Source organism: Pseudomonas alcaligenes, from assembly GCF_041729615.1.
Classification (GTDB): domain Bacteria; phylum Pseudomonadota; class Gammaproteobacteria; order Pseudomonadales; family Pseudomonadaceae; genus Aquipseudomonas; species Aquipseudomonas alcaligenes_B.
Genome location: NZ_CP154874.1, coordinates 3,871,705 through 3,986,474, shown reverse-complemented (window position 1 = coordinate 3,986,474; position 114,770 = coordinate 3,871,705). Strand labels below are relative to the sequence as shown.

Here is a 114,770-nt window from a genome sequence, read left to right as displayed (position 1 = left end):
TCGATCCACTGCGGCGGCCGCTCGCCGCACAGCGCCAGCCATCCGGCCAGCCACTCGCGGCGCAGGGCATGAACACGATGACGACCATCGGCCAGGGCGCTACCGACACACAGGTGAAACTGCTCCACCTCCTCGGCCAGCAGCTCCTCGACGGCGAACGGCAGGGCCTTGGCCAGCCAGCGTGCCTTGGTGGTCGGCAACTGCACGACACAGGTAGTCACCGCCTCCACCGGCAGCACCAGGCGCCAGGCCCGCGCGTCGGCCGGCAAGGCCTCGGCGAAGGGCAACTGGCTGCAGCTGTCGTTCTCGACGCGCCACACCGGCATCTCGGCGCTCGCCTCGGTGCAGGCCTGGGGCGGCAGAAACAGGGTGAGCAGACTCATTTCTCGGACTCCTCGACGGGCGGGGGCGCCAGGCCCTCCTGCCCCAGATCGCGCGCCATCAGGCGGACGCGCCCATCATTACCACGTTGCAGATAACTGGCCAGCACCTGGCGCCGCTCACCCAGCAGCACCTCGGTGGTGACACGGAAATACTGGCTGGCGATGCCCAGCCCCTGCGGGCTGACGCCGTAGCTGGCAAGCTGCTGGACGAAGGCGGCGGGTTCGCGATAGCCGCTGCGGCCACGGCCCTCGATGGCGGCCTCGAGCGCCGCCTCGGGAATGCCCTCGCCCAGGCAGGCCAGCACCTGGGCGCTGGCGGTGTTGATGTTCAGCTCGACCTGGCTCGGCAGGGCGCTGACGAAGGGGGCCAGGCGGCGGTAGTCGGCCTCGCTCATGCCCAGCAGCAGGCGCAGCTCGGACACCTCGGCAATGCGCCCGGGGCCTGTACGGTAGGGCGGTTTCTGCAGCAGGTACTGGTCATCCTCGGCGCCGGCCATGCCGCTGGCCTCCTGATCGCCGTCGAGCCAGTCCTGCAGGCGCTCGGCATAGGCCGGGGTCAGCTGCAGCAGCTGCAACAGGCGCCGCAGGCGCCGCAGCGCCAGCTCGCCGGCCTCGCCACCGGCGGCCAGGCTGTTGAGGTTGAAACGTCCGGCAAGGTCCTCGATGCGCAGGCGCAGCTCGCCGCCCTCGTCCAGGGGGAAGCGCAGGCCGGGGTTGGCCCAGGGCTCGGCAGGGTGATCGACCTGGTCGGCGGCCAGGTCGCGGCGCAGCAAGGCCTTGGCCAGCAGCTCGCCGCCTTCGGCGTAGTACTGGGCCTGACGCACCAGCAGCTGGTTGCCGGTGCTGCGGATGGCCAGTTGCTGGCGCAGCAGCAGGGCCGCGCAGACCACGGTCACCAGCGCCACCACCAGCAGCACTGTGATCAGTGCCACGCCGCGCTGCCGGCTCATGCCTCGGGCTCCGGTTCTTCCGGCAGCAGCTCACCGCCCTGCTCGCCACCGGGCGGCGTGATCTGTTCCTGCTGCGGCATCTCCGGCAGGCGCCAGAGACGGCGCAGCTCACCGTAATGGCGGTGCTCGACGACCAGTACGACGGCACGCGGCAGCTGGGTCAGGGCCTCGTCGGCAGCGCTGTTGGCCGGCGGCCAGTCCTGCAGCCAGCGCCCCTCCTGGTCGAGAAAGCGCAAGTCGAAGCGGCGCACGCCATCCAGCACCTGCTGCACCCGCGGCTGGCTGTCCTGGGCCTGGTCCAGCACCGTCCAGTAGGCGCGCTGCCAGCGCTCGCCTTCGAGCTGCCAGCGCACCCGCTGCAGGGTGGCGCGCGGCTGGCCGAGCGGGTTGCGCCAGCCGCTGCGGGTGAACTCCAGCAGGGTGTCGCGGCCACTGCTGCCGCGCAGGGCCGGCAGCAGGTCGCCCAGCGGGTCGCGCACCGGGCGCAGGCGCACCTGCAGCAGGTCGCGTTCGAAGGCCGCCATGGCCCGCGTCAGCTCACGCAGACGCTGCTCCTGCTGGCGCTGGCCGCGATCGGTCTGCAGCACGCTGTCGAGCATGCGGTAGGTGGCCATGGCCAGCAGGGCGAAGATGGCGATGGCAATCAGCACTTCCAGCAGGGTGAAGCCGCGCTGCCTCATGGCTCGACTCCGACGAAGCCACTCAGGATCACCAGGGCATGGTCTTCGATCTTGCCCTGCAGCCCGCGCTCCGGCCGCAGCGCCACTCGCACGGTGACACGCAGCATCTCCGGCTCGCTGGTAGCCTGCACCTCGCTCTGCCACAGCCAGCGCCGCCCAGCGTAGTTCTCCTCGCCCTGCTCGCGGCCCTCGCCCGGCGGCACGTCGGCCAGCTGCAGTTCCTGCAAACGGTTGTCCGCCAGCCAGGTGGCGAAGGTCTTGTCCTCCAGGCGTGCGGCGGTCTTCAGCGAGCGGGCGCTGGCGCTGAGCACGCTGGCGGCGACCACGGCGAAGATCGCCAGGGCCACCAGCACTTCCAGCAGGGTGAAACCGCGGCCGCGCTTCATCGGGACTTTTCCTGCTGCAGCTCGGGCTCGGCGAAGCCGTCGCTGGCCAGCGTCAGTACCGGCGCGCCGCGCTCGCGGCCGGCGGACAGGCGCAGGGTGAAGGGGGTCAGCTCGCCACTGGAGAGCAGCAGCAGCTGTGGCGCCTTGGCCGCGGCTTTGTCCTGGTCACCAAGGGCGGCGGGCAGCCCGACACTCTGCTCGTCGACCTCGATCTCCAGTTCGAGCCACTCCGGCAGCTCGTGCACGCGCTCGTCGAGCGGCTCCCAGCGCGCCGTGCGCGGCTCGAAGCGCAGCACCCGGTAGCTGCGGGCGTCGAAGCGTACGCCATACTCGCGGTTGTCCAGCACCGCCTCGTCGAGCAGCACCCGCAGCAGCGACTGCAGGCGCCCGGCCTCGTCCGCCAGCTTGCGCGCGGGGCTGCTGGCGATCCCGCTGCCGAGCACGGCGAGGCCGGTGAGCACGCCGAGCAGCACCAGCACCACCAGCAGCTCGATCAGGGTGAAACCGCGCGCTCGCTGCATCGCGAGTCAGAGATCCCAGTTGCCGATGTCGGCGTCGGTCCCCTCGCCGCCTTCCTGGCCGTCGGCGCCCAGCGAATACAGGTCGATCTTGCCGCGGGTGCCCGGCGACAGGTACAGGTACTGGTTGCCCCAGGGGTCGACCGGCAGCTTCTTCAGGTAGCCCTCGGCGTTCCAGTTCTTCGCCGCCGGCGTGCCGGTGGGTTTCTTCACCAGGGCCTCCAGGCCCTGCTGGGTGCTCGGGTAGTTCTGGTTGTCCAGCTTGTACATGTCCAGCGCGGCGCCGATGGCGCGGATGTCGTTCTGCGCTGCGGTGACCTTGGCCTGATCCGGGCGCCCCATCACCTGCGGCACCACCAGGGCAGCGAGAATGCCGAGGATGACCACCACCACCATGATCTCGATCAGCGTGAAGCCTTTCTGTTTGTACATCGCTATCAACCCACCAGTTGGTTCAGAGAAAGAATCGGCAGCAGGATGGCCAGCACGATCACCAGCACCACCGCGCCCATGAATACCAGCATGAACGGCTCGAACAGCCCCACCAGCAGGCCGATGGTGGCCGCCAGGTCGTTTTCCTGGTTGCGCGCCGTGCGCGCCAGCATCTGGTCCAGCTCGCCGGAACGCTCGCCGCTGGCAATCATGTGCAGCATCATCGGCGGGAACTGCCGGCTGGCTTCCAGCGCGCGCGACAGGCTGCCGCCCTCGCGCACGCGCTGGGTGGCGTTGGCCACGTCGCTGCGAATGATCAGGTTGGACACCACCTCGGCGCCGATGGCCAGCGCCTCCACCAGCGGCACGCCGCTGCGCACCAGGATGGCCAGGGTCGAGGCGAAACGCGCCGTCTCGGTGGCGGCGATCAGCCCACCGACCAGCGGCACGCGCAGCAGGAAGGCGTGCCAGCGCCGGCGCAGATCCTCGCTGCGCAGGGCGCGGCGAAAGGCGATCACGCCGAGCACCGCCAGGACGATGGCCAGGGCGCCCCAGGACTTGACCAGCTCGCTGAGGAAAATAAGCCCGCGGGTCAGCGCCGGCAGGGTCTGCCCGGAGTCGACGAACACCCGCACCACATCCGGCACCACGTAGCCGAGCAGAAAACCGACGATGCCCAGCGAAGCGAGCATCAGGATCACCGGGTAGAGCAGCGCCATCTGGATCTTCTGCCGCGACTGCTGGCGCTGCTCGGTGTAGTCGGCCAGCTGTTCCAGCACCGGCGCCAGGTGCCCCGCATGCTCGCCGGCCGCCACCGTGGCGCGGTACAGCTCGGGGAAGGCCGCCGGGTAGGAGGCCAGGGCCTTGGCCAGGCTGTGGCCCTCGAGCACCTTGCCGCGCACCGCCAACAGCATCGACTGGATGCGCGGCTGGCGCGACTGCGCGGCGGCGGCGCGCAGCGCCTCCTCGATGGGCAGCGCGGCGCCGATCAGGGTCGCCAGCTGGCGGGTGACCAGCGCCAGGTCGCGCGCCGACAGGCCACGGCGCAGGCTGAAGCCACCACCCTCGGCCTGCTCCCTGCGCTGTACCGGCTCGACCTGCAGCGGCGACAGCTGTTTGTCGCGCAGCAGCTGGCGCACCTGGCGGGCGCTGTCGCCCTCCAGTACCCCTTTCTGCTGGCGACCCCTGGCATCCAGGGCGATGTATTCGAAGGCGGCCATCAGTCTTCCCGGGTCACGCGCAGCACTTCTTCCAGGGTGGTCACCCCTTCCAGCACCTTGCGCCGGCCGTCGTCACGGATGCTCGGGCCGAGGCTACGGGCGTGGCGCAGCAGCTCCTGCTCGCCGACGCCGTTGTGCACCAGGGTGCGCATCTGGTCGTCGAAGATCACCAGCTCGTAGATGCCGGTACGGCCGCGGTAGCCCTGCTGGTGGCACTCGGGGCAGCCCTTGGCGTGGTAGATCAGCGGCTGGCTGTGCGGGTCGAGGCCAAGCAGGCCGCACTCGGCCGCGTCGGCCGGACGCGCCTCGCGGCAGTGCACGCAAAGCACACGCACCAGGCGCTGGGCCAGCACGCCGAGCAGCGAGGAGGACAGCAGGAAGGGCTCGACGCCCATGTCGACCAGGCGGGTGACGGCGCCGACGGCGCTGTTGGTGTGCAGGGTGGAGAGCACCAGGTGGCCGGTCAGCGAGGCCTGCACGGCGATGTCGGCGGTTTCCTGGTCGCGGATCTCGCCGACCATCACCACGTCCGGGTCCTGGCGCAGGATGGCGCGCAGGCCGCGGGCGAAGGTCATGTCCACCCGCGGGTTGACCTGGGTCTGGCCGATGCCTTCCAGGTAGTACTCGATCGGGTCTTCCACCGTGAGGATGTTGCGCGAGCGGTCGTTGAGGGTGACCAGGCCGGCGTACAGGGTGGTGGTCTTGCCCGAGCCGGTGGGGCCGGTGACCAGGATGATGCCGTGGGGCTTGCGCAGGTTGTCGTCGAGCAGACGGCGGTCGCGCTCGCTCATGCCCAGGTGCGTGAGCGACAGACGCCCGGCCTGCTTGTCGAGCAGGCGCAGCACCACCCGCTCGCCATTGGCCGACGGCAGGGTGGAAACACGGATGTCGACCTCGCGGCCGCCGACCTTGAGCGAGATGCGCCCGTCCTGCGGTACGCGCTTCTCGGCGATATCCAGGCGTGCCATGACCTTGACCCGCGAGACCAGCAGCGCCGCCAGTTCGCGGCGCGGCTCGATCACTTCGCGGAGGATGCCGTCGACGCGAAAGCGCACCACCAGACGTTTCTCGAAGGTTTCCAGGTGGATGTCGGAGGCGCCGGCCTTGATCGCCTCGCTGAGGATGGCGTTGATCAGGCGGATGATCGGTGCGTCGTCCTCCTGCTCCAGCAGGTCACCGGATTCGGGAGTGAGCTCGGCCAGGCTGGCCAGGTCGAGTTCGGCACCCAGGCCCTCGGCCATCTGCCGCACTTCGGAGGAGTCGCGCTGGTAGGCCAGGGCCAGTTCCTGCTCGAAGGCCTCGGGCTCCAGCCAGTGCAGCGGCAGCACGCGACCGGCGAAGCGCTGGGCTTCCTGCACGGCGGTCAGGCTGGCGCCGCGACGCACCTGCAGCTGGGCCTGGCCGAAAGGTTCGCGCAGCAGCACGCCGTGGCGTTTGGCGAAGGCGAAGGGCAGCGAGCGCAAGGCGGGGCTTGCGGGAGCCGTCAGGGCGGCGTGGGTATCGGTGGACATGGGCGGATGCGTTCCCCGAACAGAAGATCCATCTTGCTGTTGTTCTTGTTGTTTTTATGGCATGGCCGAGGCGCCAAGTTAACGGATTTGCGCAAAAACTGCAGTGCCGATTTCGCAGGCGGCAGCACAGCCTGGAGTAGAAGTGTGATGGACGTAAGGCGCGCGCAAAAAAACAGCCCCGGCACGGGCCGGGGCTGTTCAGCAAGGGATGACCCTTATTTGTCTTCGTGACGCTGGTGCTTGAAGAACACCCCGTTGTCGCCGAAGGCCGAGGCGATGAACGGCGAGGTCAGCTCCATCTCGCCGATCTTCACCGCGCTGTTGCGCCGTTGCTGGGCGTAGCTGCGATTGGTCGACGGCAGGATCGAGGTCTTGATCTCCATCGAGGTGGCGTAGACGTCGTACAGCTTGGTGCCGGCGGTGAGGCTCGTCAGGTCGCTGCGGAAGTCATGCGCCGCACTGGAGAACAGGCTGCGCAGCTCCGGCTTGGGCACGAAGTAGATCTGCGTCGGCGCCTTGACCGAAGTCACGGCCTGGCCGGTCTGGGTCACTTCGGCCATGTCGTCCACGCGCAGCAGGGTCGGCTTCAGGCTGACCAGCGAGAACAGCAGCGTGGTGCCCAGGGTATCGTTGGTCTCCGGCAGGACGAACTGCGACAGCTCGTTGGCGAAGAAGTTGTGGTTGCTGCCCTGCCCGCTCAGGGTGTAGAGCGCGGAGACGTTCTGCGACGGCTTGCCGTCGACGAAGGCCTTCCACGCCAGGCCCGGCTGGAAGCCGTTGGTCGCCGGGTCGCCGGCCACCGACAGGCGCAACAGGCCGCTGTCGGCGCCCTGGAACAGGCCGGTGTAGGGATGCCCCGGTACGGCGGTGAACTTGACCTTGGCCATCACGCCATGCGGGTGCATGGCCTTCTCGTAGCCGGCCGGCGCCACGTCGGACTTGGTCTGTACCTTCTTCCACAGCACCGAACTGATCAGGCCACCGACATCCACCGGCGGAATGGCCGGCAGCTGGCCTTCGACGTACTGGCTGCGCAGAGCGCCGTTGACCCACAGGTTGTCCTGCTTGGCCTTGCCCGGCCAGCTCTCGTAGTCGGCCGGGATGTTCAGACCCCAGGGCTTGAAGGCGTTTTCCACGCCAACCAGGCTGTTGACCAGCTGCGGATTGTGGCGTTTGAGCACGTCGACCATGGTGGTGTTCTCGACCCAGGCCAGGCCCTCGGCGGTGTAGATCTCCGGGCGGTAGTCCTTGGTGTAGAAACGGTCGGTCATCAGGCGCCGCGAGGCGTTCATGATGAAGATCTGGAAGGCCGTCTCGCCGAAGGCGAAGCCGTCCGGACGCACGGTCTCGGCCAGCATGCCCACCAGGGTGTCGATCTTCTCGATGTCGTTGCCGTAGATGCGCTTGAGGTTGGCCAGGGTGGCCGGGTCGGTGGTCAGGTCCTCGAACTTGGTGATCGGGTTGAGGCCGATCTCGCGGCGGAACTCGTTGTAGCGCGGCACCCCGCGCTCGCGGTCACGCAGCACGTCGATGGTCGCCAGGTCGATGTTGCCGACCAGCGGCATGGACAGGTTGCGCAGGAAGTTCGGGTAGTTGTTGAGGGTCAGCGAGCCCGGGTTGGTGATGCCGAAGGAGTACCACAGGCGCTCGGGATTCTCGTCCGCCAGCAGCTCCTCGGCGTCGGCGTCGCGGGTCTCCTGCAGCGGCACGCTGCGCGCGATGATGTTCGAGCCGATGTCGTAGACATCGACCTTGTCGCGCATCAGCGGGTGCATGCGGTAGACCGCGACGAACTCCTCGGTCAGGGTGTAGGGCACGCCGTAGTTGTTCGGGTTGGTCGAGCCGACGATGCCGGCCAGGGCATGGTCGATGGCCGAACTGCCGGCCTGGCTGCCGTCGATGCCGAGAATGCGCAGGACGAAGGAGTTGGAGCTGGCCAGGTCCTCCTGCAGCATGCGCGCCTCTTCCTGGTACTTGTCACGCTCCGGACCGGAACCCAGCAGGCCCCACCAGTTGGCGTACATGGCGCGTTCGGTGACCGGGTTGGCGATCACCGCCGGGGTCCATTCCACGGTGTGGATCTTCGCCATCAACGCGGAGTTGACCAGGCGCGCGCGGTCGTACAGCCACTGGTCGTCCTTGTCCGGGTACTTCTGCTGGAGCATCGCCGCGATGGCGTTGTGCTCCTTGGTGAACAGCTGGTGCAGCATGCTCAGGCCGACCCACCAGTTCTCGTTGAAGCCGGTGATCGGCTTGCCGCTGAGGAACTCGGTCGGCAGGGTGCCGTCGGGGTTGATCTTCAGCTTGCCGCCCTCGAAGGCGCGCACCTTGTCGTTGGTGGCCTTGCTGCTGCCATACAGCTGCGAACCATCCCACCAGTGGGTGTTGTGGTTGCGGTAGGTGGCCGGCTTGCCGGCCTCGGCGGCGGTACGGGTCGGATCGGGCTGGGTACGGCGCACGGACAGGCTGCCGGAGCCGAGCACGTCGCCAGCCGGCAGCGGCACCTGGATCGGGTTGGCTTCGGCGTTGGGGCCGTGTTCGACCCAGTCATGCACCATGAACTGGATCCAGGAGGCGGCGATGAAGTTGAGGCTGGGCGCCGGCTTGAACTCGCCACGCGCCATCAGCACGTTACTCACTTCCCGCGGATTGGGACTGAGCAGGGTGTCGGCCTCGGTCTCGCCATGGGTCACGCTGGGGTCGACGTTGCGCCCGAAGCGGCGGTACACCGAGCCCTCGGCCGGGTTGGCGAGGATGTTACAGGTGCCGTCCTCGGTACGCGCCACCTGGCTGCGGGCATCACAGGTGATGCTGGCGTTGGCCGCGGGCAGGTTGTCGACGTCGAACAGGTTGTTCTTGAACAGCACGTCGCGCTCGAGCGCGAGCGTGATCAGGCCGGCATAGATGCCCAGGGTGCCGAACTTGACCAAGCCCGGCCACGTGACCCAAACAGACATGGCGATATCTCCCGATTTCTTCTTGTACTAATGGGGTTGCTTGCCGGCTTTTCCGGCAGGCGGGAGATTAGGCAGTTGCGCGCGCCCCTCCCCCCTCCCCGGGGAGGGGCATGGCGCATTAGCCGTTGCGGGCCTGCATGGCGAGGATGGCTTCGGTACGCCCGGAGAGGCTCAGCTTCGAGTAGATGTTCTTCAGGTGCCACTTGGTGGTGGACAGGGCGATGCCGGTGCTGGCGCTGATCTCGCTGTTGGACAGCCCCCTGAGCAGGCAGGCGAAGATCGCCGCCTCCTTGTCGGTGAGCTGTTTCAGCGACTCGGACAGGAGCGCCGGCGGCGCCTGGCCTGTGCCCTGGAGGAAGTCGGCGTAGGCCTCGCGATAGGCCTCCGGCGCCTGCAGCCGGCCCGAGCGCAGCAGGCCGAACACCGCCTCGGCGAAGCCGGGCGCCTCGTCGAATACCGAGCGGTTGATGTTGACGATGCCGAAGCGCTCGACCAGCGCCAGCAGAGCCCTGTCCTGCTCCTCCGTAGCCAGCTGCGGGGCGTTCAGCACCAGCAGGTTGGCCTCCACCACCAGCGCACGGGCCTTCATCTCGCTGTTCTGCAGCGCCTGCGCCAGCACCTTGAGGATGCGGCAGGCGCGCGGCTGGGCGCCGCGCATCACCAGCCAGTACACGGCGGCCAGGCCATAGCGCTCCCAGCACTCTTCATAGGGGCGCACCCTCTCCCACTCGCCGGCGGCCAGGCGCTCCTCGATACCCAGGCGCTGGGCCAGGGCGTCGAGCGCCGCCGGGCGCCCGTCGAGATAGGCCTGGCGCATGCTCTCCTGCGCCGCCTGGCTGGCGAAGCGCGCGTAGTTGCCCAGTTGCAGGATGCGCGACAGCTGCTCCAGCAGGCGCGTGGCGCGGCCCTGGGACTGGCGCCGGTGGAGCAGGCGCGACAGGGTGATGTGCACGGTGGCGATGGTCTCGGTGGCCGAGGACGACGTGACCATGGCCATCAGGTCCTCGCACAGCTGCTGGGCGGCGGCCAGCTGGTTCTGCTCGTACAGCGCCACCACCATGGCGGTGGCACGGTTGACCCAGGCCGGCGAGGAGCGCTCGGTACGCTGGTAATCCAGGCAGACATCCTTGCGCGCGCTGGTGGCACGCCCGGCGTTGCGGTTGCACAGGGCGATGATCAGATCGGCGTAGCTCTCCAGGAACAGCTGGCCGGTGCTGGCCAGCAACGCCTTGGCCTCCAGCGCCAGCTGGATCGACTGCTCCAGGCGGCCGTGCATCAGGTGGTGATAGGCGAGGATGCTCAGCGCCAGGGCACGGATGTCCGAGGCGACGCCCGCGGCCAGCAGGTCGGACCAGCGCTGGCCGGGGTCGAAGGCCAGGTCGTGCTGGAACAGCTCCAGGTTGAGCGCCAGCAGCTGGCGGGTCGGCTCTTCCAGGCCCGGCTGGCCGGCGCAGCGCGCCACCAGTTCGTCCAGGCAGTAGCGCGCCTGGTGGAAACGCCGCGACAGGGTCAGGGCATAGGTCATCGGCACCAGCAGGCGCGACTGTGCGCAGAGTTCTGCCTCGCTCAGCGGCTCCAGCCATTTCAGCACCTCGGCGAAGTGACCGCTGCGCACCCACTGCTCGCAGGCCTCGCCCAGCAGGCCGTGGAACAACGCGCGATCGCCACTGCGCTGGGCATGCTGCAGGGCCAGTTCCAGGTCACCGCGCTGCTGCAGCGCCAGGGCCGCCCGCCGGTGCAGTTGCGCCACCTCCTGCGGTTTGTGCATGGCCAGGCGCCGGGCGAGGAAATCATGCAACAGGGCATGGTAGCGGTAGCAGCCGGGGTACTCGTCCACCGGCAGCATGAACAGCTCGCGTGCGGCCAGGTCCTCCAGCAGCAGGGCCGAACCGCTGCGATCGAGCACCCGGTCGCACAGCTCGCCGTCGAAGCGCTCGAAGATCGCGCTGCACAGCAGGAAGTCGTGCAGCTGTGGCGACAGCTTCTTCAGCACCACGTGGCCGAAGTAGTCGACTATCTCCGGATGGCCGCCACCGAAACGCTGCAGGGCCTCGGTGCCGAAGCGCGCATGGGCCATCAGGGCCATCTTCACCCCGACCATCCAGCCCTCGGTCATGGCCATCAGGCTGCCGACATAGGCCGGGCTGAGGTCGGGCCCGCCCAGGTAGGCATTGAGGTGCTGGACCTGCACTGGCGACAGGCGCATGTCGTGCTGGTCGATGCACAGCAGCTTGTTGTCCAGCTTCAGGCGGCTGAGGGAGAACCCCGGATGGTTGCGCCCGGACAGTATGACCCGGGTGTTGCCCGCCAGGCGTTCGAGCATGGCCGAGAGCACGTCGAGGATGATCGGCTGGCCGATGCACTGGAAGTCGTCGAGGACCAGGTAGAGGCGCCTCTCGATACGATTCAGCGCGTCGGCCAGGTACTCGCCGAGCACCTCGGGCGACTGGTGCATCTCGGCGGCGAAGGGGTTGAACCAGGACAGGTCGAAGTCTTCGACCTGGGCGCGGATGTTCTCGGCCAGGTGGCGAAAGAAGCGTACCGGCTCGTTGTCACGCGCCTGCAGTGAATAGTGCACCACACTCCCGAAGGGTCGGCCGGCCTGCCACTGGGCCAGCAGGGTCGACTTGCCGGAGCCTGCTGGCGCCAGCAATAACGTCAGGGGAAACTGCTCGCTACGGCAGAGCAGTTCCAGCAGCTCCGCGCGTGCAAACCCCACGGGAGCCGCGACGGGCGGCTTGCGATCTTCCATGGCGGTGATCCGTCTGGCTTATTGTTATTGTTGAACGGGAAGCACGTGGGGCCGATGATAGCGACTCGTTCGCCGGAAGTTTCGAAATGTTTCACGCTTCCGGCGCAGCGGAGAGTGCACCAGCGCGCAGATAGGCGACGCGAATACGCCATGGACGAAGGACTTGCGTTAAGGTTGCCTGCGCCCGCAGAGTACGGGCCGGATTGCGAGACGCCGTGCAGAGCGTCCGCACAGAATAAGAAGAACACCGGGGGATCCATGCCTTGAGTAGCACCCGCACCCGCCTGCCCGCCTGGCTGCAGCGCCATGGCGTGACCGGCCTCTGCCTGCTCGTGGTGCTGCTCATCACCCTCAGCCTGAGCAAGCAGAGCGTCGATTTCCTTCGCCTGCTGCGCAGCGAGGCTGCGCCGCCAGCGGCTCCGGCAAGCATCGCCGAGCGCCAGCCGCTGTCCATCCAGCGCCTGCAGCATCTGTTCGGTACGCCCGCGGCCAGGCCGCGCGGCGACCAGGCCGCCCCCGCTACCCGACAGCAGATGACCCTGCTGGCCAGCTTCGTCAACCCGGATGCAGCGCGCTCCGCGGCGATCATCCAGGTCGCCGGCGACAAGCCCAAGCGCATCGCCGTGGGCGAGCCGGTCAACGCCAGTACCCGCCTGCAGGCCGTACACCAGGACCATGTGGTGCTCGACCGTGGCGGCATCGAGGAGAGCCTGCGATTCCCCGCCGTGCGCCAGCCCTCGCTGACGCCGGCCTACTCGGCGCTGGAGCCCACCGCCAGTCAACTGGAACAGCTGCAGGACGAGGACGTCCAGGCCCTGCAGGAGCGCATCCAGAACCTTCAACAACGCATGGAAGGCGGCGACATCCCGCAGCCCGAAATACCGGAAGCCGAAGACAGCCCATGATCGACTCCAGAATCCCGCCGCACAAACGCCTGCCCCTCGCCCTGCTGCTGGCCGCGAGCTGCCTCACCGCCCCGCTGCCGCTCGTCCATGCCGCCGAGCCGGTGGCGGTGAGCCAGGGCGCCGAGACCTGGACCATCAACATGAAGGACGCCGATATCCGCGACTTCATCGATCAGGTGGCGCAGATCTCCGGCGAGACCTTCGTCGTCGATCCGCGGGTCAAGGGTCAGGTCACGGTGATCTCCAAGACCCCGCTGGGCCTGGAGGAGGTCTACCAGCTGTTCCTTTCGGTGATGAGCACCCATGGCTTCAGCGTGCTGGCCCAGGGCGACCAGGCGCGCATCGTGCCGGTCACCGAGGCGCGCAGCGGCGCCAACAGCAGCCGCAGCGCGCCGGACGATGTGCAGACCGAGCTGATCCAGGTGCAGCACACCTCGGTCAACGAACTGATCCCGCTGATCCGCCCGCTGGTGCCGCAGAACGGCCACCTGGCGGCGGTGGCTGCCTCCAACGCGCTGATCATCAGCGACCGCCGGGCCAATATCGAACGCATCCGCGAACTGATCGCCGAGCTCGATGCCCAGGGCGGCGGCGACTACAACGTGATCAACCTGCAGCACGCCTGGGTACTGGACGCCGCCGAGGCACTGAACAACGCAGTGATGCGCAACGAGAAGAACAGCGCCGGCACCCGGGTGATCGCCGACGCCCGCACCAACCGCCTGATCCTCCTTGGCCCGCCGGCCGCCCGCCAGCGCCTGGCCAACCTGGCCCGCTCGCTGGACATCCCCAGCACCCGTTCGGCCAATGCGCGGGTGATTCGCCTGCGCCACAGCGACGCCAAGAGCCTGGCCGAGACCCTGGGCGACATCTCTGAAGGGTTGAAGACCGCGGAGGGTGGTGGCGAAGCCGCCAGCAGCAAGCCGCAGAACATCCTGATCCGCGCCGACGAGAGCCTCAATGCCCTGGTCCTGCTGGCCGATCCGGACACCGTGGCGACCCTCGAGGAAATCGTGCGCAACCTCGACGTACCGCGCGCCCAGGTGATGGTCGAGGCGGCCATCGTGGAAATCTCCGGGGACATCAGCGACGCTCTCGGCGTGCAGTGGGCGGTGGATGCCCGCGGCGGCACCGGCGGCCTCGGCGGGGTCAACTTCGGCAATACCGGGCTGTCGGTGGGCACCGTGCTCAAGGCCATCCAGAACGAGGAAATTCCCGATGACCTGACCCTGCCGGACGGCGCCATCATCGGCATCGGCACCGAGAACTTCGGCGCGCTGATCACCGCCCTCTCCGCCAACAGCAAGAGCAACCTGCTGTCCACGCCCAGTCTGCTGACCCTGGACAACCAGGAGGCGGAAATCCTGGTCGGGCAGAACGTACCTTTCCAGACCGGCTCCTACACCACCGACGCCTCGGGGGCGAACAACCCCTTCACCACCATCGAGCGCGAGGACATCGGCGTGACCCTCAAGGTCACCCCGCACATCAACGACGGCGCCACCCTGCGTCTGGAAGTGGAACAGGAGATCTCCTCCATCGCCCCCAGCGCCGGGGTCAACGCCCAGGCGGTGGACCTGGTGACCAACAAGCGCTCGATCAAGAGCGTGATCCTGGCCGACGACGGCCAGGTGATAGTGCTGGGCGGACTGATCCAGGACGATGTCACCAGCACCGACTCCAAGGTGCCGCTGCTGGGTGACATCCCGCTGATCGGCCGGCTGTTCCGCTCGACCAAGGACACCCACGTCAAGCGCAACCTGATGGTGTTCCTGCGCCCGACCATCGTCCGCGACCGCGCCGGCATGGCCGCGCTGTCGGGCAAGAAGTACAGCGACATCAGCGTGCTGGGTGCCGACGAGGATGGCCACAGCAGCCTGCCGGGCAGCGCCGAGCGCCTGTTCGACAAACCCGGCGCCGGTGCCGTGGACCTGCGCGACCAGTGATGGGCGACGGGACGGCGTCCCGCCAGCGCTACTGGGCCTTCTTGATCAGGCCGACGATGAACAACAGGACCAGGGCACCGATCACCGCGGTCACCAGCGAGCCGATCAGCCCACCACCGGCCGACACGCCCAGGTAGCTGAACAGGTGGCCGCCGATCACCGCGCCGACTATGCCCACCACCAGGTTGCCGATCAGCCCGAAGCCGCCGCCACGCAGCAACTTGCCGGCGATCCAGCCGGCAACGGCGCCGATGATCAGGAAAAGGATGAGGTTCATGGGGCAGCTCCTGGGCTAGGACGTTTCCCCAAGACTAGCTGCTGATCGCGGAAAGGCCCTCCGCAAGCCCGCACCCCTGCCCTTCGCGGCAGGAACGGGGCCCACCAGCCTCAGAGCGCGGCCAGGCCGCGGGCCAGGTCGGCCTTGAGGTCGGCCACGTCTTCCAGGCCCACGGCGACGCGCACCAGGTTGTCGCGGATACCGGCATTGGCCCGCTCCTGCGGCGACAGACGCCCATGGGAGGTGGTGGCCGGATGGGCGATGGTGGTTTTGGTGTCACCGAGGTTGGTGGTGATCGAAATGACTTTCGTCGCGTCGATGAAGCGCCAGGCCGCCTCCTTGCCGCCCTTGACCTCGAAGCTCAGCACCGCGCCGAAAGCACTCTGCTGACGCTTGGCCAGCTCGTGCTGCGGGTGGCTGGGCAGGCCGGCGTAGTAGACCCTGTCGATACCCGGCTGGGTCTCCAGCCAGCGGGCCAGCTCCAGCGCGCTGGCGCTCTGCGCCTGCATGCGGATGCGCAAAGTCTCCAGGCCCTTGAGGAACATCCAGGCATTGAACGGGCTGAGGGTCGGCCCGGCGGTACGCAGGAAGCCGACCACCTGCTCCATCTGCGCGCGGCGTCCGGCGACCACGCCACCCAGGCCGCGGCCCTGGCCATCGATGAACTTGGTGGCCGAGTGCATGACCAGGTCGGCGCCCAGCGCCAGCGGCTGCTGCAGGGCCGGAGTACAGAAGCAGTTGTCCACCGCCAGCAGCGCGCCGCGGGCGTGGGCGATCTCGGCCAGGGCGGCGATGTCCACCAGTTCGGCCAGCGGGTTGGACGGCGACTCGACGAACAGTAGCTTGGTATTGGGCTTGAAAGCCGCCTGCCAGGCGTCCAGGTCGGACAGCGGCGGGTAGTCCACCTCGATGCCGAAGCGCTTGAGGTACTTCTCGAACAGGCTGATGGTCGAGCCGAATACGCTGCGCGACACCAGCACATGATCGCCGGCGCTGCACAGGCTCATGACGATAGCCAGGATGGCGGCCATGCCGGAGGCGGTGGCCACCGCCTGCTCGGCACCTTCCAGCGCGGCGATGCGCTCCTCGAAAGCGCGCACGGTCGGGTTGGTATAGCGCGAGTAGACGTTGCCCGGCTGCTCGCCGGCGAAGCGCGCGGCGGCGTCGGCAGCGCTGCGGAACACATAGCTGGAGGTGAGGAACATGGCCTCGCCATGCTCGCCCTCCGGCGTGCGATGCTGACCGGCGCGCACCGCCAGGGTGTCGAAGCCGACGCCCTCGAGATCGCTGTCCAGGCGCCCTGCTTCCCACTCCAGACTCATGGCCCGCTCCTTCAGTCGTTGTGCAGATCGATGATGGCGCTGGCGCTGTGCACCTTGACCTTGGCCGCGTCGTTGCGCGCCTGCTCGATCTTGTTCAGATAGGCCTCGTTGACGTCGCCGGTGACGTACTGGCCGTCGAACACCGCGCAGTCGAAGTGCTCGATCTTGATCTTGCCGCCGCCGACCGCTTCCTTGAGATCGTCCAGGTCCTGGTACACCAGCCAGTCGGCGCCGATCAGCTCGGCCACTTCCTCGGTGGTACGGCCGTGGGCGATCAGCTCGTGGGCGCTCGGCATGTCGATGCCATACACGTTGGGATAACGCACCGCCGGAGCCGCGGAGCAGAAATACACCTTCTTGGCACCGGCCTCGCGGGCCATCTGGATGATCTGCTTGCAGGTGGTGCCACGCACGATGGAATCGTCCACCAGCATCACGTTCTTGCCGCGGAACTCCAGGTCGATGGCGTTGAGCTTCTGCCGGACCGACTTCTTGCGCGCGGCCTGGCCGGGCATGATGAAGGTGCGGCCGATGTAGCGGTTCTTGACGAAGCCCTCGCGAAACTTCACACCCAGCTGGTTGGCCAGTTCCAGGGCGGAAGTGCGGCTGGTGTCCGGGATCGGGATGACCACGTCGATGTCGTGGTCCGGGCGCTCGCGCTGGATCTTCTCGGCCAGCTTCTCGCCCATGCGCAGGCGCGCCTTGTACACCGACACGCCGTCCATCAGCGAGTCCGGACGGGCCAGGTAGACGTGCTCGAAGATGCACGGCGAGTACTGCGGGTTAGAGGCGCACTGGCGGGTGTGCAGCTTGCCGTCCTCGGTGATGTACACCGCCTCGCCCGGCGCCAGGTCGCGGATCAGGCTGAAGCCGAGCACGTCGAGGGCGACGCTTTCGGAGGCGATCATGTACTCCACGCCCTCGTCGGTGTGGCGCTGGCCGAAGACGATCGGGCGGATCGCATGGGGGTCGCGGAAGCCGACCACACCGTAGCCGGTGATCATCGCCACCACGGCGTAACCACCGCGGCAGCGGGCATGCACGCCGGCGACGGCGGCAAACACGTCTTCCTCGGTCGGCTGCAGCTTGCCACGCACCGCCAGCTCGTGGGCGAACACGTTGAGCAGCACTTCCGAGTCGGAGTTGGTGTTGACGTGGCGCAGGTCGGACTCGTAGATCTCGCGCGACAGCTGCTCGACGTTGGTCAGGTTGCCGTTGTGCGCCAGGGTGATGCCGTACGGCGAGTTGACGTAGAACGGCTGCGCCTCGGCGGAGCTGGAACTGCCGGCGGTGGGGTAGCGCACGTGGCCGATGCCGACGTTACCCACCAGGCGCTGCATGTGGCGTTGCTGGAACACATCGCGCACCAGGCCGTTGTCCTTGCGCAGGAACAGACGCCCGCCATGGCTGGTGACGATGCCGGCAGCGTCCTGGCCGCGATGCTGGAGCACGGTAAGGGCGTCATACAGGGACTGATTGACGTTGGACTTACCGACGATACCGACGATGCCGCACATGTGACGCAACCTCTGTGTAGTGAATCAGGCTAGTTCCGGGCTCTTACGGCAGTTTAGGCTGCAAGAGACCCTCGTAGGACGGAAGCTCGGGCGTATCGGTGATGCCGCTGGCGAGCCACTGGCTGGTCAGGCTCAGGATGAGGTTCTTCGACCAGTCCGCCACCATCAGAAAATGCGGCAGCAGGGTCGACTGCTGCCACCATTGATCCTGTTGCACCGGTGCCAGGCTCACCAGCCCCACCAGCACGACCACCAGCAGGGCCCCGCGCGCCGCGCCGAAGACCATGCCGAGAAAACGATCGGTGCCCGACAGGCCGGTTACCCGGATCAGCTCACCGATGAGGAAATTGATCAGCGCCCCGACCAGCAGGGTCACCACGAAGAGAATGGCGCAGGCGGCGATGACCCGCATCGACGGCGTCTCGATGAAATCCGTCAGGTGCTGCGACAAGGCGCCGCCGAACATCCAGGCGACCACACCGGCGATGATCCAGGTCAGCAGCGACAGGGCCTCCTTGAAGAAGCCACGGCGCAGGCTGATCAGACTGGAGATGGCGATGACGGCGATGATCGCCCAATCGACCCAAGTGAATGCCACGTTGCTGCCTACAGACGGGAAAGGCGGCGGATTTTAACAGAGCGGACCCGTGCGGGTAAGCCGGGTCCTCACTATGGGCGAGATAGCGTCAGCCGTTCTCCGGCTGGAAACGCACCACGAAACCGTTGAGCTTCTGCTGGCGGTTGAGCTGGTCGCGCAGGCGATCGGCCTCGGCACGCTCGATGACCGGCCCGACAAACACCCGGTTCATGCCATCGAAACTGCGGATATAGGCGTTGTAGCCACTGCTGCGCAGGGTCTGCTGCAGTTTCTCGGCACCGGCGCGGCTGGACAGGCTGGCCAGCTGTACCGACCAGCTGACCGGCAGGCTGTTGGCGTCCAGGCCGCTGGCCGGCTTCTCCTCGGGCGTGCTGGCCTGCACCGGCGCCTGCGGCTCGACGACCGGTTGCACCGGGGTGGCAATCGGCTCGCTGGGCGATTGCGGCACCGGCTCCACCGGCGGCACTTCGTCCTCGGCCACCGGTTCGGGCACGCTCACCGGTTCCAGCGCCACTTCGGGCATGGTCGGTTTTGCCGGCATGGCCGGGGCATCGACCACCACCTGGCGCAGCTCGTCCTCGCGGGAAAACAGTCTAGGCAGGAAGATCACCGCCAGCGATATCAGCACCACAGCACCAACCAAACGCTGCTTGAGCCCCTTATCCAGCACCGCCATCGCCCGCCTCCACCTGTTGGCCGAGCCACTCCAGGGCCTCGGCCACGCAATAGAAAGATCCGAACACGAGGATCTCGTCATCCTCGTGCGCCTGGCCACACTGTACCAGCAATGCTTCGGCGACGCTGGAGCAGGCACGCACATCGGCACCCAGGTTGCGCAGGGCCGCCTCCAGCTCGCCGGCCGGGCGCGAACGCGGACTGTCCAGCGGCGCTACCGCCCAGCCCTGCACCTCCAGCTGCAACGGCGCCAGCACGCCGGCCAGATCCTTGTCGGCCAGCAGGCCGAATACCGCCAGCCGCCGCCCCTTGGGCGGGCGCGCCGCCAGGCGCGCAGCCAGGTATTCGGCGGCATGCGGGTTGTGGCCAACATCCAGCAGCAGGCTCAGCTGCTTACCCTGCCAGCGCAATTGACGACGCTCCAGGCGCCCCGCCACCCGGGTGGCGCGCAGCGCATTGGCCAGGCGCTCGGGCTGCCAGGCCAGCCCCAGCACGGCATAGGCCTGCAGGGCCAGGGCGGCGTTTTCCATCGGCAGATCCAGCAGCGGCAGATCGTGCAGCTCGAGCACCTGACCGTCCGCGGTGAGACCGCGCCAGTGCCAGCTCCGCTCGCCGATGGCCAGGTCGTAGTCGCGCCCGCGCAGGAACAGGGGGCAATCCAGCTCGGCGACCCTCTGCAGCAGCGGCAGTGGCGGGTCGAGATCACCACAGAACGCCGGCTTGCCCTGGCGCAGGATGCCGGCCTTCTCGAAGGCCACCGACTCGCGGGTGTCGCCCAGCCACTCGGCGTGGTCCAGGCCGATGCTGGTGACCAGCGCCAGGTCGGCATCGACCAGGTTGACCGCATCCAGCCGGCCGCCGAGACCGACCTCCAGCACCACGGCGTCCAGGCCGGCGCGCTCGAACAGCCAGAAGGCCGCCAGGGTGCCCATTTCGAAATAGGTCAGGGAAATCTCGCCACGCCCGGCCTCGACAGCGGCGAAGGCCGCACACAGCTCCTCGTCGCCGGCATCGCGACCTTCGAGCTGGACCCGCTCGTTGTAATGCAGCAGGTGTGGCGAGCTGTAGACGCCGACCTTGAGCCCCTGCTCACGCAGCAGGGCCGCCAGGAAGGCACAAGTGGAGCCCTTGCCGTTGGTGCCGGTGACGGTGATCACCCGCGGCGCCGGCTTGCCCAGGCCGAGCCGGCGAGCGACCTCGCGCGAGCGCTCCAGGCCCATGTCGATGGCGCTGGGGTGCAGTTGCTCCAGGTAGCTCAGCCAGTCGGCGAGGGATCGGCTCATGCAGTGGCCGCGGGGGTCGGCAGGTGCTGCAGCTGCGCCAGCAGGCGGGCCAGGCGCGGCCGCAGGTCGTTACGGTGAATGATCATGTCGATGGCGCCATGCTCCAGCAGGAACTCGCTGCGCTGGAAGCCTTCCGGCAGCTTCTCGCGCACGGTCTGCTCGATCACCCGCGGACCGGCGAAACCGATCAGCGCGCGCGGCTCGGCGACTATCACGTCGCCGAGCATGGCCAGGCTGGCGGACACGCCGCCGTAGACCGGGTCGGTGAGTACGGAGACGAAGGGAATGCCCTCCTCGCGCAGACGCGCCAGCACGGCGCTGGTCTTGGCCATCTGCATCAGCGAGATCAGTGCCTCCTGCATGCGCGCACCGCCGGAGGCGGCGAAGCACACCAGCGGGCAGCGCTTCTCCAGGGCCACGTTGGCGGCACGCACGAAGCGCTCGCCGACGATGGCGCCCATGGACCCGCCCATGAAGCTGAACTCGAAGGCGCAGGCCACCACGGGCATACCCTGCAGCTTGCCGCTCATGGAGATGAGGGCGTCCTTCTCGCCGGTTTCCTTCTGCGCGGCGGCCAGACGGTCCTTGTATTTCTTGCTGTCGCGGAATTTCAGGCGATCCACCGGCTCCAGCTCGGCGCCCAGTTCCTCACGGCCGTCGGCATCAAGGAACAGGTCCAGGCGAGTACGCGCATCGATGCGCATGTGGTGGTTGCACTTGGGGCAGACATCGAGGGTCTTTTCCAGCTCGGGACGATAGAGCACGGCATCGCAGGACGGGCACTTGTGCCAGAGCCCCTCGGGCACCGAGCTCTTCTTGACCTCGGAACGCATGATCGAGGGGATCAGCTTTTCTCTCAACCAGTTGCTCATGCTTACTCTCCGTAGCTGTTTCGGGGTCTTGGGCGACCCGGGCAAATGCTGATTCGGACCGTGGACGGCGACCGCCATGCCCCGGCCGGGGAACGATGGCTTATGGACGGCAGGCATCCGCCCGTCGTCACATCAGCCACCGCGTGCCTCGCGAATGAATGCCCCGACCTTCTGCGCATCCTTGATCCCCTTGCTCGCCTCGACGCCACCACTCACGTCCACGGCATAAGGACGCACCTGGGCGACGGCAGTCGCGACGTTGTCCGGGCGCAGACCGCCGGCCAGGATCAGCGGCTTGCTCAACCCCTGCGGTATCAATGACCAGTCGAACGCCTCGCCGGTTCCACCGGGCACCCCTTCGACATAGGCATCCAGCAGGATGCCCTGGGCGCCCGGATAGTCAGCCACCCGGGCGACGATGTCATCGCCGGCCCTGACACGCAGCGCCTTGATATAGGGACGCCCGAAGCCTTCGCACTGCTCGGCCGACTCGTCGCCGTGGAACTGCAGCAGATCCAGCGGCACGCTGGCGAGGATATGCGCCAGCTCGTCGCGACCGGCATCGACGAACAGGCCGACCGTGGTCACGAAAGGGGGCAGCGCCGCGATGATTGCCCGCGCCTGCTCGGCACCGACGGCCCGCGGGCTCCCGGCATAGAACACCAGACCGATGGCGTCGGCCCCGGCTGCGGCGGCGGCAAGGGCATCCTCGACCCGAGTGATTCCACAGATTTTGACGCGAACGGCTGTCAACGTGCCGGCACCTTCTGCAAAAGAAATAATGATGGTAGCAAAGCCAGGCCGCAGTTTCAGCCGAAGCTTTGCGGCAGTGCGGAGAGGAAATGCGGCCCCAGGTAGCGCTGCGGCAACTCGAATTCCTGCGGGTACTCCACCTGCACCAGGTACAGGCCATAGGGATGGGCGGTGACGCCGCCGCTGCGCCGATCGCGTGCCGCGAGCACCTCGCCGACCCAGCCCGGCTCACGCTCGCCGGCGCCTATGGTCATCAGCACCCCGGCGAAGTTGCGCACCATGTGATGCAGGAAGGCATTGGCGCGCACGTCGATGACGATGAAGCGACCATGCTCGATCACTTCCAGATGGTGCACCGTCTTCACCGGCGACTTGGCCTGGCACTGCACCGCACGGAAGGAAGTGAAGTCATGGGTACCGACCAGATGGGCCGCTGCCTCACGCATGCGCGCCACATCCAGAGGGCGGTGATTCCAGGTGACTTCCTCGGCCAGGTGTGCCGGACGGATCGGATCGTTGTAGATCACGTAGCGATAGCGCCGGGCGAAAGCCTTGAAGCGAGCATGGAAGTCTGCCGGCATGACTTTGGCCCAGGTCACGCTGACATCGGCCGGCAGGTGGGCATTGCCGCCCATGACCCAGGCCTTGAGCGGGCGCTCGACGCGGGTATCGAAATGCACCACCTGGCCACTGGCATGCACGCCGGCATCGGTGCGCCCGGCACAGATGACACTGACCGGCTCGGCGGCGACCTGCGACAGCGCCCTCTCCAGCGCCTCCTGGACCGAGGGCACGCCAGCCTCCTGGCGCTGCCAGCCACGGTAGCGGGCCCCCTTGTACTCGATGCCGAGGGCGATTCTGGAAACGCCAGCGGCGGCCATTTCGGCCGCCGCTGGTGGTATTGCGTCGGACATGGATCAGCTCAGCTTGGCAATCAGCTCACGTGCTTCCTGCTGCTGCCCCTCGTTACCCTCGGCGATCACTTCGTCGAGAATATCGCGGGCGCCTTCACTGTCGCCCATGTCGATGTAGGCACGTGCCAGATCCAGCTTGGTGGCGGTCTCGTCGGTACCCGAGAGGAAGTCGAAATCGTCGTCCACATCCAGCCCCGCTGCGCTAGAGGAAGCCTCCGGCCGAGCAGCCGGCAGCTCGTCGGCCAGACCGCCACTGAGCTCATTCAGCTCGGCGGAAACCTCGTCCAACTGGGCGGCGAAGCTGTCCGCCACCGGAGCAGCGGGCGCCTCGTCGGCCAGCGACAAGTCGAAGTCGGCCGGCATCTCCAGCTCGACCTCGGCAGCCGGCGCGATCGGCTCGTCATCCAGGCTGAGCATGAAATCATCTTCGGCAACAGCAGCCGGCTTGCTCTCGGCCTCCAGGTCCAGACTGAAGTCGGCCAGATCGTCGCCCAGGGACAGGCTCTCAGCGGCAGCATCTCCGCCCAGGTCCAGGTCGAAATCCATGTCGCTGGCAACAGTGCTGGCCGGAGCTGCCGGGGCGTCGAAGTCGAGGCCGGCATCCAGCTCCAGATCGTCCAGCGTTGCCTCGGCAGCCGGAGTGCTCTGCGCAGTCGGCTCGTCCAGATTGACGTCCAGCTCATCCAGGCTCAGATCGAAGGCATCATCCAGATCAGCGGCAGCAGGCTGCGGCGACGCCGGCTCGTCCAGCGTCAGGTCATCCAGGCTGAAGCTGTCCAGCTCATCGGCAGCGGCGACTGCGGCACCGCCAGCCAGGGCCGCTGCAGCCATCGCCGGATACTTGGCCTTGAGCTGGTCGACGGCACCGGCGGAGCCACCGATCTCGCGCAGTTCCTGCTCCTGGCGGGCAAAACCGTCACGATCACCCAGCTCAGCGTAGACCTCCATCAGCTTCAGGCGCAGGTCACCGCGCTGCGGCTCATCATTGATCGCATTGTGCAGCAGCTCGGCAGCCTGACTGAACTTGCCGTAGGCGATGTAGATATCGGCCTCGCCCAGCGCATCGGCGGTCTGCGGCGCGACGCGCTCCTCAGCCTGACCACGGATTGCAGACTGGTCGGCAGCATCATCGAGCCCGGCAAAGCTGTCGTCCGGCAGGTCCATGTCGGAGGCAAAGGCGTCATCGCCCTGCTCGGCAGAAAGACTGTTCTGTAGCTCGGCCTCTTTCATAGCGTTACGGCGCGACAGCACCATCAGACCAATCAGCAGCGCCAGCAGCACGCCGCCGCCAGCAGCACCGAGCAGCATGGGATTGGCCAGCAGCTGATCAAGCATGCCCTGCGGCTCCGGCTCCTTGACCACAGGCTTGGTAACCGGCTTGGCAGGCTGCTCGGGCTTGGCAGCGGCCGGCTTGGCCGGCTGGGGAGCCGGCGCCTGCACGGCAGGCTTAGCTGGCTCGACCTTGGGCGCCGGCTCTTCGTAGTTGAAATCGGCGGCAGCGGGCTTCTCGACCGGTTTCACCTCGGCGGGCTTGGCCTCGGCAACCGGAGCAGCCGGCTTGACCTCCTGCGGCTTGGCCTCAGCGGAAGGCGCAGCCGCAGTCTGGCCCTGCTTGGCCAGGTCAGCCTGCAGCTTGGCCAGCTGGCTATCCTTGAGTTCGAGCAGGCGCTGCGCCTTGTCGAGCTGGCTCTGCAGGTCGCCCAGGCGGCTTTTCAGCTCTTCGTTTTCGCGACGCGTAGAATCCAGGCTTTCCTTGGTGACGGCCAGCTGGTCATTGAGCGCCTTGCTATCGCCCTTGCCCTTCTCGGCACCGGCAGTCGACTTGCCACTGTCGGCGGAAACCAGCTTCAGGCTGTCCTTGGCCTCGGCCTTGGCTGGCGCCGCACCGGCGCTGTCACGCTTGGTGGCATCCAGCTGGCGGGAAGAACTGGCGGCGACGCTGCGCCCCTCACGCCAGGCGGCATTCTGCTCGGCGACCTGGGCCAGGGCTTCGGCCTGGCTGCGGCTCTTGATCTGCGCATCGGTAGGCAGGCGCAGCACCTGGCCACTCTTCAGACGGTTGATATTGCCGCCGATGAAGGCATTAGGGTTGAGCTCCTGAATGGCCAGCATGGCCTGGTGCACGCTACCGCTCTGGCGACTGTTCTGGGCGATTTCCCACAGGGTGTCGCTGGAAGTGGTCTTGTACTGATCGGCTGCCACCTTCACCGGAGCCGCCGGGGCCGGAGCAGCCGGAGCGACTGGTGCGGCCGGGCGAACCGGGGCACTGGCGCTGGGGGTAACCGGGCGCGGAGTGGGCGCCGCAGCCTGCGGGCGGGGTGCCGGTGCAGCGGCTACCGGCAGACTCGGCGCAGTGGTCAGCGCCGGAGTGGGGGAATACAGCGGCGGATCGAGCAGCAGAGTGTACTCGCGCAGCAGCCGGCCATTCGGCCACAGCACTTCGACGAGGAAGTTGACGTAGGGCTCGCGCACCGGCTTGGTAGAGGTGATGCGAATCACGCTCTTGCCGTTGGGCTTGATGATCGGCGTGAACTTGAGATCGGTCAGGAAGTACTGGCGATCGACACCGGCCTTGTTGAACTCCTCGGCCGAGGCAAGCGCCGGGATCACCTCACCGGGTGCCAGATCGCGCACCTCGAGCAGCTCGATCTCCGCCACCAGCGGCTGGCTCAGCGAGGACTGCAGGTCGATCTCCCCCAGCCCCAGCGCATGTGCCGTACCGGAAGTCAGCGCGGAAGCAGCCGCAATTGCCAGCACCAGTTTGCGAACCCGAACCATAGTGTAATCCCTTGTTTTATCTTTTTTTCTCGTTGCACGAGAGGATTTTGAAGCGCGCTGCCTGCACCCGCCCAGAGGCGACTCCCCGCCAGCGAACTACCAAACCAGTATTGCCAAGCTAGAATAAATCTTCAAATTTGGGGCTAAGTATCTTTTACAGATAGTGTTTTATCAACAACTCGCCAATTTGCACAGCATTGAGCGCAGAGCCTTTTCGCACGTTATCTGACGCAATCCACAAATTAAGCTCGGCAGGGTCGTCCAGGCCAGCACGCAAGCGCCCAACATACAGTTCATCCTGGCCCACCGCATCCCCGACGACAGTCGGATAATCCCCCTCCTCCACCAGCTCGATACCCGCCTGCCGCCCCAGCAGTGCGGCAACTTCCTTTATATCCACCGCCTCTGCGGTTTCCAGGGAGACGGCCAGGCTGTCGCCGAAGAACACCGGCGCCACACAACAGGTGACCGCCACTTTCAGCCCCGAGACGCCCAGCACCCGCTTCAGCTCATCGGCCATCCGCCGCTCCAGCCGGGCATGACCACCCTCCCCCGGTTCGCCAACCCGGGCCAGCAGGTTGAACGCCACCTGGCGATCGAACAGCTGCGGCTCCAGCGGGCGCATGTTGAGCAGCTCGGTGGTCTGGCGCGCCAGCTCGCTGACCCCGGCGCGCCCCAGAGTGGAAACGGCCAGGACCGCATTCAGGGTGATCTTGCGCAAGCCGGGCCGGTCGCGCAGCGGTGCCAGCACGGCAGCCAGGGCGGCGGCGGCCGGCGCCGGACTGGACAGCAGATAGGGTGCACTGGCACCAGCCAGCGCCTCGGCGTTGGCTTCGGGCACGACCGGCAATGCCTGTTCCAGGGCGCCACTCAGGTCGATCACCGAACAGCCGGCCGCCTGGGCCTTGGCGGCGTACTGGCGGCTGACCTCCTCGCCGGCGGCGAAGAACGCCAGGCGCACCTGAGCGAAGTCGAACCCGTCCAGCTCACGCACCCGCAGGTTCTTGCCGCGGAAAGGCACGGACTGCCCCGCGGAATCGCCGCCCGCCAACAGATGCAGGCTGCCGAGCGGGAACTCGCGCTCCTCCAGCAACTGCACCAGGGTTTCGCCGACGGTACCGGTGGCGCCGATCACGGCGATATCGAGGGTCTTGGACATCGGAAAGCCTTCTGGGAATAGCGAATGGCCGGCACTCTACCCGCACGGCGCAGAAAATAAAAAGGGCCGGTCATGGACCGGCCCTCTGGCGCAACACGCGCGATCAGCGCTCCAGCAGGATGCGCAGCATGCGCCGCAGCGGCTCAGCCGCACCCCACAACAGCTGGTCGCCGACGGTGAAGGCGCCGAGGTACTGCGAGCCCATGTTGAGCTTGCGCAAGCGGCCGACCGGTACGCTCAGGGTACCGGTGACGGCGGTCGGGCCGAGGTCGCGGATGCTCGCCTCGCGGGTGTTCGGCACCAGCTTGACCCAGGGGTTGTGCTGGCTGATCAGGCCCTCGATGTCGGCCATCGGCACGTCCTTGTTCAGCTTGATGGTCAGCGCCTGGCTATGGCAACGCATGGCGCCGATGCGCACGCACAGGCCGTCTACCGGGATCGGACTCTTGATCCGACCGAGGATCTTGTTGGTCTCGGCCTGGCCCTTCCACTCCTCGCGGCTCTGGCCGTTGGGCAGCTCCTTGTCGATGTAGGGGATCAGACTGCCGGCCAGCGGCACGCCGAAGTTGTCCACCGGGAAGCCTTCGCCACGCATGGTCTCGGCGACCTTGCGGTCGATGTCGAGGATGGCGCTGGCCGGGTTGGCCAGATCATCGGCCACGGCGCCGTGGATCGCGCCCATCTGTTTGATCAGCTCGCGCATATTCTGCGCACCGGCGCCGGAAGCCGCCTGGTAGGTCATGGCGCTCATCCACTCGACCAGGCCGGCTTCGTACAGGCCGCCCAGGGCCATCAGCATCAGGCTGACGGTGCAGTTGCCGCCGATGTAGTTCTTGGTGCCAGAGTCCAGCGACTGGTCGATCACCTTGCGGTTCACCGGGTCCAGCACGATCACCGAGTCATCGGCCATGCGCAGGCTGGAGGCCGCGTCGATCCAGTAGCCGTTCCAGCCGGCTTCGCGCAGCTTGGGGAAGACTTCGTTGGTGTAGTCGCCGCCCTGGCAGGTCAGGATCACGTCGAGGCTCTTCAGCTCGTCGATGCTGTAGGCATCCTTCAGCGGGGCGACGTCCTTGCCAATCGCCGGCCCCTGGCCGCCGACATTGGAGGTGGTGAAGAACACGGGCTCGATCAGGTCGAAGTCACGCTCTTCCAGCATGCGCTGCATGAGCACGGAACCGACCATACCGCGCCAACCGATCAGACCTACACGTTTCATAACACTCGTACCTCGATAAGCAGCCCCGCCCTAGCGTGGCGGGGCTGGAAAGATTACAGGCTGCGCAGCGCCTCGACTACGGCATCACCCATGGCGGCGGTACCGACCTTGGTCTTGCCTTCCGACCAGATGTCGCCGGTGCGCAGGCCCTGATCCAGCACCAGGCTCACGGCCTGCTCGATCGCATCGGCGGCGGCAGACTGGTTGAAGCTGTAGCGCAGCATCATCGACACCGAGAGGATGGTCGCCAGCGGGTTGGCGATGCCCTTGCCGGCGATGTCCGGCGCCGAGCCGTGGCAGGGCTCATACATGCCCTTGTTGTTGGCGTCCAGCGAGGCCGACGGCAGCATGCCGATGGAGCCGGTGAGCATGGAGGCCTCGTCGGAGAGGATGTCGCCGAACATGTTGTCGGTGACGATCACGTCGAACTGCTTGGGCGCGCGCACCAGCTGCATGGCGGCGTTGTCCACGTACATGTGCGACAGCTCGACCTGCGGGTAGTCCTTGGCCACTTCCTCGACCACAGCGCGCCACAACTGGCTGGAGGCCAGCACGTTGGCCTTGTCCACCGAGCACAGCTTCTTGCCCCGTACCATGGCCATGTCGAAGCCGACCTTGGCGATGCGGCGGATCTCGCTCTCGCTATACGGCAGGGTGTCGTAGGCCATGCGCTCGCCGTTTTCCAGCACCTTGCTCTCGCGCGGCTGGCCGAAGTAGATGCCACCGGTCAGCTCGCGGACGATGAGGATGTCCAGGCCAGCCACCACCTCCGGCTTGAGGCTGGAGGCCTCGGCCAGTTGCGGGTAGAGGATGGCCGGACGCAGGTTGCCGAACAGGCCCAGCTGCGAGCGGATCTTCAGCAGGCCGCGCTCCGGACGGATGGCCGGGTCGATGGTGTCCCACTTCGGCCCGCCAACGGCGCCAAGCAGCACGGCATCGGCGGCACGGGCGCGCTCCAGGGTCTCGTCGGCCAGCGGCACGCCGTAACGGTCGATGGCGGCACCACCCAGGTCATCGAAGGACAGCTCGAAGCCGAGGTTGTACTTGTCATTGGCCAGGTTCAGCACCTTGACCGCCTCGGCCATAATTTCCGGGCCGATGCCGTCGCCGGGGAGAACCAGAATCTGCTTGCTCATGCTCAATCCTTAATCACTTGATCGCGCCGAACAGCCAGGGGCTGCTCTGCTGGTGTTTGGCTTCGAAGGCCCTGATCGCCTCCTGGTCCTGCAGGGTCAGGCCGATGTCGTCCAGGCCGTTGAGCAGGCAGTGCTTGCGGAAGGCATCCACCTCGAAACGGTACTGCTTGCCGTCCGGGCGGGTCACGGTCTGCGCCGCCAGGTCGACGGTCAGCTGGTAGCCCTCGGTGGCCTCGCACTGGGCGAACAGCTCGTCGACTTCTGCATCCTTGAGGATGATCGGCAGCAGACCGTTCTTGAAGCTGTTGTTGAAGAAGATGTCGGCGAAGCTCGGCGCGATCACGGCACGGAAGCCGTACTCGTCCAGCGCCCAGGGCGCGTGCTCACGGCTCGAGCCGCAGCCGAAGTTCTCGCGTGCCAGCAGTACGCTGGCGCCCTGGTAACGCGGGAAATTGAGCACGAAGTCCTGGTTCACCGGGCGCTTGGAGCAGTCCTGGTTGGGCTGGCCGACATCCAGGTAGCGCCACTCGTCGAACAGGTTGGGGCCGAAGCCGGTGCGCTTGATCGACTTGAGGAACTGCTTGGGGATGATCTGGTCGGTGTCGACGTTGGCGCGATCCAGCGGGCAGACCAGGCCGGTGTGTTGGGTAAAGGCTTTCATGTTCGCTCTCCTCAGGCCTGGATCAGTTCGCGCACGTCGATGAAGTGGCCGGTCACGGCAGCCGCCGCAGCCATGGCCGGGCTGACCAGGTGGGTACGGCCACCGGCGCCCTGACGGCCCTCGAAGTTGCGGTTGGAGGTCGAGGCGCAATGCTCGCCGCTGCCCAGCTTGTCCGGGTTCATCGCCAGGCACATGGAACAGCCCGGCTCGCGCCATTCGAAGCCGGCCTCGATAAAGATCTTGTCCAGACCTTCCTGTTCAGCCTGCGCCTTGACCAGGCCGGAGCCCGGAACCACCAGCGCCTGCTTGACGTTGGCGGCCACCTTGCGGCCCTTGGCCACCTCGGCGGCGGCGCGCAGGTCCTCGATGCGCGAGTTGGTGCAGGAGCCGATGAACACGCGGTCCAGCTTGATCTCGGTGATCGGCTGGTTGGCGGTCAGGCCCATGTACTTGAGGGCGCGGACGATGGAGTCGCGCTTGACCGGGTCGGCCTCGGCCGCCGGGTCTGGCACCTTCTCATCCACGGCCAGGACCATTTCCGGCGAAGTGCCCCAGGACACCTGCGGCTTGATCTCTTCGGCCTTCAGCTCGACCACGGTATCGAAATGCGCATCGGCGTCGGACACCAGGGTCTGCCACTGGGCCACGGCCTTGTCCCAGTCGGCGCCCTTGGGCGCGAAGGGGCGACCCTCGACATAGGCGATGGTCTTCTCGTCCACGGCCACCAGGCCAACGCGGGCGCCGGCCTCGATGGCCATGTTGCAGATGGTCATGCGGCCTTCCATGGACAGCTCACGGATGGCGCTGCCGGCGAATTCCAGGGCATGGCCGTTGCCGCCGGCAGTACCGATCTTGCCGATGATCGCGAGGACGATGTCCTTGGCGGTGACACCGAAGGGCAGCCGGCCTTCGACACGCACCTGCATATTCTTCATCTTCTTGGCCACCAGGCACTGGGTGGCGAGCACATGCTCGACCTCGGAAGTACCGATGCCATGGGCCAGCGCACCGAAGGCGCCGTGGGTGGAGGTGTGCGAGTCGCCGCAGACCACGGTCATACCCGGCAGGGTGGCGCCCTGCTCCGGGCCGACCACGTGGACGATGCCCTGGCGGCTGTCGTTCATCTTGAACTCGAGGATGCCGAAGTCGTCGCAGTTCTCGTCCAGGGTCTGCACCTGGATGCGCGACACTTCGTCGACGATGGCCTCCAGGCCGCCCTGGCGCTCGGCCTTGGTGGTCGGCACGTTGTGGTCCGGAGTGGCGATATTGGCGTCCACGCGCCAGGGCTTGCGCCCGGCCAGACGCAGGCCCTCGAAGGCCTGCGGCGAGGTCACTTCGTGGAGGATCTGCCGGTCGATGTAGATCAGCGACGAACCGTCGTCGCGGCGCTTCACCTCGTGCATGTCCCAGAGCTTGTCGTAGAGCGTCTTGCCGGCCATTTGCTTATGTCCTCGATCAGGTCATGTGCGGAGCGAGGGCTGATAACCCTTCTGCTGATGGGGCGATCCTAGGGATTCGGCTCGAATAACTCCAATTCATATTTTTTATTCCAAGCATTCCTGAGCGGAATGCAATGCGCTATAAGACCGACAATCACCGAGCCGAGCGCAGACACCCATGGACCTGGCCAACCTCAACGCCTTCATCGCCATCGCCGAAGCCGGCAGCTTCTCCGAGGCGGCCGAGCGCCTGCACCTGACCCAACCGGCGGTAAGCAAGCGCATCGCCGGCCTGGAGCAGCAGCTCGACGTGCGCCTGTTCGACCGCCTGGGCCGCGAGGTGAACCTGACCGAGGCCGGACGCGCCCTGCTGCCGCGGGCCTACCAGATCCTCAATGTGCTGGACGACACCCGCCGCGCCCTGACCAATCTCAATGGCGAAGTCAGCGGCCGCCTGACCCTGGCCACCAGCCACCATATCGGCCTGCATCGCCTGCCGCCGCTGCTGCGGGCCTTCACCCGTCAGCATCCGCAGGTGGCTCTGGATATCCAGTTCCTCGACTCCGAGGTGGCCTACGAGGAGATTCTCCACGGCCGCGCCGAGCTGGCGGTGATCACCCTGGCCCCGGAGACCCGCGAGCCGGTGCACGCGGTGCCAGTGTGGGACGACCCGCTGGACTTCGTCGCCGCCCCCGAGCACCCACTGGCGCGCAACGGCGCGGTGACCCTGGCCGACGTGGCGCTGCACCCGGCGGTGTTCCCCGGCGGCAACACCTTCACCCACCACATCGTCAACAACCTGTTCGCCGCCCAGGGGCTGACGCCCAACATCGGCATGAGCACCAACTACCTGGAGACGATCAAGATGATGGTCTCCATCGGCCTGGCCTGGAGCGTGCTGCCGCGCACCATGCTCGACGACCAGGTGGTACGCCTGCCACTACCGGGCATCCAGCTGCAGCGGCGCCTCGGCTACATCCTGCACCGGGAACGAACCCTGTCCAACGCGGCCAAAGCCTTCATGGCCCTGCTCGACCAGCAACGCCGCTTGCCTTGACGGCAAAACTGCGGCTAACGTGAGGACATAACGATAAAAAAGACGCCTGCATGCCGCTCCAGCGCCCCTTCCCACCGGGTGGCGAGGCCGTGCCGAGCGCCGGACGAGAACGCGATGTCCAGACCGCCCAAGCAGCCGCCCTTCCCCTACATCCCCGCCCTCGATCCCGCCGAGTTCGAGAAGACCTGGCAGGATGCGCCGCGCCTGCTCGCCGCCCTCAACGGGGCGCACCTGGGCGCCTGGTACTGGGACATCGAGAGCGGCAAGGTCAACTGGTCGCGCGGCGCCCAGGCACTGTTCGGCCTGGACCCGAAGAATCCGCTGGAACAGCGCGTCGACTACATCGAGCTGATCCCCGAGGAAGACCGCGCCAAAGTGCAGCAGCTGTTCCGGCAGGTGCTGGAAGGCCAGCCGATTGTCGAACCCCTGCGCCACCGCATCCGCTGGCCCGACGGCAGCCTGCACTGGCTGGAGATCAGCGGCCGGCCGCAGCTGGACGCCAGCGGGCGCAAGCAGGTTTTCGGGGTGATCCGCGACATCACCCAGCAGCAGGAACAGGAACTGGCCCTGCGCGACAGCCAGGAGCGCCTGACCCTGGCCCTGGACTCGGCCAACCTGGGCACCTGGGACTGGCACATTCCCAGCGGCCTGCTCTATGCCTCGGAACGCGCCGCCAGCCTGCATGGCCTGCCCGCCGAGCCCTACCACGGCCCCTTCGCCGACTTCTTCGAGCGCGTCCCGACGACGGACCAGAAGCTCATGCGCCAGGCCTACCGCGACGCCTGCGCCGGCATCCAGCGCGAATATCAGGTGACCTACCGCACCCGCCTGAAGAACGGCGACACCCGCTACCTGGAGAGCACCGCCAAGCTCTACCGCGACAGCCAGGAGCAGCCGCTGCGCATGGCCGGAATCCTCATGGACATCACCGAGCGAGTGCTGCGCGAGCAGCGCCTGGCCTCCTCCGAGGAGAAGTTCGTCACCCTGTTCCAGGCCAGCCCCGAGCCCATCTGCGTAACGCGCATCCGCGATGGCGTGTTCGTCGAGGTCAACCCCAGCTTCTGCCAGGTGTTCGGCTGGCAGCCCGAGCAGATAGTCGGGCGTAGCGCCCCAGAGCTGCGTTTCTGGGTCGACGAGCGACAGCGTGACCAGCTGTTCGCCAAGCTGAACCAGCAACAGGGCCTCAACAACGAGGTGGCGCGCTTCCGCACCAAGGGCGGCCACCAGCTGACCTGCGTGGTGTCCAGCCGCTTCATCCGCGTCGACCGCCAGCTGTGCATCACCACCACCTTCCGCGACATCACCGAGCGCCAGGCCGCCGAAGCCGCACTCAAGGCCAGCCAGGAGAAGTTCGCCAAGGCCTTCCATTCCAGCCCCGACGCCATCACCATCACCGAGCGTGACAGCGGGCGCTTCATCGAGGTCAACGAAGGCTTCTGCCGCCTCACCGGCTACCGCCCGGAAGAAGTGATCGGGCGCAGCGCCCTGGAGCTCAACGTCTGGGCCTACCCGGAAGAGCGCGCGCGCATGGTCGAGGCCATCATCCGCGATGGCCGCGTCTATCACCTGGAAATGCACGGCCAGCACCGCAACGGCGCGCTGCAGCTGGTGGAGGTCTCGGTCGAGCCCATCGAGCTGAATGGCACGCCCTGCCTGTTGCTGACTGCCCGCGACATCAGCGAACTGAAGGCTGCCCAGGCCCAGGTGCAGCACCTGGCCTACCACGACCCGCTGACCAACCTGCCCAACCGCGCCCTGTTGATGGACCGCCTGATCCAGCAGATATCCCTGCTCAAGCGCCACGACCTGCACGGCGCCCTGCTGTTCCTCGACCTCGACCACTTCAAGCACATCAACGACAGCCTCGGCCATCCGGTTGGCGATGCCGTGCTGAAGATGGTCACCGCCCGCCTGGAAGCCAGCGTGCGCCAGGAGGACACGGTGGCGCGCCTGGGCGGCGACGAGTTCGTGGTGCTGATTTCCGGCCTGGAAGGCAAGCGCTCCGAGGTCACCCGCCAGGTCCGTCTGGTGGCGGAAAAGCTGCGCCGCCTGCTGGCCGAGCCGATGCTGCTGGACGGCCATCGCCTGCAGGTGACGCCGAGCATCGGTATCGCCCTACTGCCGGACCACGGCGACAACCCGACCGATCTGCTCAAGCGCGCCGACATCGCCCTGTACCGGGCCAAGGACTCCGGGCGCAACACCATCCAGCTGTTCCGCAAATCCATGCAGGAAGCGGCCAGCGAGCGCCTGCGCCTGGAGAACGACCTGCGCCTGGCCCTGGCCCGCGGCGAGTTCGAACTGTACTTCCAGCCCCAGGTGGATGCCCGCGACGACCGTGTGATCGGCGCCGAGGCCCTGCTGCGCTGGAGCCATCCGACCCTCGGCCAGCAGTCACCGGGGCAGTTCATCCAGGTACTGGAGGAAAGCGGGCTGATCCTCGAAGTGGGCGCCTGGGTCCTCGACGAGGCCTGCCATGCGGTGGCCAGCCTGCTGCAGCAGAAGCTGGTGCGCCGCGACAACTTCCAGCTGTGCGTCAACATCAGCCCCCGGCAGTTCCGCCAGGGCGACTTCGTCGAGCGGGTCGAGCGCTGCCTGCAGCTCAGTGAGCTGCCGGCCAGGATGCTCAAGCTGGAGATCACCGAGAGCATCGTGATTCAGAACCTGGACGACACCATCGCCAAGATGCTGCGTCTCAAGCGCCTGGGCCTGAGCTTCGCGATGGACGACTTCGGCACCGGCTACAGCTCGCTGACCTACCTCAAGCGCCTGCCGGTGGATGTGCTGAAGATCGACCAGTCCTTCGTCCGCGATGCCACCAGCGACCCCAACGACGCCGAGATCATCCGCGCCATCGTCGCCATGGCGCGCAGCCTCAATCTGGACATGGTCGCCGAAGGCGTCGAGCAGCCCGAGCAGCTGGAGTTCCTCCAGCAGCAGGGCTGCCACCAGTACCAGGGCTACCTGTTCAGCAAGCCGCTGCCGCTCGAGGAGTTCCACCGGCTGCTGCACGCCCGGCGGCAGCCCTGAACAAACGCGAAGGGCACCCGCAGGTGCCCTTCGCATGTCGCATCAGACCACTTCAGCCCTGCAGCACGGGCTGCTGACCGCCGATGGGGATGCGCTTGACCTTGGCTTCCTCCGGCACGATGCGCACCAGGTCGATATTGAGCAGGCCGTTGGCCAGGTCGGCGGCCTTGACCTCGATGTGATCGGCCAGGCGGAACGACAGCTTGAAGCCGCGCTGGGCGATGCCCTGGTGCAGATAGGTCACTTCGGCCGCATTGCGCTCGCGCTTGCCCCCCGTCACGGTCAGTACGCCGCGCTCGACCTGCAGCTCGAGATCCTCCTCCTGGAAGCCGGCGACCGCGATGACGATGCGGTATTCGTCCTCGCCATGCTTCTCCACGTTGTAGGGCGGGTAGGACGTCCCGGCGTCATTGCGCAGGGCAGACTCGAACAGGTCGTTGAAACGGTCGAAACCGATGGACTGGCGCAGCAGCGGGGCCATGGAAAATGCAGTGCTCATGACGTATCTCCTGAAGTTCAGCGAGTAGGTGGACCGCGGGACCCGACTGCGGCATCCCGCATTTCCTAGATGTGGATACTCGGCAGGATTTCAAGAGGTCGCATGGCGGCCGGCGACACTGCACAGGCCTAGTCGCTGGCGGTCGGCGTCACGCCGAGCAGCGCATCGAGACGCGCGCAGTCGTTTTCCCGACGCACCTCGGCGAACAGCGCCACCGCCTGCGGGTAGCTGCGGGTGAGCATGGCCAGCCACTGCTTGAGACGCCCCGGCGCGTAGCGCGGCGCCAGCTTGCGCCGGGCCTGCCGCCAGAAGTCCCGGAGCAGTGGCAGCAGCTCATCCCAGCCCATCGGCACGACGTCCTCGCCGGCGCGCGCCGCGGCGATCTGCCGGGCCAGGTCGGGGCGCGAGACCAGGCCACGGCCGAGCATGATGTACTCGGCGCCGCTGACCGCGCGGCAACGTTGCCAGTCGTCCACCGTCCAGATTTCGCCATTGGCGTAGACCGGCACGGCGACCACTTCCTGCACCCGCGCCACCCATTCCCAGTGGGCCGGTGGCTTGTAGCCATCGACCTTGGTCCGCGCGTGCACCACCAGCTTGGCCGCCCCGCCCTCGACCAGGGCGCGGGCACAATCCAGGGCGCCGTCCGGGCTGTCGAAGCCCAGGCGCATCTTGGCGGTGACCGGAATCTCGGCCGGCACGGCACGGCGCACCTCGCGCACGATGGCGTGCAGCAGCTCCGGCTCCTTGAGCAGCACGGCGCCGCCTCGCGACTTGTTCACCGTCTTGGCCGGGCAGCCGAAGTTGAGGTCGATCACCGGCGCGCCGAGGCTGCAGGCGAAGGCCGCGTTGTCCGCCAGGCAGGCGGGGTCGGAGCCGAGCAGCTGCACGCGCAGCGGCGTGCCGGCGCGGGTGCGCGCCCCCTCGGCCAGCTCGGGCGCCAGCTTGCGGTAGGCGGCCTCGGGCAACAGGCGGTCGCTGACGCGGATGAACTCGGTGACGCACCAGTCGATGCCGCCGACACGGGTCAGCACATCGCGCAGGATCTCGTCGACCAGCCCCTCCATGGGGGCCAGGGCGATTTGCACGGCAGAGGTCTCGAAAAACGGGGTGGCGATTGTAGCCAGCACCGGGCCCGCCGAGTAGTGAGCCGCGATGGCTGGCCTACAGCTCCAGGGGATAGGGCTGCAGCAGCGCGCGCCCATAGCCCTCGACGAACTCCGTCGGCATGCGCTTGGGCTTGCCGCTGGACAGCTCGATGCAGACGAAGGTGGTCTGGGCGCGCAGCAGGGTGGTGGCGTCGGCCGGGCGCCACAGCTGGAAGCGCCGGGTCATCTTCAGCCTGTGGTCGGACTCGACGATCCAGGTGGCCATCTGCAGCTCCTCGCCCTCGTAGGCGCTGGCCAGGTAGTCGATCTCGTGGCGCAGCACCGCCATGGCACGATCCAGACGGCGGTACTCGGCCAGGTCCAGGCCCAGGTGCTGCGAGTGGCGCCAGGCGCAGCGCTCCAGCCAGCTGACGTAGACCGCGTTGTTGGCATGGCCGAGGCCGTCGATGTCGTCGGCATTCACCACCAGGTCGATGACGAAGGGCTCGGGCAGGTCCCAGCTCATGGTTTGGCCTCCACGCCGGCGGCCAGGGCCCGGGCCTCGCTGGCCAGCTGGGTGATCTGGTCCCAGGCACGGGCGCGGATCAGGTTATCCGGGGCGATCCAGGTACCGCCGACACAGGCCACGTTGGGCAGGCGCAGGAAGCTCAGCAGGTTGTCCGCGGTGATCCCGCCGGTGGGACAGAAGCGGATGCCGGTGAAGGGCCCCTTGAAGCTTTTCAGCATCTTCACGCTGGCGGCGCCATTGGCCGGGAACAGCTTGAGCGAGCGATAGCCGTACTCCAGCGCCAGCAGCACCTCGGAAGGCGTCATCACCGCCGGCAGGTAGGGCAGCCCGGAGTCGTCGGCCGCCGCCGCCAGGCGCTCGGTGCAGCCCGGGCTGACGGCGAACTGGGCGCCGGCGTCGCGCGCTTCCTGGAACTGCTCGGCATGGATCACCGTGCCGGCGCCCACCAGCAGCTGCGGCAGGGCCTGGCGAATGGCCGCCAGGGCATCCAGCGCGCGCGGCGTGCGCAGGGTCACTTCCAGCACCTCGACGCCACCGGCGTACAGGGCATGTGCCAGGTCCACCGCCAACGCGCAATCCTCGATCACCAGCACCGGCAGCACCGGGCGGGCGCGTTGCAGTACCACATCCATCGTCAGGCCCATGTCACCTCCCCTTCAGCGAACGGCATTGGCTGCTGTGACGGCGCCCACTGGCCGCGAAGCACAACTTCGGCGCAGTGGGCACATGGCAGGGAGTGTAACGTTTTAGCGCCCGCGTAGCGCCTGGCGCTCAGGAAGCTAGCGCCGTGGCAGCCAGCACCCGGCGGCTGACGGCGCTGTGCAGGTCGGCGCTGCCGAGCAGCTCCAGCACCGCCTCGACCACCCGCGGATCGCCCAGCGGCTTGCTGTGGCCGCCCCGCTCCAGGGGCAGCAGGCGGCTGCCGGGCCAGGCCGCGTGGATGCTCTGCGCCTCGCCATAGGGCACCATGGGGTCGTCCTCGGCATGCACCACCAGGCCGGGGAAATCCAGCTGATAGCGCGCCACGTCGAGCTGCGCGGCGGGCATGCCGGCGCTCTGCTCGACCATGCGCACGAAGCGTGCCCTGGCCTGCTTCGGCAGGCCGACGAAGTGGGCGAAACGGCGCAGGGCGCCGAGGATGCGCGCCGGCGCGGCGATGGTCACCAGCGCCTCGGTGCGCAGGCCGAGCTGGGTGGCCAGCAAGGCGCTGGCGCCACCCAGGGAATGGCCGATCACCGCCTTCAGCGGCGGCAGCTCACCCGCCGCCTCCAGCAAGGCGCGGGCGAACAGCACCACGTTGGCCTCGTGCCCCGGCGAGCGACCATGGGCCGGGGCGTCCAGGGCCACCACGCCGTAGCCGGCCCGCACCAGGGCACGAATCAGCTCGGCGAACTGGGTCGGCCGACCTTCCCAGCCGTGCAGCAGGAGTACCGCGGGCCCCTGCCCCCAGCGCAGGGCGGACAGGCCGAAGCGCAGGGTAATGCGCTCGGACTCGGCCAGCAGCGGCAGCTCCCAGTCGCGTGGCGGCAGGTCGCGCGGCGTGAGGAAGGCCCGGTGCATCTTGCTGGCCACCAGATCCGGGGCCAGGCGACCAACAGTGGCATTGAAGCCACGAATCCAGCTCATGCTGCTCATCTCGCTTCTCCTCACAAAGGCCCGCCAGGCGGGCACGCTTTCACAGCACCGCCGACTTGGCGGCACGCAGAACCCGATCCGACAGCTCGCCCGCACCCAGTGCGCGAGCCAGCGCCAGACCACCCACCATCAGAGCCAGATCGGCCAGCACCTTGTCGGCCTCCTCCGGGCTGCCGGCCAGTTCAGCCACCATCAGCTCGACATGCTCGACCAGCACCAGGCGGAAAGGCTCGGGCAGGTGACTGACCTCACCCAGCGAACTGGGCAGCGGGCAGGCATCGCTGCCGGCATCGCGATGCTTGCGCGATAGGTAGAAGGCCGCGGCCAGCACCCGCCGCTCCTCGGCCGTCAGGCTGTCGTCGAGCTGCCGGAGCAACTGCCGACGCCGCCCGAGCAGGTCACGGAAGGCCTCCAGCATCAGCGCCTCCTTGCTCTCGAAGTGGGCATAGAAGCCGCCGACGGTGAGGCCGGCGGACTCCATCACCTCGGCCACGCCCGGCTGCAGCGGACCACGCCGGACCAGTGCGGCACTGGCGGCGCCGAGAATGCGCAGGCGGGTTCTGGCCTTCTTGTCGCTCATGGCAGCCTCCATCAGATGATGGATTTAATATTACAACCATAATAAGAATGCGCAAGCCGAGACCCGGACCGCTCGTCGCGTCAATGCAGAGGCCGGAAAAACAAAAGGGCCATTCCGAAGAATGACCCTTGAAGTCCGCAAAACGCGGAAAGAAAGTGGCGTCCCCTAGGGGACTCGAACCCCTGTTACCGCCGTGAAAGGGCGGTGTCCTAGGCCACTAGACGAAGGGGACAGAACCTTCGAAGAACAAGGCCAGCACTAGGCTGGCCTTGTCAGTGATTGGTGGAGCTAGACGGGATCGAACCGTCGACCTCTTGCATGCCATGCAAGCGCTCTCCCAGCTGAGCTATAGCCCCGGATTTTGCGTCTCTCGACGTGCAGTGCAGGCACTGCGTGAAGTGGCGTCCCCTAGGGGACTCGAACCCCTGTTACCGCCGTGAAAGGGCGGTGTCCTAGGCCACTAGACGAAGGGGACGAAACCTTCATTCACTCGAACGCGCTGGAATTCGTTCGGTGGCAAATTTGGTGGAGCTAGACGGGATCGAACCGTCGACCTCTTGCATGCCATGCAAGCGCTCTCCCAGCTGAGCTATAGCCCCGTCGCTTGGACGGGGCGCATATTAGGGGCGAGGTATTTGCCTGTCAACACAATTTTTCATCGGACCTGAAAAAATTCTGAAGGCAGAACAATCACTTACCCCTAACCTCCTCAGCCGCGAAAGCCCTCCAGCAGCTTCTTCCACTCCTTGGTCTCGCCATTGCTCACGCCGCCGAGCAGCTCGACGGCCTGGCGCAGGCGGAAGCGCGACAGGTCGGCGCCGAGGATTTCCATGGCATCCAGCACCGAGACCGAGCTGGCCTTGCCGGTGATGGCCGGGAAGATCAGCGGCATCAGATCGCGCAGCTTGAGGCCGAGGCCCTCGCAGACGAACTGGATGCAGCCGGTGATCTTCTCCTTGTCCCACTGGCGCAGCGCCTCCAGCTCCCAGAGCACCAGCTGCAGGGCCTGGCGCACTTGGTCCGGGGTCAGCTTCTTGTGCTCCAGCAGCTTGGCATCCAGCTGCACGCCGCCGCTGAAGAAGAAGCTGGACAGCGGCGCGATGTCGCTGAAGGTCTCGACGCGCTGCTGCACGTGCGGGGCGATCTGCATCAGGTACTGCGGATTGAACGCCCACTGCTGCACGCGCCGGGCGAACTCCTCCACCGGCAGCTCGCGCAGCCACTGGCCATTGAGCCAGGACAGCTTCTCGATATCGAAGATCGGCCCGCCGAGCGAGACGCGCGACAGGTCGAAGTGCTCGATCATCTCGGCCAGGGAGAACTTCTCGCGCTCGTCCGGCATCGACCAGCCCATGCGCCCCAGGTAGTTGAGCAGCGCCTCGGGCATGAAGCCCATGCGCTCGTAGAAGGTGATGCAGGTGGGGTTCTTGCGCTTGGACAGCTTGGACTTGTCCGGATTGCGCAGCAGCGGCATGTAGCAGAGCTTGGGCTGTTCCCAGCCGAAGTACTCGTACAGCTTGATCAGCTTGGGCGCCGATGGCAGCCACTCCTCGCCGCGCAGGACGTGGGTGATCTCCATCAGGTGGTCGTCGACCACGTTGGCCAGGAAGTAGGTGGGCAGGCCGTCGGCCTTCATCAGCACCTGCATGTCCATGCGATCCCACGGGATCTCCACGTCGCCACGCAGCATGTCCGGCACCACGCAGACGCCTTCGCTCGGCACCTTCATGCGCACCACGTGCGACTCGCCGGCGGCGATGCGCTGCTGCGCCTGTTCCGGGGCGATGTGCATGCAGTGGCCGTCGTAGCGCGGGGTTTCCTTCTTCGCCATCTGCTCGGCGCGCACCTGGTCCAGGCGCTCGGCGGAGCAGAAGCAGGGGAACGCGTGGCCCTTGGCGACCAGCTCGTCCGAGTACTTCTTGTAGATCGCGCCGCGCTCGCTCTGCCGGTACGGGCCGTGCGGGCCACCGACATCCGGACCTTCGTTCCACTCGATGCCCAGCCAGCGCAGGGCATCGAAGATCTGCTGCTCGGACTCACGGGTCGAACGCAGCTGGTCGGTGTCCTCGATGCGCAGGATGAACTCGCCGCCATGCTGGCGGGCGAAGCACAGGTTGAACAGGGCGATATAGGCAGTGCCGACGTGCGGGTCACCGGTCGGCGACGGCGCAATGCGGGTGCGGACTTTGGTCATGACAAGTCTCGGAAACGAAGGAGTGGTTCAAAGGTGCGATGTTAGCAGGCCGGCGCCCGCCGGCTCCAGCAGGCCGGCCTGCGGCAGGCTGGCCATGAGGAAGTCGAGGAAGGCCTTGACCTTCATCGCCTGGAAGCGCCGCGACGGGTACACCGCATACAGCTCGCCAGTGGGCAGGCGCGCTTCGGGCAGCAGCTCCACCAGCTGCCCCTCCTGCACCGCCACCTCGGAGATCATCACCGGCAGCGCGGCGATGCCGGCTCCGGCCAGCGCCGCCTCACGGGCCAGGGTGATGTTGTTGCAGGCCAGCACGCGCTGGCAGGCGATGCTTTCGCCGAGCAACGGCCAATGCCGCGGGGAATCCACCGGCAGGTGGATGGCGCGGTGCCCGGCCAGCTCCTGAACGGTGCGCGGCGTGCCGTGCTGTGCCAGGTAGGCGGGGCTGGCGCACAGGCGCCGGCGACTTTCGAACAGCTTGCGCGCGATCAGCGTGGAGTCGCGCGGCTGGCCGACCTGGATGGCAATGTCGACGCCCTCCTCCAGCGGATCGACATCGCGCGAGGTCAGCTCCACCTCGGCGCTGATCTGCGGGTACTGGCGCATGAACTCGCCCAGCACCCGACCGAGGAACAGCTGGCCGAACTCGATGGGCGCGCTGATCCGCAGCAGGCCGGAAGGCGCCTGCTGCAGCTGCATCACCGCCTGCTCGGCCTCGGCGAAGTCGAGCATGATCTGCCGGCAGCGCTCGTAGTAGGCCTGCCCCACCTCGGTCAGGCGCAGCTTGCGCGTGGTGCGGTTGAGCAGGCGCACACCGAGGCGCTCCTCCAGCAGGGCGATGCGCCGGCTCACCGTGGATTTCTGCATGCCCAGGCTCTGCGCGGCCTGGGTGAAGCTGTGGCACTCCACCACGCGGGTGAAGATCAAGGCATCATCCAGCCCCATTATTGTTCCCCATAAGCAACAAAGTTTGCGAATTCTACCGGCTACTTACTTAACAGCAACACTGTTAAATTTGCTTACACTCTGCCAGTCGTTCGAGTTCGCCATGCCCGCCCAGTTGCAACGCCGTCTGTCCGTCTTCGTCGCCCTCCTCGCCCTGATCGCCGCCGGCCTGTTCGGCCACTGGCTGCTGGTCGGACGCTTCCACGAAAGCACCGACAACGCCTACGTACAGGGCGAGATCACCCGCGTCTCCAGCCAGCTGGGCGCGCGCATCGAGCAGGTGCTGGTGGCCGACAACCAGCAGGTGGAGAAAGGCCAGCTGCTGCTGACCCTGGAGGCCGCCGACTTCCAGCTGGCCCTGGAGCGCGCCCGCGCCGCCCTGGCCACCCGCGAGGCGGAGCTGGCGCAGGCGCAGAGCCGCCTGGACCAGCAGGCCAGCCTGATCGCCGCCAGCCAGGCCGATGTCGCCGCCGGGCAGGCCACGCTCGCACGCACCCAGATCGACCTGTCCCGCGCCCAGACCCTGCGCAAGCCGGGCTACGTCTCCGAAGAAAGGGTCACCACCCTGTCCGCCGACAGCCGCGTGGCCCGCTCGCAGCTGTCCAAGGCCGAGGCCGACCTGGCCGCCCAGCGCCAGCAGGTGGATGCCCTGCAGGCCGAGGTCAAGCGCCTCGAAGCGCAGATCGCCAACGCCCGCGCGGAGATCGCCCAGGCCGAGCTGAACCTGGCGCGCACCGAGATCCGCGCGCCGATCAGCGGCACCATCGGCCAACGCTCCGCCCGCACCGGCCAGGTGGTGCAAGCCGGCGCCTATCTGCTGTCGATCGTGCCGAGCGACGCCATCTGGGTGCAGGCCAATTTCAAGGAAACCCAGATCGGCCGCATGCAGGTCGGCCAGAGCGCCGCGCTGGTCTTCGACGCCTACCCGGACACGCCCATCGAGGGCCGCATCGACAGCCTGTTCGCCGCCTCCGGCGCGCAGTTCAGCCTGCTGCCACCGGACAACGCCACCGGCAACTTCACCAAGGTGGTGCAGCGCATCCCGGTCAAGCTGACCTTCGCCGCCGACAACCCGCTGGCCGGCAAGATCCGCCCCGGCATGTCCGTGGAAGTGAGCGTGGATATCGCCAGCGACGCCCGTCATGGCGGCTGATGCGCTGATCCGCCCGGTCGGCGAGCCGAGCCGGCGCGACTGGATCGCGGTGATGAGCGCCATGCTCGGCGCCTTCATGGCGGTGCTGGACATCCAGATCACCAACTCCTCGCTCAAGGACATCCAGGGCGCGCTGTCGGCCACCCTGGAGGAAGGTTCGTGGATCTCCACCTCCTATCTGGTGGCCGAGATCATCATGATCCCGCTCACCGCCTGGCTGGTGCAGCTGCTCTCGGCGCGACGCCTGGCGGTATGGGTGTCGCTGGGCTTCCTCGCCTCCTCGCTGCTCTGCTCGCTGGCCTGGAACCTGGAAAGCATGATCGTCTTCCGTGCCCTGCAGGGCTTCACCGGCGGCGCGCTGATTCCCCTGGCCTTCACCCTGACCCTGATCAAGCTGCCCGAGCACCACCGGGCCAAGGGCATGGCGCTGTTTGCCATCACCGCCACCTTCGCGCCCTCCATCGGCCCCACCCTGGGCGGTTGGCTCACCGAGAACTGGGGCTGGGAATACATCTTCTATATCAATGTGCCGCCCGGCCTGCTGATGATCGCCGGCCTGATGTATGGCCTGGAGAAGAAGGCGCCGGACTGGCAGCTGCTGAAGAGCACCGACTACGCCGGCATCGTCACCCTGGGCCTCGGACTGGGCTGCCTGCAGGTATTCCTCGAGGAGGGCCATCGCAAGGACTGGCTGGAGTCGCAGCTGATCGTCGGCCTGGGCAGCGTGGCTCTGGTCAGCCTGGTGCTGTTCGTCATCCTGCAGCTGTCGCGCGACAACCCGCTGATCAACCTGCGCATCCTGCGCGAGCGCAACTTCGGCCTCACCAGCATCGCCAGCCTGGGCATGGGTCTGGGACTGTACGGCTCGATCTACCTGCTGCCGCTGTACCTGGCGCAGATCCAGGGCTACAACGCCCTGCAGATCGGCGAGGTGATCATGTGGATGGGCCTACCGCAGCTGTTCATCATCCCGCTGGTGCCCAAGCTGATGAAGGTGATCTCGCCGAAGTGGCTGTGCGCCGCCGGCTTCGCCCTGTTCGGCGCCTCCAGCTTCTTCTCCGGCACACTCAACCCGGACTTCGCCGGCGAGCAGTTCAACCATATCCAGATCATCCGCGCCCTCGGCCAGCCGCTGATCATGGTGACCATCTCGCTGATCGCCACCGCCTACATCCAGGCACAGGACGCCGGCTCCGCGTCGAGCCTGTTCAACATCCTGCGCAACCTCGGTGGCGCCATCGGCATAGCCCTGCTCGCCACCCTGCTCGACAGCCGCGCCAAGACCTACTTCGACTACCTGCGCGAGGCCCTGGTACCGGGCAACCCGCAGGTCGACGAGCGCCTGGCCCTGCTCACCAAGCAGCTCGGCAGCCCGCAGGCGGCGCTGGGCAAGCTCAGCGAGATCACCCACCAGCAGGCCAGCATCATGGCCTACAATGACGCCTTCCATTTCGTCGGCCTGGCCCTGGCCATCAGCATGCTCGCCGTGCTGCTGACCCGCAGGCTGCCCGCCGGCGCCACCGGTGGCGCGGCGCACTGAGCCCGCCACCCTGCTTCTGGTTGCACCATGCCTGCCTCGCGTTACCGCTCGTTCCTGCTGATCGGCGCCTTTCTCGTCATCTATATCGGCTGGGGCACCACCTACCTGGCCAACCACTTCCTCCTGCGCGAGCTGCCGCCCTTCGTCATCGGCACCCTGCGCTTCTGCCTGGCGGGGCTGTTGGCGCTGCTCTGGGTGGCGGCGCGTGGCGCGCTGCGGGTGCAAGTCAGCGACTGGGGCGGTGCGCTGATCGGTGGCCTGCTGCTGATCGCAGTCGGCCAGGGCGCGCTGATCTATGCCAACCAGCACCTGCCGACCGGCATGCTGGCCATCCTCTATGCCTCGCTGCCGCTGTGGAGCGTGCTGCTGGAGTGGCTGCTGCAGGACCGCCCGCCACTCTGGGTGGTGCTTGGACTGGCCATCGCCAGCGCCGGCATAGTGCTGCTGATGGGCGGCGGCCTGAGCGCAGCGGCCGGCCCCATGCAGTGGCTGTCCGGCGCCCTGGTGCTGCTGGCCACCCTGCTCTGGGCCGTCGGCGCCTGGTGGCTGCGCCAGCGCGCGCCCTTTGCCTCGCCGGCCACCGGGCTGGGCCTGCAGATGCTGATCGGCGCACTGGTGCTGGGCGGCCTGGGACTCTGGCATGGCGACTGGCAGGCCGTGCAGCTCGGCGCGCTGTCCATGCAGGGCTGGCTGTGGCTGATCTACCTGGTGCTGCCGGTCAGCCTCGGCGTGTACCCGGCCTATTTCTGGCTGCTGCGCGAAGTGAAGCCGAGCCTGGTGTCGACCTTCGCCTTCGTCAACCCGGTGGTGGCGCTGCTGCTCGGCTACCTGATCCTTGACGAACGCCTGAGCCTGTCCGCCGGCATGGCCTGCGCGGCGGTGCTGGTCGGGGTGTCGATGATCATCTTCGGACGGCGCTAAGCCCCCGTAGGGCGGGTAAAACCCGCGAGCCTCGACCGCTACGCTACGCCTTCCCTGTAGCCCGGATGCAATCCGAGGACGCTTCCCGGATTGCATCCGGGCTACAGGAGCTCAGACCTGCAGCAGGCGGTCACGCAGCTTCTGGATCTCGTCGCGCAGCTGTGCAGCGGCCTCGAATTCCAGGTCGCGGGCCAACTGGTACATCTTCTCTTCCAGCTGGCGGATGCGCTTGCTGATCTCGCTCGGCGAGCGCAGCTCGGCTTCATAACGGGCGCTCTCCTCGGCTGCCTTGGCCGCGGCCTTGCGCTTGTTGCTGCGCGCCCCCGGCACCACGGCGCCTTCGAGGATGTCGCGGATATCCTTCTTGACCCCCTTGGGCACGATACCGTTGGCCTCGTTGAAGGCCAGCTGCTTGTTGCGCCGCCGCTCGGTCTCGCCGATGGCGCGCTCCATCGAGCCGGTCATGTTGTCGGCATAGAGGATGGCCTTACCGTTGAGGTTGCGCGCGGCGCGGCCGATGGTCTGGATCAGCGAGCGCTCGCTGCGCAGGAAGCCTTCCTTGTCCGCATCGAGGATGGCCACCAGCGACACCTCGGGCATGTCCAGGCCTTCGCGTAGCAGGTTAATGCCCACCAGCACGTCGAAGGCGCCGGTACGCAGGTCGCGGATGATCTCCACCCGCTCCACCGTGTCGATGTCCGAGTGCAGGTAGCGCACCTTGACGTCGTGGTCGGCCAGGTAGTCGGTGAGGTCCTCGGCCATGCGCTTGGTCAGGGTGGTGACCAGCACCCGCTCCTCGACCGCCACGCGCTTGCGGATTTCCGACAGCAGGTCGTCGACCTGGGTACGCGCCGGGCGCACCTCGATCTCGGGGTCGACCAGGCCGGTGGGGCGCACCACCTGTTCGATCACCCGCCCGGCGTGCTCGGCCTCGTAGGGGCCAGGCGTGGCGGAGACGAAGATGGTCTGCGGGCTGGCAGCCTCCCATTCCTCGAAGCGCATCGGCCGGTTGTCCAGCGCCGACGGCAGGCGGAAACCGTACTCGACCAGAGTTTCCTTGCGCGAGCGGTCGCCCTTGTACATGGCACCGATCTGCGGAACGGTGACGTGGGATTCGTCGATCACCAGCAGCGACTCGGCCGGCAGGTAGTCATAGAGAGTGGGCGGCGGCTCGCCCGGCGCGCGACCGGAGAGATAGCGCGAGTAGTTCTCGATGCCGTTGCAGTAGCCCAGCTCGAGAATCATCTCCAGGTCGAAACGGGTGCGCTGTTCCAGGCGCTGCGCCTCCACCAGCTTGTTGTTGGCGCGCAGATAGTCCAGGCGCTCCTTGAGCTCGACCTTGATGTGCTCCACCGCCTCCAGCAGCGTCTCGCGCGGGGTCACGTAGTGGCTCTTGGGGTAGAAGGTGAAGCGCGGCAGCTTCTGGATCACTTCGCCGGTCAGCGGATCGAAGGCCGCCAGGCTCTCCACCTCGTCGTCGAACAGCTCGACACGGATCGCCTCCAGGTCCGATTCGGCCGGGAAGATGTCGATCACGTCGCCACGCACACGGAAGGTGGCGCGGGCGAAGTCCATGTCGTTGCGGGTGTACTGCAGCTCGGCCAGGCGGCGCAGCAGCGCGCGCTGGTCCATTTTGTCGCCGCGGTCGATGTGCAGCACCATCTTCAGATACTCCTCCGGGCTGCCCAGGCCGTAGATGGAGGAGACGGTGGCGACGACGATGGCGTCCGGCCGTTCGATCAGCGCCTTGGTCGCCGACAGGCGCATCTGCTCGATGTGGTCGTTGATCGAGGCGTCCTTCTCGATGAAGGTGTCCGAGGCCGGTACATAGGCCTCCGGCTGGTAGTAGTCGTAATAAGAGACGAAATACTCCACCGAGTTGTTCGGGAAGAAGCTCTTGAACTCGCCGTACAGCTGCGCCGCCAGGGTCTTGTTTGGCGCCAGCACCAGGGTCGGCCGCTGCACCTGGGCGATCACGTTGGCGATGCTGAAGGTCTTGCCCGAGCCGGTCACGCCCAGCAGGGTCTGGTGCGACAGGCCGGCCTCCAGGCCCTCGACCATCTGGCGGATCGCCTCGGGCTGATCGCCGGCAGGCTTGAAGCGGGTGACGAGCTGAAACTGCGACATGATCAATCCTCTGTGACGCGCCGCCGCGGCGAGCGTCAAAGCTTGGAATTGCGCGCTGGCGCTGTCGCCGCGCACAACCGGGGTGGCTATAATAGCGGCCCCTTTATGCAACCCCCTAGCGGGCGTTGCCGCATCCCAACCTTCTCCTCTCCGAGACCGCCGCAATCATGAGTCTGTTCTCCGCCGTCGAAATGGCGCCGCGCGACCCGATCCTGGGCCTGAATGAAGCCTTCAACGCCGACCCCCGTCCGAACAAGGTCAACCTGGGCGTGGGCGTTTACTTCACCGAGGAGGGGCGAATTCCGCTGCTGCGCGCCGTGGCCGAGGCCGAGAAGGCGCGCATCGAGGCCCATGCGCCGCGCGGCTACTTGCCGATCGAAGGCATCGCCGCCTACGACAGCGCCGTGCAGAAGCTGCTGTTCGGCGCCGACTCCGCCCTGCTGGCCGAAGGCCGCGTGGTCACCACCCAGGCCGTCGGCGGTACCGGCGCACTGAAGACCGGCGCCGACTTCCTCAAGCGCCTGCTGCCGAACGCCGTGGTCGCCATCAGCGACCCGAGCTGGGAAAACCACCGCGCGCTGTTCGAGTCCGCCGGCTTCCCGGTGCAGAACTACCGCTACTACGACGCCGCGACCAACGGCGTGAACCGCACCGGCCTGCTGGAAGACCTGCAGAACCTGCCGGCCCACTCCATCGTCGTGCTGCATGCCTGCTGCCACAACCCGACCGGCGTCGACCTGAACCTGGACGACTGGAAAGCCGTGCTGGAAGTGCTGCGCGAGCGCGAGCACGTGCCCTTCCTCGACATCGCCTACCAGGGCTTCGGCGAGGGTATCGACCAGGACGCCTTCGCCGTGCGCCTGTTCGCCGAATCCGGCCTGCCCTTCTTCGTCTCCAGCTCGTTCTCCAAGTCCTTCTCGCTGTATGGCGAGCGCGTCGGCGCGCTGTCCATCGTCACCGCCAGCAAGGACGAAGCCGGCCGCGTGCTGTCGCAGGCCAAGCGCGTGATTCGCACCAACTACTCCAACCCGCCGACCCACGGTGCCACCGTAGTCGCCAGCGTGCTCAACAGCCCCGAGCTGCGCGCGCTGTGGGAGCAGGAACTGGGCGAGATGCGCCAGCGCATCCGCGACATGCGCCTGGCCATGGTCGAGCAACTGGCCGCCCTCGGCGCCAAGCGCGACTTCAGCTTCGTTGCCCGCCAGCGCGGCATGTTCTCCTACTCCGGCCTGACCGCCGAGCAGGTCGAGCGCCTGAAGACCGAGTTCGGCATCTACGCCGTCGGCACCGGTCGCATCTGCGTCGCCGCGCTGAACCGCAACAATCTGGATGCGGTGACCCGCGCCATCGTCCAGGTGCTCTGAGACAAATCGGGGAAGTCGCCCTCCAGGTGTTGACTTCCCCTTTTTAATCAGTAGGATACGCACCGCTGTTCCGCGATAGCTCAGTCGGTAGAGCAAATGACTGTTAATCATTGGGTCCCTGGTTCGAGTCCAGGTCGCGGAGCCAAATTCAAAAGCCCTAGGTGAAAACCTGGGGCTTTTTTATTGCCTGCCGGACTCTCACCAGGGACTATGTCCCCGGTTATTCGGCCTGCGGCCTCACCCCTTCGGGGCCGCGCTGAAGCGCGTTCGGCTAGCGCCGTCGAGTCCAGGTCGCGGAGCCAAATTCAAAAGCCCCAGGTGAAAACCTGGGGCTTTTTTATTGCCTGCCGGACTCTCACCAGGGACTATGTCCCCGGTTATTCGGCCTGCGGCCTCACCCCTCCGGGGCCGCGCTGAAGCGCGTTCGGCTAGCACCGTCGAGTCCAGGTCGCGGAGCCAAATTCAAAAGCCTCAGGTGAAAGCCTGGGGCTTTTTTATTGCCTGCCGGACTCTCACCAGGGGCTGCGTCCCCGGTTATTCGGCCCAAGGGCCTCACCCCTTCGGGGCCGCGCTGAAGCGCGTTCGGCTGGCGCCGTCGAGTCCAGATCGCGGAGCCAAATCCAAAATCCCGGGTGAAAACCGGGGCCCCCTTGTTTCCACACGGTGTTACCGACCCGGCATTCCCCCACAACAGAACAAGCCCCGCAGATGCGGGGCTTGTTCTGTTGCGATGCCTGGGTCAGAGCCCATCTTTTTCCAGATGATCGAAGTTCACCGCCTCACCCGGCTTGGCACCCAGCTTGTTGCGAATGTCCACGAACATCCGATCGAACTCGTCGTGGCCACGCATGATCAACGAGTGATTGGTCGGCAGACCGTGCTTGGCGGCGACCCGGCTGGCCACGCTGGCAAAGTTGAAGGCGGTGTCGCGATGCAGGGAGAACTCGTCCTTGAACGCCCGGCCGAGTATCTGCCCCTCCATGCGGAAGTGGACCATCTGCCCCTCTTGGGGATCGTGGCGCACCTCATAGAAGAGGTCCACGGCGTAATCGATCTGGCCTGGCAGGCTGGCCCTATGCAAATGCCCCGGTTCGAACATGGCGGCTCTCCTTGCTGGTCGGAAAGCTCATTCTAGACCAGCATTGCCGCGCGCAAATGACCTCGATCAGTGCAACGCTGCACCAGCACCACGCTCCTGGATCAGCACCCAGGGCGCCACCACCACGGCCCATAGCTCCGGGTCCCGCTCCAGGTAATCCTGCGCCTGGGGTTCATCGACCTTGGCCACCTGCCCCGCCTGCAGCCAGGCGGCGACCTTGTCACCCTGATCCTCGGCCACGGCCTGCGCGACCTCGACCAGATCCAGCGCGGGACTAACCCACAGCAACTGGCCGCGGGCGAAGAAGGGCTGCAGCTCCTGCCAGGCAATCTTGGCCGTTTCGCCAAGAAGCTTGGCATAAAGGGTGCTTGCTTGATCTGTCATGACTTGCCCTGTGTAGAAATCACCCGAATGGGTCAGCGGGCGCCATGATAGCGCCCGCCCTACGACTGGCAAGTCGAGCCCTTAACCTCACACCGGCAGAAGGACCTTCCAGTCACAAAAAAACGCGCCGTTATTCTGTACGTTTATTTCAATTAAGCGACACCGCCCCCGCATGCCTCCAACTGTGTGCTTTTCAAGCCGCAAAACAGGGTTCTACACTGTGCCGGTACAGTTGCCGGGCGTGTGGCCGGGGGAGTTTTAGCCGGTCCTGCAGCTTTGGCCGCATGGATTACAAGAACGAACAACACAAATAAGAGTGGAGCACTATGAAACAGGCTACCAAGCAAGTGACCAAGCTGTTCGCCGCCATGGCCCTGGCTGGCGCCGCCAGCTATTCGATGGCCGCTGACACCATCAAGATCGCTCTGGCCGGTCCGGTGACCGGTGCCGTTGCCCAGTACGGCGAAATGCAGTTCATCGGTGCCGAAATGGCCATCGAGCAGATCAACAAGGCCGGCGGGGTGAACGGCGCGATGCTCGAAGGCGTCAAGTACGACGACGCCTGCGATCCGAAGCAGGCCGTGGCCGTGGCCAACAAGATCGTCAACGACGAAGTGAAATACGTCGTTGGCCACCTGTGCTCCAGCTCCACTCAGCCGGCGTCCGACATCTACGAAGACGAAGGCATCCTGATGATCACCGCGGCCTCCACCAGCCCGGACATCACCGCCCGCGGCTACCAGCTGGTGTTCCGCACCATCGGCCTGGACAGCCTGCAAGGCCCGACCGCCGGCAACTTCATTGCCGACCACGTCAAGCCGCAGACCGTTGCCGTCGTGCACGACAAGCAGCAGTACGGTGAAGGCATCGCCACCGCGGTCAAGCAGACCTTGGAAGGCAAAGGCACCAAGGTTGCCGTGTTCGAAGGCATCAACGCCGGCGACAAGGACTTCTCCTCGCTGATCTCCAAGCTCAAGCAGGCCAACGTCGACTTCGTCTACTACGGCGGCTACCACCCGGAGCTGGGCCTGCTGCTGCGCCAGGCCGCCGAGAAAGGCCTGAAAGCCAAGTTCATGGGTCCGGAAGGCGTGGGTAACAAGGAAATCTCCGCCATCGCCGGTCCGGCCTCCGAAGGCCTGCTGGTGACCCTGCCGAAGTCCTTCGACCAGGATCCGAAGAACCAGGCACTGGTCGAGGCCTTCAAGGCCAAGAACCAGGACCCGAGCGGCCCGTTCGTGTTCCCGGCCTACGCCGCCGTGCAGGTCATGGCCGAAGGCATGAAGAAGGCCGGCAGCACCGACACCGACAAGGTCGCTGCCGCGCTGCGCGCCAACAGCTTCGAGACCCCGACCGGCACCCTGGCCTTCGACGAGAAGGGTGACCTGAAGGACTTCAGCTTCGTGGTCTACGAGTGGCACCAGGACGGTACCAAAACCGAAGCCAAGTAAGCTTCCCGCCTGAACCCAAAGCCCACTGCGCGAGCAGTGGGCTTTGTTTTATCGAGTTTTCCGGCCATCCGTCGCGTCACAAGCGCCGCTTTACGGACCGCGCCGAGGAGTTAGGTAATGCCTGAGCTCTATCACTACCTGCAACAGCTGGTTAACGGTCTGACCGTTGGCAGCACCTATGCCCTGATCGCCATCGGCTACACCATGGTCTACGGCATCATCGGCATGATCAACTTCGCCCACGGCGAGGTGTACATGATTGGCTCGTACGTGGCCTTCATCGTCATCGCCGGGCTGACCATGATGGGGCTGGACAGCCTCCCCCTGCTGATCATCGGCGCCTTCGCCGCCAGCATCATAGTCGCCAGCGCCTACGGCTACAGCATCGAACGGGTGGCCTACCGGCCGCTACGCGGCAGCAACCGCCTGATCCCGTTGATCTCGGCCATCGGTATGTCGATCTTCCTGCAGAACGAAGTGCTCCTCGCGCAGGATTCGAAAGACAAGGCCATTCCCAACCTGATCCCCGGCAACATCGTGTTCGGCGAGAGCACCATGAATGGCGTGGTGATCTCCTACATGCAGATCCTGATCTTCGTCGTCACCTTCCTGGTGATGTACGGCCTGACCATGTTCATCTCCAAGTCCCGCCTCGGTCGCGCCTGCCGCGCCTGTGCCGAGGACATCAAGATGGCCAACCTGCTGGGCATCAACACCAACAACATCATCGCCCTGACCTTCGTCATCGGTGCCACCCTGGCCGCCGTGGCCGCGGTGCTGCTGGGCATGCAGTACGGCGTGATCAACCCGCACATCGGCTTCCTCGCCGGCATCAAGGCGTTCACCGCCGCCGTGCTCGGTGGCATCGGCAGCATCCCGGGCGCCATGCTCGGCGGCCTGGTGCTGGGCGTGGCCGAGGCCTTCGGTGCCGACATCTTCGGTGACCAGTACAAGGACGTGGTGGCCTTCAGCCTGCTAGTGCTGGTGCTGCTGTTCCGTCCGACCGGCATCCTCGGCCGTCCGGAGGTCGAGAAAGTATGATGACCAAGAACCTCAAGACCGCCTTCTTCAGCGCCCTGCTGGTGCTGGCCGTGGCCTATCCGGTGCTCGGCCTGAAGCTGACCACCGTCGGCATCAAGCTGGAAGTGCACGGCGCCAGCCCGGCCGTGCTCTGGACCATCGCCGCGGCGGCCGTGGCCATGTTCTTCTGGCAACTGTTCCGTGACCGCATCGGCAGCGCCTGGGCCAGCGTACCCAGCATGCCGAAGGTGCCGGCCAGTACGAGCAACTTCCTCACCCTACCCTCCACCCAGCGCTGGATCATCCTCGGCCTGATCGTGGTCGCCCTGGCCTGGCCGTTCTTCGGCAGCCGCGGCGCCGTGGACATCGCCACCCTGATCCTGATCTACGTGATGCTCGGCCTCGGCCTGAACATCGTGGTCGGCCTGGCCGGCCTGCTCGACCTGGGTTACGTCGGCTTCTATGCCGTGGGCGCCTACAGCTATGCGCTGCTGTCGCACTACTACGGCCTGGGCTTCTGGGAATGCCTGCCGATCGCCGGCCTGATGGCCGCCTTCTTCGGCTTCATCCTCGGCTTCCCGGTGCTGCGCCTGCGCGGCGACTACCTGGCCATCGTCACCCTTGGCTTCGGCGAGATCATCCGCATCCTGCTGCGCAACATGACCGAGGTCACCGGCGGCCCCAACGGCATCAGCAACATCGAGAAGCCGACCCTGTTCGGCCTGTCGTTCGAGCGCCGTGCCGCCGAGGGCATGCAGACCTTCCACGAGTTCTTCGGCGTCGCCTACAACTCGATCAACAAGGTGATCTTCCTCTACCTGATCGCCCTGCTGCTGGTGCTGCTGACCCTGTTCGTGATCAACCGCCTGCTGCGCATGCCGATCGGCCGCGCCTGGGAAGCGCTGCGCGAAGACGAGATCGCCTGCCGCGCGCTGGGCATGAACCCCACCGTGATCAAGCTGTCCGCCTTCACCCTGGGTGCCACCTTCGCTGGTTTCGCCGGTAGCTTCTTCGCCGCCCGCCAGGGTCTGGTCACCCCCGAGTCCTTCACCTTCATCGAGTCGGCGATCATCCTCGCCATCGTCGTACTGGGTGGCATGGGCTCGCAGCTCGGCATCATCCTCGCCGCCGTGGTGATGATCCTGCTGCCGGAACTCGCCCGCGAGTTCAACGAGTACCGCATGCTGATGTTCGGCGCCCTGATGGTGCTGATGATGATCTGGCGTCCGCAGGGCCTGCTGCCCATGCAACGCCCGCACCTGGAGTTGAAACCATGAGCCGCCCGATTCTCGAAGTCAGCGGGCTGACCATGCGCTTCGGCGGCCTGCTGGCCGTCAACAATGTCGCCCTAACCGTGCAACCCAAGCAGGTGGTGTCGATGATCGGCCCGAACGGCGCCGGCAAGACCACCGTGTTCAACTGCCTGACCGGCTTCTACCAGCCCACCGGCGGCGTGATCCTGCTCGACGACGAGCCGATCCAGCACCTGCCGGGCCACAAGATCGCCCACAAGGGCGTGGTGCGCACATTCCAGAACGTTCGCCTGTTCAAGGAAATGACCGCGGTGGAGAACCTGCTGGTGGCCCAGCACCGCCACCTCAACACCAACTTCCTCGCCGGCCTGCTCAAGACCCCGAGCTTCCGCCGCAGCGAGAAGGCGGCCATGGAGTATGCGGCGCACTGGCTGGAAGAGGTCAACCTCACCGACGTGGCCAACCGCCCGGCAGGCACCCTGGCCTACGGCCAGCAGCGCCGCCTGGAGATCGCCCGCTGCATGATGACGCGCCCGCGCATCCTCATGCTCGATGAGCCGGCGGCCGGCCTCAACCCCAAGGAAACCGAGGACCTCAAGGCGCTGATCGGCATGCTGCGCGACGACCATGACGTCACCGTGCTGTTGATCGAACACGACATGCACCTGGTCATGAGCATTTCCGACCACATCTACGTGATCAACCAGGGCACCCCCCTGGCGGACGGCACACCGGAGCAGATCCGCAACAATCCGGACGTGATCAAAGCCTATCTGGGGGAGGCGTAAGCATGCTGAGTTTCAACAACGTCTCCACCTTCTACGGCAAGATCCAGGCCCTGCACGACGTCAGCATCGAAGTCGAGAAAGGTGAAATCGTCACCCTGATCGGCGCCAACGGCGCCGGCAAGTCGACCCTGCTGATGACCCTGTGCGGCAACCCGCGCGCGTCCAGCGGCAGCATCCGCTACATGGGAGAGGAACTGGTCGGCCAGGAATCCTGCGACATCATGCGCAAGAGCATCGCCGTGGTGCCGGAAGGCCGTCGCGTGTTCGCCCGCCTGACCGTCGAGGAAAACCTGGCCATGGGCGGCTTCTTCGGCAGCAAGGCGGACAACCAGGAGCAGCTGGACAAGGTCCTGCACCTGTTCCCGCGCCTCAAGGAGCGCTTCGAGCAGCGCGCCGGCACCATGTCCGGCGGCGAACAGCAGATGCTCGCCATCGGCCGCGCGCTGATGAGCAAGCCCAAGCTGCTGCTGCTCGACGAACCGTCCCTGGGCCTGGCGCCGATCATCATCCAGCAGATCTTCGACATCATCGAACAGCTGCGCAAGGATGGCGTAACCGTGTTCCTGGTCGAGCAGAACGCCAACCAGGCGCTCAAGCTGGCCGATCGCGCCTATGTGCTGGAAAACGGGCGCATCGTCATGCAGGGCACCGGCGCCGACCTGCTGGTCGACCCCAAGGTACGCGACGCCTACCTCGGCGGCTGATGTTCGTGGCTCGAATGAAAACGGCCCCTCGCGGGCCGTTTTCATTTGCCCAGCTGACGGAAGGCGGACAGCCACCGCCACGAGCCATTAGAATCGCCGCCTTGTTTTTCTCCTGCGCCTGTCGCGACCCGACCGGCCCACGAAAACCGGCAGCCGCCAACCCGGCCTGCCGCCCAACGGGATCTCGCCCATCGGCGAGCCCGTCGAATCACAGGAACCTCCACCCATGCTCCTTCGCCCCCTCGTACAGCTGCTCAACCGCACCAGCCTGGTCCTGCAGATCGCCATCGGCCTGGTCGCCGGCATCCTGCTGGCCCTGCTCCTGCCGCAGGCCACCGAAGAAGTCGGCTTCCTCGGCACCCTGTTCATCTCCGCCCTGAAGGCCGTGGCGCCGGTGCTGGTGTTCATCCTGGTGGCCTCGGCCATCGCCAACCACAAGCCGGGCCAGCCCACCCATATCCGCCCGATCCTGATGCTGTACCTGATCGGTACCCTGGCTGCCGCCATCGTCGCGGTTATCGCCAGCAGCCTGTGGCCCTCGACCCTGGTGCTGCATGATGCGGCCACCGGCACCACGCCGCCCGGCGGCATCGCCGAAGTGCTCAAGACCCTGGCGCTGAACGTGGTGGACAACCCGGTCAACGCCCTGCTCAAGGGCAACTTCGTCGGCATCCTGGCCTGGGCCATTGGCCTGGGCATCGCCATCCGCCACGGCAGCGAGACCACCCGCGCGATCTTCGCCGACCTGTCCCACGGCGTGACCCTGATCGTCCGCGTGGTGATCCGCTGCGCCCCGCTCGGCGTGTTCGGCCTGGTCGCCACCACCTTCGCCGACGCAGGCCTCAAGGCCCTGGCCGGCTATGCCCAGCTGCTCGCCGTGCTGATCGGCTGCATGCTGTTCGTCGCCCTGGTGGTCAACCCGCTGATCGTGTTCAGCCAGATCCGCCGCAATCCCTACCCGCTGGTGTTCACGTGCCTGCGCGAGAGTGGCATCACCGCCTTCTTCACCCGCAGTTCGGCGGCCAACGTGCCGGTCAACCTGCAGCTGGCCGAGCGCCTGGGCCTGCACGAGGACACCTACTCGGTGTCCATCCCGCTGGGCGCCACCATCAACATGGCCGGTGCCGCCATCACCATCAGCGTGCTGACCCTGGCCGCCGCCAATACCCTGGGCATCGCCGTGGACATGCCGACCGCCATCCTGCTCTGCGTGGTCTCGGCGGTGTGCGCCTGCGGTGCCTCCGGCGTGGCCGGCGGCTCGCTGCTGCTGATCCCGCTGGCCTGCAGCCTGTTCGGTATCCCCGCCGAGGTGGCCATGCAGGTGGTGGCCATCGGCTTCATCATCGGCATCCTGCAGGACAGCGCCGAGACCGCGCTGAACTCCTCCACCGACGTGCTGTTCACCGCCGCCGCCTGCCTGGCCCGCGACAAGGCCTGACAGCAGCGCTGCAAAGCAAGCCGCCCGCGAGGCGGCTTTCTTTTGCCTGCGGATTGGTTAACCCTAAGCACTCGTTCAAGAGCCCTGCCCATGCCCAGTCTCTGCCTAGCCGCCGCCCAGAGCTTGTCCATTCCCGGCGACCTGGCCGCCAACATCGAACGCCACTGCGCCTTCGTCCAGGCGGCAGCCACGGCCGGTGCCCAGCTGCTGCTGTTTCCCGAGCTGTCGCTGAGCGGCTACGAGCCCGAACGGGTCGCCAGCTGCGTGGTCGACCCGGCAGGCCCGGCCCTGGCTCCGCTGCGCGAACTGGCGCAGCAGAAAAAGATGATCCTGATTCTCGGCGCGCCGCTGGCCAGCGGCAGCGAGCGTCCGCATATCGGCGCCATCGTGCTGTTCCCCGATGGCAGCCATGCCACCTACCACAAGCGCCATCTGCACCCCGGCGAGGAACGCTGGGCCAGCGCCGGCGACGCCGCGAGCTGCAGCTTTGCCCTCGGGGCCGAGCGCTGCGCCCTGGCCATCTGCGCCGACACCGGCCATGCCGAACATGCCGCCGCAGCGGCGGCGACCGGTGCCTCGCTGTACCTGGCCGGCGTGCTGATCTCGAAGCAGGGCTATGCCACCGACAGCGCCACCCTGCAGGGGCATGCGGCCCGGCATGGCTTCGGCGTACTGATGGCCAACCATGGCGGCCCCTCGGGTGGTTATGCGGCGGCCGGGCGCAGCGCGTTCTGGGATGCGCGCGGGCAGCTGGTCGGCGCCACCGAGGGCCCTGGCGAACAGCTGCTGATCCTGCGCGGCCAGCCCGACGGCGCCTGGAGTGCGCAACGACTCACCCCATGAAACCCCGGAAAAGGATCTTTCCCATGCACAAGTTCCGACTCGCCCTGCTGCTCTCGCTGCTCGCCGGCACCGCCCATGCCGGCTGCGGCGAGGGCCGCGGCACCTGTTACTACTACAAGAAAGGCGAATTGCAGAGCCAGGGCGCCTGCGCGGTGACCACCTGCGCGGCCACCGACCAGTACTTCTTCACCCACTGGGACTGGGACAGCGGCAACAAGGTGCGCATCGACTGGGACACCAAGGCCCAACAGCTGCTGGTCAACGGCAAGCCGGGCTACAGCCTGGTGCTGCCCTACAAGGACGAGAAGATGATCTGCTATGCCGTCGCCGGGAACGACGAGCTGGTGTGCAACGATTCCGGCAACTACTGATCCGCGTAGCACACCGGCGAGCTGGGCGGCCCGCGCCGTTCCAGCTCCTCTTCGAGGAACTCGACCAGCACCCGCGCGTTGTTGTGCCGCTCGTCGCGGGCGGCGAACAGCAGGGTCAAGTCGCCCTTGCCCGCCCGCTCCAGCAGGCCCTGCCAGCGCTCGGGATGGGCCGCCAGCTCAGCGCGGTAGAGCAGGCGGAACTCGTCGAACAGCGCCGGATCGTGGCAGAAGCCCTTGCGCAGGGCCTCCGAGGGCGCCACCTCCTTGAGCCAGGCGTCCAGCGCCAGGCTCTCCTTGCGGCAGCCGCGCGGCCAAAGACGGTCGACCAGCACGCGCGCGCCATCCTCGGCCTCGACCGGCAGGTAGACGCGCTTGCAGCGGATCACGGCTGCCCGGCCTCCTCCGGCTCGTCGTCATCGTCGTTGTCGGCGCTGATCGCACCCAGACAGATCAGCTCGTGGCTGCCGGAGGCAGTCGCGATGCGCCAGCTGTCCGGCACCTCGCCGGCCACGGCCGCGGCCACCTCCGCCGCGCTGAAATCCCACACGCGGCGGGTACGCCCGTCCATGCACTCGACGCGCAGCTGCAGCTGCTCGCCACTGGCCTGCTCGTGCAGGTCGAACTGCCAGGCATGCAGGCCGTCGATCAGCAGCATGTCGGCGCGCTGCAGTTCCTGCAGCAGGTTGGGGGTATCGCTCATGGCGCTCATCCATTCGAAATCCAGGCCGGCATGATACTTCAGCCGAGCCTGGGCAGCGCCAGGGTGGCCTGCAGCCCGCCGCCGTCGCGGTTGGCCAGCTGGATATCACCGCCATGGCGGCTGGCGATGGTCTGTACGATGGCCAGGCCGAGGCCGGCGCCCTGATGACCGCCGCGGCTGAAGAAGCGCGAGAAGACGTGCGGCAGGTCCTCGGCGGCAATCCCCGGGCCCTGGTCCTCGACCCGAAGCAGCACGCGCTGTGCATCGCCCTGCAGGAGCACGCGCACCCGGCCGCCGGCCGGCGAGAAGTTCACCGCGTTGGTCACCAGGTTCTGCAGGGCGATGCCCAGGCTGCCGGCGTCGCCGCGCACGCGGAAGTCGCCCTCGCCCGCCTCCAGGTCCAGCTCCAGACCCTGCTTGAGCACCCAGGGGGTCAGCTCGGCCAGGGTTTCGCGGGCCAGCGCCCGCAGGTCGAGCGGCTCCAGGCTGTCCGCCGGCAGCGCCGGCTCGACCCGGGCCAGGGTCAGCAGCTGGTTGACCACGCGGGTGGCACGGTCGATGCCGCCGACCAGGAAGCCCAGCGCCTGTCGGCGCGTCTCCTCGTCGCCCGCCTGCAGGGCGTTCTGCACGTGCACGCGCAGCACCGCCAGAGGGGTGCGCAGTTCGTGGGCGGCGTCGGCGATGAAGCGCCGCTCGCGCTCCAGTACCTGATCGATCTGCGCCAGCAGGCGGTTGAGCGCGGCCTGCATCGGCGCCAGCTCGCTGGGCAACGGCTCCAGCTGCAACGGTTGCAGCGAGTCGGCGTGCCGCGCGCGGATCACCGCCGCCATGTTGCGCAGCGGCGCCAGGCCCCAGCCGATGGCCCACCACAGCAGGGCAGCGAGGATCAGGCTGCCGACCAGGGTCGGATACAGGGTATGGCGGACGATGCTGGTCACCAGTTCGCGGCGCACGTCGTCGCGCTCGCCGGTCCAGATCAGCAGGCCCAGCTCGTCGTCGCGCAGGGTGAAGCCGCGCCACTGGTGGCGCTCGACGAGCAGGTCGGCGAAGCCCGGCGTCAGCGGCGGCCCGGCCAGCTGCGGCGCGCTGGCGCTGCGCACCAGGACCTCGCCGGCGTCGTTCCAGGCCTGGAAGGCCAGCTTGCTCTCGTAAGGGTGCCCCGGCTTGCGCTGACCGGCCTGGGCCAGGGCCGCGTTGAAGGCGGCATAGAGGCCGGCGCGCTCGCCGTCCTGCACCGGCGTGCGCATCACCCCCTGCAGCAGGCGCGCGGTATGGGCCAGCTGGGCGTCGTAGATTTCCTCGACCTCGTGGGTGCTGTCGAAGTAGTTGAACAGGGTCACGGCCAGGGCGCCGAGCAGCATCAGGCTCAGCACCAGGGCCAGGGTGCGGCGGCGGATGGAGATCACGACTGCTCCTCAACCAGGTAGCCGACGCCGCGCACGGTGCGGATCAGGCCGCTGAACAGCTTCTTGCGCAGGTGGTGGATATGCACCTCCAAGGTATTGCTCTCGGCCTCCTCGTCCCAGCCATACAGCGACTGGGCCAGGCGCTCGCGGGTCAGTACCTTGCCCGGCTGCGACAGCAGTTCGTGCAGCAGCAGGTACTCCTTGGGCGTCATCGGCACGGCACGGCCCTGGTAGGTGACCTGCTGCGAGGCCGGGTCGAGGCACACCCCGGCATGCTCGATGCGCACCTGGGCGCGCCCGGCGCTGCGGCGCAGCAGCGCGCGCAGGCGGGCCTTGAGTTCGTCGAGGTCGAAGGGCTTGACCAGATAGTCGTCGGCGCCGGCATCCAGGCCGGCGATGCGGTCGCCGGTGGCATCGCGCGCGGTGAGGATCAGCACCGGCAGGGCCGAACCGCTGGCCCGCAGCTGGCGCAGCACCTGGAGGCCATCCAGGCGCGGCAGGCCGAGGTCGAGCACCAGCAGGTCGAACTCCTCGCTGAGCAGCGCGTGCACGGCGCTGGCGCCATCCTCCAGCCAGTCCACCGTGTAGCCTTCCTGGCGTAGCCCCAGGCGCACGCCCTCGCCCAGCGCCCTGTCGTCCTCGACCAGCAACAGCCGCATGTAGCCCCCTCAGTCCAGTTCCTGGTTCACCGCCTGCAGCAGCTTCTCGATCTCGCCGCGCCGGCCCCGGTCGGCCAGCTCGCGGCCCGCGCGTGGCGGTGCCTGCAGGGCCTGCTGCAGCGCCTCCCGGGCCTGCGCGTACCGGCCCTGACGGTACAGGTGGTCGCCCCAGAAATACAGTGGGTCGATGCCTCTGGGGTTGATGCGCAGGGCCTGCTGCAGCAGCTCCTGCGCCTTGTCCTCGTCGCCGAAGCCGATCGGCCAGCCCGGCACCCGATCGTACAGGGTGCCCAGGCTAGTGTAGGCCGAACCCTGCAGGGCCTGGGGATCGAGGGCCAGGCCCTGCTCCAGGAAAGCCCGTGCCTGCTTGGCCTTGCCCAGGGCACCCAGCCCGCCTTCGGCACCGGCCCAGCTGCTGGTGACGATGCCGCGCCAGATCCAGGCCTCGGCGGCCTGCGGCTGCTCGCGGGTGAAGTCCTCGCTGGTGGCGGCCAGGCGCTCGAAGGCCTTGGCCCGCTCGGCCTCGGGCAACTCGTACTGGATCTGCGCCCAGCGCGTCTGTACTTCGCGCAGGCGCTGGCTGCCGGCCTCGTCCAGGGCCCAGGCCGGCAGGCTCAGGGCGCAGGCGAGCAGCAAGGTGAGCAACTTGTTCATCGGGGCATCTCCTTGTGGGTGAATTTCTGGATCAGCGGTAGCTGCTTGCGCAGCGCGCGGTCGACCAGGCCGGGGAACAGGCCGTTGAGGCGCACGAAGAAGCGCTCCGGCCAGCCCAGATAGAGCTCGCTGCGGTCCGCCTCGATGGCGGCGATCACCGCGGCGGCGACGTTCTGCGGCGGGTCCATGGCGACTTTCAGCGCGCTGTTCAGCGCCACCGCCTGGCTGCTGTTCATAGGTGTGCGGGTGGCGCGCGGCGCCACGTAGAGCACGCCGACGCCGGTGTCCGCCAGCTCGCGGCGCAGCGCCTCGGAGAAGCCGCGCAGGGCGAACTTGCTGGCGCAGTAGGTGGCGTAGCCGGCATAGCCGATGGAGCCGTAGATCGAGCCGACATTGACCAGCAGGGCCTGGCGCTGCTGGCGCAGCAGCGGCAGCAGGGCGCGGGTCAGCTGCACGCTGGCGACCAGGTTGAGGCCGAGCATCTCGGCGATCTCCTGATCGCCCAGCTGCTCGAGCATGGCGAAACGGTTGACCCCGGCCGCGTTGATCAGCAGGTTCAGCCCGCCCAGGCCGCGCGCGGCCTCCACCACCGCCTGGCGCCCGGCCGCCTGGCTCAGGTCAGCCTCGATGCGCCGCAGCTGCTGCGGGTAGCGCCGCGCCAGGTCGTCCAGCGCGCCGCCCTGGCGGGACACGGCGAGCACCTGGGCACCGCCGGCGCAAAGCCGCTCGGCCAGCGCCAGGCCGATGCCGCCGCTGGCGCCGGTGAGCAGCGCGCGGCACTCAGGCAGTCGCATGCTGCACCTCCGGCACCGCCCGCGGCAGGCCGCGGAACATGTCGGCATAGAGGCGGTAGACCACCTTGCTGACGTGGATCACCGCGGCCTTGTCCTCCTCGCGCTGCAGCTGGTTCATCAGGTTGCGGTAGTGCTGCATGTGGCCGATATCCAGCGCGCCGTGGGAGAACAGGTAGCTGAAGGCCTCCTTGGGCAGGCCCAGACGGTTCTGGATGGTGCCGGCGGCCTGGGTCGCCAGGGCGATGCTGGTGCCCTCCAGCACGTTGACCATGCCGAACAGCCCCACCGGATTGCCGCGAGCGATGCAGTCGTACAGGTAGCTGACCATCAGCTCGATGGCCTGGCTCGGCTGGCCGTTGCGCACCGCCTCGGCATCGCCGCCACAGGCGCGGATGTCGTCGAGGATCCACTGCTCGTGGCCGTACTCCTCGTCGATGTATTCGCATACCGCCTTGCGCAGCCACTCCATGCCGGCCGGCAGGCGCGCGCCGCAGGCCATCATCAGCGGCACGGTGTGGCGCACGTGGTAGTAGGCCTGGGTCAGGAAGGCGATGTAGCCCTCCAGGCTGACCTGGCCGGCGATGGCCTCGCGGATCACCGGCACGCCGAACAGGGCCTCGCGCTCGGTCTGGGTGGCGGCTTGCAGTTCGTCGAAGAAATTCATGGTGGACCTCATACGGGTTGTGGTTCGTGAAAAAGCTCGCGGTAGCGCGCCAGGATGGCGTCGCGCCGGGGGCGACCATTGGCCGTGAGCAGACCATTGGCCGGAGTGAAGGGTTGTTCCAGGCGGCGCCAGCGGCCGACCCGGGCATAGTCCGGCAGGCCGGCGTTGGCCTGCTGCACGGCGGCCTCGATGGCGGCGTCGCTGCTGTACGGGTCGAGTGGCCAGAGCAGCGCCAGGTTTTCCGGCAGGCCTTCGCCATGCACGAAGGCCTGGGCCAGCACGCCGTTCTGGGTCAGCTCGGCCTCGACCCACTCGGGATTGACGTTGCGCCCGAAGCTGGTGACGAACTGGTGCTTCTTGCGCCCGCGCAGGTACAGGTAGCCGTCGGCATCGAACTCGCCGAGGTCGCCGGTGGGCCACCACTCGCCGGCGAACGGCGGCTCGCCCAGATAGCCAAGCAGCACCGGGCCGGCCACCAGCACTTCGCCGTCCTCGGCCAGGCGCACGCGCACATGCGGCAGCGGCCGACCGACACTGCCGGGGCGGTTGGCACCGGGTCGATTGAGGCAGACCACCGAGGCGCATTCGGACAGGCCGTAGCCCTGATACACCGGCAGGCCCAGGCGGGCGGCACGGGCCAGCAGCTCGTCCGCCACCCGCGCGCCGCCGACGGCGACGAAGCGCAGGCCGCCGTGCGGCATGGCACCACGTTCGATGGCGCTGACCAGGCCGAGCAGCAGCTGCGGCACCAGGATCAGGCTCTGCGCCCCGCGCGCCACCAGCATGCCGAGCAGGCGCGGCCAGTCCACCCCGCTGGCGCCCTGGATGCCCAGCTGGCGCTGCGACGGCAGGCTCAGGGTAGCGCCGGCCAGCAGCGCCGCGTAGCAGCCGAGGTTCTCCAGCAGCACGGCCAGCGGCAGTACCGCCAGATACTGCTGCGGCGCCGTATCGCGGCTGGCCGCCTCCAGCTCGCCGGCGACCTGCAGCATGGCCGCGGCGCTCAGGCACACGCCCTTGGGCGTGCCGGTGGTGCCGGAGGTGTAGGTGATCTTCGCCGTGCCCGGCGGCAGCTGGACGGCCGCGCCCGGCTCGTTCAGACGCCAGAAATGGCCATCGGCGTGAAAGCCACAGGCGCGCAGTTCCTCGTCCATCGCCGCTTCGCCGAGCACCAGGCTGGCGCCGCTCTGGCGCAGGCAGTGGGCACGCTGGGCCGGGCTGAAGAACGGCGGCAGGATCACGCAGGCGCTACCGGCGAACAGCCCGGCCAGGTCCCAGAGCAGGACCTCGGGGCCGTTCTCCAGGGCCAGGGCGAACACCGCGCAGCCCTGCTGGCGCAGCAGTTGCTCGCGCCGCTGCACCTCTTCCCACAGTTCGGCGTAATCCACCCGTTGCTCATCGCCCCACAGCGCCAGGCGCCCGGGTTGGCGCTCGGCGTGGTCACGCAGGCTGTCTTTCAGGCGTTGCAGTTCAGGCTGCATGGGGCGCCTCCGCACAGGGCAGGAGAAACCCCAGACGCTGCAGCACGCCCTGCTCGCACAGCTGGCGGTAGCCGAGCTGGATATTGCCGGCGAACACCTGCGGACGCTGCTCGTAGTACTGGCCCCAGGCGTGGCGCTGCTCGCCCAGGCGCTGCGGATCGGCCTCGCACAGGCGCAGCGGCGCCAGGCCGAGGCGACGGAAACTGTTGATCAGGCCGGCGGCGCCGGTGAACACCACCCATTGCAGGCCACGGCGGGCCAGCAGGCAGGTCATGGCGATGATGATCAGGCGCGCGTTGCCGGGGCTGCTGGCGGCCAGGTTGCCGACCTCGACGATTTCCCGGCGCTCCACCGGGCGCTCGGCCAGGCGGGCGATCACCTGCTCCACCGGCTGCTGCAGGTACTGTTCGAGAAACAGCGCCTCCTGCTGCGCCAGGCGCGTGCCACAGACCGCGGTCAGCTCATCCTGCGCCGTGTGCAGGCCGAACAGCTCGGGCATGAAATGGCTGATGCGGGCCCCGTGCGCCGCGTTGAAGCGCTCACGGACGAAGGCCTCGAAGAGGTCGCGCTGGGCGTTGGCAGGGGTCGCCAGGTTGATGCGCGACTGGCCCTGCGGATCGCTGCCGAAGTGCAGCGGGAAAGCGTTGTTCCATTCGGATTGACTCATCGGACTCCCTCCACGGGCGGGTTCGTGGAGGGGAGTATCGGCAGCGAGTCTTAACGAATCCTGAAGCCGGGCCAGCCCGGCGTGATCAGCCTTCCAGGCGCGCCAGGCGCTCCTCCAGGGCGGCCACGCGGGCCTCCAGCTCGGCGATGCGGCTGTCGTCGCCGCCGCGCTGCGCCGGAGCCTCGGCCTGGCGCGCGGCCAGCAGGGCGTCCAGGTCGGCCTGCTCGCCGAGCAGGTGCATGTAGCGGTCCTCGCGCTGGCCGCTCTGGCGTGGCAGCAGGCAGGCCAGCTCGCGCGCGGCCAGGCGCTCCAGCTGGTGCTGCACCTCGGCCACGTCGTCGAACTGGAACAGGCGGTTGCTGCGGGTCAGCAGCTCGCTGAGGGTCTGCGGGCCACGCAGGAACAGCAGACCGAGCAGCGCCTGCTGCGGCTTGACCAGCTCCAGGGCCTTGTCCACCCGGTGCTCCCAGCGGTCGGCGCGCCCGCCCATCACCAGGCGCGTCAGGCCGCGCCCCTCCAGGGCGCGCAGGGCCTGGCCGACCTGGCCCTCGGTGAGGTTCATCAGCGGCTCGCGGCTGGTCTTCTGGTTGCAGGCCAGCACCAGGGAGTTGACGGTCAGCGGGTAGGTTTCCGGGGTGGTGGCCTGCTTCTCGATCAGACAGCCGAGGATGCGCACCTCGATGGCGTTGAGCGGCTCGCGGAGGCTGGCGGCTTCACTGGTCATGACGGTATCCACGCATGGCAAAGGTTCATAGCCTGACACGCCGGCGGCGGCGTGGGAACTCAGGCGCCGGGATAGACCTGTTGCTGGCCGTCCTCGGGAGTCGGCGACTCGCTGGCCGTCACCACCTGGTTGCGCCCGCGACTCTTGGCTAGGTACAGCGCCCGGTCGGCATCCTTGAGCCAGTGCGCGGCGTCCAACTGGAACGGGCTGTAGCCGGCCAGGCCGATGCTGAGGGTGATGCGCAGCCCCGGTGCCAGTTCGCTGCGCACCTCGCCCAGTTCCTGGCGCAGCCGCTCCATCACTTCTCCGGCCAGCACCGGCGGCGTATTGGGCAGGATCACGCAGAACTCGTCGCCGCCATAGCGCCCGGCCAGGTCCTCGGCGCGCAGGCTCTGCACCAGTTTCTCGCTGAGCAGGCGCAGCACGCTGTCGCCGACCAGGTGGCCATGGCGGTCATTGATCTCCTTGAAATGGTCCACGTCGATCAGTGCCACGGTGGCCCGCTGCTGGCCCTGGCGACAGCGATCGAATTCATGGTGCAGCAGATCCTTCCAGTGGCCGTGGTTGAACAGCCGGGTCAGGCTGTCGGTACGGCCGGCAGCACGCAGGGCCTGCTTGTGCTCGGCCAGCTTGATGCTCAGGTTGTAGCTGACCCAGCCCAGGGCCAGCGGATAGAGAATCAGCATCGGCAGGCAGGCGTAGAGCTGCACCATGCTGGTGTCCGGGCTGAAGGCCGGCCCGAACAGCAACATCGACAGGCCGCCACCAGCCAGCATGGCCAGGCTGCCCTTGAGGAAGAAACGCCCGCCACCGGCAGCAATGTTGTTCATCGCCATCATGGCCAGGATGGTCACGCTGGGCAGCACGTTGAACGCCATGGTCGCGGTCCAGAAACCGCCGAACAGCGAGTCGACCAGCAGGTTGCGACGCTCGGCCTGGAACGGCGAGGCCGCGCGCCGGGCGACCTGGAAGGCCAGATGCGGCCAGAGAAAGCCGTTGAACAGCAGCAGCGCCCAAAGCCAGGGCGCCGGCTCGAGCGGCCAGAGACCGGCCGCCACGCAGAAGAAACCGATGCCCAGGCCGATGCAGCGGGGCAAATAGATACGCCTGGCGAACGACAGGCCTGAGCCAGTGCTTCTATCCATGTTCACACTCGGAAAGGTCTTGTCTGGAGGATGGCCGCATGCTCGCGACTATACAAGTTTGCCGCATGTTTCCAGCCTTGAGCTGAGCGGGCGCGGTGGGTAAGTTGGCACCCTGACCGCAAGGAGAGCCCCATGCCCAAAGCCCGCACCCTGCTGTTCGCCTTGCTGCCGCTGTTCGCCGGCTGCCAGCTGTTCAGCGTGTACGAAAACAAGCCCGTCACTCCCGCCCAGCGCCTGCAGGGCGAGCTGGGTCTGGTCGACGGCCGCCTGCTGCTGCGCCCCTGCGGCGAGCAGCGCCGCTATGCCGTGATCAACGAGGGCGACAGCGACATCGCCCGCGAAGCCGGCCAACTGCTGGCCGACGGCCACGACAGGCTGTTCGTCGACCTGCTCGGCACCCTGGGTTCGACCAGCGAGGCCGAGCTGGATGGCGCACTGCGCTCGACGCAGGTCTACCGCCTGCAAGGCGAGGGGCCCGGCTGCAATGAACCGGGTTTCGAGCGCCTGCTGCTGCGCGCCAACGGCCATGAGCCGGACTGGAGCCTGGGCGTCAGCGACCAGGGCCTAGTGCTGCTGCGCCCCGGCCAGCCGCCCCTGGCCCTGCCCTATCTGGAGGAGCAGCTGCCGGAAGGACGCTTCAACCTCAGCAGCGAGGCCAATGGCCAGCGCCTGGAACTCTGGCTGGCGCCGCAGCGCTGCGTGGACAGCATGAGTGGCGCGGTGCAGCACCTCAGCGCCGAGCTGCGCCTGAACGGCGAAGTACAACGCGGCTGCGCCTCCTTCGGCGGCGCGCGCAACCGCTGACGCGCAGGCGGCGAATGGGCCGCCTATGCTAAGGACAGACCCGCCAGTCGGAGACTGTCATGCTGCGTATTGCCCTGAATGGATACGGGCGCATTGGTCGCGCCCTGGTCCGTGCCCTGTTCGAGCGCGGACTGGAAAACCAGATTCATGTCGAAGCGATCAACGAAACCGGTGATTTCAAGACGCTCGCCCACCTGACCCGCTTCGACTCCACCTTCGGCCGCTTCGCCGGCCATGTCGGCCTGCACGAGGATGTGCTGCAGGTCCATGGCCAGTCGATCCGCCTGTTCGGCGAGAAGGAAATCCCCAAGCTGCCCTGGAAGCAGCTCGCCGTGGACGTGGTGATCGACTGCACCGGGCGCCTGAAGAAGCGTGCGCTGGCCGAGCAGCATCTGGCCGCCGGCGCGCCACGGGTGCTGCTTTCGCACCCCCTGGATACGGCCGACCTGACCGTGGTCTATGGCGTCAACCACCAGCTGCTGGGCAACCAGCAGATCGTCTCCAACGCCTCCTGCACCACCAACTGCCTGGCCCCGCTGGCTCAGGTGCTGCATACCGCGGTGGGCATCCGCCAGGGCCTGATGACCACGGTGCATGCCTATACCAACGACCAGAACCTGCTCGACAAGACCCACAACGACCTCTATCGCGCCCGCGCCGCCGCGCTGTCGATGATTCCCACCAGCACCGGCGCGGCCAAGACCATCGGCCTGGTCATCCCCGAGCTGCACGGCCGCCTGGATGGCATGGCGGTGCGGGTACCGACGGCCAATGTGTCGCTGCTCGACCTGACTTTCAGCAGCGAACACCCGACCAGCCGCGAGGCGATCAACGATTGCCTGCAGCGCGCCGCACGCCAGCTGCCGCTGGGGGTGATGGAGTGCAACGACCTGCCACTGGTATCCAGCGACTTCAATGGCTACCCGGTGTCCTGCGTGGTCGACCTCAACCACACGCGGGTGCAGGGCGACAACCTGGTCAAGGTACTGGCCTGGTACGACAACGAATGGGCCTTCGCCAACCGCCTGCTGGACGTGCTGCTGGCCTGGTTGAAGCCTTAGAGCTGTGGAGCAGGGCCACACTACGTGCGGTGTAGCTCGCCTCAGATCAGATGGTGCTCGTCGTCGCCGAGCAGGCCGCTCAGGCCCTCGATCTCGGCACGGGTCACCGCGCGCTGGTCCAGCTTGCGCCGGGCCGCCTCGGGTAGGTCGGTGTAGCGAATCACGCCTTTCTGTACCAGGGCGACGACCACGTCCTCCAGCACCCGGACCAGCTCCAGGTCCGACTCCTTGAGGCTGGCCAGGCGCTCCTTGACTTCTTCGCGAGCTGTCAGCCAGTTGTGCAGTTCCTCGCTCTCGACCGCCAGGGTCTCCGTCATGCCCTCGAACGGATCGTGCTCCACCCGCAGCAGCCGCCCTTCCCCATCCCTCTGCACGTACACCATGTGGCTTCCTCCAGGCATAAAAAGGCCCGCTACCGGTAAGGGTAGCGGGCCCATGCCCATGTCACCAATCAGGCGACTTGCAGAGCATTGTCTCCAAGTAGTCCATTGATCACGGTAGCGGTATCCGCACCAGCGGAGATGATGCCACCACCGCCGGGAGTGACGCCGTACTCGACAGCCACATTGAAGCCGTTCAGCTCGATGCTTGTAGTAGGCGCACCCGCCCCTGTGGGTGCGATCGATATCACCGTGCTGTTATCGACTACCGAGAAGCTGAGGAAGTCGTCCAGCGACCCGGCGTTGTAGCTCTCGCCGACCAGCAGCTGGGTGAGATCCAGCTTGTCGCCCTCGCTCGGCTTGAAGTCCAGCACCTTGTCGGCACCCGTGGTGTCGCCTGCCAGCCAGCGGAAGGTATCGGCACCTGCGCCGCCGGCCAGTACATCGTTGCCCAGGCCACCGATGATCAGGTCGTCTCCCGTACCACCAGAGAGGATATCGTTGCCGGCCAGCCCGCTGAGGGTGTCGTTGCCGCCATTGCCGAACAGGTAATCGGCCTGTGCGGTACCGACCAGGTTGTCGATACCAGCCCCGCCGTCCACCGACAGCGAATCGGGCACCAGCGTGGCCTTAAGCGTACTGGAGACGCTGTCGCCGTCGCCATCGATGCCAATGATGTTGTGCGACAGGTTGATCGGCTGCCCGGTAGATGCCTGGTCGTACTCGAAGAAGCCCAACTTGAAGGTCTGGGCATTACCACCCTCGATTTGCACCGCGCTGAAGTTGTTGGTCGAGGTGACCTCATACCACCAACCCTCCTGCATACCCGCTATGCGGATCGAGCTGCCCAGATCGGTCAGTGTCACCAGACCGGTCTTGTCCACTTCCACACCACCTTCGATGGCAAATACGCGGATATTGCTGGTGGACAGGTTACGGGTGGTCTCCCCAAAAGCATCGCCGATGAAGCTCAGATCATCGTCGGCCAGTATCACCGAGACGATTAGCGTCGCCGTGCCGCTGCCACTGGGGCTGACCCAGGCCAGTTTCTGTGCGAAACGATTAGTGGTGTTGTGGTTGGTGTAGGTGAATCCAACGGTATTTGCCGTAGTAACCAACCCATTTACCAGATCGATGCGCAGCTGCTCGCCATTGCTGAAGCTATTGCCGCCACTGATACCGATCTCGGTGCTGTTGGTATTGACGCTCTCTCCCGAGGTAGTCGACAGCAGGGCATCGAAGTTGGTGCCGCCCATGTCGATCAGCCCCTTGTAGCGCACGTTGCCGCCGCCGACACCGGTCAGGTTGGTCGCCGACACCTCGCTACCGTTGGCGATGGGGCCGTAGGTAGTCAGGGTGTAGCTGTCGGTCGAGGCATCCATATCGATGCGATACGCCAGAGTTCCACCGGCACTGGTCTTGGCCTCGATGATCGACTGGTCACTGCCGTAGAACAGGTAGAGCTGCTGGCCGTTCATGCTCAGCAGATTGCCGCTGGCATCCCGAGCCGCCGTGCCCTCGACGATGGAGAAGTTCACCTGATCTGGGCCATCGGCACCTGCCGAATCCTCGAAGCGCAGGCTTTCGGTGATGGAGCGGGTTCCAGCCACCTGATCGACCAGCAGCGCGGTGACCGGGGTGAAGGCGATGGGCACATCGTCCTCGACCTGGATCAGCAGGCTACCGGCCAGCGGCAACGGATTGACCCCGTCGGAAGCCGCGAGGGCCCCGGTGAGGTTCAGCGTCATCACCTCGTTGTCGTCATTGTTGTCGTCCGGGTGGTCCAGCGGCCCGAGCAAGCTGAAGGTGTAGCTGCCGTCTGTCTCGACCTCCAGGGTGAAGATATCCAGCAGCCCGGCCTTGGCCGTCATGATGTTGCCGGAGAAGTGGTAAGTGATGGCCACGCCGCCGGAAGTCAGCGCAGGCAGGCCGGTTGGTGTGTTGTCCAGGCCGAACTGGCCGGAGTTGGTGCCGACCAGCAGGTCCACCAGGCTGCCGGAGACAGTGGTGGTCTGAGCATCGTTGTCGGTGATGCCGCCGGGCAGCTCATCCTCGTCGACCTTGCCGATGACCGGTGCCGGATCTTCGACATGGATGGTCAGGGTGGCTGGTGACGGATCGCCGTCCTTGTCGATGATCACATAGTCGAAAGACTCGACCTTGTCACCGTCGACCAAGGCCGGCGGTTGATAGCTCCACGCTCCAGAGGCGAAGTTGAACGACAGGGTGCCGCCCCACTCGGTGGGGATGTCGGTTAGCTGCTGATCGCCATCCAGCACGCCATCCCAGGTGTAAGTGGTGCCATTGATCTCGATGGAAGCGATGCGGCCGGGACCGTCGGCGCCGAAGGCATCATCGTCGCCGCTAACCACGCCGTCGCTGCCGAGCAAGACGCTGCCCTCGACCGGATCAGGAGTCACCGCATCCAGCAGGGTATCGATCAGATCATCGAAGTCGCCCACCAGAATCGGCGAGCCGCTGCCATCGAGGTCGACATCCTGCAGCCGATCCTCGTCGATGCCGCCACCCACGCCAATCGTGGTGACGTTGAGGTCATTAGCGTTGATGAAGTCCGCCCAGTCGCTGGCGGTGTCATCCTCGAGGGAGTTGCCTCCGCTGCCCAGCTGCTCATTGGGGTTACCGTCGCTGATGAAGAACACCTGGTTGCTCCACCCTGAAATCGGCGTGTAGTCGGCCATGGTGACTTCGATGGCGGCGGTGAAGTCGGTGTTGCCGTTGAACGGCCGGGTTCCACCATCCGCCGGGTTGATGCTGTCGATCAGCGCGGAGAAGCTGGCGAAATCGCTGTACACCGGGTAGGACAGAGCCGTGCCGGAGAAGGCCACGATCTGCACATTGACATCGGATGCACCGTTGAACAGTTCCTGAGCCGCAGCACGCACGGCCTCCAGCATCTGGTTAAGCTCGGTATTGTCGATGCTGCCGCTGAAGTCCAACACGAACACTGCGTTGACGTCGAGCGGTTGCCCCGCCACAGCTACCGCCGTGTCGCTCTGCGCCACTGGCGTATCGTCGTCGACATTGACCGAGAGGCTGCCAGTCGCGGTGTCACCATCCTTGTCGGTGACCTGATAGGTCAGGGTGAACGACTGGTTGTTCTCCAGATTGGCATTGTCGTGCTGAATCGGGTTGTTCTGGGTAACGGTATAGGCACCGGTCGCGGTATTCAGCGTCAGTGTCAGCACCGTGGTGGAACCCTGCTTGACCAGTAGCTGCGAGCCATCCGGGCTTGCCTGGTAGGTGAAGCCACCCGGGGCTCCGGAGTCCACCCATTTCACCGTGCCGGCACCATCGGCGCCGAAGTCATGGCCCAGGGTACCGGTGGTATTCACCGAGTCGGCATCATCGGTGCCGCCGGGGCCACCAGCGATGCCGCCCGACAGAGCATCATCGTCCAGCTGCACGCCGAGGTTGGAGCTGGTGGAAGGGCCATCGTCATCGAAGGCGATCTTGCCGCCCAGGTCCAGGGTCTTGTCCGCGGTGGCGAAGTCACCGTCACCATCGGTGATGGTGGCAGTCAGAGTCAGGCCGATCTTGCCGGCCAGCAGCACTTCCTCCTGATTGCTGTAGTTGCTGTTGACGCCCGGCAGATCATGGGAGATTTCCTGGAACTGGGTCAGGGTCACCTGTCCGGTTCCCGCATCCACCGCCAGCGAGAAGATGGTATTGCCCACGTTCACACCGGCCAGGGAATCCGACGAAGAACCGATGATCTCGCCACCGATCTTGTACAGATAGATCGGGCCTGCGGCGCTATTCATGCCGGAAGCCAGCGGACCTGTGCCACCTGCAAGCAGGTTGAGGCTGTAGGTCTGGGTGACGGTGCCAGGGCCATCCGCACCATGGTTGGGGGTCACGACGAAGGCACCCGAGAAGCTGCCGGAGTCGGTATCGGAAGCCCCACCTATGGTCTCGGCATCCTGGGTGTTCAGCGACGGATTCGGAGCGGTGCCGAACACCACGCTGATACTCGGCCCATGGTCGTCGAAGGCCACCCGGCCGCCGAGATCGAGGGTCTTGCTGTCGGAGGCGCTGTCGCCGTCGTCGTCGGTGATGGTCACGGTAGCCTGCAGCCCCACCAGATTGTTGCCCAGCAGCGCTTCCTGAGCATCGTAGTTGCTACCCACACCCGGCAGGCTATGGTCGATCTCCTCATGCTGGGTCAAGGTGACCTGACCCGAACCATTCACCGAGAGGGTGAAGATGGTGTTGCTCGGGTCTACATCGCCCTCGTTGGCCGCAGTCGAGCCATAGATCACCCCACCGTCCTCATACAGGTAGATGGTCGCACCATCGCTGCTGAGACCGGACGAGCTGCCCTCGGTAGTGAGCAGGACCAGCGCGTAGCTGGCACTGATGCTACCGGGGCCATCGGCACCGAAACTTGAGCTGACAATACTGAAGGCGCTGCTGAAGCTATCGGTATCGCTATCCGATGCACCACCAATGGTCTGCGCATCCTGGGTATTGAGTTTCTCGGTGTTCTGCCCGAAGCCCAGGCTGATGCTCGGGCCGTCGTCGTCGAACAGCACCTTGCCACCCAGGTCCAGGGTCAGGCTGTCGCTGTCGGTGTCTTGGTCGTAGTCGGTGATGGTGGCAGTGCCCTTGAGGCCCACCAAACCGGCACCGAGTACGGCCTCCTGGGCATCGTAGTTGCTGGTATCGCCCGGCAGGTCATGGTCGATTTCCTGGCGCTGGATCAGGGTGACCACACCGGTTCCGCTGTCCACCGACAGGGTGAAGATGGTATTGCCGAGGCTGACTCCTCCCTCGCTGTTTGCCGTGGAGCCGACTATCTGTCCGCTACCGTTCTGGTAGAGGTAGATGTCATCGCCATCGCTGCTCAGCCCGGAGAACGTGCCCTCGGCCACCAGCAGCACCATGGAGTAACTCCAGGTCACAGTGCCGGGGCCATCTGCACCATGGTTGGGAGTCGCCGTGAAGGCGCCGCTGAAGTCGCTGGTCGCGGTATCCACGGCGAGCCCGATGGTCTGGGCATCCTGGGTATTGAGATCGCCGGCATCCTGGCCACTGCGACCGACATCGATCATCGGCACATCGTCTTCGACATGGATCAGGAAGTCGCCGACCAGCGTCAGCGGATCGCTGCCATCGTTGGCCTGCAGGATGCTGGTGAAATCCAGGGTCAGCAGCTGGTCGTCATCGCTGCCATCCAGCGGATGATCCAGCGACTGTTCCAGGTTGAAGGTGTAGCTGCCGTCGTCCAGCACCTGCAGGGTGAACACCACAGGACCAGCCGGGCCGGCCGTGGCCGTCAGGGTATCGCCGGACACGCTGTAGACCAGCGCCACACCGCCCGCACTGGCCGGGGTAACGCCACTGGTATCGCTGGACAGGGTGAAGTGCGAACCCGCATCGGGCCCCACTACCAGATCGGCCACGCTGCCGGTGGCAACATCGGTCACGGCGTCCAGATCGTCGATGCCGTCGGGCAGATTGTCTTCGTCTACATAGCCCTCAACCGGACCGGTGTCCTCGACATGGATGGTCAGGGTAGCGGTCGAGGGGTCGCCGTCGTTGTCGACGATGACGTAGTCGAAGCTCTCCGTCTTGTCGCCATCGACATCCGCGCCGGCCTGGTAGCTCCAGGCGCCGGTGGCGAAGTTGAAGGTCAGCTTGCCGCCATGTTCGGTGGGGATATCGGTGAGTTGCTCATCACCATCCAGTACCCCATCCCAGGTGTAGGTGAAACCGTTGATTTCGATGGAGAGGATCTGGCCGGGACCATCGGCGCCATACAGATCGTCGTCGCCGCCACCGCTTGCGTTGTCCTCGCCCAGCAGCACATTGCCGTCGACCAGGCCACCGATGACCACATCGAGCAGGGTGTCGACCAGGTCGTCGAAGTCATCCACCCGCAGCGGGGTCTTGTCTGGATCGGCGTCGAGATCGACCTCTTCGAGCCGCTGGTCAATGATGCCGTCGCCGATGCCGATGGTGGTCACGTTGACCGGGTTGCTCGGGTCGTTGAGGAAGGTCGTCCAGTCATTGGCCGTGTCGGTTTCCAGCGAAGTGCCGCCGGGGCCGGTCTGCTGGTTCGGGTTGCCGTCGCTGATGAATACGACCTGGTTGCTCCAGCCCGACAGCGGGTCGTACTCGTCCATGACTTCTTCGATGGCATCGGTGAAGTCGGTGCCATTGCCGATGGTGTTGGGTCTTACCCCACCCGGCTCGGACGGATTGAGAGCATTGATCTGGCTGGTGAAGTCCGCCTCGTTAGCGAAGGGGCCGAAGGACAGTGCACTCTCGGAGAACACCACGATCTGGATCTGCACGGCACCGTTGGCACTGGCAAACAGCTGCTGCCCGGCGGTGCGCACGGCGTCCAGCATGGTGTTCAGCTCGCCGTTGCTGATGCTGCCGCTGAAGTCCAGCACGAACACCATATTGATGTCCTGGGTCTGGCCAGCCAGCACAGTGGCATGATCGTCCTGGGCCTCGGGAACATCATCCTCGACATTGATCACGAAGCTGCCGTCGGCAAAGCCGTCGACCGGGTCGCCGTCGCCGTCGGTGGCGGTCAGCACGCCGGAGAAGTCGATCGGCAGGCCGAGCAGCTGATCGTCATCGGTGCTGCCGGGTAGCGGATGATCCAGCGGGCCGCTCAACACGAAGTCGTAGCTGCCGTCCGGGTTCACCGTCAGCGTGAAGATGGTGTCGCCGCCCACCGAGGCGGTGAGCACGTTGCCCACCACCGCATAGGACAGCGGGGTGCCATCGGAAGTCAGGCCCTGGGCTTCCAGGGTGGCGATGTCCAGGGGGTCGCCGCTCAGACCGAAGTCACCGGGGCCATCGGCACCGAAGTCGACCAGCGCATGCAGGGCACCCGCCCCGCCCGACACCGAGGTGCCTTCGCCGTCGCCGTCGCTGATGCCGCCGGGCAGCTCATCCTCGTCGACCTCGGCCGATACCAGCGGGATCGGGTTCTGCTCATTGTCGTACTGCAGCGGCTTGGCGACTGGAATGTCGTCTTCCACCTGAATCACGAAGCTGCCAGGGTTGAGGCCGGACAGCGGGTCGCCGTCACCATCGGTCGCCGTGATCAGCGCCGAGAAGTCGATGGGCGAACCCAGCAGCTCGTTGTCGCCGGCAGGCGTGCCGTCGGCGACCGGGTGATCCAGTGGGCCGAGCAGGGTGAAGGTATAGCTGCCGTCGCCATTCACCTGCAGGGTGAAGATGGTGTCCGGTCCGGCCATGGCGGTCAGCAGGTCGCCCACCACGCTGTAGCTCAGCGCGACACCGCCCGAGGTCAGGCCCTGGGCTTCCAGCGATGCTATGGCGGCCGGGCTGCCGGACATGCCTATGCTACCGGGGCCATCGGCGCCGAAGCTGATGGCGGCGTGCAACGCGCCGGCGGCACCGACGGCCACCGTACCTGTAGCGTCGAGATCGTCGATACCGTCGGGCAGGTTGTCCTCGTCCACCTGGTTGCTGACCCAGGGCTGACGTACCACCTCGCGCGGCACAGGCACGTCGTCTTCGACATCGATGGCGAAGCTGTCACTCGGTACGGCAATCACCATGGGGTCGCCGTCGCCGTCAGTGGCGGTAAGCATCTGCGAGAAGTCGATGCCAACGCCGGGCAGGGTCTCGTCGTCCAGGGTGCTATCGGCGATCGGATGGTCGATCGGCCCCTCAAGTACGAACTCCCAGCTGCCATCAGCATTCACCGTCAGGGTGAAGATGGTTTCGCCGCCGGCACTGGCGGTCAGCACGTTGCCGACGACACCATAGGTCAACGCCACACCACCCGATTCCAGGCCCTGCAGTTCGAGCGAACTGACATCGGTGGACAGGCCGACCGTGCCCGGGCCATCCGCGCCGAAATCGATCAGCGCGAACAGATCGCCAGGTGCACCGCTGGCGGTGGTGACCTGACCGCCTTCGTCATTGCCCTCGTAGGGCGAACCGCCGCCGAGGGTCAGGGCATCTTCCTGCACTTCATGGAGGATTCGGTCCTCGCCATCCTGATCGGGGCGTGGCACATCGTCCTCGACGTTCACGGTGAAGCTGCCAGCCGGGAAGCCTCCGACCAGCGGGTCACCATCGCCATCGGTCACCGTCAGTACGCCGGAGAAGTCGATGCCCAGCCCCGGTAACAGTTCGCCGTCGAGGGTGCCATCCTCCACCGGATGGTCGATCGGCCCTTCGAGCACGAATTGCCAGCTGCCATCAGCATTCACCGTCAGGGTGAAGATGGTTTCGCCGCCGGCACTGGCGGTCAGCACGTTGCCGACGACGCCATAGGTCAGCGCCACGCCGCCCGATTCCAGAGCCTGCAGATCGAGAGAACTAAGATCGCCGGACAGACCGAAGCTGCCGGGACCATCCGCGCCGAAGCTGACCAGCCCACTCAGCGAACCGGCGGTGGCACTGCTCACCACGGTGGTCTGCCCCAGACCATCCGGATTGCCCTCGTGCGGGGCACCATTGACGACCTGCAAGGCATCCTCGTGAACCACGCCACTGATGCCCTCGCCCTCGCCATTGGCGAGGATCGGCACATCGTCCTCGATGTCCACGGCAAAACTGCCGGGCGGGAAGCCGCCCACCAACGGGTCACCGTCGCCGTCAGTCGCGGTGAGGATGCCGGAGAAGTCTACGCCCAGGCCCGGCAGGTCCTCGGAATCGAAGGTGCCATCCGGGATGGGATGATCGATCGGGCCTTCGAGCACGAACTCCCAACTGCCGTCACCGTTCACCGTCAGGGTGAAGATGGTTTCGCCGCCGGCGCTGGCGGTGAGTACATTACCGACCAGGCTGTAGCTCAACGCCACGCCGCCGGAAGTCAGGCCCTGCAGTTCCATGGAGCTCAGGTCACTGGACAGACCAAACTCCCCAGGACCGTCGGCACCGAAATTGACGAGGGCCGAGAGCGAGCCGGCCGGACCACCGACAGTCGTGGTCTGGCCACCTTCCGGATTGCCGTCGTGAGGTGCGCCGTCAGCCGTGGTCAGGGCATCCTCGTGGACAATGTCCCATACCGATGGGTAGAACTCTTCCTCGCCGTCGCCGCGACCTATCAGTACCGGCACGTCATCTTCCACGTCGATCACGAAGCTGCCAGGGTTGAATGTCCCTACAGAATCGCCATCGCCATCGGTAGCGCTCAACAGGCCGGAGAAGTCGATCGGCAGCTCCAGCAACTCATTGTCGTTTCCGTCCGTGACCGGGTGATCCAGCTGGCCGATCAGGGTAAAGGTAAAGCTGCCGTTGCCCCCAATCTGCAGGGTGAAGATGGTTTCCGCCCCAGCCGACGCAGTCAGGACATTGCCGACCACCGTGTAGCTCAGTGCGGTTCCGCCGGAAGTCAGGCCCTGGGCCTCCAGGCTGGCAATGGCAGTGGGGCTGCCGTTCATGCCGAAGCTGCCGATGCCATCAGCACCGAAGTTGACCAGCGCGTTGAGGGTACCCGGGCCGCCGGAAGCCACATTGGTGACCGCATCGCCATCACCGATACCGTCGGAGGTCTCATCCTCGTCGACTATGGCGCTGACCAGTGCGCCCTCCCCTTCGGTGAGGATGGGCGCATCGTCGTTGACCAGGACGTTGAGCAATACGGTCGGCGACACGTCACCATCCAGATCGAAGACCCGCACCGGGAAGCTTTCGCCGACCTGGTCGGCTGCCCCGGAAGCATTGGGGTTGGAGTGATCGAGGGTGTTGTTGGTTAGGGTGTAGGTCCAGTTACCCGCTGCATCCACCGTGAGGATGCCGTACTGACCGACCACCACGCCGCCATTGGTGACATCGACCCAGACACCGTTGAAACCCTGTATCTGCAGCGAGGAAACCCCATCAGGGGAGGTGATCACTATGGTGCCGCTGGCCTGTTCGGCGCTGCTGCCGGGATTGGTACCGTCGGCCAGCGCTTCCTCGTCGACAATCGCAGGTCCGACCACGATATTGCCGCTGGCGTCTTCGTATTCGACTTCAACCGTGGGCGTGGAGTCAGGCGCGACCGGTGCGGGGTCTGGATCGACAATGGGCTCCGCCTCGGGAAACTCGGGGCCGGTGTTGAACCCCGCAGTCGGGAAGCCGATCACCGGATCCAGCGCACCGCCGACCTCGCCCAGCAGCACGAAGCTGTGGCCACCACCTACTCCACCGGCACCACCGCCACCACCGGCGCCCGGACCGGCCGCGGTCGCTTCGCCCTCCAGGGTCGGGTCGACGCCGGCTTCGATCGCGGCCTGCAGCTGCTCGACATCGGTCAGGTCGCTGTCCGACGGAGCAGCGGATTCCTGTTCCTGCGGCTGGGCCGTCTGCCCATCGCCACCGGCCAGCATCTGCTCATTGAGGTTCAGGCTGCTGTCGCGCCCGAGGGTGAGAACCTCACCATTGGTGAGAGTGACCGCGACCGCGCCGCCTGCGCCAGTAACCAGTTGCTCGCCGGCATAGACACGATCGCCTTCGACTAGCGGTCGACGCGTTCCATCGCCGGCTACCGCAAAGACCTCGCCGACAACCTGACTGACGACACCAATCAAAGTAGCCATGATTCCTTCCTCCGCACTACAGCTGCCGACCACCGCCGACACGTTTCAAAAGGGCCAAACCACCTTTCGAACCCGGGATTGCGTACGAAGAAGAACTGAATGAATTCGCGCGGTGCGATAAACCTGAAAATTGCAATGCGACAAAAAAGTGTCGCCCCAACTGCACCGGATCACTCCTCAGAACATCCCCGCCCCTTATGCTCCAAACTGCGATTGACCATCCGTCTTAACTGCGAAAAGGCCTGAAGGCCCCGTTTTTCGCGGCTTACGGAAGAAACAATGTGCCCGTTCTCACAGAGTGCATAAGACTTTTTCCTCATAAACCTTGTGAGGATTTTTTCTTAGCTACGCTTGTGAATGTTCTTAGCTGTGATGTTACAGACCTGGAACAGATTTCCGGGCAAAAGCGTCAGTTATTTGGCGACAGGAACCGAGCATACAAATAAGGAGAAGCACCTCATGCGCGTTCTTACACCGCTCTGCAGCAGTATCCTGCTGGCCATGGCCTGTGCTCAGGCCCAGGCCATGACGCTCTCGGAAGCCATCCAGAGCACCATCGACAATCATCCCGAGCTGCACGCCAGCATGAATGATCGTCTCTCGGCCGACGAGGATGTGAAGATCGCCAGAGGTGGCTACCTGCCCACGGTCGATCTGCTGGTCGGCTACGGCCGCGAGCAGACCGACAGCCCCAGCACGCGCGCGCTCGGCGACCACAATAAAGAGACCCTGAATTACCGCGATGCCGAGCTGCGCCTGCGGCAGATGCTGTTCGACGGCTTCAATACGCCCAACGAAGTGGCCCGCACCGAGTCGGTGGTCAACTCCCGCGCCTACTACGTCCTCGGCACCTCCGAGAGCCTGGCCCTGCGTACCGTCGAGGTCTACCTGGACGTGCTCAAGCGCCGCGAGATGGTGAGCCTGGCCGAGAACAACCTGCAGGCCCACCAGCGCATCCATGACCAGATCCGCCTGCGTAGCGAGCGCGGCGTCGGCAGCACCGCCGACCTTGACCAGTCCGAGGCACGTCTGGCCCTGGCGGAGAACAACCTCTACACCGAGCAGGTCAACCTGGCTGACGCCCAGGCCAACTTCTTCAGCGCCACCGGGCGCATGCCGGACGAGCTGGAGCAACCGGCCACGGTCAAGGGCGAGATGCCGGAAGACATCAACATGGCCCGGCAGACGGTGATGGACAACAACCCCTACCTGAAGTCCGCCCAGGCCGATGTGCATGCCGCCGAGAAGCAGTACGAAGTGGCCAAGGCACCCTTCTACCCGCGCTTCGACCTTGAACTGGCCACCACCGCCGATGACAACACCCAGGGCGACGAGGGCCACTACAACACCTGGCGCGCCGCCGTGGTGATGAACTACAACCTGTTCAACGGCATGCGTGACAAGGCCCGTCTGCAGGGCGCCGCGCACAAGATCAACCAGTCGATGGACATCCGCAACAATGCCTTGCGGGTGCTCAACGAGAACCTGGCCCTGGCCTGGAACGCCATGGAGAACGCCCGCCTGCAGACCCCCAAGGCTCGTGATTACGCCGATTACACCGCGCGCGTGCGCGAAGCCTACCAGCAGCAGTTCAGCCTGGGGCAACGCACCCTGCTCGACCTGCTGGACAGCGAGAACGAACTCTTCACCGCCAACCGCCGCTACACCGAGGTGCGCTACACCGAAGAGTTCTCCATGTACCGCGTCATTTCCGCCATGGGCGAGCTGCTGAAGAAGCAGAACGTCGTAGTCCCGGCAGAAGCTGTAGCCCTCACCGAAGTGAAGAGCGAGGCCCGCCTGCCGGACATGCAGTAATACCGGCGAAGTCGTTGCCCGGTGGCCGCCGGCCCCGGGCAACCGCTCAGGAGTAGTGACCTTGACCACCATGGAACGGAGACCCTCCGACGACCAGCGGCAGAGTCACGATGACCCGTTGCTGGATGGCCTGCTGATCCTCTGCAACCTGCACGAATGTTCGGCCAGTCGCGCCAGTCTGACTGCCGGCTTGCCCATGCCCGAACAGCGTCTGAGCGCCGAACTGCTGCCGCGGGCGGCGGCGCGCGCCGGCCTGCAGGGGCGGATCCTGCGGCGTGAGCTGGAAGCCATTTCTCCCCTGAACCTGCCGGTTCTGCTGCTCCTGAAGGACGGTCGCAGCGCCGTGCTGCGCAAGATCGGCCCGAAGAACCAGATGCAGATCCTGCCCTGCGAGGCCGATGGCGGCGAGCAGTGGGTCAACCGCGAGCATCTGGCCATCGAGTACAGCGGCCAGGCCTTCTTCGCCAAGCCGCAGCATGAGCTGGAAGATACCCGCACCCCCCTGGTGCCAAGGGTCGAGGCCTGGTTCCGCGACACCCTCAAGCTATCACGCTGGCTCTATACCGACGCCGTACTGGCCAGCCTGCTGATCAACCTGCTCGGCCTGATGGTGCCGCTGTTCGTCATGCAGACCTACGACCGGGTGGTGCCCAACCAGGCAACTTCTACCCTGTGGGTTCTGGCCATCGGCCTGTTCATCGGTACCGGCTTCGAGCTGCTGCTGCGGGTCTTGCGCGCCTACCTGCTGGACGTGGCTGGCAAGAAGACCGACGTGGTGCTGTCCGCCACCCTGTTCGAGCGCATCACCGGCATGTCGATGAAGGCCCGGCCCGCCACGGTCGGCGGTTTCGCGCAGAGCATCCACGACTTCCAGGGCCTGCGCGAATTCCTCACCGCGGTCACCCTCACCAGCCTGATCGACCTGCCCTTCTCGCTGCTGATGATCCTGGTCATCGGCCTGCTCGGTGGCTGGCTGGTGGTGATCCCGCTGCTGGCCTTCCCGATCACCGCGCTGTTCGCCCTGATCATCCAGGCGCGCCTGCGCGACACGGTGGAGAAGAGCCTGGCGCTCGGCGCCGAACGCCAGGCTCTGCTGATCGAGACCCTCGGCGGCCTGGAGACCCTCAAGGCGTGCAGCGCCGAAAGCGAGCGCCAGCACCACTGGGAAAAGACCCACGGCGCGCTCACCCGCCTGGACAGCCACGCCCGCTTCCTCGCCTCCCTGGCCACCAACGGCACCATGTTCCTGCAGCAGTTCGCCGGCATGGCCACCATAGTCTCCGGGGTCTACATCATCATCGCCGGCAACCTCAGCGTCGGTGCCCTGGTCGCCTGCTACATGCTCGGCAGCCGGGTACTCGCGCCCCTGGGCCAGATCGCCGGCCTGATCACCCGCTACCAGCAGGCGCGCCTGACCATGACCAGCACCGACGCCCTGATGGCCCTGCCCCAGGAGCGCCAGCCCAAGCAGCGCCCGCTGGAACGCACCCACCTCAAGGGGGCGCTGGACGTGCGCCAGGTCAGCTTCAGCTACCCCGGGCAGAGCACCCCGGCGCTGAGCAAGGTCAGCCTGCACATGGCCGCCGGCGAACGGGTGGGCATCATCGGCCGCAGCGGCTCGGGCAAGAGCACCCTGGCGCGCCTGCTGATGAATTTCTACACCCCGGACGAAGGCCAGATCCTGCTCGACGGCCTAGACCTGCGCCAGCTCGACGTGGCCGACCTGCGCCACCAGATCGGCTACGTCGCCCATGACCTGCCGCTGCTGGCCGGCAGCCTGCGTGACAACCTGACGCTGGGGGCACGCTACGTCAGCGACGCGCGCATGCTGGAGGTGGCGGAGCTCGCCGGCGTCACCGAGCTGGCCCGCCAGCACCCACAGGGCTTCGACCGTCCGGTGGGCGAACGCGGCCAGCTGCTTTCCGGCGGCCAGCGTCAGGCCGTACTGCTGGCTCGCGCACTGTTGCTGGACCCGCCGATCCTGCTGCTGGACGAACCCACCAGTGCCATGGACAACACCAGCGAGGACATCCTGCGCAACCGCCTGCAGAGCTGGTCGCAGGGCAAGACCCTGCTGCTGATCACCCACCGGACGTCCATGCTCAGCCTGGTCGACCGCCTGATCGTGATGGATTACGGCCACATAGTCGCCGATGGCCCCAAGGAAGCGGTGATCGACGCCCTGCGCAAGGGCCGTGTCGGCCCGGCGGCGGTTTAGCGGGAGAACCCCCATGGAACTCGCCCAATCCCTGCGCGACTACTTCGGCAGCCTGAAGCGGCAGAAGCAGGACACCGAATTCATGCCGGAGGTGGACGGCGCCATCCTCGAGGACTCGCCCTGGCTGGCCCGCGCCACCGTCTGGTCGGTGACCGCCTGCCTACTGGCGGCGCTGATCTGGGCCAAGTTCGCCGAACTGGAGGAAGTCACCACCGGCGAAGGCAAGGCCATCCCCTCCAGCAAGGTACAGGTCATCCAGAACCTGGAAGGCGGCATAGTCACGGAAATCTTCGTGCGCGAGGGCCAGGTAGTGAACAAGGGCGACGTGCTGCTTCGCCTGGACGCCACCCGTTTCATTTCCAACCGAGGGGAAACCGAGGCCGACCGCCTGGCCCTGCTGGCGCGGGTCGAGCGCCTCAGTGCCGAGGCCGAAGGACGCCCCATCGCCCTGCCGGAGGACCTGGTCAAGCAGGCGCCGCAGCTGGCCGAGGACGAGATGGCCCTGTACCGCTCGCGCCAGCAGCGCCTGGACAGCGAGCAGAACACCCTGCGCGAACAGCTGCGGCAGAAGACCCAGGAGCTGGCCGAGTTCCGCGCCAAGGCCCAGCAGTATCGTTCCAGCCTGGGGCTGCTCCAGCAGGAGCTGAACATGTCGCAACCGCTGGTGGGCACCGGCGCCATCTCGGAGGTGGAGATCCTGCGCCTGCGCCGCAGCGCGGTGGAAGTGCGCGGCTCGCTGGACGCCACCAACCTGGCCATTCCCAGGGCCGAGGCGGCCATGCAGGAAATAGAGAGCAAGCTCAACGAATCGACCCTGGCCTTCCGCACCGAGGCGCTCAAGGAGCTCAACGAGGTCCGCACCGAACTGAAGAAGATCACCTCCACCAGCGTGGCCATCGAGGACCGGGTCAGCCGCACCACGGTGATCTCGCCGGTCTACGGGGTGATCAAGCTGCTCAAGGTCAACACCATCGGCGGCGTGGTGCAGCCCGGCGATCCGATGGTCGAGGTGGTGCCGCTGGAGGACAACCTGCTGATCGAGGCCAAGGTGCGGCCGCAGGACGTGGCCTTCCTGCACCCTGGGCAGAAGGCCATGGTCAAGTTCACCGCCTATGACTTCACCATCTACGGTGGGCTGAAGGCCAAGCTGGAGGTGATCAGCGCCGACACCATCACCGACGAGGAAGGCAACAGCTTCTATCTGATCCAGGTGCGCACCGACAAGAGCCATCTGGGCACCGAGGAACACCCGCTGCTGATCATCCCCGGCATGGTCGCCACCGTGGACATAGTCACCGGCCAGAAGAGCGTGCTGGACTACCTGCTCAAGCCGGTGCTCAAGGCCCGCTCGGAAGCGCTGCGCGAGCGCTGAGGAAGCTGGCGGGACTCACGCATCGACTGGCGTGCTACTCCAGCACCTCGACCGGCATGCCCAGGCGCAGCTCGCCGGTGTCACGCGGCAACAGGTTCTGCCCGAAGTAGACATCACCGTCGCGCTCGCGATAGGTCTTCAGGGTAGTCAGCGGCTCGCGGTCGGCGTTGCGCTCGCCGGTCTGCGGGTCGATGGTGGTGAGAATGCAGCGGCTGCAGCCCTTGGCCACCTCGAACTCGATGGTACCGATGCGGATGCGCTTCCAGCCGTCCTCGGCATAGGGCGCGCTGCCCTCGATCACCAGATTGGGGCGAAATCGCAGCATCTCCAGCGGCCGGCCGACCCGCGCGGAGAGGTCGTCCAGCGAGGCCTGGCCGATCAGCAGCAGCGGGAAACCATCGGAAAAGGCCACCTTGTCGCCGGGCTGGGCGTAGCCGGTATCGACCTGGCGGGCGCGCGCCTCGGGCACCTGCACCAGGCGGCAGGGCCGACCGAGGAAGGCGCCCAGCCACTCGGCCGCGGCATCGCCGGCATCCGGCACACGCAGGCTGTCGCGCCAGACGGTCACGCCACGCAGATCAGCCTCGGGATCGGGCAGCGCCACCTCCAGGCGGCCATGCCCGGGCGCGCTCAGGCTCAGGCCACCCGTGGCGTTGTACAGCGCACTCAATTGGCTCATCTGCGGCAGCAGACGCTGGGTCAGGAAACGCCCGCTCTCGGGCTCCACCAGCATCCAGCGCCGGTCGCCACGCAGGCCCAGCGCCTCCAGGGGCGAACTGCTCAGGCTCTCGCCACGGGCGGATTTGAGCGGGTAACGGTAGAGGGCGGAGAGTTGCATGGGGCCGGCATCCTTGGATCGTGAATGCCGGTTATACGGGGAGGACGCCGGCCACTCAAGCCTGGCGATCAGGCGTCGCGGCGCAGGCGATCGAGGATCACGTCGACCAGCTTGTCCGGCTGGAACTTTGAGAGGAAGTTGTCGCAGCCGACCTTCTTCACCATGGCATCGTTGAAACTACCGGACAGCGAGGTGTGCAGCACCACGTAGAGGTCCTTCAGGCGCGGATCGTTGCGGATCTCGGTGGTCAGGCGGTAGCCGTCCATCTCCGGCATCTCCGCATCGGTGAACACCATCAGCAGCTTGTCGGTCATGTTCTCGCCGGCATCGGCCCACTTCTTCAATTGCTGCAGGCCCTTGAGACCGTCGCTGGCGGTGTGCGGGCGGATGCCCAGCTGGGTCAGGGTATCACGCAGCTGGTTGAGGGCCACGCTGGAGTCGTCCACCAGCAGCACCTCGCGGCCGATGGCCTTGGATAGCAGCGGCTCGGCCAGCTTTTCCTCGGAGACCTTGGTGTTCATCGGGGCGATTTCCGCCAGCACCTTCTCCACGTCGATGATCTCGACGATCTGGTCATCCACCTTGGTGATGGCGGTCAGGTAGTGCTGGCGCCCCGCTCCACCGGGCGGAGGCAGGATGGACTCCCAGTTGAGGTTGAGGATGCGATCCACGCCACCGACCAGGAACGCCTGCACCGAGCGGTTGTACTCGGTGACGATGATGGTGCTGTTCTCGTTGGGGGTCAGCGGACGCATGCCGATGGCCTGGGACAGGTCGATCACCGGCAGGGTCTGCCCGCGCAGGCTGACCACGCCGCAGACGTGCGGGTGGCGGTGCGGCATCAGGGTCAGCTTGGGCAGCTGCAGCACTTCCTGGATCTTGAACACGTTGATGGCGAACAGCTGGCGCCCGGCCAGGCGGAACATGAGGATTTCCAGACGGTTCTCACCCACCAGTTGGGTGCGCTGGTCCACTGTATCGAGAATGCCGGCCATCTAACTGCTCCTCATCACTGTATCGAGTCTAGCCTCTATCGGCCGCTTGCACGCAAACTGCAGGGTATGGCCTGGCGCCATCATGCCGCACGGGCGCGGACCGCGCCAGCCGCCTACCCGAGCAGCGGCGAAGACTCCGGCAAGTGCACGGACAAGGCGCCGGCACGCGCGGCGAAACGCAGGTGGCGGCTTTCCAGTGGTTCGCCATCGAGGTTGATGTCCAGCCCCTCCGGCGCTTCGACTTCCAGCCAGGCCAGGCGCGCACTGAGCGATACCGTCTCCAGCCCCAGCACTCCGCCGGACAGCAGCGTGCCCAGGGTGCCGACCACGTCCTGCGGCGCCGGCACTATGCAGATGTCGAGCAGGCCGTCGTTCACCCGAGCCTGCGGACAGAGCACATGGCCGCCGCCAGCCTGTCGACCGTTGCCGATGCCCAGGGCAAGGAAGTCGCCCTCCCAGGCGAAATCCGGCCCGCGAAAGCGCCCGAAGGCCGAGTGCACTTCGGAGAAGCGCGTCAACCCGGTGAGGAAATAGGCGGCGCCACCGAGCAGTTTCTTAAGCTCTTCGGACGTATTGGCGGTGACCCTGGAGCCGAAGCCGCCGGTAGCCATGTTGAGGAACAGCTGACCATCCACCTCGCCCAGGTCGATCGGGCGCGGCTCGCACTCCAGCAGGGCCAGCGCCTCGGCCGGCAGCAGCGGAATACCGGCGGCACGGCAGAAATCATTGGCGGTGCCCAGCGGTAGCAGCGCCAGGCTGGCTTGGCCGCCGGCCAGCGCCAGGGCCTCCGCCACTTCACGCAGGGTGCCGTCGCCACCACCGGCGATCAGGGTGGAATAGCCGGCGTCCAGCGCCTCCTGCACCAGGCGCGCCGCATCGCCACCTTCCCAGGTCAGGCGCACGGCCAGCTGCCAGCCGCGCTCGCGCAGCGCCAGCACGGCGGCGCGCACCTCCTCGTTCTGCGCCTGCTTGCCATGCAGGATCAGCCATGCCTTGCGTCCGCTCATGCACCCTCCTTCGCCTGTCGCCTGAGTATAAGCAGACTGGGGATAGCGGCAGGAAGTGCCTAGGCCGGGTAGCCGGTGATCTCGCGAATGCTGCGGTACAGCGGTCTGAGCTGTTTGTACATGCGCAGGTAGACCTCGCGGTACAGCCGCTCGTAGACCGCCACCGCCTGCGGGTTGGGTTGGAACACCTTGCCGACGCGGGTCATGGCGGCGATGGCTGTGGGGAAGTCCGGGTGCAGGCCGAGGCCGACGGCGCAGTCGATGGCCGCGCCGAGGCCGGAAGTCTCGTACAGGTGCGGGCGCTCGGCCGGCAGGTTGAAGATGTCGGCGGTCAGCTGCATGGCCGCGTCGCTCTGCGAGCCGCCGCCGGAAATGCGCAGGCGCTGGATACGCGTACCAGAGCGCTGCTCGATCTTCTCGCGGCCCTGACGCAGGGCGTAGGCCAGGCCTTCGAGGATGGCGCGATAGAGGTGCGCGCGGGTATGCACGTCACCGAAGCCGATGATCGAGCCCTTGGCCTCCAGCCCCGGCTCGCGGATGCCCGGCGACCAGAACGGCTGCAGCATCAGGCCCATGGAGCCCGGCGGCACGCTCTCGACCAGCTCGTCGAACAGGGTCTCGGCCTCCACGCCCAGCTCCAGACCACGCTGGCGCTCGGCGTGGCCGAACTGTTCCTTGAACCAGCTGACCATCCAGAAGCCACGAAACACCATGACCTCGGTGTTGTAGTGGTCGGGAATCGCCGCCGGGTACGGCGGGATCAGTGGAATGGTCTCCAGGTACTTGGCCCGCGTAGTGTTGATGGTCGCCGTGGTGCCGTAGGACAGGCAGGCCGTACTCGGCTCCACGCCGCCGGCACCGATCACCTCGCAGGCCTTGTCCGAGGCGGCGGCGATCAGCGGCAGGCCCTCGGGAATGCCGGTGTGCCGGCTGGCCTCGACGCTGATGGCGCCGATACGCTCGCCCGGCTTGACCAGCTCCGGCAGCATGTCCGGGCGCACCGGGATGGCCTGCCACTTCCAGTCGCTCGGCTTGGCCCAGCACAGGCGCTTGTAGTCGAACGGCAGGTAGGCCACGCAGCTGCCCACCGAGTCGGCGAAGCGGCCGCACAGGCGATGGGTGAGAAAACCCGAGAGCAGCAGGAACTTGTGCGTGCGCGCCCAGATTTCCGGCTGCTGCTGGGTGATCCAGTTGGCCTCGGCCTGGCTGCGGAAGTAGTCGATGGTCTCCTCTTCGCGGATCAGCTTGAACAGCCAGCCCCAGGGCCCCTTGATGCGGCCCTCGACCTCGGCACGGCGCTGGTCCAGCCAGAGGATGGCCGGGCGCAGCGGCTGGCCGGCCTCGTCCACGTTGATCAGGGTGCCGCGCTGGGTGGTCAGCGACACGCCGGCAATCTGCCGGCGGTCGATGTCGACGCTGGCCCAGAGCTGCTCACAGGCCTCGCCCAGGCTGCGCCAGTAGTACTCCGGGTCCTGCTCGGCCCAGCCGGGGTGCGCGGAGTAGTAGGGTTCCAGCTCCACCTTGCCCTTGCCGACCAGGTTGCCGGCCAGGTCGAAGAGCAGCGCGCGCACACTCTGGGTGCCGTTGTCGATGGCCAGCAGATAGCGTTGTTCGTTCAAGAGGGTTCACCCGGCAGGCTGTAGCACTGGCGCCACAGTGCCAGGTAGCGTTGTTGTTGTTCGTCCCAGCGCGCATCGCTCCAGCCCAGGCGCGGCTGGCACAGGGCGCGGATGCGCGGCAGCTCGGCCTCGGCGCCGCCCGCCAGCAACAGGCCGATGCGGGTGCGGCGCAGCAGCAGGTCGTCCAGTTGCAGCACCAGCTCGTCGTCGCAGGCCAGGGCCAGCTCGGCCCACAGCGTGGTGCTGGCGCCGACGCACTCGCTGCCCAGCTCACCGATCAGCTCGGCCAGGCGCGGCAGTGCGCGGCCATGGCGACCGGCCAGCCGGCGCTGTTGGCTCAGGCTCAGGCCGGGCAGCGCCACCGGCGGCGCGGCATGGAATACCGCCTGCCCCACATCCGCCACCTCGCGCCCGAGCATCGGCGCACAGGCGCGCAGCACTTCCAGGGCCAGCAGGCGGAAGGTGGTCAGCTTGCCGCCGGCCAGGGTCACGCAGCCGGGCTCGACCCACAGGGCATGCTCGCGCTTCTCGTCCGACGGCTTCTTGCCGGTGCTTTCGCCCTCGCTGACCACCGGGCGCACGCCGGCCCAGGTGGACAGCACGTCGGCGCGACCGACCTTGGCCTGCGGGAACACGCTGGCGCAGGCCGCCAGCAGATACTCCACCTCTGCTTCCGTGATCCGTGCATCGCGGTTCAGCGCCTCACCATGGTCCAGGTCGGTGGTGCCGATCACCGTGGCGCCTTCCCAGGGAAACACGAAGACGGGTCTGCCATCTTCCGGATGCATAAAGCTGATGGCCTGGGCCACCGGCAGGCGCCAGGCCGGCAGTAGCAGGTGGCTGCCGCGCAGCGGACGGATATGTTCCAGGCCGCTCTTGTGGCGTAGCTCGTCGGCCCAGGCACCGGTGGCCTGGGCCACGGCGCGGGCGCGGAAGCTGAAGCGCCGACCGCTTCCGCAGTCCTCGGCGACCAGACCGTTCACCCGCTCGCCGTCGCGGCTCAATTCGACCACACGCATGCCGTTGAGCGCCTCGCCGCCCTCGGCCCGCGCCTCGCCCAGCACGCGCATGACCAGGCGCGCATCGTCGGTGACCGCATCGGTGAACAGGGTGCCGCCGAGCAGCTCGGCGTCGTTCAGCCCCGGCGCCAGGTAGCGCAGCTCGCCGGCCGGGTGATAGCGGTGCAGGCGCTGGCCGGCCAGGGCGTCGTAAACGCCGAGCAGGCCGCCGAACACCCGGGGGCCGGGGAACTGGCCGCGGTAATGCGGAAACAGGAACGGCAGCGCATCGACCAGGCCTGGCGCCTCGCCGAGCAGGCGCTGGCGCTCGCGCACCGAGTCGCGGGTCAGGCCCAGCTGGCCCTTGGCGATATAGCGCAGGCCGCCGTGGACCATCTTCGACGAGCGGCTGGAGGTGCCCCAGGCGAAATCGCGCTGCTCCAGCAGCAGGCAGCTCCAGCCGCGTCGCGCCGCCTCGCGCAGGATGCCGGCGCCGCTGATGCCGCCGCCGACGACTATCAGGTCCCAGTCGCGCGCCGCCAGCTCGGGCAGCGCGGCTTCGCGCCACTGCGCGTTCCAGCTCATCTCAGTCTTCCAGCAACACGCCGGGCGCCAAGCGGCTTTCGGGGTCGAAGTGCTGCGCCATGGCCTTGAGCGCCGCCATGCCCAGCTCGCCCTTCTCCGCCGCCAGGTACGGCGCGTGGTCGCGACCGACGCCGTGCTGGTGGCTGATGGTGCCGCGGTTGGCGGCGATGGTCTGGCTGGCCGCCCGCTTGAGCTTGGTCCAGCGCGCCAGGGTGGTTTCGTAGCGGTCGCCCGGACGGAACACGTAGGTGGTGTAGATGCTCGAACCCTGGCCGTAGACGTGCGACAGGTGGGTGAACACGTGGACCCGCTCGCCCTCCTCCGCCAGGCCCTGGCGCAGACTGGCCTCGACCTGGTTCAGCAGGTGGTCGACGTTGTTCCAGTCGGTGGCCGTCTCCAGGGTATCCACCGCGTAGCCGGCCTCCCACAGGCCATGGCGCAGGTAGGGGAAGCGGAAGCGGTTCTCCGCCCATTTCTTGCCCAGCAGGGTGCCGGTGAACACGCCGCCAAAGCTCTTCAGCAGCTTTTTCGCCTGCTTCACCGACAGCGCGTTCTGGCTGCGGTTGCCGGTGACGCCGAAGGTCAGCATGCACTTGCCGGCGCGCGCGCCGCGCAGGGCCAGGTACTTCTCCAGCAGGGCGATCTGTTCCGGATGGCCGGCCAGAGCCAGCTGAGTCTCGGTCTCGATGGCGTTGGACAGGCGCAGCATGGAGAGCGGGATGCGTGCCTGGACCAGGGCGCGGATGCCGGCCAGGGCCTGCTGCCAGCTGGGCAGGAACACGGCGAAGAACTTCTCCTGCTCGGCCAGCTTGGTGACGCGCACTTTGACCTCGGAGATCACGCCGAAGCGGCCTTCGCTGCCGAGGATCAGCTCGCGCAGGTCCGGCCCGGCAGCCGAGGCCGGGAAGGTCGGGATGTCCAGGGTGCCGGCGAAGGTCTCGACCTTGCCGCCGGCGAACAGCTGCTCGATGCGCCCGTAGCGCAGCGACTGCTGGCCACTGGAACGGCTGGCAACCCAGCCGCCAAGGGTGGACAGCTCCCAGGACTGCGGGAAGTGGCCGAGGGTATAGCCGCGCGCGCGCAGCTGCGCCTCTACCTGCGGGCCGTTGGCGCCGGGGCCGAAGGTGGCGATCTGGCTCTGCTCGTCGAGGTCGAGCAGCTGGGTCATGCGCTCCAGCGACAGGGTCAGCACCGGCTTGGCGGACTCGGCCGGGTTGATATGGCCGGCCACCGAGGTGCCGCCACCGTAGGGGATGACAATGGCGTCCTGTTCCCTGGCCCAGGCCAGCAGCTCACGGATCTGCGCGGCGGTTTCCGGCAGGGCGACAGCGTCGGGGAACACGCCGAAATCACCAGAGCGCATGGCCAGCCAGTCCGGCAGGCTCTGCCCGCGGGCATGGCGCACGCGCACTTCGGCATCGACGCTGACCAGCGGATGACGCAGGATCAGACGCGATTCGGGCACCTGCACCAGCACCTGTTCGAGCGTGGCATCGTCCAGGCGCTGCCCGCTGCCAACCAGGTTCTCCAGGAAGGCCGCGCCATGCGCCGGCAGCTCCACCACGGTGGCCTCATCGCCCCATCCATTCCAACGTCGCATGCGTGCTCCCACTATTCCGGTCATTCTCGATGGCTGCCTATACTAGCCAGCCGCCCGCGCCGGTCACTGTCGGATCGGGCCAGCGGCTGTCGCCAATCATGACAAGCAGAACAACAAGAAAACCATGCTGACCCTCGGCTATACCTCGGTCCCCGCCCTGCTCAAGTACCTGCGCCATGCCGAAGCCCTCGGCCTGGATCTGGAGGCCGCGCGCCGCGCAGCCGGCGTGACCCTCGAAGACCTGGCCGACAACGGCCGGCGCATCCCCAGCGAGGCCCACGAGCGCCTGCTGCAGCACCTGATGCAGGTGTCCGGCGACCCGCTGTTCGGCCTGCATTCGGCGCGCTACGTGCAGCCTGGCTCGTGGAGCGTACTCGGCTACATCACCATGAACTGCGCGACCCTGGGCGAGGCCATGAGCCGCATCGTGCCCTACGAGAAGCTGGTCGGCGACATGGGCACCAGCCGCCTGGAGATGGCCGGCGACCATGTACGGCTGATCTGGAACTGCCGCCACGAGAGCGCCGGCATCCGCCGCCACATGGTGGAGAACGTGCTGGCCTCGTGGATGCTCTACGCGCGCTGGATCGCCGACATGGATAGGTCGCCGCGCGAGGTCTGGCTGGAGCATGAGCGCCCCGCCGAGGCGCCGCAGGAGGATTACGAGGCCTTCTTCGGCTGCCCGGTGCGCTTCGGCCAGCCATGCAACGCCCTGCTGGTGCCGCTGGACTACCTGGCCATCCCCCTGCGCCAGGCCGACGCCAACCTGCTGCGTACCCTGGAAGAACACGCGCTGACCATGATGGCCGGCCTGGACGACAACGAGCCGCTGCCGCAACGGGTGAAGAACGCCCTGCGCCTGCTGCTGAAGGACGGCCTGCCGCGCAAGGAAAAGGTCGCCGAGAAATTCCACATGACGGTACGCACCCTGCAGCGCCACCTGCAGCAGGCCGGCACCAGCTACCAGGAAATTCTCGACCAGCTGCGCCAGGAACTGGCCGAGCACTACCTGCTGCGCAGCGACCTGGCAATCCAGGACATCGCCAGCTACCTGGGCTTCACCGAGTCGCGTTCCTTCCACCGCAGCTTCAAGGCCTGGACCGGCATGACCCCGGGCGAATACCGCGAGCGGCGCAAGGGCGCGCCGCTCTGAACTGCCGCATCGGCCGCGCGGGTTTCACCCGCCCTACAGGGCGGTGATACCCGCGCCTTGGACCTAGCCCAACACTTCGCTCAGCGGAATGAAGCGCAGTACATCGCCTTCGGCATAGCTCCGCTCCTCCAGCACCTCCACCAGGCCATCAGCCCAGGCCGCGCTGCGCAGCACGCCGGAACTCTGGTTCGGGTAGAGCACGGCGCGGCCATTCTCCAGGCGCGCGCGCAGGTACTCGCGGCGCTTGCCGGGCTTGCTCCAGGCGAAGCCGGCCGCGACCTCGACGCTCAGCGGCGCGACCCTCTGCACGCCGAGGCGGCGCAACAGGTAGGGCCTGGCCAGTAGGGCGAACGTCACCAGGGTCGAGGCCGGATTGCCCGGTAGACCGAGCACCGGCACGCCACGGAAATGCCCGCAGGTGAGCGGCTTGCCCGGTTTGATTGCCAGCTTCCACAGGGCCAGTTCGCCCTCCTCGCGCAGCACCTGGCCAAGATGATCGGCCTCACCGACCGATACCCCACCGGTGGAGAGAATCAGGTCGGCGTCGCCCAGCGCCGCCAGCGCCTCACGGGTGCGCTGCGCATCGTCCGGCAGGATGCCGGCGTCGCGTACCTCGCAGCCCAGGCGCTGCAGCCAGGCGCACAGCAGGCTGCGGTTGCTGTTGTAGATCTGCCCCGGGCCGAGCGGCTGGCCGGGCTCGACCAGCTCGTCACCGGTCGACACCACCGCCACCCGCGGCCTGCGTCGCACCACCAGCACCGCGCAACCGAGCGAGGCGGCCAGCCCCAATTCGACCGGCCCCAAGCGGGTGCCGGCCGGCAGCACCACTTCACCGGCACGGGTCTCCTGACCCTGGGGGCGGACGTTCTGTCCGACCCTGATCGGCTCAAGGAAACGCACCCGGCCGTTGGCCAGAATCTCGGCGTTCTCCTGCATTTCCACCGTGTCGGCGCCCGCCGGCAGCGGCGCGCCGGTGAAGATGCGCGCACAGCTGCCCGGCTGCAGCGGTTCCGGCGCCTGGCCGGCAAGGATGCGCTGGCTCACCGGCAGCGGCTCGCCCTGCCAGTCGGCCAGACGCAGGGCATAGCCATCCATGGCACTGTTTGGCCAGGGCGGTAGGTCCAGGCCGGCGACCAGATCGGTGGCCAGCACACGTCCATCGGCAGCGGCCAGCGAAACGATCTCGCGTGCATCGATCGGTGTCGCCTCGGCCAGCGCCAGCAGGCGACTCAGCGCTTCCTCGACCGGCAGCAGGCTCATCCGCGACTACCGCAGGGCGCCGCCTGCTTCAGGTGCGGAACGAAGTTGCAGGGGCGATGGCGATTGTCCAGCTGCTCGCCGAGGATGCCGTCCCAGGCGGTGCGGCAGGCATTGGTCGAGCCCGGCAGGCAGCACACCAGGGTGCCGTTGGCCAGGCCGGCCAGGGCGCGCGACTGCATGCTGGAGGTGCCGATATCGGCCACCGAGATCTGCCGGAAGTACTCGCCGAAGCCATCCACCTGCTTGTCCAGCAGGCAAGCCACCGCCTCGGGCGTGCTGTCGCGGCCAGTAAAACCGGTGCCGCCGGTGATCAGCACCACCTGCACCTCATCCTCGGCAATCCACTGCGCCACCTGGGCGCGGATGCGGTACAGGTCGTCCTTGAGTAGCACCCGTGCAGCCAGGTGATGGCCGGCGGCGCTGAGGCGGTCGACGAACAGCTGGCCGGAGGTGTCGGTGTCCAGGGAACGGGTATCGCTGACGGTAAGAACGGCGATGTTCAGCGGCACGAAAGCCGCCTCGGCCTTGTGGCTCATGGCGTGGTCCGGTTGTGGCGAAAACTGGCCGGTGTTATACCACAGGCCCCGCATCAGAGCGCCCGCCATGCCCCGCCCGCACCTGCACCCCTGCTCCATCCTGCTGCTCGCCGGCGGCCGTGGCCAGCGCATGGGCGGGCGCGACAAGGGCCTGATCGAATGGCGCGGCCAGCCGCTGATCGCCCATCTGTACCGGGTGGTACGCCCACTCACCGACGACCTGATCATCTCCTGCAATCGCAACGCCGAGCGCTACGCGGCCTACGCCGACCGCTTGGTGAACGATGCCGATAGCGACTTCCCCGGCCCGCTGGCCGGCATCCTCGCCGGCCTCGGCGCTGCCCGCCATGACTGGCTTCTGGTGCTGCCCTGTGACGCCCCTCTGATTGATCACGCCCTGTTGCAGGCGCTGCGCGAAACGGCAGAAGACAACCGGGCAACGCCGGTAATGGTGAAGCAGGACGAGCATTGGCAGCCCATGTTCTGCCTGCTGCCCAGGTCTGCACTTGGACGGCTGCAAGAGGAGTGGCAAAACGGTGAACGCAGCCCCCTGCGCGCCCTGCTGCGCCTGGATGCGCGCGCCTGCCGCTGCGCCCTGGACGACCCACGCCTGGCCAATCTGAATACCCCGCAACTGCTGTCACAAACCACACCGGGTTGAACTTGAGCCGCAGGATTCCGTCAGACCAACGGTACTCACTCGCAACTCAAGGAGTTACCCATGAACCGACGGAAGCTGCCCATCCTCTTCGCCAGCCTAGGCTTCATTGCCCTCGCCGGCTGCTCGACCCCCAGCGTGATCACCCTCAACGACGGCAGCCAGATCCAGACCGTGGACACCCCGGAATTCGACGAGGACTCGGGCTTCTACGAGTTCGAACAGCTCGACGGCAAACCCGCGAAGATCAACAAGGATCAGGTCATTACCGTCAAGGAACTCTGACGCGGCAGCCCACAGGGACGTGGGGCAAAAAACTTTTCAGCTAACCCCTTGTGCAGCAAAACTTTTTCGGTAGAATGCGCGCCATCCTTCGGAGCGTAGCGCAGCTTGGTAGCGCGTCTCGTTCGGGACGAGAAGGTCGCTGGTTCGAATCCAGTCGCTCCGACCAATTCCCGAGTCGACATCAGTCGATTGAAAAAACCGGCCCCAGCGGCCGGTTTTTTCGTTTTCGGAGCCATGAAAAAAGCCCGCATGCCTCAATGGCTGCGGACTTTAGGCATTCTGGCGTCCCAGAGAGGGGTCGAACCTCCAACCTTCCCCTTAGGAGGGGGATGCTCTATCCAATTGAGCTACTGGGACATACGCAGGCTCCCCTGCGACCGGGCGGCATGTTAACGAGCGAGGGGCGTTTTGTCATGTGCTTCGCCAGAGGGCTGGGCACGAAATTCGTCCTCAGGCGAATCTGCAGCAACCTGCCGTAGAAGTCAGGGCAGGAGCTCAAGCACGGGGCTTCCCACAGGCACGGATACTGACCGGTACATCAGATATGCCTATCTGGACACATTTCAGACAACTGGTGCTGGCAAAGCGCCTGTATTCGGCCCACAATTCGACACGTAATTGGCGTCAAATAGTCGACCGACTAAACGAACCGATGCGGTTACCGACTGAACGGCTAGTGCCTATCATGGTCAAAGCAGTGACAATTCAGTAGCTGAATGCCAGCATCGCTTTCCTGAACTAACCGGTTTAATGTATACGCCCTATGAAACAGGCCATCTATTCCAGCCGCACGGCTGACAAATTCGTAGTCCGCCTGCCCGACGGTATGCGTGAACGCATTGCTGACGTGGCGCGTAATCATCACCGCAGCATGAATTCGGAGATCATCGCCCGCCTGGAACAGAGCCTGTTCCAGGAAGATGCGCTGGGTGACGACCTGAACCTGCGCCTGGACAGCCCCGAGCTCTCCCTGCATGAGCGCGAACTGCTGCAGCGCTTCCGCCAACTCTCGCGCCGCCAGCAGAACGCCCTGGTCGCCCTGATCGCCCACGACGTGGAAATGGCCAGCGAAGAAGCCTGATTTCCACCAGCCAGACACAAAAAAGCCGGCACCAGCCGGCTTTTTTCATTTCCACACCCTACAACAGGAACAGGGTGGCCAACCCAAGGAAGATGAAGAAGCCACCGCTGTCGGTCATGGCCGTGATCATCACGCTGGCCCCCATAGCCGGATCACGCCCCGCACGCATCAGCGTCATGGGAATCAGCACCCCCATCAATGCGGCGAGCAGCAGGTTGAGCGTCATGGCGGCAGTCATCACCAGGCCCAGCGACCAGCTACCGTACAGACCGTAGGCCACGGCGCCTATCACCCCGCCCCAGAGCACGCCGTTGATCAGCGCAACTCCAAGCTCCTTGCGCAGCAGGCGCGAAGTATTACCGGTGCTGACCTGGTCCAGCGCCAGGGCACGCACGATCATGGTGATGGTCTGGTTACCCGAGTTGCCACCGATACCCGCCACGATCGGCATCAGAGCGGCCAGCGCCACCAGCTTCTCGATGGAACCCTCGAACAGACCGATGACCCGCGACGCCAGGAACGCAGTGACCAGATTGATGGCCAGCCAGGCCCAGCGGTTACCGACCGACTTCCACACCGAGGCGAAGATGTCTTCCTCCTCGCGCAGACCGGCCATGTTCAGCACTTCGCTCTCGCTCTCCTCGCGGATCAGGTCGACCATCTCGTCGATGGTCAGACGTCCGATCAACTTGCCATCCTTGTCCACCACCGGGGCCGAGATCAGGTCATAGCGCTCGAAAGCCTGCGCCGCATCGTGGGCATCCTCGTCCGGCTGAAAGCTCACCGGATCGCTGGCCATCACCTCGCCGACCTGCTTGTCCGGATCGTTGACCAGCAGGCGCTTGATCGGCAGCACGCCCTTGAGCACGCCGTCGTAGTCAACCACGAACAGCTTGTCGGTGTGGCCCGGCAGCTCCTTGAGACGGCGCAGGTAGCGCAGCACCACCTCCAGACTGACGTCCTCGCGGATGGTGACCATCTCGAAGTCCATCAGCGCGCCGACCTGGTCGTCCTCGTAGGACAGTGCCGAGCGCACCCGCTCGCGCTGCTGGGCGTCCAGCGACTCCATCAGCTCGAGGACCACGTCGCGCGGCAGCTCGGGCGCCAGGTCGGCTAGCTCGTCGGCATCCATCTCCTTGGCGGCGGCGAGGATCTCGTGGTCGTCCATGTCCGCGATCAGCGACTCGCGGACCGCGTCGGACACCTCCAGCAGGATGTCGCCATCGCGCTCGGCCTTGACCAGCTGCCATACGGTCAGGCGGTCACCGAGCGGGAGGGCTTCGAGGATATGGGCGACGTCGGCGGAGTGCAGCTCGTCGAGCTTGCGCTGCAGTTCTGCGAGGTTCTGCCGGTGGACCAGGTTTTCCACCAGATCGTGGTGCTGGCCTTCCTGACGGTGGGTCAGGTTTTCCACCACCTTGTGGCGGTGCAGCAGATCGACAACCTGGGCCAGGCGGTCCTGCAGGCTCTCTTGCGGCTTTTTGGCTTCTACTTCAGTCATACGGCACGCTCCACCCCAGCAGCAGGGCGCGCCGCGGGGCTCAATCAGTCAGATCGGGCGAAAGGAAATTTGAGTAACTACTGGGTAAGTCCATGGTGGCTATCCACAAGCCCCGGCGGGGCTGACACAACAATGATAGCACCAGCCCCAGCCCCGAAGCGACAAAATCAGGCTCAGAACAAACGCTTGCAGCGATTTCCTAGAGCAGGTCCAAAGCTATTTTTCCGACGCATGCACTGCATCACAGGACACGCTGGCGAGGCAGAAAAGCCGAGCTAGGATGAAGCCGGCAATCGTCAAGGAGGACGAACCATGCTGCGACTGATCTGCGCTGGAATCTGCGCACTCCTGCTCCCTCAGGCAAGCGCTTCCACCGTCTACCGCTGCGAAGACGCTAAAGGCCATATCACCTACACCCTGCACGGCTGCCCGGAACACGCAGAGCAGAAGCTGCAGGAAGCGCACAACCCGACACCCGGGCAAGGCAAGGCCGTCCCCCTGGGCAAAACCGGCAAGAAACGCAGCCCAGCAAAAGACAAGACGAAGAGACTGCAGGTGGTAGCCACGACAGGCACCTCGCAGAGCGCCTGCGGCGAAGCACTCAGCAGCAGCGAGCGGCGGCGCGCGGTTATCCGCCAGCAGATTCGCAGCGGCATGAGCCAGCGCGACGTGGAGAATGCCCTGGGCAAACCGGACAAGGTCACCAGCAACAACGGCCAGACCCGCTACCACTATGCCGACGAGAAGGGCAATCGCCGCCAGGTGAGCTTCGACGAGTCGGGCTGCGTGAAGGGCAAACGCTGAAAAGACAAAAGGCCCGCATCGCTGCGAGCCTTTTGCTGTATGGCGCACTCAGGAGGATTCGAACCTCCGACCGCCCGGTTCGTAGCCGGGTACTCTATCCAGCTGAGCTATGAGTGCGTGTGGCGCTTTTAGACCAGATCACCGCTGGTTGAAGCAAAATGGCTTGCATCGCTGCAAGCCATTCTAATATGGCGCACTCAGGAGGATTCGAACCTCCGACCGCCCGGTTCGTAGCCGGGTACTCTATCCAGCTGAGCTATGAGTGCGTGGGCTGCGCATTTTAGTGATCTCAACCGCCAGGTCAAGCACTTTTCCGAATCAGCTCAATAACTTATCGGACTTAGCGCAAACACAACCAAGGTTGTGAAAATGGCGGAGAAGGGGGGATTCGAACCCCCGACACCCTTTTGAGGTGTACTCCCTTAGCAGGGGAGCGCCTTCGGCCACTCGGCCACCTCTCCGCAACACGGGGCGCATGATAACCATGTTTTCCCCGTTTGCAAAGCCAAAATTTCGAGAAAAATTAGTGGCTTGGTTCGTCGCCTTTCTCTTTCTGGATGCGCTGGTAGATCTCTTCACGGTGCACGGCGACTTCCTTCGGAGCATTGACGCCGATGCGCACCTGATTACCTTTCACGCCCAACACGGTGACGGTGACATCATCACCCACCATCAGGGTCTCTCCGACCCGGCGAGTCAGAATCAGCATTCCTTTCTCCTTACGGATTCAATAACGGGACAACAGTCTGCAGAAATAAAATGGTGGCAGCCCCGCGCATATCAAGTGCGACGCCTTCACCCAAGTATTGACCAGCCCGGACAAAAGGAAAGTTCCCCGCCAAACCGGCCAAAAAAGCGAAAGGCGCGGATCGCCGCGCCTTTCGGGTAGAGCATTACTCGGCCTGTCGGGCCGGAGCGTCCAGGTCGAAGGCGGTGTGCAGGGCGCGCACGGCCAGCTCCAGGTACTTCTCCTCGATGACCACGGAAACCTTGATCTCGGAAGTGGAGATCATCTGGATATTGATGGTTTCCTTGGCCAGAGCCTCGAACATGCGGCTGGCGACGCCTGCGTGGGAGCGCATGCCAACACCGACGATGGAAACCTTGGCGATGTTGGTATCGCCAATCACCTCGCGGGCACCCAGCTCGCGCGCGGTATTTTCCAGCACGGCCTTGGCGCTGTTGTAGTCGTTGCGGTGCACGGTGAAGGTGAAATCGGTGGTGTTATCGTGCGCCACGTTCTGCACGATCATGTCCACTTCGATGTTCGCGGCACTGATCGGACCGAGGATCTTGAAGGCCACGCCGGGGATATCCGGCACGCCACGGATGGTCAGCTTGGCTTCGTCGCGATTGAAGGCGATGCCGGAGATGATCGGCTGTTCCATGGATTCCTCTTCATCAAGGGTAATGAGGGTGCCCGGACCCTCCTGGAAGCTGTGCAGCACGCGCAGCGGGACGTTGTACTTGCCGGCGAACTCCACCGAGCGGATCTGCAGGACCTTGGAGCCGAGGCTGGCCATTTCCAGCATCTCCTCGAAGGTGATCTTGTCCAGGCGCTGGGCCTTGGGCACCACGCGCGGGTCGGTGGTATAGACGCCGTCGACGTCTGTGTAGATCTGGCACTCGTCGGCCTTCAGGGCCGCGGCCAGGGCCACGCCGGTGGTGTCGGAGCCGCCACGACCGAGGGTGGTGATGTTGCCCTGCTCGTCCACACCCTGGAAGCCGGCGACCACCACGACCTTGCCGGCCTTGAGGTCGGCACGGATCTTCTGGTCGTCGATCTGCAGGATGCGCGCCTTGGTGTGCGCGCTGTCGGTGAGGATGCGCACCTGGTTGCCGGTGTAGGACACCGCCGGCACGCCGCGCTGGATCAGGGCCATGGCCAGCAGGGCGATGGTCACCTGCTCACCGGTGGAAACCATCACGTCCAGCTCGCGCGGGACCGGCTGGCCGTCGCTGACCTGCTTGGCGAGGTCGATCAGGCGGTTGGTCTCGCCACTCATGGCGGAAACCACGACGACGATGTCGTCGCCGCGCTCGCGGAATTTCTTCACCTTCTCGGCCACCTGCTGGATACGCTCCACGGTGCCGACTGAGGTGCCCCCAAACTTCTGTACGATCAAAGCCATGTCAAAAAGCCGCCTGATTCCTCGAAGGGCGCCCATTAAACCCGCATCGGGTCACACTGCCAAGGCCCGCCGGACGCACTGCGGGCCCTGCTTTCGCCGCCTTTAGGCGCCTTGTTCGACGAAGGTCGCCGCCAGCGCCAGCGCCTCGTCCAGCTTGCCGGCATCGACGCCGCCGCCCTGGGCCATGTCCGGGCGACCACCGCCCTTGCCGCCCACGGCCGCCGCGGCCTGACGCATCAGGTCGCCAGCCTTGAGCTTGGCGGTCAGGTCCTGGGTGACGCCGGCAACCAGCACCACCTTGTCCTCGAACACGCCACCGAGCAGGATCACCGCGCTGCCCAGCTTGTTCTTCAGCTGGTCGACCATGGCCAGCAGGGCCTTGCCGTCCAGACCATCGAGACGCGCGGCCAGCACCTTGACGCCCTTGACGTCCACGGCCGAACCGGCCAGGTCGTTGCCGGCGGCGCTGGCGGCCTTGGCTTTGAGCTGCTCCAGCTCCTTTTCCAGCTGGCGGTTGCGCTCGATCAGGCCGGACAGCTTGTCCAGCACATTGTCGCGGCTGCCCTTGACCAGCGCGGCCGCTTCTTTCAGCTGCTCTTCCGCGCCGTTCAGCCAGGCCAGCGCAGCAGCGCCGGTGACGCCCTCGATACGGCGCACGCCGGCGGCCACGCCGCCTTCGCTGGTGATCTTGAACAGGCCGATGTCGCCGGTACGCGAGACATGGGTACCGCCACAGAGCTCGACGGAGAAGCCGCCGCCCATGGTCAGCACGCGCACGTCATCGCCGTATTTCTCGCCGAACAGCGCCATGGCACCCTTGGCCTTGGCGGTCTCGATATCGGTCTCCTCGGTCTCGACCGCGGAGTTCTTGCGGATCTCGGCGTTGACCAGCTCTTCCAGGGCCTTCAGCTGCTCGGGCTTGATCGCCTCGAAGTGGCTGAAGTCGAAGCGCAGGCGCTGGCTATCGACCAGCGAACCCTTCTGCTGCACGTGCTCGCCGAGCACCTGGCGCAGCGCGGCGTGCAGCAGGTGGGTGGCCGAATGGTTCAGCGCGGTGGCCTGGCGCACCGATGCGTCGACTTCGGCTTTCAGCGAAGTGCCGACGGACAGGCCGCCCTTGACCACCACGCCGTGGTGCAGGAAGGCACCGCCGGCCTTGGTGGTATCGCGCACGTCGAAGCGCACGCCGGCGCTCTCAAGGTAACCGCAGTCACCGACCTGGCCACCGGACTCGGCGTAGAACGGGGTCTGGTCCAGTACCACCACGCCCTCCTCGCCCTCGGCGAGGCTGTCGACGGCGGCGCCGGCCTTGAACAGGGCGACGATCTTGCCGCTGCCGCTGGTGCCCTGGTAGCCGAGGAAGACGGTGTCGCTGTCGACCTTGACCAGGCTGTTGTAGTCCATGCCGAAGGAGCTGGCGGAACGGGCGCGCTCGCGCTGGGCCTCCATCTCGCGCTCGAAGCCTTCCTCGTCGAGGGTCAGCTCGCGCTCACGGGCGATGTCACCGGTCAGGTCGACCGGGAAGCCATAGGTGTCATACAGCTTGAACACCACGTCGCCAGGAATGACGCTGCCCTTGAGTTCGGCCAGGTCCTGCTCGAGGATCTTCAGGCCCTGCTCCAGGGTCTTGGCGAACTGCTCTTCCTCGGTCTTCAGCACGCGCTCGATATGCGCCTGCTGCTGTTTCAGTTCGGGGAAGGCTTCGCCCATCTCGGCCACCAGCGCGGCGACGATCTGGTAGAAGAAGCTGCCCTTGGCGCCCAGCTTGTTACCGTGGCGGCAGGCGCGGCGGATGATGCGGCGCAGCACGTAGCCGCGGCCCTCGTTGGACGGGGTCACGCCGTCGGCGATCAGGAAGCCGCAGGAACGGATATGGTCGGCGACGACTTTCAGCGAGGCCTGGCCTTCGTTGGCGCAGCCGATGGCCTTGGCCGCGGCATTCAGCAGGCTCTGGAACAGGTCGATCTCGTAGTTCGAGTTGACGTGCTGCAGCACGGCGCTGATGCGCTCCAGGCCCATGCCGGTGTCCACGGAGGGCGCCGGCAGCGGGTGCAGCACGCCGTCCGCAGTGCGGTTGAACTGCATGAACACGTTGTTCCAGATCTCGATGTAGCGGTCGCCATCTTCCTCCGGAGAGCCGGGCGGGCCGCCCCAGATGTGCTCGCCGTGGTCGTAGAAGATCTCGGTGCAGGGGCCGCACGGGCCGGTATCACCCATGGCCCAGAAGTTGTCGGAGGCGTACGGCGCGCCCTTGTTGTCGCCGATGCGCACCATGCGCTCTGCCGGGATGCCGACTTCCTGGGTCCAGATGTCGTAGGCCTCGTCGTCGGTGGCGTAGACGGTGACCCAGAGCTTCTCCTTCGGCAGGTTCAGCCACTTGTCGCTGGTCAGGAACTCCCAGGCGTAGTGGATGGCATCACGCTTGAAGTAGTCGCCGAAGCTGAAGTTGCCCAGCATCTCGAAGAAGGTGTGGTGGCGCGCGGTGTAGCCGACGTTTTCCAGGTCGTTGTGCTTGCCGCCGGCGCGTACGCACTTCTGGCTGGTGGTGGCGCGGGTGTAGGCACGCTTCTCCAGGCCGAGGAAGCAGTCCTTGAACTGGTTCATGCCGGCGTTGGTGAACAGCAGGGTCGGGTCGTTCGCCGGGATCAGCGAACTGGAGGCGACGCGGGTGTGCCCCTTCTCTTCGAAGAAGCGGAGGAAGGCTTCACGGATTTCTGCGCTTTTCATTGATTTCATCCAGGCAAACGACAGCGCGGCAAACGCCGGCAAAGGGCCGCATTATATCGGCCCGGCGCTGCAGGGACAGCCCGTTTGCGGGGAATTTGGATAGAAAGCCTCTATCGGGCCACCTTGTGACCCGAATCCGCCACGCAGAGCCGTGTCAGAGCGAGGTGGGGACGATCAGGATGCCGGCGCGCAGGCCGTTCTTGACCTTGGGATTGGGGAAGATGATGCGCGCGCCCTCCTCCTCCACCAGCCAGCGGGTGCCGGCGATGTCCTCGGCCAGGAGGAACCCCTGCTCCAGCTCGGTGAAGTTCTCGATGTCGGCCGGCAGGTGCAGCTTGAAGGCATCGCTGTGCTTGATCACCTCGCGCGACACGGCGAACAGCTGCATGCCGTCCAGCGAGTCGGCCTGCGGCTCGCGGTTCTCCACCAGCTCGCACAGGCGCTTTTCCAGCAGGTCGAGGTTGACCTGCTGGTTCTGCCCGAACGGCCGCGCCTTGCCCAGCTCCAGGGTGAAGGCCTCGGCGCCCAGGCGCGCATAGGTGTAGGAACTGAAGGTGATGCCGGTCTTGCGCTGCAGCAGCACGGCATCGATGCCGGCGGCGCGCAGGCGCGCCAGCTCGGCGCGCGAGTGCTGGCGACCTTCGACATAGGGATAGAGGGCGAACTGCTCGATCCTCGAGCCACGGATCGCCGTGTGCAGGTCGTAATGCAGGCGCGCCCGCCCGTCCTTGCTGAAGAAGGCGGCGGCATGGCGCTCCAGCTCGTTGGCACGCAGGGCCTCGAAGCCGCTGCTCTGCTCGTGGCGGCCGTCGAACAGGCGGTTGATGTCCTGCTCCACGAAACGCTCGCCACGACGCATGGCCTCGGGGTTGCCGAGCAGGAACAGGATGCGCGCCCTGGGCATCAGCTGGCTGGAGGCGATGGCCTGCAGCAGGCGGTCGAGCAGCTCGATCGGCGCCGTCTCGTTGCCATGGATACCGGCCGACAGCAGCAGGTCGAGGCCGCTGTCATCCTGAGCAGTGGGCGTCACTTCCAGCACGCCCTCGCCCAGCCAGTGCAGGCGCGCGCCCTCGCGGGTCAGCTGAATCTTCTCGGTCGGCTCGCGGCCGGCCAGGGTCAGTTCGAGCAGTTTGCCGAGGGCGAGCATGGGATTACCTCAGTCGGGCTCAATGATTGCAGTCGGGACCGTGCACATGATCCTCGTCGTCGCCGGCGAGGTCCGCCGGCTCCATTTCCAGCTGCAGGCCGACCAGGTTGGTGGCCTGCGGGCGCAGCAGCAGGTTGGCGTACTCGGTGTCGCCCTCCTCCACGTCCACGCCGATCAGCAGCTGGTCGCCGACCGCCTGGATCCACACTTCCTTGCCCTGCCAGACGACGGCGAAGCGGGTGCAGGAGGTCTCCAGCTGGGTGCCGTCGGTATCTTCGAGGATGAGTTGCAGGGCGTCGGACATGGTCAAGGCTCTCAGGCGAGTTGGAAGGGGTAGACGGAGCCCAGTTTAAGGATCTGCGTCAGTTCATCCAATGCCGTGCGGCACTCGATCAGCAGTTGCGGGTCGGCCAGGTCGCTTTCGGCCAGGCGGTCGCGGTAGTGCTTGTCGACCCAGGCGTTGAGGGTGGTGAACAGCTCGGGGGTCATCACCACGCCCGGGTTGACCGCCGCCAGCTCGTGCTCCTTGAGCGCCACGCGCAGGCGCAGGCAGGCCGGACCACCGCCGTTCTGCATGCTCTGCTTGAGGTCGAATACCTTCACCTCACGGATCGGGCCGTTGCCGCTGGTCAGTTCGCTCAGGTAGTTCCACACGTTGGCGTTGTTGCGGCACTCCTCCGGCACCACCAGCAGCATGCTGCCGTCGGCGCGGGTCAGCAGCTGGCTGTTGAACAGGTAGGACTTGACCGCATCCTCCACGCTCACCGCGCTGCCAGGCACGCGCACGGCCTGGAAGTTGCCGCCGCGGCGGGCCAGCTTGTCGCCCAGCTCGGCCAGCACCTTGTCGGTGTCGAGGAAGGCGTCCTGGTGGTAGAACAGCACCTCGCCGTTGCCCACCGAGATCACGTCGTTGTGGAACACGCCCTGGTCGATCACCGCCGGGTTCTGCTGGGCGTAAACCACACCCTCGTCACCCAGGCCATGCAGGCGAGCTACCGCCTGGCAGGCTTCCAGGGTCTGCCGCGCCGGGTAGCGCTGCGGGGCCGGGAAGCGGCTGTCGAAGGCGCTGCGACCGAACACGAAGAACTCCACGCCGGCCTCGCCGTAGCTCTTGCAGAAACGCGTGTGGTTGGCCGCGCCCTCGTCACCGAACTGGCTCACCGCCGGCAGCGCGGCGTGGTGGGCGAAGTGCTGCTCGTTGCTGAACATGGCGCGCAGCACCCGGCTGGTGGTCGGGTGCTCGATCGAGCGGTGGAACTTGCAGTTGAGGTTGGCGGCGGTGAAGTGCACGCGGCCGTCCGCGGTGTCGGCGCTGGGGCTGACGGTGCAGGAGTTGGCGGTCCACATGCTGGAGGCCGAGCTGCAGGCGGCCAGCAGCGGCATGGCTTCCTTGGCGGCCTTGGCGATCACCTCGGCATCGCTGCCGGTGAAGCCCAGGCTGCGCAGGGCGGCGACGTCCTGGCGCTCCTGCGGGGCGAACACGCCCTGCTTGAAGCCCATGTCCATCAGCGCCTTCATCTTGCCCAGGCCCTGCTTGGCGGCCTCCTTGGGATTGGACACCGCCTGGCTGTTGCTCTGCGACGCCACGTTGCCATAGGACAGGCCACCGTAGTTGTGGGTCGGGCCGACCAGGCCGTCGAAGTTCATTTCATAGGCGGACATCACAGACTCACTCCCGGGGTCAGGGTGGCAGGCAGGCTCAGGGTTTCACTTTCCAGCGAGGCGACCGGATAGGCGCAGTAATCGGCCGCGTAGTAGGCGCTGGCGCGGTGGTTGCCGGAGGCACCCACGCCGCCGAAGGGCGCGCTGCTGGCGGCGCCGGTCAGCTGCTTGTTCCAGTTGACGATGCCGGCACGGCTCTCGATCAGGAACTGCTGGTAGCGCTCGGCGGACTCGGACAGCAGGCCGGCGGCCAGGCCGTACTGGGTGTTGTTGGCCTCGGCGATGGCGGCATCGAAGCCGTCGTAGCGGATCACCTGCAGCAGCGGGCCGAAGAATTCCTCGTCGATGCGCTCGGCCACCCGGGTCACGTCGAGAATGCCGGGGGTCAGCAGCGCGGCGTTCGGTACCGGCTGGATCATCTCCAGCAGCACTTCGGCGCCCTTGTCGACCAGGTGACGCTGGGCCTTGAGCAGATGCTCGGCCGCGGCCAGGGAAATCACCGAACCCATGAAGGGCGCCGGCTGCTCGTCGAAGGCACCGACCTTGAGGGTCGAGGCCACCGCCACCAGGCGCGCCAGCAGGGCGTCGCCCCAGGCACCGACCGGCACCAGCAGGCGGCGCGCGCAGGTGCAGCGCTGCCCGGCGGAGATGAAGGCGGACTGGATGATGGTGTAGACAGCGGCGTCGACATCCTTGACCTCCTCCACCACCAGCGGGTTGTTGCCACCCATCTCCAGCGCCAGGATCTTGTCCGGGCGGCCGGCGAACTGGCTGTGCAGCAGGTTGCCGGTGCGGCTGGAGCCGGTGAAGAACAGGCCGTCGATGCCGGCGCTGCCGGCCAGGGCCACGCCGGTCTCGCGGGCGCCCTGCACCAGGTTGAGCACGCCGGCCGGCAGGCCGGCCTCGATCCAGCACTTGACCGTCAGCTCGGCGACCTTGGGGGTCAGCTCGCTGGGCTTGAACACCACCGCGTTGCCGGCCAGCAGCGCCGGCACGATGTGGCCGTTGGGCAGATGGCCGGGGAAGTTGTAGGGGCCGAACACGGCAACCACGCCATGCGGCTTGTGGCGCAGCACGGCGATGGCGTCGGCCAGCGGACCGCTCTTCTCGCCGGTGCGCTCGCGGTAGCTCTGCACGGAGATGGCGACTTTGTTGACCATGCTGGTCACCTCGGTGGCGGACTCCCACAGCGGCTTGCCGGTTTCCTCGCCGATGGTACGGGCCAGTTCGTCGGCATGCTTCTTCAGGGTGGCGGCGAACTGCTCGAGGATGGCGATGCGCTCCTCCAGCGGGCGGCGGGCCCAGGCCGGGAAGGCGGCACGGGCGGCGGCGACGGCCTGCTCGACCTGCGCGGCGCTGGCGCCCTGGCCGCGCCACACGGCTTCCTGGGTCACCGGGTTGAGCGAGTCGAAGGCCTCGCCCTGCCCGGCCAGCCACTGGCCTGCGATGTAATGGGTGGTCATTGCTTGCTCTCCTTGGCCGACAGCGGTACGGCGCGCACCTGGGCGCCGGCGCTGAGCTGCAGGCGCTTGGCGGTCAGCGGGTCGACCACCAGGGTGCCGGCGGCGGCGCGCGCCGGCGCGGCGGTGATGCGGCAGTCTTCGCGCTTGCGGTTGTGAATCAGGTAGGGGGTGGCATCGTCGCCCGGGGTGCCGACGGCCAGCACCAGGGTCTGGCTGTCGCGCACGGCGCGGATCTTGTCGGTCTCCACCTCGATGGCCGGGCCGGCGTCGAAGATGTCGACATAGCCCTGGTAGCTGAAGCCCTCGCCCTTGAGCATGGCCAGCGCCGGCTCGGTGTCCGGATGGACGCGACCGATGACGGCGCGCGCCTCCTCGGAGAGGAAGCAGGTGTAGAGCGGGAACTTGGGCATCAGCTCGGCGATGAAGGCCTTGTTGCCGACGCCGGTGAGGTAGTCGGCCTGGCTGAACTCCATCTTGAAGAAGTGCCGGCCCAGGCTCTCCCAGAACGGCGAGCGGCCGTTCTCGTCGGACATGCCGCGCATCTCGGCGATCACCTTGTTGCCGAACAGCTCGCGGAACTCGGCGATGAACAGGAAGCGCGCCTTGGACAGCAGGCGGCCGTTGAGCCCGCTGCGGTGGCCGGCATGCAGGAACAGCGAGCACAGCTCGGAGTTGCCGGTCAGGTCATTGGCCAGGAACAGGGTGGGGATCTCGCGGTGGATCTTCAGCTCCTGCGAGGCGCTGACGGTGAGACCGACCCGGTAGTTGTACCAGGGCTCGCGCAGGCCGACGGCGCCGGCCACGGCGGAGATGCCGACGACCTTGCCGTCATCATCCTCCAGCACGAACAGGTAGTCGGCGTCGGCACGCTCGGCCTCGCCACGGAAGGTCTTCTCCGCCCAGCCGACCCGGTGCGCCAGGCGCTCCTCGTTGGCCGGCAGGGTGGTCAGGCCGGTGCCGGTACTGCGGGCCAGGTCGATCAGCGCGGACAGGTCGGCGCTACGGACGGGACGAACGATCATGGATCCTCCGGATCAGCTGCAAGCCCGCAGCCAGGTGCCACGGGCTTCAGTTCAGACAGGCCGCCGCCGGCAACCTGTCGCGTTGGTTTAAACCGCCACCAGCCGGACGCTGGCGCCCTCGCCCACACCCAGGGCCTCGGCGGCCTCCAGGCTCAGGGTCACCGGCTTGCCGGGCACCCAGTCGAGATCGGCGATGATGGCGCGGAAGTCCTGCAGCTGGCCGTTGCTCACCAGATACTGACGCCCGCCCTTGCCCGGCTCGCCGATGCGCACCGGCACCACGCGGCTCTGGGCGATGGAGCGGATGCCCGAAGTGCGCGCATGCAGGGTCGGGCCGCCGTCGAAGATGTCGATGTAGTGGTCGGTCTCGAAGCCTTCACGCATCAGGATGTCGAAGGTCACCTGGGCACGGCTGTAGACCTGGCCCATGGCTTCCTGGGCGCTGTCCGGCAGCAGCGGCACGTAGATCGGGTAGTGCGGCATCAGCTCGGCGAGGAAGGTGCGGCTCTTCAGCCCGCACAGGCGCTCGGCCTCGGTGTAGCTCATGTCGAAGAAGTTGCGGCCGACCGCGTCCCAGAACGGCGAGTCGCCGTTCTCGTCGCTGTAGCCGACGATTTCCACCACCACCGCATCGGCGAAGCGCTCCGGGTGGGCGGCCATGAACAGCAGGCGGGCACGCGAGTTGAGCTCGGCGAAGGGCGTGTCGACCAGCTCGCGCTGCACGTAGAAGCTGGTCAGCAGGCTGTTGCCGGTGAGGTCGTGGCACAGCGAGAGGACGTGGATCTTGTTGTGGATCTTCAGCTCGCGCGAGGCGTGCACGAAGGTCTCGTTGCGGAAGCTGTAGAAGGGCTCGGAATAACCGGCCGAGGCGACTATGGCCGAGCAACCGAGCAGCTTGCCGCTGGCCGAATCCTCGAGGACGAAGAAGTAGCTCTCTTCGCCGTTGAAGCTGACTTCGGCGGCGAAGGAGGCCTCCGATGCGGCGATCTTGTCGCTCAGTCGGCCCGAATCATCCGGCAGCGAAGTGACACCCACCGGGCTGTCCGCAGCCAGGCGTTGCACTTCGGCAAGATCGGACATCTGCGCGGGGCGCATCACCAGCATGGCCTTCTCCTTTCGACAAAAGCGCCGTTCGAATAAAAGCTCCAAAAGGCCTGAGGCAGCCCTCTGGAGAAAGATCGGAGCAGTGCCCGATCACGCATGGAACCCTTCATCCTGAAAATCGGGCGGCGCTTCCTGCGCCGCCCTGCGGGCATCAGCCCTGGACCAGCTTGGCCACGGCACGCTCGAAGCGCTGCAGGCCGTCGACGATGTCGGCCTCCTCCACCACCAGGCTGGGAGCGAAGCGCACCACGTCCGGGCTGGCCTGCAGCACCAGCACGCCCTCGGCGGCGGCGGCATCGAGCACGGCCTTGGCCTTGCCCTTCCAGGCGTCGCTCAGCACGCAGCCGAGCAGCAGGCCGAGGCCGCGCACCTGGGTGAAGATGCCGTACTGCTCGCCGATCGCCTGCAGGCGCTGGCGGAAGTCGGCGCTCTTGGCCTTGACGCCCGCCAGCACTTCCGGGGTATTGACGATATCCAGCACCGCCTCGGCCACCGCACAGGCCAGCGGGTTGCCGCCATAGGTGGTGCCGTGGGTGCCGACGGCCAGGTGCTTGGCCAGGTCGGTGGTAGTGAGCATGGCGCCGATGGGGAAACCGCCGCCCAGGCTCTTGGCGCTGGAGAGGATGTCCGGGGTGACGCCGTAGTGCATGTAGGCGAACAGCTCGCCGCTGCGGCCCATGCCGCTCTGCACCTCGTCGAACACCAGCAGCGCATTGTGCTGGTCACACAGGGCGCGGGCGCCTTCCAGGTAGGCCTTGTCGGCCGGCAGCACACCGCCTTCGCCCTGGATCGGCTCCAGCACCACGGCGCAGGTCTTGTCGGAAATGGCGGCTTTCAGCGCCTCCAGGTCGTTGTACGGGACATGGGTGATGCCCTCGATCTTCGGCCCGAAGCCATCGGAATACTTGGGCTGGCCTCCGACGCTGACGGTGAACAGGGTGCGACCGTGGAAGCTGTTGATCGCGGCGATGATCTCGCACTTCTCCGGGCCGAAGCGGTCATGGGCGACGCGACGGGCCAGCTTGAACGCGGCCTCGTTGGCCTCGGCGCCGGAGTTGCAGAAGAACACGCGCTCGGCGAAAGTGGCATCGACCAGCTTGTGGGCAAGACGCAGGGTTGGCTCGTTGGTGAACACGTTGGAGATGTGCCACAGGGTGTTGGCCTGCTCGGTCAGCGCCTTGACCAGTGCCGGATGGCAGTGACCGAGGGCATTGACGGCGATGCCGCCGGCGAAGTCGATCAGCTCGCGACCGCCCTGATCCCAGACTCGGGAGCCCAGGCCGCGCACCGGAACGAAGGCGGCGGGGGCATAGTTGGGGACCAGATACTGATCGAAATCGGCGCGTTGCACCGGATCGTGCTGAACGGACATCGGGGCTCTCCTGAACAAGGAACACCGCACTCAATGGCGGGTGATGGAAGGATTGTAGGGGCTGCCCACGGGCCCGCATTGTCGCCATGCGACAACTTGTTACAGCGGCAACCCGCGGTTTTCGGGGGCTTTCGGCAATGCGACAGAAAGCTCCGGAATTGCGCAGTTTAAACGCTGCGCGGCTGGATCGGGGTATTTCGCTGCCCTACGAAAAACCCTTGTAGAACCACGTCAGGCTTTGCGCGGATATTGCCCCAGGGGCCGGGCACGCACTCAACAGCCTGATCGCAACACTTTCCTCGGCACCAACTACCGATTTCGCCTTGCACGGCGAGTTACTTTCTCTTGTCTGGCCAAGAGAAAGTAACCAAAGAGAAGGCCACCCCGGCATCCGGCCCCGCCTGCGGCGGGGTTCCCTCCTTCCGGCGCTGCTCCGGGGGCCGTCACGATGGGACGTCCTGTCCCATCGCTCCTCGCTCGGCGTCCTGCCTCGCGTCCCCCTGCGCAACACCTCCACTCGGCCTACTGACGGGGACTCGGGCACCGAGCTGCTTGGCAGCCCTTCTCGCCGCTGCGCGCTTTTGATCGTTCCCACGCTCTGCGTGGGAGTGCAGCCTTTGGTGCTATGCGCCAATTGCTTGCTTTGTGGTGCTTGCTGGCCAGTGACGAGGAGCGTCACGGGATGGGTTCCCACACGGAGCGTGGGAACCATCGGGAAAGGAATACAGAACTTTCAGGCAACTCCAAACGCCCCCTTCAGGAGGCCGAACGGAATCATTGCGGAAGGGGTTGAGCGGCATGGATGCCGCGAAAGACGCGATGGGCCAGGGATGGCCCTTCGCGGCGTGCCCGTGGAGCGATGATGGAGTGAGGGAACCCCGCCGCAGGCGGG

Annotated in this window: 94 protein-coding genes and 10 tRNA genes (1 of these 104 running past the window's edge); 28 read left to right on the top strand and 76 right to left on the bottom strand. The window is 66.5% G+C overall.

Annotated elements, in window-relative coordinates:
• From gspL to AAG092_RS19285, 10 genes are all read right to left on the bottom strand, one after another.
• Window positions 1–383, bottom strand: the 5' end (the start) of a protein-coding gene (gspL, locus tag AAG092_RS19330) for a type II secretion system protein GspL (RefSeq protein ID WP_373387944.1). It extends 763 nt beyond the left edge of the window; only the first 383 of its 1,146 coding nucleotides appear in the window; the start codon lies at window positions 381–383; its stop codon lies off the left edge, out of view.
• Window positions 380–1,333 carry a type II secretion system minor pseudopilin GspK gene (gene gspK, locus AAG092_RS19325; protein WP_373387943.1) on the bottom strand — a complete coding sequence of 318 codons (954 nt, stop codon included), beginning with the start codon at window positions 1,331–1,333 and terminating at the stop codon, window positions 380–382. The genes gspL and gspK overlap by 4 nt, the downstream gene beginning before the upstream one ends.
• Window positions 1,330–2,013: a type II secretion system minor pseudopilin GspJ gene (gene gspJ / locus AAG092_RS19320; protein ID WP_373387942.1), complete on the bottom strand. Its 684-nt coding sequence runs from the start codon at window positions 2,011–2,013 to the stop codon at window positions 1,330–1,332. The genes gspK and gspJ overlap by 4 nt, the downstream gene beginning before the upstream one ends.
• Window positions 2,010–2,399, bottom strand: a complete 390-nt coding sequence (gspI, locus tag AAG092_RS19315; protein ID WP_373387941.1) for a type II secretion system minor pseudopilin GspI — start codon at window positions 2,397–2,399, stop codon at window positions 2,010–2,012. Before gspI ends, gspJ begins: the two co-directional genes overlap by 4 nt.
• The gene (gene gspH, locus AAG092_RS19310) at window positions 2,396–2,920 is read right to left on the bottom strand and encodes a type II secretion system minor pseudopilin GspH (protein ID WP_373387940.1); all 525 of its coding nucleotides are present in this window, start codon (window positions 2,918–2,920) and stop codon (window positions 2,396–2,398) included. The genes gspI and gspH overlap by 4 nt, the downstream gene beginning before the upstream one ends.
• A 6-nt stretch (window positions 2,921–2,926) precedes the next feature.
• Window positions 2,927–3,349, bottom strand: coding sequence for a type II secretion system major pseudopilin GspG (gene gspG, locus AAG092_RS19305; RefSeq protein ID WP_110682057.1), 423 nt, complete (start codon window positions 3,347–3,349; stop codon window positions 2,927–2,929).
• A gap of 5 nt (window positions 3,350–3,354) precedes the next feature.
• Window positions 3,355–4,569: a GspF family T2SS innner membrane protein variant XcpS gene (gene xcpS, locus AAG092_RS19300; protein ID WP_373387939.1), complete on the bottom strand. Its 1,215-nt coding sequence runs from the start codon at window positions 4,567–4,569 to the stop codon at window positions 3,355–3,357.
• Window positions 4,569–6,080: a type II secretion system ATPase GspE gene (gene gspE, locus AAG092_RS19295; RefSeq protein WP_373387938.1), complete on the bottom strand. Its 1,512-nt coding sequence runs from the start codon at window positions 6,078–6,080 to the stop codon at window positions 4,569–4,571. Before gspE ends, xcpS begins: the two co-directional genes overlap by 1 nt.
• A gap of 215 nt (window positions 6,081–6,295) precedes the next feature.
• The gene (locus AAG092_RS19290; RefSeq protein ID WP_373387937.1) at window positions 6,296–9,037 is read right to left on the bottom strand and encodes a peroxidase family protein; all 2,742 of its coding nucleotides are present in this window, start codon (window positions 9,035–9,037) and stop codon (window positions 6,296–6,298) included.
• Between the two features lie 118 nt (window positions 9,038–9,155).
• The gene (locus tag AAG092_RS19285) at window positions 9,156–11,789 is read right to left on the bottom strand and encodes a LuxR C-terminal-related transcriptional regulator (RefSeq protein WP_373387936.1); all 2,634 of its coding nucleotides are present in this window, start codon (window positions 11,787–11,789) and stop codon (window positions 9,156–9,158) included.
• A 263-nt stretch (window positions 11,790–12,052) separates the two neighbouring features.
• Here AAG092_RS19285 and AAG092_RS19280 point away from each other — a divergent pair, with 263 nt between their 5' ends.
• Together AAG092_RS19280 and gspD are read left to right on the top strand one after the other, a co-directional pair.
• Window positions 12,053–12,694, top strand: a complete 642-nt coding sequence (locus tag AAG092_RS19280) for a type II secretion system protein N (RefSeq protein WP_373387935.1) — start codon at window positions 12,053–12,055, stop codon at window positions 12,692–12,694.
• Window positions 12,691–14,640: a type II secretion system secretin GspD gene (gene gspD / locus AAG092_RS19275; RefSeq protein WP_373387934.1), complete on the top strand. Its 1,950-nt coding sequence runs from the start codon at window positions 12,691–12,693 to the stop codon at window positions 14,638–14,640. The genes AAG092_RS19280 and gspD overlap by 4 nt, the downstream gene beginning before the upstream one ends.
• Window positions 14,641–14,668: 28 nt before the next feature.
• Here gspD and AAG092_RS19270 read toward each other — a convergent pair whose 3' ends face one another.
• From AAG092_RS19270 to leuC, 15 genes are all read right to left on the bottom strand, one after another.
• Complete coding sequence (locus AAG092_RS19270) at window positions 14,669–14,917, bottom strand: GlsB/YeaQ/YmgE family stress response membrane protein (RefSeq protein ID WP_110682064.1); 249 nt, start codon at window positions 14,915–14,917, stop codon at window positions 14,669–14,671.
• 110 nt (window positions 14,918–15,027) lie between these two features.
• Complete coding sequence (locus AAG092_RS19265; RefSeq protein WP_373387933.1) at window positions 15,028–16,239, bottom strand: O-succinylhomoserine sulfhydrylase; 1,212 nt, start codon at window positions 16,237–16,239, stop codon at window positions 15,028–15,030.
• 11 nt (window positions 16,240–16,250) lie between these two features.
• Window positions 16,251–17,756, bottom strand: a complete 1,506-nt coding sequence (purF, locus tag AAG092_RS19260; protein ID WP_110682066.1) for an amidophosphoribosyltransferase — start codon at window positions 17,754–17,756, stop codon at window positions 16,251–16,253.
• A 43-nt stretch (window positions 17,757–17,799) separates the two neighbouring features.
• A complete protein-coding gene (locus tag AAG092_RS19255; RefSeq protein WP_110682067.1) occupies window positions 17,800–18,354 on the bottom strand; it encodes a CvpA family protein in 555 nt (184 codons plus the stop codon).
• A gap of 88 nt (window positions 18,355–18,442) precedes the next feature.
• Window positions 18,443–19,030 (bottom strand): SPOR domain-containing protein, encoded by a 588-nt coding sequence (locus tag AAG092_RS19250; protein WP_373387932.1) that lies wholly within the window; start codon window positions 19,028–19,030, stop codon window positions 18,443–18,445.
• Complete coding sequence (folC, locus tag AAG092_RS19245; protein WP_373387931.1) at window positions 19,014–20,312, bottom strand: bifunctional tetrahydrofolate synthase/dihydrofolate synthase; 1,299 nt, start codon at window positions 20,310–20,312, stop codon at window positions 19,014–19,016. Before folC ends, AAG092_RS19250 begins: the two co-directional genes overlap by 17 nt.
• Entirely contained in the window at window positions 20,309–21,184 is an 876-nt protein-coding gene (gene accD / locus AAG092_RS19240; protein ID WP_110682070.1) for an acetyl-CoA carboxylase, carboxyltransferase subunit beta, read from the bottom strand. The genes folC and accD overlap by 4 nt, the downstream gene beginning before the upstream one ends.
• A gap of 132 nt (window positions 21,185–21,316) precedes the next feature.
• On the bottom strand, window positions 21,317–21,937 hold the full coding sequence (locus AAG092_RS19235) for a phosphoribosylanthranilate isomerase (protein WP_373387930.1): 621 nt from the start codon (window positions 21,935–21,937) through the stop codon (window positions 21,317–21,319).
• Window positions 21,938–21,993: 56 nt separating this feature from the next.
• A complete protein-coding gene (gene truA, locus AAG092_RS19230) occupies window positions 21,994–22,851 on the bottom strand; it encodes a tRNA pseudouridine(38-40) synthase TruA (protein WP_373387929.1) in 858 nt (285 codons plus the stop codon).
• A 3-nt stretch (window positions 22,852–22,854) separates the two neighbouring features.
• Window positions 22,855–25,629, bottom strand: a complete 2,775-nt coding sequence (locus tag AAG092_RS19225) for a FimV/HubP family polar landmark protein (RefSeq protein ID WP_373387928.1) — start codon at window positions 25,627–25,629, stop codon at window positions 22,855–22,857.
• A 154-nt stretch (window positions 25,630–25,783) separates the two neighbouring features.
• Window positions 25,784–26,788 carry an aspartate-semialdehyde dehydrogenase gene (locus AAG092_RS19220; RefSeq protein WP_373387927.1) on the bottom strand — a complete coding sequence of 335 codons (1,005 nt, stop codon included), beginning with the start codon at window positions 26,786–26,788 and terminating at the stop codon, window positions 25,784–25,786.
• A 103-nt stretch (window positions 26,789–26,891) separates the two neighbouring features.
• Complete coding sequence (gene asd / locus AAG092_RS19215; RefSeq protein ID WP_373387926.1) at window positions 26,892–28,004, bottom strand: aspartate-semialdehyde dehydrogenase; 1,113 nt, start codon at window positions 28,002–28,004, stop codon at window positions 26,892–26,894.
• 53 nt (window positions 28,005–28,057) lie between these two features.
• On the bottom strand, window positions 28,058–29,140 hold the full coding sequence (gene leuB / locus AAG092_RS19210) for a 3-isopropylmalate dehydrogenase (RefSeq protein ID WP_373387925.1): 1,083 nt from the start codon (window positions 29,138–29,140) through the stop codon (window positions 28,058–28,060).
• Window positions 29,141–29,153: 13 nt separating this feature from the next.
• Window positions 29,154–29,801 carry a 3-isopropylmalate dehydratase small subunit gene (leuD, locus tag AAG092_RS19205; RefSeq protein WP_373387924.1) on the bottom strand — a complete coding sequence of 216 codons (648 nt, stop codon included), beginning with the start codon at window positions 29,799–29,801 and terminating at the stop codon, window positions 29,154–29,156.
• Between the two features lie 11 nt (window positions 29,802–29,812).
• Entirely contained in the window at window positions 29,813–31,240 is a 1,428-nt protein-coding gene (gene leuC, locus AAG092_RS19200; protein ID WP_373387923.1) for a 3-isopropylmalate dehydratase large subunit, read from the bottom strand.
• A gap of 178 nt (window positions 31,241–31,418) precedes the next feature.
• On the opposite strand from leuC, the gene AAG092_RS19195 reads away from it, so the two are divergent.
• Both AAG092_RS19195 and AAG092_RS19190 read left to right on the top strand, forming a co-directional pair.
• Window positions 31,419–32,297 carry a LysR family transcriptional regulator gene (locus AAG092_RS19195; RefSeq protein ID WP_373387922.1) on the top strand — a complete coding sequence of 293 codons (879 nt, stop codon included), beginning with the start codon at window positions 31,419–31,421 and terminating at the stop codon, window positions 32,295–32,297.
• A 114-nt stretch (window positions 32,298–32,411) separates the two neighbouring features.
• Window positions 32,412–35,327: an EAL domain-containing protein gene (locus tag AAG092_RS19190; RefSeq protein WP_373387921.1), complete on the top strand. Its 2,916-nt coding sequence runs from the start codon at window positions 32,412–32,414 to the stop codon at window positions 35,325–35,327.
• Window positions 35,328–35,379: 52 nt separating this feature from the next.
• Here the strand turns inward: AAG092_RS19190 and AAG092_RS19185 are convergent, their stop codons facing one another.
• From AAG092_RS19185 to AAG092_RS19130, 12 genes are all read right to left on the bottom strand, one after another.
• Window positions 35,380–35,826, bottom strand: a complete 447-nt coding sequence (locus AAG092_RS19185) for an Hsp20 family protein (protein WP_373387920.1) — start codon at window positions 35,824–35,826, stop codon at window positions 35,380–35,382.
• 128 nt (window positions 35,827–35,954) lie between these two features.
• Window positions 35,955–36,914, bottom strand: coding sequence for a tRNA dihydrouridine synthase (locus AAG092_RS19180; protein WP_373387919.1), 960 nt, complete (start codon window positions 36,912–36,914; stop codon window positions 35,955–35,957).
• Window positions 36,915–36,990: 76 nt separating this feature from the next.
• Window positions 36,991–37,440: an acyl-CoA thioesterase gene (locus AAG092_RS19175; protein ID WP_373387918.1), complete on the bottom strand. Its 450-nt coding sequence runs from the start codon at window positions 37,438–37,440 to the stop codon at window positions 36,991–36,993.
• Entirely contained in the window at window positions 37,437–38,087 is a 651-nt protein-coding gene (locus AAG092_RS19170; protein ID WP_373387917.1) for a bifunctional 4-hydroxy-2-oxoglutarate aldolase/2-dehydro-3-deoxy-phosphogluconate aldolase, read from the bottom strand. The genes AAG092_RS19175 and AAG092_RS19170 overlap by 4 nt, the downstream gene beginning before the upstream one ends.
• A 127-nt stretch (window positions 38,088–38,214) precedes the next feature.
• Window positions 38,215–39,078 (bottom strand): alpha/beta fold hydrolase, encoded by an 864-nt coding sequence (locus AAG092_RS19165; RefSeq protein ID WP_373387916.1) that lies wholly within the window; start codon window positions 39,076–39,078, stop codon window positions 38,215–38,217.
• Between the two features lie 40 nt (window positions 39,079–39,118).
• On the bottom strand, window positions 39,119–39,658 hold the full coding sequence (locus AAG092_RS19160) for a TetR/AcrR family transcriptional regulator (RefSeq protein WP_373387915.1): 540 nt from the start codon (window positions 39,656–39,658) through the stop codon (window positions 39,119–39,121).
• Window positions 39,659–39,814: 156 nt separating this feature from the next.
• Window positions 39,815–39,890, bottom strand: a tRNA-Glu gene (locus AAG092_RS19155).
• A gap of 48 nt (window positions 39,891–39,938) precedes the next feature.
• A tRNA-Ala gene (locus AAG092_RS19150) sits at window positions 39,939–40,014 on the bottom strand.
• 43 nt (window positions 40,015–40,057) lie between these two features.
• Window positions 40,058–40,133 (bottom strand) — tRNA-Glu (locus tag AAG092_RS19145).
• A gap of 48 nt (window positions 40,134–40,181) precedes the next feature.
• Window positions 40,182–40,257: transfer RNA gene (locus AAG092_RS19140), tRNA-Ala, on the bottom strand.
• Between the two features lie 110 nt (window positions 40,258–40,367).
• Window positions 40,368–41,852, bottom strand: a complete 1,485-nt coding sequence (gene gltX / locus AAG092_RS19135) for a glutamate--tRNA ligase (RefSeq protein WP_373387914.1) — start codon at window positions 41,850–41,852, stop codon at window positions 40,368–40,370.
• A 27-nt stretch (window positions 41,853–41,879) separates the two neighbouring features.
• Entirely contained in the window at window positions 41,880–42,794 is a 915-nt protein-coding gene (locus AAG092_RS19130; protein ID WP_373387913.1) for a LysR family transcriptional regulator, read from the bottom strand.
• A 103-nt stretch (window positions 42,795–42,897) separates the two neighbouring features.
• On the opposite strand from AAG092_RS19130, the gene AAG092_RS19125 reads away from it, so the two are divergent.
• From AAG092_RS19125 to AAG092_RS19115, 3 genes are read left to right on the top strand one after another with little or no spacing between them, the layout of a single operon-like run.
• A complete protein-coding gene (locus AAG092_RS19125; RefSeq protein ID WP_373387912.1) occupies window positions 42,898–43,947 on the top strand; it encodes an HlyD family secretion protein in 1,050 nt (349 codons plus the stop codon).
• 49 nt (window positions 43,948–43,996) lie between these two features.
• Entirely contained in the window at window positions 43,997–45,487 is a 1,491-nt protein-coding gene (locus AAG092_RS19120) for an MDR family MFS transporter (RefSeq protein ID WP_373389624.1), read from the top strand.
• A gap of 27 nt (window positions 45,488–45,514) precedes the next feature.
• A complete protein-coding gene (locus AAG092_RS19115; protein ID WP_373387911.1) occupies window positions 45,515–46,408 on the top strand; it encodes an EamA family transporter in 894 nt (297 codons plus the stop codon).
• A gap of 111 nt (window positions 46,409–46,519) precedes the next feature.
• Here AAG092_RS19115 and uvrB read toward each other — a convergent pair whose 3' ends face one another.
• Complete coding sequence (gene uvrB / locus AAG092_RS19110; protein ID WP_373387910.1) at window positions 46,520–48,535, bottom strand: excinuclease ABC subunit UvrB; 2,016 nt, start codon at window positions 48,533–48,535, stop codon at window positions 46,520–46,522.
• A gap of 167 nt (window positions 48,536–48,702) precedes the next feature.
• On the opposite strand from uvrB, the gene AAG092_RS19105 reads away from it, so the two are divergent.
• Entirely contained in the window at window positions 48,703–49,899 is a 1,197-nt protein-coding gene (locus AAG092_RS19105) for an amino acid aminotransferase (RefSeq protein WP_373387909.1), read from the top strand.
• 69 nt (window positions 49,900–49,968) lie between these two features.
• A tRNA-Asn gene (locus AAG092_RS19100) sits at window positions 49,969–50,044 on the top strand.
• A 594-nt stretch (window positions 50,045–50,638) separates the two neighbouring features.
• On the opposite strand, the gene AAG092_RS19095 is transcribed toward AAG092_RS19100, so the two are convergent.
• Entirely contained in the window at window positions 50,639–50,998 is a 360-nt protein-coding gene (locus AAG092_RS19095; protein ID WP_110682093.1) for a DUF5064 family protein, read from the bottom strand.
• A 66-nt stretch (window positions 50,999–51,064) separates the two neighbouring features.
• Window positions 51,065–51,382 carry a DUF2288 domain-containing protein gene (locus AAG092_RS19090; RefSeq protein ID WP_110682094.1) on the bottom strand — a complete coding sequence of 106 codons (318 nt, stop codon included), beginning with the start codon at window positions 51,380–51,382 and terminating at the stop codon, window positions 51,065–51,067.
• Between the two features lie 326 nt (window positions 51,383–51,708).
• On the opposite strand from AAG092_RS19090, the gene AAG092_RS19085 reads away from it, so the two are divergent.
• From AAG092_RS19085 to AAG092_RS19050, 8 genes are all read left to right on the top strand, one after another.
• On the top strand, window positions 51,709–52,830 hold the full coding sequence (locus AAG092_RS19085; RefSeq protein ID WP_110682095.1) for a branched-chain amino acid ABC transporter substrate-binding protein: 1,122 nt from the start codon (window positions 51,709–51,711) through the stop codon (window positions 52,828–52,830).
• Window positions 52,831–52,947: 117 nt separating this feature from the next.
• Window positions 52,948–53,871 (top strand): high-affinity branched-chain amino acid ABC transporter permease LivH, encoded by a 924-nt coding sequence (gene livH, locus AAG092_RS19080; RefSeq protein WP_110682096.1) that lies wholly within the window; start codon window positions 52,948–52,950, stop codon window positions 53,869–53,871.
• Entirely contained in the window at window positions 53,871–55,127 is a 1,257-nt protein-coding gene (locus AAG092_RS19075) for a high-affinity branched-chain amino acid ABC transporter permease LivM (RefSeq protein ID WP_110682097.1), read from the top strand. The genes livH and AAG092_RS19075 overlap by 1 nt, the downstream gene beginning before the upstream one ends.
• On the top strand, window positions 55,124–55,891 hold the full coding sequence (gene livG / locus AAG092_RS19070; protein WP_110682098.1) for a high-affinity branched-chain amino acid ABC transporter ATP-binding protein LivG: 768 nt from the start codon (window positions 55,124–55,126) through the stop codon (window positions 55,889–55,891). The genes AAG092_RS19075 and livG overlap by 4 nt, the downstream gene beginning before the upstream one ends.
• Before the next feature lie 2 nt (window positions 55,892–55,893).
• Window positions 55,894–56,595: an ABC transporter ATP-binding protein gene (locus AAG092_RS19065; RefSeq protein WP_110682099.1), complete on the top strand. Its 702-nt coding sequence runs from the start codon at window positions 55,894–55,896 to the stop codon at window positions 56,593–56,595.
• 226 nt (window positions 56,596–56,821) lie between these two features.
• Entirely contained in the window at window positions 56,822–58,033 is a 1,212-nt protein-coding gene (sstT, locus tag AAG092_RS19060; RefSeq protein WP_373387908.1) for a serine/threonine transporter SstT, read from the top strand.
• A 90-nt stretch (window positions 58,034–58,123) separates the two neighbouring features.
• Entirely contained in the window at window positions 58,124–58,876 is a 753-nt protein-coding gene (locus AAG092_RS19055) for a carbon-nitrogen hydrolase family protein (protein ID WP_373387907.1), read from the top strand.
• A gap of 23 nt (window positions 58,877–58,899) precedes the next feature.
• Window positions 58,900–59,247 carry a hypothetical protein gene (locus tag AAG092_RS19050; RefSeq protein WP_373387906.1) on the top strand — a complete coding sequence of 116 codons (348 nt, stop codon included), beginning with the start codon at window positions 58,900–58,902 and terminating at the stop codon, window positions 59,245–59,247.
• Here the strand turns inward: AAG092_RS19050 and AAG092_RS19045 are convergent.
• The 11 genes from AAG092_RS19045 to AAG092_RS18995 all read right to left on the bottom strand — a co-directional run bounded on the left by AAG092_RS19045 (window position 59,241) and on the right by AAG092_RS18995 (window position 68,138).
• Entirely contained in the window at window positions 59,241–59,633 is a 393-nt protein-coding gene (locus tag AAG092_RS19045) for a DUF488 domain-containing protein (RefSeq protein WP_373387905.1), read from the bottom strand. The genes AAG092_RS19050 and AAG092_RS19045 overlap by 7 nt on opposite strands.
• A complete protein-coding gene (locus AAG092_RS19040) occupies window positions 59,630–59,947 on the bottom strand; it encodes a DUF5629 family protein (protein WP_373387904.1) in 318 nt (105 codons plus the stop codon). Before AAG092_RS19040 ends, AAG092_RS19045 begins: the two co-directional genes overlap by 4 nt.
• 38 nt (window positions 59,948–59,985) lie before the next feature.
• Window positions 59,986–61,308 carry an ATP-binding protein gene (locus AAG092_RS19035; RefSeq protein ID WP_373389623.1) on the bottom strand — a complete coding sequence of 441 codons (1,323 nt, stop codon included), beginning with the start codon at window positions 61,306–61,308 and terminating at the stop codon, window positions 59,986–59,988.
• Between the two features lie 41 nt (window positions 61,309–61,349).
• Window positions 61,350–62,012, bottom strand: a complete 663-nt coding sequence (locus tag AAG092_RS19030) for a response regulator (protein WP_110682106.1) — start codon at window positions 62,010–62,012, stop codon at window positions 61,350–61,352.
• A gap of 9 nt (window positions 62,013–62,021) precedes the next feature.
• On the bottom strand, window positions 62,022–62,666 hold the full coding sequence (locus tag AAG092_RS19025) for a tetratricopeptide repeat protein (RefSeq protein WP_373387903.1): 645 nt from the start codon (window positions 62,664–62,666) through the stop codon (window positions 62,022–62,024).
• Complete coding sequence (locus tag AAG092_RS19020; RefSeq protein ID WP_373387902.1) at window positions 62,663–63,460, bottom strand: SDR family oxidoreductase; 798 nt, start codon at window positions 63,458–63,460, stop codon at window positions 62,663–62,665. The genes AAG092_RS19025 and AAG092_RS19020 overlap by 4 nt, the downstream gene beginning before the upstream one ends.
• Window positions 63,447–64,124: a TenA family transcriptional regulator gene (locus tag AAG092_RS19015; RefSeq protein ID WP_373387901.1), complete on the bottom strand. Its 678-nt coding sequence runs from the start codon at window positions 64,122–64,124 to the stop codon at window positions 63,447–63,449. The genes AAG092_RS19020 and AAG092_RS19015 overlap by 14 nt, the downstream gene beginning before the upstream one ends.
• An 8-nt stretch (window positions 64,125–64,132) precedes the next feature.
• Window positions 64,133–65,602 (bottom strand): AMP-binding protein, encoded by a 1,470-nt coding sequence (locus AAG092_RS19010; protein ID WP_373387900.1) that lies wholly within the window; start codon window positions 65,600–65,602, stop codon window positions 64,133–64,135.
• Entirely contained in the window at window positions 65,592–66,269 is a 678-nt protein-coding gene (locus AAG092_RS19005) for a thermostable hemolysin (RefSeq protein WP_373387899.1), read from the bottom strand. The genes AAG092_RS19010 and AAG092_RS19005 overlap by 11 nt, the downstream gene beginning before the upstream one ends.
• A gap of 85 nt (window positions 66,270–66,354) precedes the next feature.
• Window positions 66,355–66,993 (bottom strand): YceH family protein, encoded by a 639-nt coding sequence (locus tag AAG092_RS19000; protein WP_373387898.1) that lies wholly within the window; start codon window positions 66,991–66,993, stop codon window positions 66,355–66,357.
• Window positions 66,994–67,052: 59 nt separating this feature from the next.
• Window positions 67,053–68,138, bottom strand: coding sequence for a diguanylate cyclase (locus tag AAG092_RS18995; protein ID WP_373387897.1), 1,086 nt, complete (start codon window positions 68,136–68,138; stop codon window positions 67,053–67,055).
• A 132-nt stretch (window positions 68,139–68,270) separates the two neighbouring features.
• Here AAG092_RS18995 and AAG092_RS18990 point away from each other — a divergent pair, with 132 nt between their 5' ends.
• Complete coding sequence (locus tag AAG092_RS18990) at window positions 68,271–68,942, top strand: COG3650 family protein (protein ID WP_373387896.1); 672 nt, start codon at window positions 68,271–68,273, stop codon at window positions 68,940–68,942.
• A gap of 59 nt (window positions 68,943–69,001) precedes the next feature.
• A complete protein-coding gene (gap, locus tag AAG092_RS18985) occupies window positions 69,002–70,003 on the top strand; it encodes a type I glyceraldehyde-3-phosphate dehydrogenase (RefSeq protein WP_373387895.1) in 1,002 nt (333 codons plus the stop codon).
• A 41-nt stretch (window positions 70,004–70,044) separates the two neighbouring features.
• Here gap and AAG092_RS18980 read toward each other — a convergent pair whose 3' ends face one another.
• Together AAG092_RS18980 and AAG092_RS18975 are read right to left on the bottom strand one after the other, a co-directional pair.
• The gene (locus AAG092_RS18980; RefSeq protein ID WP_110682116.1) at window positions 70,045–70,386 is read right to left on the bottom strand and encodes a tryptophan synthase subunit beta; all 342 of its coding nucleotides are present in this window, start codon (window positions 70,384–70,386) and stop codon (window positions 70,045–70,047) included.
• A gap of 68 nt (window positions 70,387–70,454) precedes the next feature.
• On the bottom strand, window positions 70,455–80,924 hold the full coding sequence (locus AAG092_RS18975; protein WP_373387894.1) for a retention module-containing protein: 10,470 nt from the start codon (window positions 80,922–80,924) through the stop codon (window positions 70,455–70,457).
• Window positions 80,925–81,383: 459 nt separating this feature from the next.
• Here AAG092_RS18975 and AAG092_RS18970 point away from each other — a divergent pair, with 459 nt between their 5' ends.
• The 3 genes from AAG092_RS18970 (at window position 81,384) to AAG092_RS18960 (ending at window position 86,329) form a co-directional block, all read left to right on the top strand.
• On the top strand, window positions 81,384–82,739 hold the full coding sequence (locus AAG092_RS18970) for a TolC family outer membrane protein (protein WP_373387893.1): 1,356 nt from the start codon (window positions 81,384–81,386) through the stop codon (window positions 82,737–82,739).
• A gap of 70 nt (window positions 82,740–82,809) precedes the next feature.
• Complete coding sequence (locus tag AAG092_RS18965; RefSeq protein WP_373389622.1) at window positions 82,810–84,957, top strand: type I secretion system permease/ATPase; 2,148 nt, start codon at window positions 82,810–82,812, stop codon at window positions 84,955–84,957.
• A 13-nt stretch (window positions 84,958–84,970) separates the two neighbouring features.
• The gene (locus AAG092_RS18960) at window positions 84,971–86,329 is read left to right on the top strand and encodes an HlyD family type I secretion periplasmic adaptor subunit (protein WP_110682120.1); all 1,359 of its coding nucleotides are present in this window, start codon (window positions 84,971–84,973) and stop codon (window positions 86,327–86,329) included.
• 34 nt (window positions 86,330–86,363) lie between these two features.
• On the opposite strand, the gene AAG092_RS18955 is transcribed toward AAG092_RS18960, so the two are convergent.
• From AAG092_RS18955 to AAG092_RS18930, 6 genes are all read right to left on the bottom strand, one after another.
• Window positions 86,364–87,167, bottom strand: a complete 804-nt coding sequence (locus AAG092_RS18955) for an MOSC domain-containing protein (RefSeq protein ID WP_373387892.1) — start codon at window positions 87,165–87,167, stop codon at window positions 86,364–86,366.
• A 68-nt stretch (window positions 87,168–87,235) separates the two neighbouring features.
• Window positions 87,236–88,162 carry a chemotaxis protein CheV gene (locus AAG092_RS18950; protein ID WP_110682122.1) on the bottom strand — a complete coding sequence of 309 codons (927 nt, stop codon included), beginning with the start codon at window positions 88,160–88,162 and terminating at the stop codon, window positions 87,236–87,238.
• Between the two features lie 113 nt (window positions 88,163–88,275).
• Entirely contained in the window at window positions 88,276–89,169 is an 894-nt protein-coding gene (gene yegS / locus AAG092_RS18945) for a lipid kinase YegS (protein WP_373387891.1), read from the bottom strand.
• A gap of 59 nt (window positions 89,170–89,228) precedes the next feature.
• Complete coding sequence (locus tag AAG092_RS18940; protein WP_373387890.1) at window positions 89,229–90,788, bottom strand: FGGY-family carbohydrate kinase; 1,560 nt, start codon at window positions 90,786–90,788, stop codon at window positions 89,229–89,231.
• A complete protein-coding gene (locus AAG092_RS18935) occupies window positions 90,785–92,371 on the bottom strand; it encodes a glycerol-3-phosphate dehydrogenase/oxidase (protein WP_373387889.1) in 1,587 nt (528 codons plus the stop codon). The genes AAG092_RS18940 and AAG092_RS18935 overlap by 4 nt, the downstream gene beginning before the upstream one ends.
• 1 nt (window position 92,372) lies before the next feature.
• Window positions 92,373–93,971, bottom strand: coding sequence for an FAD-binding oxidoreductase (locus AAG092_RS18930; protein ID WP_373387888.1), 1,599 nt, complete (start codon window positions 93,969–93,971; stop codon window positions 92,373–92,375).
• A 124-nt stretch (window positions 93,972–94,095) separates the two neighbouring features.
• Between AAG092_RS18930 and AAG092_RS18925 the strand changes: the two genes are divergently transcribed.
• Window positions 94,096–95,124, top strand: coding sequence for an AraC family transcriptional regulator (locus AAG092_RS18925; protein WP_110682127.1), 1,029 nt, complete (start codon window positions 94,096–94,098; stop codon window positions 95,122–95,124).
• A gap of 63 nt (window positions 95,125–95,187) precedes the next feature.
• On the opposite strand, the gene glp is transcribed toward AAG092_RS18925, so the two are convergent.
• A complete protein-coding gene (gene glp / locus AAG092_RS18920) occupies window positions 95,188–96,384 on the bottom strand; it encodes a gephyrin-like molybdotransferase Glp (protein ID WP_373387887.1) in 1,197 nt (398 codons plus the stop codon).
• Entirely contained in the window at window positions 96,381–96,920 is a 540-nt protein-coding gene (gene moaB, locus AAG092_RS18915) for a molybdenum cofactor biosynthesis protein B (protein ID WP_061904740.1), read from the bottom strand. Before moaB ends, glp begins: the two co-directional genes overlap by 4 nt.
• Window positions 96,921–96,987: 67 nt before the next feature.
• On the opposite strand from moaB, the gene mobA reads away from it, so the two are divergent.
• From mobA to AAG092_RS18900, 3 genes are all read left to right on the top strand, one after another.
• Window positions 96,988–97,581, top strand: a complete 594-nt coding sequence (gene mobA / locus AAG092_RS18910; RefSeq protein WP_373387886.1) for a molybdenum cofactor guanylyltransferase MobA — start codon at window positions 96,988–96,990, stop codon at window positions 97,579–97,581.
• Window positions 97,582–97,641: 60 nt separating this feature from the next.
• Entirely contained in the window at window positions 97,642–97,863 is a 222-nt protein-coding gene (locus tag AAG092_RS18905) for a YgdI/YgdR family lipoprotein (protein ID WP_110682130.1), read from the top strand.
• Between the two features lie 89 nt (window positions 97,864–97,952).
• Window positions 97,953–98,029: transfer RNA gene (locus tag AAG092_RS18900), tRNA-Pro, on the top strand.
• Window positions 98,030–98,143: 114 nt separating this feature from the next.
• On the opposite strand, the gene AAG092_RS18895 is transcribed toward AAG092_RS18900, so the two are convergent.
• Window positions 98,144–98,220 (bottom strand) — tRNA-Arg (locus AAG092_RS18895).
• A 397-nt stretch (window positions 98,221–98,617) separates the two neighbouring features.
• Between AAG092_RS18895 and AAG092_RS18890 the strand changes: the two genes are divergently transcribed.
• Entirely contained in the window at window positions 98,618–98,944 is a 327-nt protein-coding gene (locus AAG092_RS18890) for an Arc family DNA-binding protein (protein ID WP_373389621.1), read from the top strand.
• A 58-nt stretch (window positions 98,945–99,002) separates the two neighbouring features.
• Here the strand turns inward: AAG092_RS18890 and mgtE are convergent, their stop codons facing one another.
• Window positions 99,003–100,445 carry a magnesium transporter gene (mgtE, locus tag AAG092_RS18885; RefSeq protein WP_373387885.1) on the bottom strand — a complete coding sequence of 481 codons (1,443 nt, stop codon included), beginning with the start codon at window positions 100,443–100,445 and terminating at the stop codon, window positions 99,003–99,005.
• A gap of 312 nt (window positions 100,446–100,757) precedes the next feature.
• Between mgtE and AAG092_RS18880 the strand changes: the two genes are divergently transcribed.
• Window positions 100,758–101,249 (top strand): DUF4124 domain-containing protein, encoded by a 492-nt coding sequence (locus AAG092_RS18880; RefSeq protein ID WP_373387884.1) that lies wholly within the window; start codon window positions 100,758–100,760, stop codon window positions 101,247–101,249.
• Window positions 101,250–101,289: 40 nt separating this feature from the next.
• On the opposite strand, the gene AAG092_RS18875 is transcribed toward AAG092_RS18880, so the two are convergent.
• From AAG092_RS18875 to AAG092_RS18815, 13 genes are all read right to left on the bottom strand, one after another.
• Window positions 101,290–101,366 (bottom strand) — tRNA-Arg (locus tag AAG092_RS18875).
• Window positions 101,367–101,438: 72 nt separating this feature from the next.
• A tRNA-Arg gene (locus AAG092_RS18870) sits at window positions 101,439–101,515 on the bottom strand.
• 104 nt (window positions 101,516–101,619) lie between these two features.
• A tRNA-Ser gene (locus AAG092_RS18865) sits at window positions 101,620–101,710 on the bottom strand.
• A gap of 62 nt (window positions 101,711–101,772) precedes the next feature.
• A complete protein-coding gene (gene csrA, locus AAG092_RS18860) occupies window positions 101,773–101,958 on the bottom strand; it encodes a carbon storage regulator CsrA (protein WP_003244478.1) in 186 nt (61 codons plus the stop codon).
• 184 nt (window positions 101,959–102,142) lie between these two features.
• On the bottom strand, window positions 102,143–103,381 hold the full coding sequence (locus AAG092_RS18855) for an aspartate kinase (protein WP_110682134.1): 1,239 nt from the start codon (window positions 103,379–103,381) through the stop codon (window positions 102,143–102,145).
• A gap of 102 nt (window positions 103,382–103,483) precedes the next feature.
• Window positions 103,484–106,108, bottom strand: a complete 2,625-nt coding sequence (gene alaS, locus AAG092_RS18850) for an alanine--tRNA ligase (RefSeq protein ID WP_373387883.1) — start codon at window positions 106,106–106,108, stop codon at window positions 103,484–103,486.
• Window positions 106,109–106,262: 154 nt separating this feature from the next.
• A complete protein-coding gene (gene astE / locus AAG092_RS18845) occupies window positions 106,263–107,255 on the bottom strand; it encodes a succinylglutamate desuccinylase (protein ID WP_373387882.1) in 993 nt (330 codons plus the stop codon).
• Window positions 107,256–107,274: 19 nt separating this feature from the next.
• The gene (locus tag AAG092_RS18840; RefSeq protein WP_110682137.1) at window positions 107,275–107,559 is read right to left on the bottom strand and encodes a topoisomerase II; all 285 of its coding nucleotides are present in this window, start codon (window positions 107,557–107,559) and stop codon (window positions 107,275–107,277) included.
• 11 nt (window positions 107,560–107,570) lie between these two features.
• A complete protein-coding gene (gene astB / locus AAG092_RS18835; RefSeq protein WP_373387881.1) occupies window positions 107,571–108,917 on the bottom strand; it encodes an N-succinylarginine dihydrolase in 1,347 nt (448 codons plus the stop codon).
• Entirely contained in the window at window positions 108,917–110,380 is a 1,464-nt protein-coding gene (astD, locus tag AAG092_RS18830) for a succinylglutamate-semialdehyde dehydrogenase (RefSeq protein ID WP_373387880.1), read from the bottom strand. The genes astB and astD overlap by 1 nt, the downstream gene beginning before the upstream one ends.
• A complete protein-coding gene (gene astA, locus AAG092_RS18825; protein ID WP_110682140.1) occupies window positions 110,377–111,402 on the bottom strand; it encodes an arginine N-succinyltransferase in 1,026 nt (341 codons plus the stop codon). Before astA ends, astD begins: the two co-directional genes overlap by 4 nt.
• Before the next feature lie 87 nt (window positions 111,403–111,489).
• Window positions 111,490–112,506 (bottom strand): arginine/ornithine succinyltransferase subunit alpha, encoded by a 1,017-nt coding sequence (gene aruF / locus AAG092_RS18820; RefSeq protein WP_110682141.1) that lies wholly within the window; start codon window positions 112,504–112,506, stop codon window positions 111,490–111,492.
• A 151-nt stretch (window positions 112,507–112,657) separates the two neighbouring features.
• Window positions 112,658–113,878 (bottom strand): aspartate aminotransferase family protein, encoded by a 1,221-nt coding sequence (locus AAG092_RS18815; protein ID WP_110682142.1) that lies wholly within the window; start codon window positions 113,876–113,878, stop codon window positions 112,658–112,660.
• Between the last annotated feature and the right edge of the window lie 892 nt (window positions 113,879–114,770).

Excerpts from the sequence above, each read along its gene's own strand:
- AAG092_RS19220 (WP_373387927.1), bottom strand. The coding sequence starts at position 26,788 with ATGTCCAAGACCCTCGATATCGCCGTGATCGGCGCCACCGGTACCGTC.
- AAG092_RS19095 (WP_110682093.1), bottom strand. The coding sequence starts at position 50,998 with ATGTTCGAACCGGGGCATTTGCATAGGGCCAGCCTGCCAGGCCAGATC.
- leuC (WP_373387923.1), bottom strand. The coding sequence starts at position 31,240 with ATGGCCGGCAAGACGCTCTACGACAAGCTCTGGGACATGCACGAGGTG.
- moaB (WP_061904740.1), bottom strand. The coding sequence starts at position 96,920 with ATGAGCCACAAGGCCGAGGCGGCTTTCGTGCCGCTGAACATCGCCGTT.
- alaS (WP_373387883.1), bottom strand. The coding sequence starts at position 106,108 with ATGAAAAGCGCAGAAATCCGTGAAGCCTTCCTCCGCTTCTTCGAAGAG.
- AAG092_RS18965 (WP_373389622.1), top strand. The coding sequence starts at position 82,810 with ATGGAACGGAGACCCTCCGACGACCAGCGGCAGAGTCACGATGACCCG.
- AAG092_RS19085 (WP_110682095.1), top strand. The coding sequence starts at position 51,709 with ATGAAACAGGCTACCAAGCAAGTGACCAAGCTGTTCGCCGCCATGGCC.
- AAG092_RS18840 (WP_110682137.1), bottom strand. The coding sequence starts at position 107,559 with ATGTCCGACGCCCTGCAACTCATCCTCGAAGATACCGACGGCACCCAG.
- AAG092_RS18950 (WP_110682122.1), bottom strand. The coding sequence starts at position 88,162 with ATGGCCGGCATTCTCGATACAGTGGACCAGCGCACCCAACTGGTGGGT.
- AAG092_RS19225 (WP_373387928.1), bottom strand. The coding sequence starts at position 25,629 with ATGGTTCGGGTTCGCAAACTGGTGCTGGCAATTGCGGCTGCTTCCGCG.
- AAG092_RS19250 (WP_373387932.1), bottom strand. The coding sequence starts at position 19,030 with ATGGCGGTGCTGGATAAGGGGCTCAAGCAGCGTTTGGTTGGTGCTGTG.
- AAG092_RS18925 (WP_110682127.1), top strand. The coding sequence starts at position 94,096 with ATGCTGACCCTCGGCTATACCTCGGTCCCCGCCCTGCTCAAGTACCTG.
- gspJ (WP_373387942.1), bottom strand. The coding sequence starts at position 2,013 with ATGAGGCAGCGCGGCTTCACCCTGCTGGAAGTGCTGATTGCCATCGCC.
- AAG092_RS18905 (WP_110682130.1), top strand. The coding sequence starts at position 97,642 with ATGAACCGACGGAAGCTGCCCATCCTCTTCGCCAGCCTAGGCTTCATT.
- AAG092_RS19265 (WP_373387933.1), bottom strand. The coding sequence starts at position 16,239 with ATGAGTCTGGAGTGGGAAGCAGGGCGCCTGGACAGCGATCTCGAGGGC.
- AAG092_RS19270 (WP_110682064.1), bottom strand. The coding sequence starts at position 14,917 with ATGAACCTCATCCTTTTCCTGATCATCGGCGCCGTTGCCGGCTGGATC.
- yegS (WP_373387891.1), bottom strand. The coding sequence starts at position 89,169 with ATGAGCGGACGCAAGGCATGGCTGATCCTGCATGGCAAGCAGGCGCAG.
- AAG092_RS19075 (WP_110682097.1), top strand. The coding sequence starts at position 53,871 with ATGACCAAGAACCTCAAGACCGCCTTCTTCAGCGCCCTGCTGGTGCTG.
- gltX (WP_373387914.1), bottom strand. The coding sequence starts at position 41,852 with ATGACCAAAGTCCGCACCCGCATTGCGCCGTCGCCGACCGGTGACCCG.
- AAG092_RS19090 (WP_110682094.1), bottom strand. The coding sequence starts at position 51,382 with ATGACAGATCAAGCAAGCACCCTTTATGCCAAGCTTCTTGGCGAAACG.
- AAG092_RS18960 (WP_110682120.1), top strand. The coding sequence starts at position 84,971 with ATGGAACTCGCCCAATCCCTGCGCGACTACTTCGGCAGCCTGAAGCGG.
- AAG092_RS19005 (WP_373387899.1), bottom strand. The coding sequence starts at position 66,269 with ATGAGTCAATCCGAATGGAACAACGCTTTCCCGCTGCACTTCGGCAGC.
- AAG092_RS18935 (WP_373387889.1), bottom strand. The coding sequence starts at position 92,371 with ATGAGCTGGAACGCGCAGTGGCGCGAAGCCGCGCTGCCCGAGCTGGCG.
- AAG092_RS19065 (WP_110682099.1), top strand. The coding sequence starts at position 55,894 with ATGCTGAGTTTCAACAACGTCTCCACCTTCTACGGCAAGATCCAGGCC.
- AAG092_RS18980 (WP_110682116.1), bottom strand. The coding sequence starts at position 70,386 with ATGGTGTACGTGCAGAGGGATGGGGAAGGGCGGCTGCTGCGGGTGGAG.
- AAG092_RS18975 (WP_373387894.1), bottom strand. The coding sequence starts at position 80,924 with ATGGCTACTTTGATTGGTGTCGTCAGTCAGGTTGTCGGCGAGGTCTTT.
- gspH (WP_373387940.1), bottom strand. The coding sequence starts at position 2,920 with ATGCAGCGAGCGCGCGGTTTCACCCTGATCGAGCTGCTGGTGGTGCTG.
- AAG092_RS19130 (WP_373387913.1), bottom strand. The coding sequence starts at position 42,794 with ATGGGGCTGGATGATGCCTTGATCTTCACCCGCGTGGTGGAGTGCCAC.
- AAG092_RS19125 (WP_373387912.1), top strand. The coding sequence starts at position 42,898 with ATGCCCGCCCAGTTGCAACGCCGTCTGTCCGTCTTCGTCGCCCTCCTC.
- asd (WP_373387926.1), bottom strand. The coding sequence starts at position 28,004 with ATGAAACGTGTAGGTCTGATCGGTTGGCGCGGTATGGTCGGTTCCGTG.
- AAG092_RS19185 (WP_373387920.1), bottom strand. The coding sequence starts at position 35,826 with ATGAGCACTGCATTTTCCATGGCCCCGCTGCTGCGCCAGTCCATCGGT.
- livG (WP_110682098.1), top strand. The coding sequence starts at position 55,124 with ATGAGCCGCCCGATTCTCGAAGTCAGCGGGCTGACCATGCGCTTCGGC.
- AAG092_RS19040 (WP_373387904.1), bottom strand. The coding sequence starts at position 59,947 with ATGAGCGATACCCCCAACCTGCTGCAGGAACTGCAGCGCGCCGACATG.
- AAG092_RS19170 (WP_373387917.1), bottom strand. The coding sequence starts at position 38,087 with ATGGGCCTGACGATGGATGTGGTACTGCAACGCGCCCGCCCGGTGCTG.
- aruF (WP_110682141.1), bottom strand. The coding sequence starts at position 112,506 with ATGCTGGTGATGCGCCCCGCGCAGATGTCCGATCTTGCCGAAGTGCAA.
- gspD (WP_373387934.1), top strand. The coding sequence starts at position 12,691 with ATGATCGACTCCAGAATCCCGCCGCACAAACGCCTGCCCCTCGCCCTG.
- truA (WP_373387929.1), bottom strand. The coding sequence starts at position 22,851 with ATGTCCGACGCAATACCACCAGCGGCGGCCGAAATGGCCGCCGCTGGC.
- purF (WP_110682066.1), bottom strand. The coding sequence starts at position 17,756 with ATGTGCGGCATCGTCGGTATCGTCGGTAAGTCCAACGTCAATCAGTCC.
- AAG092_RS19190 (WP_373387921.1), top strand. The coding sequence starts at position 32,412 with ATGTCCAGACCGCCCAAGCAGCCGCCCTTCCCCTACATCCCCGCCCTC.
- AAG092_RS19015 (WP_373387901.1), bottom strand. The coding sequence starts at position 64,124 with ATGAATTTCTTCGACGAACTGCAAGCCGCCACCCAGACCGAGCGCGAG.
- leuB (WP_373387925.1), bottom strand. The coding sequence starts at position 29,140 with ATGAGCAAGCAGATTCTGGTTCTCCCCGGCGACGGCATCGGCCCGGAA.
- AAG092_RS18990 (WP_373387896.1), top strand. The coding sequence starts at position 68,271 with ATGCCCAAAGCCCGCACCCTGCTGTTCGCCTTGCTGCCGCTGTTCGCC.
- AAG092_RS18815 (WP_110682142.1), bottom strand. The coding sequence starts at position 113,878 with ATGTCCGTTCAGCACGATCCGGTGCAACGCGCCGATTTCGATCAGTAT.
- AAG092_RS18880 (WP_373387884.1), top strand. The coding sequence starts at position 100,758 with ATGCTGCGACTGATCTGCGCTGGAATCTGCGCACTCCTGCTCCCTCAG.
- AAG092_RS19285 (WP_373387936.1), bottom strand. The coding sequence starts at position 11,789 with ATGGAAGATCGCAAGCCGCCCGTCGCGGCTCCCGTGGGGTTTGCACGC.
- AAG092_RS19165 (WP_373387916.1), bottom strand. The coding sequence starts at position 39,078 with ATGAGCAGCATGAGCTGGATTCGTGGCTTCAATGCCACTGTTGGTCGC.
- folC (WP_373387931.1), bottom strand. The coding sequence starts at position 20,312 with ATGAGCCGATCCCTCGCCGACTGGCTGAGCTACCTGGAGCAACTGCAC.
- gspG (WP_110682057.1), bottom strand. The coding sequence starts at position 3,349 with ATGTACAAACAGAAAGGCTTCACGCTGATCGAGATCATGGTGGTGGTG.
- AAG092_RS19030 (WP_110682106.1), bottom strand. The coding sequence starts at position 62,012 with ATGCGGCTGTTGCTGGTCGAGGACGACAGGGCGCTGGGCGAGGGCGTG.
- astE (WP_373387882.1), bottom strand. The coding sequence starts at position 107,255 with ATGCTCGCCCTCGGCAAACTGCTCGAACTGACCCTGGCCGGCCGCGAG.
- AAG092_RS19050 (WP_373387906.1), top strand. The coding sequence starts at position 58,900 with ATGCACAAGTTCCGACTCGCCCTGCTGCTCTCGCTGCTCGCCGGCACC.
- AAG092_RS19020 (WP_373387902.1), bottom strand. The coding sequence starts at position 63,460 with ATGCGACTGCCTGAGTGCCGCGCGCTGCTCACCGGCGCCAGCGGCGGC.
- gspI (WP_373387941.1), bottom strand. The coding sequence starts at position 2,399 with ATGAAGCGCGGCCGCGGTTTCACCCTGCTGGAAGTGCTGGTGGCCCTG.
- AAG092_RS19025 (WP_373387903.1), bottom strand. The coding sequence starts at position 62,666 with ATGAACAAGTTGCTCACCTTGCTGCTCGCCTGCGCCCTGAGCCTGCCG.
- AAG092_RS19160 (WP_373387915.1), bottom strand. The coding sequence starts at position 39,658 with ATGAGCGACAAGAAGGCCAGAACCCGCCTGCGCATTCTCGGCGCCGCC.
- AAG092_RS18970 (WP_373387893.1), top strand. The coding sequence starts at position 81,384 with ATGCGCGTTCTTACACCGCTCTGCAGCAGTATCCTGCTGGCCATGGCC.
- uvrB (WP_373387910.1), bottom strand. The coding sequence starts at position 48,535 with ATGTCGCAGTTTCAGCTCGTCACCCGCTTCAAGCCTGCCGGCGATCAG.
- AAG092_RS19055 (WP_373387907.1), top strand. The coding sequence starts at position 58,124 with ATGCCCAGTCTCTGCCTAGCCGCCGCCCAGAGCTTGTCCATTCCCGGC.
- AAG092_RS19115 (WP_373387911.1), top strand. The coding sequence starts at position 45,515 with ATGCCTGCCTCGCGTTACCGCTCGTTCCTGCTGATCGGCGCCTTTCTC.
- astD (WP_373387880.1), bottom strand. The coding sequence starts at position 110,380 with ATGACCACCCATTACATCGCAGGCCAGTGGCTGGCCGGGCAGGGCGAG.
- AAG092_RS18995 (WP_373387897.1), bottom strand. The coding sequence starts at position 68,138 with ATGGATAGAAGCACTGGCTCAGGCCTGTCGTTCGCCAGGCGTATCTAT.
- sstT (WP_373387908.1), top strand. The coding sequence starts at position 56,822 with ATGCTCCTTCGCCCCCTCGTACAGCTGCTCAACCGCACCAGCCTGGTC.
- glp (WP_373387887.1), bottom strand. The coding sequence starts at position 96,384 with ATGAGCCTGCTGCCGGTCGAGGAAGCGCTGAGTCGCCTGCTGGCGCTG.
- AAG092_RS19105 (WP_373387909.1), top strand. The coding sequence starts at position 48,703 with ATGAGTCTGTTCTCCGCCGTCGAAATGGCGCCGCGCGACCCGATCCTG.
- mgtE (WP_373387885.1), bottom strand. The coding sequence starts at position 100,445 with ATGACTGAAGTAGAAGCCAAAAAGCCGCAAGAGAGCCTGCAGGACCGC.
- gap (WP_373387895.1), top strand. The coding sequence starts at position 69,002 with ATGCTGCGTATTGCCCTGAATGGATACGGGCGCATTGGTCGCGCCCTG.
- leuD (WP_373387924.1), bottom strand. The coding sequence starts at position 29,801 with ATGAAAGCCTTTACCCAACACACCGGCCTGGTCTGCCCGCTGGATCGC.
- astB (WP_373387881.1), bottom strand. The coding sequence starts at position 108,917 with ATGTCCGCCTATGAAATGAACTTCGACGGCCTGGTCGGCCCGACCCAC.
- AAG092_RS19290 (WP_373387937.1), bottom strand. The coding sequence starts at position 9,037 with ATGTCTGTTTGGGTCACGTGGCCGGGCTTGGTCAAGTTCGGCACCCTG.
- mobA (WP_373387886.1), top strand. The coding sequence starts at position 96,988 with ATGCCCCGCCCGCACCTGCACCCCTGCTCCATCCTGCTGCTCGCCGGC.
- AAG092_RS18855 (WP_110682134.1), bottom strand. The coding sequence starts at position 103,381 with ATGGCTTTGATCGTACAGAAGTTTGGGGGCACCTCAGTCGGCACCGTG.
- AAG092_RS19035 (WP_373389623.1), bottom strand. The coding sequence starts at position 61,308 with ATGCTGCTCGGCGCCCTGGCCGTGACCCTGTTCAACTACTTCGACAGC.
- gspK (WP_373387943.1), bottom strand. The coding sequence starts at position 1,333 with ATGAGCCGGCAGCGCGGCGTGGCACTGATCACAGTGCTGCTGGTGGTG.
- xcpS (WP_373387939.1), bottom strand. The coding sequence starts at position 4,569 with ATGGCCGCCTTCGAATACATCGCCCTGGATGCCAGGGGTCGCCAGCAG.
- AAG092_RS19175 (WP_373387918.1), bottom strand. The coding sequence starts at position 37,440 with ATGAGCTGGGACCTGCCCGAGCCCTTCGTCATCGACCTGGTGGTGAAT.
- AAG092_RS18930 (WP_373387888.1), bottom strand. The coding sequence starts at position 93,971 with ATGCGACGTTGGAATGGATGGGGCGATGAGGCCACCGTGGTGGAGCTG.
- astA (WP_110682140.1), bottom strand. The coding sequence starts at position 111,402 with ATGATCGTTCGTCCCGTCCGTAGCGCCGACCTGTCCGCGCTGATCGAC.
- AAG092_RS19000 (WP_373387898.1), bottom strand. The coding sequence starts at position 66,993 with ATGACCAGTGAAGCCGCCAGCCTCCGCGAGCCGCTCAACGCCATCGAG.
- AAG092_RS19195 (WP_373387922.1), top strand. The coding sequence starts at position 31,419 with ATGGACCTGGCCAACCTCAACGCCTTCATCGCCATCGCCGAAGCCGGC.
- gspE (WP_373387938.1), bottom strand. The coding sequence starts at position 6,080 with ATGTCCACCGATACCCACGCCGCCCTGACGGCTCCCGCAAGCCCCGCC.
- AAG092_RS19010 (WP_373387900.1), bottom strand. The coding sequence starts at position 65,602 with ATGCAGCCTGAACTGCAACGCCTGAAAGACAGCCTGCGTGACCACGCC.
- accD (WP_110682070.1), bottom strand. The coding sequence starts at position 21,184 with ATGAGCAACTGGTTGAGAGAAAAGCTGATCCCCTCGATCATGCGTTCC.
- csrA (WP_003244478.1), bottom strand. The coding sequence starts at position 101,958 with ATGCTGATTCTGACTCGCCGGGTCGGAGAGACCCTGATGGTGGGTGAT.
- AAG092_RS18955 (WP_373387892.1), bottom strand. The coding sequence starts at position 87,167 with ATGCAACTCTCCGCCCTCTACCGTTACCCGCTCAAATCCGCCCGTGGC.
- livH (WP_110682096.1), top strand. The coding sequence starts at position 52,948 with ATGCCTGAGCTCTATCACTACCTGCAACAGCTGGTTAACGGTCTGACC.